Below are 97,420 nucleotides of genomic sequence, written 5' to 3' on the forward strand. Positions count from 1 at the left end.
GGGTGTCTCCAACTACACACCCGCGCAGATGGCCGAGTTCGCCACCGTACTGCCGGTGGAAACCGTCCAGCCGCCCTACCACCTCTTCCGCCGCGCCATCGAAACCGACCTGCTGCCCTACGCCGCCGAGCACCACATCGGCGTCCTGGCCTACGGACCCCTGGCACACGGGCTGCTCGGCGGGTCCATCACCCCTGACACCACGTTCGATCCCGACGACTGGCGCGGCCACAGCCCGGCCTTCACCGGTCCGGGGCTCGCCCGCAATCTCGACGTCGTGTCGGCGCTGCGCGCCTTCGCCGCCAACCGCGGCGGATCCGTCGCCGAACTGGCGGTGGCCTGGGTGCTGGCCCACCCCGCCGTCCAGGTCGCCATCGTCGGCGCCCGCACCCCGGCCCACCTGGTGCAGAGCCTGGGCGCGCTCGACTTTCACCTCAGCCGGTCCGACCTGGCCGAGATCGACCACATCATGACCGCCGCCGTCCCGGTCGGGGGTCCCACCCCGGAGGGTATGTCATGACCACCACCCAGTCGGCCTCACTGCAGCACACGTCGGCGGCCCCCTTCGGCGACCGCACCGCGAAGACCCCCCTGATCGCCTTCCTGGGCACCGGTCGGATGGGCGGCCCCATGGCCGCCAACCTGGCCCGCGACGGCTTCCGGCTTCGGGTGTGGAACCGCACCAGCAGCCGCGCGACGGCCCTGGCCGAGCACGGAGCGTTCATCGCACACACCCCTGCGGAAGCGGTGCAGGGCGCCGGGATCCTCATCACCATGCTGGCCGACGGGCCCGCCACCGAGCGCGCCGCGACCGGCCCGGACGGGTTCCTGGACCGATCCCCCGGGCTGATCTGGGTGCAGATGGGCACCATCGGGGCCAAATGGTCGGCCCGGCTCGCCGCGATCGCGGCCCGCAGCGGGGTGACATACGTGGACGCTCCGGTCTCCGGCAGCGAAGGACCCGCCCAGGCAGGTCAGTTGATCATCCTGGCCAGCGGTCCCGACCGGGTTCAGGACGTCCTCGCCCCGGTGTTCGGCGCGCTGGGCCGGGCCACCGTCTGGCTGGGGCCGGCCGGTGACGGAACCAAGGCGAAGCTGGTGTTGAACAGCTGGCTCGTCGACCTCGTCGAAGCCACCGCGGAGGTACTGTCCTTCGCCGGCCGGCTCGGCCTGGACCCCGCCGCGATGGTGGAACTGCTGAAGGCCACCCCGCTCGGGTCGCCGTACGCGGTGCAGAAGGCCGGCTCCATGCTGGCAGGCGACTTCACCCCCGCCTTCGCACTCAAGCACGCGGTCAAAGACGCCGAGCTGGCGGTACAGGCCGCGTCCGGCCTCGGCACCCGGCTGCCGCTCACCGAAGCGCTGCTGCCCCGCTGGCGGGACACCGCCGTCGAGCACGCCGACGACGACCTGTCCTCCGTCTACGTCACGGCGTGATCCGACCGGCCGGCCAACGACCGGACCGGCGCAACGAAAGGACGCACGGCGATGAAGACGTACGCCGGACCCACCGCCCCAGCCACGCCGGACGCGGCCACGACGCGGCCCCGCGACGACACGAGCAGAGCGGACCAGCACGACCACCACGGCACCGCGGCCGGAACGGGCGAGCACGGACCGCTGGGGCTGGCGCTCATCCTGGTCGCCGCCTTCATGGTGGTGCTGGACTTCAGCATCGTGAACGTCGCCCTGTCGTCGATCCAGCGTGAACTCGCCGTCTCCGCCGCCACGGTCCAGTGGGTGGTCACGGCCTATGCCATCGCCTTCGGCGGCCTGCTGATCCTCGGCGGCCGGGCCGGTGATCTCTACGGGCGCCGGCGCCTGTTCCTCGCCGGGATCAGCGTGTTCACGGCGGCGTCCCTGGCAGGCGGACTCGCCCGCGACCCCATCCTGCTGATCGCCGCGCGCGTGGTGCAGGGCAGCGGGGCCGCGATGGTCGCGCCTGCCGCGCTGTCCCTCATCACCACGGGCTTCGCCGAGGGCCCGCGCCGGACCAGGGCGCTGGGTCTGTACGGTGCGACGGCGTCCGTCGGCTTCGTCGCCGGCCAGGTGCTCGGCGGCGTACTGGTGCAGTTCCTCAGCTGGCGCTCGGTCTTCCTGGTCAACGTGCCCGTGGGACTGGCCGCCATGGTGCTCGCCCCCCGTGTCCTGCGCGAGTCGAGACTGACGCGGAGCGGGCGGCACCTGGACACGTCGGGTGCCCTCCTGATCACCCTGGCTGTGGGCGCCCTGGTCTTCGCCGTCTCCCAGACCGCCACCACCGGTATCGACTCCGTCAACGTGCTCGCCCCGCTGGGACTGTCCGCTCTGGCAGGCACGGCCTTCGCTGCCAACGAACACCGGGCCTCCGACCCGCTCGTGCAGCCGGCACTGCTGCGCAACCGCGCGTTGCGTGACGCCACCACCCTCATGCTGCTGCTCGGCCTGTGGAACGGCGGTGAGATGCTCGTTCTCTCCGTCTACCTCCAGCAAGTCCTGCACGTGTCCCCGCTCGAGGCCGGACTGAGCATCGCGCCGCAAGGGATTGTCGGACTCGCCACCGGCCTGCTGGGCGCACGGCTGACCCGGCGACTCGGCATTCAACGCGTGCTGGTGGTGACCGGAACCGCCGCCACCGCCGGCTTCGCCGCCCTGACCCAGCTCCCTGGGGCCGACGGTTCGCATCTGCCGCTCGTGGCGGTGACCCTCGTCGGGTTCGGCACCGCCGGCATGGCATTCGGCAGCATGGTCACCGCGAGCGCCGGGATCGCCGACCGTAACCAGGGTCTGGTCGGCGGAGTGATCAACACCAGCCGTCAGCTGGGCGCCGCGATGGGAGCGGCACTGCTTCCCACGGTCGCCGACGCGGTCGAGCGAACACGGCGCACCTCCATGGCAGTCGGCGACCGGGCAGCGATGCTCGCCGGGCTGCTGGCGGCCGCCCTCGCCACACTCGTGGCGATGAAGGCCTGGTACCGGGCACCACGGCATGGCATCACCTGACTCATGCGGGGTGCACGGGCGGGGATGCGGCCCGCTCGGGCGGAGGGCCGGTCAGACGGCGGGGAAGAGGGGCCAGCCCGCCATGAGGCCGCCGTCCAGGGTCAGGGTCTGACCGGTGATGTACGCGGCCTTCTCGGACCCGAGAAAGATCACGGCCTCGGCCACCTCTTCCGGGGTGCCCGCCCGGTGCATGGGCAGGACGGAGTTCACCGCCTCACGCGTGTGGTCGTCGCCGGTCACGCGCTCGTACATGGCCGTCTGCGTGTAACCGGGGGCGACGGCATTCACCCGGATGTGGTGCGCGGCGCCCTCGATGGCGGCCGCTTTGGTGATGCCGATGACGGCGTGCTTGCTGCCGACGTACAGGGAGACTTCGGGCAGGCCCATCTGGCCGAACGTGGAACTGACGTTGACGATGCTGCCGCCGCCGTGCTCCTGCATGACGCGGAACTCGTGCTTCAAGCTCAGCAGAGTTCCCTTGACGTTCGTGTCGAAGGTGGCCGCGTACGCGTCGTCCGTGACGGCGGTGATCGGCGCCACCTGTCCTTCGGTTCCGGCATTGTTGAAGGCGATGTCGACCCTTCCGAAGCGATCGACGGCCTGGTCGACCAGGTTGCGTACGTCGTCGTCGAAGCGCACGTCGGCCCGGACGAACAGGGCCTGCGCTCCGAGGCCCTCGAGTTCCTTGGCGAAGTCCTCACCAAGATCCTGGCGCCGGCCCGAGACGACGACGTGGGCGCCCAAGCGGGCGTAGGCCAGGGCGGTGGCACGCCCGATTCCGCTGAGCGCGCCGGTGATGACGACCACGGGAGCTGACATGGGGAAATCCTCTCTGGACAGTTCCACAGGAAGGCAGTTGTCCGTCACCTCGTGCGTGAGGTGACGCGCGTCCAAAGCGCCCAAGCCCTGCGCGGATCACGGCGAGGCCGCAGGCAGAGCCAAGACCCCCTGTGAGAGCGGGCCCGCTGCCTGCCCCGGACCCGAGGTGGCGCGTGACACGCCGCTCGTGTGCCGGTCCGGGCGCGTGCGATGGCCAGAGGCGGCGCTTGTGCCCGCTCGTGGCGAAGCGTATGGCAGCCGGGCTACGAGCCGCGCGCACCTCGCGGTTGCCTGACCCGGACAGCGCACACATGTGCCGCCGGAGCGGCCGGGACCGGCGATCGCTACCGCGCCGCACGACACACCGAGCAGGACACGACCGAACCGGCATGTTCGCCGTCAGGTCAGCGGTCTGCCGCGGGGCCGCGACTGGGCCGGCAGCGCCGGCCTCGCCGTGTGACTCCTCCACACCGGCCGTTCGGGGTGGCTGTGGCACCGGGCGGTGATCCGGAAGAGAACGCCAACCCTGGCGTGCACGCCACGTGGCCGGCGTCGGCGGAGTGGAACTCGGCCAGGTGGGCGCTGATCGCGTCGTCGGTGCCCCGGGTCACCGGGCGTCGGGGCGTCGGGGCGTCGGGGCGTCGGGGCGTCGGCCGGACGGTCGCTGCCCGGGCCAGGACCGCGCCGTCGCCGAGAACGCCCCGGGCCTGCTCGACGCATTCGGGAAGACCCTGGCAGGGCGCCTGCCGACAGGCCGGTCGCGGGAAAGACCGCAGCGTCGTCGGTCCGAGCGCCGGCGGGATCCGGCGGTCGGCCGTGTCAGGGCGACGCAATCGGCCGAATCGGCCGGCTTCGCCGCAGGGTGCACACTGCTGTCGCCCCCACGCCGGATCACACCCATGCCCGGATCTTTCAGCTCGGCCGCCGCGTGGCGCCGCTGGGCTTGAAGTGAGGGGTCTTCGGAGCGCAGGTCGTGACCGAAGACGTCGAAGCGGCCGAGGGCCTGCTGTGGTGCAGCGCGATGTGCGGAGTACGTCAACTCCACACCCGGATGAACCGTCCACCCGTGCTGCAGATGTGCGTGGGCAGCTTTCCCGGCCCGGCGCCTCGCCTACCGTGCGCCGGGCCGGTCGGGCTGCCGTTCACACGGCCTGGCTGAGCGCCTGGTATTCAGCGTCGCCGAGGGCGATCCGGGCGGCCTGGGTGTTCTCCTCCACGTGGGACACGCGGGAGGTGCCGGGAATCGGGAGCATGACGGGAGAGCGGCGCAGCAGCCAGGCCAGGGCGAGCTGGGAAGGGCTCGCGCCGTACGTCTTCGCGAGCGTGTCCAGCGGGCCGCCCGCACGCGCCAGCTCTCCGGTGGCCATCGGGAACCACGGGATGAAGGCCAGATTCTCGCGTTCAGCGTAGTCCAGTACGTCTTCGGCGCTGCGGTCGGCGAGGTTGTACAGGTTCTGCACGGAGACGATGTCCGCGATCGTACGGGCTTCCTGGATCTGCTCCACCGTCACCTCGGACAGTCCGATGTGGCGGATCTTGCCCTCCTGCTGGAGGAGGCGCAGCTCGCCGAGCTGGTCGGCCAGCGGAACCTTGGGGTCGATACGGTGCAGCTGGTAGAGGTCGATGCGCTCCACGCCCAGGTGGCGCAGGCTCAATTCGGTCTGCTGTCGCAGGTATTCGGGCCGGCCCAGAGCCCGCCAGTCGTCCGGGCCCGAGCGGGACAGCCCGCCCTTGGTGGCGATCACCAGGTCCGCCGGGTAGGGATGCAGTGCCTTGTGGATGAGCTGCTCGCTGACGAACGGGCCGTAGGAGTCAGCGGTGTCGATGAAGTTCACGCCCAGCTCGACGGCCCGCTGCAGGACACGCACGGCCTCTTCGGGATCCTTGGGTGGTCCCCACACGCCAGGGCCGGTCAGCTGCATCGCTCCGTATCCGAGCCGGTTGACAGGCAGGTCACCACCGAGTCGGAAGACTCCGGAGGCGTCGGCGGGACGTGAGTCTTGCTGTGTCATGGTGTGCACCTCTTGCTGTCGGGTGGTTGGTGTCTGACACGGCGGCGCGGTCGGGGCCGAGGCGTCGGCGGCGGTCACCCGTATGCGCTCGAGCGGTCAGCGGCGCGTGTTCATGCGGTACTGCGCGACAAGTCCGAGGGTAGCGGCGGCGATGTCGGCGACGCCGTAGCCGAGGACGGTGTCCGGCAGGCCGAGCGTGGCGATCAGCAGTCCTGCGACGATCGCCGGCACTCCGAAGCTCGGCTAGGCGACCAGGTAGACGGCCGCGAAGAGTCCGGCCCGCTGATGGGGCTGTGCGAGCGGGGCGACGGTGCGGACAGCTCCGGAGAAGGAGGCGCCGCCGGAAGATGGTCCGGCGGGGAGTGAGGCGGCCGAGCAAGAGACCGGCCATGGCGGCGGCCGCGGGCTGCACGAAGGCCGTGGCGTCGTTCAGGAGACCACTGTGCGAGCGCGGCAGGTCGCGGATGAGGGTGGGAAGGACGGCGCGGGACGGGCGGGCGGATCTTCCCGCCCCCGTGCGGCGTCCGCCCGCTTCCCGTCCGCATCCCCGGCAGGTGGACGCGTCGACCTCGACGGTCGTGGCGCTCATGCGTCGCGCCATGAGGCGCACGGGAGGGTGCGGTCGCCCCTTCGGGACCGCGCACCGGGACGGCCCCTCGGTGCGCCATGCACGAAGTCCCGGACGTCGCCTCTTGTGGGCTACTCCTGTGGCGCCGACCGGTCCTCCTCCTCGACGGGCAGGCCCACCGGGCGGCGGCCCGCCGGCTGTTGCGGCTCGGGGGGCACGGGCGCGGGTGGCATCCGGCGGTCCACCGGGACGCCTGCGGTCAGCGGCGTCGGTTCTCCGTGATGCAGCACGACCAGTGGTTCGCCCTCCACCAGGCGGTAGCGCACATGGGACGGACCGATGTCCACCTTCAGCCTGCGTCCGCGTACCAGCAGCGTGAACGCCACCCTGGACAGCGCCTCCGGCAGGCGCGGTGCGAAACCCAGCAGGTTCTGGAGCCCGGCGTCGTCGGCGTACCGGCGCAAGCCTCCGAAGCCGGCGACCAGCGCGATCCACGTCCCGGCCAGCGAGGCGATGTGCAGCCCGTCACGGGTGTTGTGCTCCAGATCGTCCAGGTCCATCAGCGCGGCCTCTCCGAGGTAGGCGTAGGCCAGTCGCAGATGCCCGGTCTCGGCGGCGAGCACCGCCTGGAAGCACGCCGACAGGGAGGAGTCGCGGACGGTCAGCGCCTCGTAGTAGGCGAAGTTGCGCGCCTTCTGCTCCGCGGAGAAGAGGTCCGGGCACTCCATCATCGCCAGCACCAGGTCGGCCTGCTTCACCACCTGCTTGCGATAGAGGTCGAAGTAGGGGTAGTGCAGCAGGAGCGGGTAGTTCTCGGGCGGGGTCGCCTCGAAGTCCCAGCGCTGGAAACTGGTGAATCCGGCCGACTGCTCGTGCACACCCAGCGCGTCGTTGTACGGCATCGCCATGCGGGCCGCGGCGTCACGCCACGCCGCGGTCTCCTCCTCGTCGACGCCCAGTTCCGCGGCGCGTTCCGGATGACGCGCGGCGATGTCCGCGGCCGAGACCAGGTTCTGCCGGGCCATCACATTGGTGTACAGGTTGTCGCGGGTGATCGCGCTGTACTCGTCGGGACCGGTGACCCCGTCGATGTGGAAGACGCCTTCCGCGTCGTGGTGTCCGAGCGAGCGCCACAGCCGCGCGGTGTCGACGAGGAGGTCGAGCCCCTCACCGCGTTCGAAGTCCTCGTCCCCGGTCACCATGACGTACCGGTCGGCCGCCACCGCGATGGCGGCGTTGATGTGGAAGGCGGCCGTCCCGGCCGGCCAGTAGGCGGAACACTCGGCACCGTCGATCGTGCGCCAGGGGAACGCCGCTCCGTCGAGCCCCAGCTGGCGCGCGCGTTCCCGCGCCGCGGGCAGCATCCGGTGACGCGCCCTCAGCGCCGACGCGACGGTCTCCGGAGCGGTGAACGTCAGCAGCGGCAGCACATAGGACTCGGTGTCCCAGAAGCAGTGCCCGTCGTATCCGGTGCCGGTCAGGCCCTTGGCCGGAATCGCCCGGTTCTCACCCCGGGCCGCCGCCTGGAGCACGTGGAAGAGGGCGAACCGCACCGCCTGCTGGATGCGCGCGCTGCCCTCCACCTCGACGTCCGCGCCCGCCCAGAAGCGATCGAGGTACGCCCGCTGCGCCGCGGCCAGGCCGTCCCAGCCGGTGCTGACCGCGGCCGCCACCGCCCCGTCCACCTGATCGTGCACGGCCGGCAGCGAACGCTGCCCCGACCAGCCGTAGGCCACGAACTTCACCAGCCGGAGCGGCTGCCCGGGCACCAGGTCGGCGGTCACCGTCAGCCGGCTGACGTCGGGTTCGCACTGCGCCGTCCAGCGGGTGGTCTCCGGCCCTTCGACGAGATGGTCGGCCGCTGCGCCGACCCGCAGCGCGCTGCGGTCGGTGCTGTGCACCAGCCGCAGCCGGGTGTCCTGCGCGAAGTTCTCCTCGGCCATCAGCGGCGACTCGATCGCCGCGGCCACACGGGGATCGCCCTGGAAACGCGGCAGCTGCGCGTTGGCGACGAGCTCGGACTGCACGGCCACCGTGGCCGGTCCGTCGACCGGCTCCACCTCGTACACCACCGCGGCCACGGCTCGCTGGGTGAAGGACACGAGCCGCCGCGAGGAGATCCGCACCGTACGACCGCCGGGTGACGTCCACCGCGCGGTGCGGCTGAGGATGCCCGAGCGGAAGTCCAGGACCCGCTCGTGCTCGACCAGCCGGCCGTAGCGCAGATCGTACGGGTGGTCGTCCACCAGCAGCCGGATGACCTTGCCGTCGGTGACGTTGATCATCGTCTCGCCGGACTCGGGATATCCGTAGCCCGCTTCGGCGTAGGGCAGCGGATGCCGTTCGAAGACGCCGTTGAGGTACGCGCCGGGCAGTCCGTGCGGCTCGCCCTCCTCGAGGTTGCCGCGCCACCCGACGTGTCCGTTGGAGAGGGCGAAGACGGATTCGCTCTGGGCGAGCACGTCCAGGTTCAGCTCGGTCTCGCGCAGGCACCACGGCTCGACCGTGAAGCTGGGATGGGTGATCACCGTTCCTCCAGAAGGTCGGCGAGGTCACGGACCACCACATCGGCGCCGTGCGCCCGCAGTTGCTCCGCCTGGCCCACCCGGTCGACGCCCACGACCACACCGAACCGTCCGGCCCGTCCGGCCTCGACGCCGGCGAGCGCGTCCTCGAACACCGCGGCGTCCCCCGGATCCACGCCGAGCCCCCGGGCCGCCTCCAGATAGGTGTCCGGGGCGGGCTTGCCCCGCAGCCCGCGCTCGTGCGCGACCACTCCGTCGATCCGCTCGTCGAACAGGTCCTCGATACCGGCCGCTCTCAGGACGTCCCGGGTGTTCGCGCTCGACGACACCACCGCACAGCGCAGGCCCGCCGCCCGCGCCGCGTGCACGTACCTGACCGAGCCGTCGTAGGGCTCCACGCCCTCCTCGCGGATCCGCCGCAGTACCAGCCCGTTCTTCCGGTTGCCCAGTCCGTTCACCGTCTCCGCCTCCGGCGGGTCCCCCGGCGATCCCTCGGGCAGGTGCACCCCGCGCGCGGCGAGGAACGTACGCACGCCGTCCTCACGGGGCCGCCCGTCCACGTACTCGTCGTAGTCGCCGACCGCGTCGAACGGCACGAACGCGGTGCCCTCGCGCGTCGCACGCTCCAGGAGATATCCGTCGAACATCTCCTTCCAGGCGGCCGCGTGCACCTTCGCGGTCTGGGTGAGCACCCCGTCTAGGTCGAACAGGCAGGCACGGACGTGCGCAGGAAGCCCCAGCATGCCGCCGAGGCTAGGAGGCAGGTGCGGACGGGCGCGGTAGATCACCGTCCGCCGCGCCGGAGGGCACCCGCTCGGTGGAGGCCCTCCGGGCGAAGCCGTTCGGTACGGGGCCACCTGATCCCGACCGCGGGGCGCGCGTCCGGCGCCGTGACGAACTTCGCGGTCCGCTCGCGGATCCGCGCCCTGCCGTCCGACCGCAGGCCCGGCCACAATGCCCGGCTTGCATTCCCCCGTGCCCGCCATAACGCTGAAACTGCGCGCCTCACGCGATGCGCTCGGGCCCTGTCCCCGTCAGCGGCACTCCACGGATCGAGGTGTCCGGCCATGGAAGTCAAGGGATCGGCAGCACTGGTAACGGGCGCGAACAGAGGCATCGGGCGGGCGTTCACCCGTGCGCGGCTCACCCGGGGCGCCGCCAAGGTGTACGCGGCGGTCCGCAACCCCGAGAACGCTGTCGCGGCAGCCGCGGCCCTGGCGTCCGACACGACCGTCGTGATCGACAACGCCGGGATCGCGCGTGCCTTCGCGCCGGTGCTCGCGGCGAACGGCGGCGGAGCCCTGGTGAACGTGCTGTCGGTGGCCTCGTGGCGGGTGAAGCCGCGGCGGCCCGGTCACGCGGCCCCGAAGGCCGCCGAGTGGTCGCTGACGAACGCCCTGCGTGCTGGTCTGCGCGGGCAGGGGACCTTGGTCGTCGGGGTGCATGTGGGCCCCGTGGACACCGACGCTACCGCCGGCTGGGACGTGCCGAAGCTGCCGGCGGCACAGGTGGCCGCGCGGCCCCTGGACGCGATCGGCAGCGGCGAGGCCGAGGCCCTGGTCGACGAGGTCTCCCGCCGGGTGCGCGCGGTGTTGTCCGGCCCGGTGGAGCTCCTGGAACCGGCGCCGTGACGGGTGCCGACGGACCGCATGGGAGAGGTGGACATGGACACTGACTTCGATGTCGTCGTCCTCGGAGCGGGCCCCGGCGGCTATGTGGCGGCGATCCGCTGCGCGCAGCTGGGGCTTCGTACGGCCATCGTGGAGGGCCGTTTCTGGGGCGGAGTCTGCCTGAACATCGGCTGCATCCCGGCGAAGGCGCTGCTGCGCAACGCCGAGGTGGCGCAGCTGATCCTGCACGACGCGGAGAAGTTCGGCGTGAAGATCGGCGGGGACGTGGGCCTGGACTACCGCAGCGCCTACGAGCGGAGCCGGGTGGTGGCCGACGGCCGTGTGAAGGGCGTCGGCTACCTCATGCGCAAGAACAAGATCGCCCAGTTCGAGGGGCAGGGTACCTTCGTCGACCCGCACACGCTGCAGGTGCGTCTGCGGGACGGCGAGGCGACGCTCTCCTTCCGCTCCTGCGTCATCGCCACCGGGGCGACCGTGAAGCTGCTGCCCGGCACGACGCCGGGCAAGCGTGTCGTGACGTTCGAAGAGCAGATCCTCGCCGACAGCCTCCCGTCGAGCCTGATCATCGCCGGGGCCGGCGCCATCGGCGTGGAGTTCGCCTATCTGCTGCGCTCCTACGGCGTCGAGGTGACACTGGTCGAGTTCCTCGGCAGGATCGCGCCACTGGAGGACGAGGAGGTGTCGGCCGAGCTCACCAAGCGGTTCAAGCGGCAGGGGATCAACGTGCTGACCTCGGCCCGCGTCGAGTCCATCGAGGAGGACACCGGCGGTGTCCGCGTCAGGATCCGGCACGGGGAGGGACAGCAGGTCCTGGAGGCCGAGAGGGTGCTGCAGGCCACGGGTTTCCAGCCGCGTACCGCCGGCTACGGGCTGGCCTCGACCGGCGTACGGCTGACCGACCGCGGCGCCATCGACGTGGACGGCCGTTGCCGCACCAGTCAGCCGCACATCTATGCCATCGGTGACGTCACGGCGAAGCTGATGCTGGCCCACGCGGCCGAGGCTATGGGCGTCGTCGCCGCCGAGACCATCGCCGGCGCGGAGACGATGGAACTGGACTACCGCATGATCCCGCGCGCGACGTTCTGCCAGCCCCAGATCGCCAGCTTCGGCTGGACCGAAACCGAGGCCCGCGCGCAGGGCTTCGACGTCCGGGTGGCGAAGTTCCCGTTCACGGCCAACGCCAAGGCACACGGGTTCGGCGACACCGCCGGCTTCGTGAAGCTGGTGAGCGACGCCCGCTACGGCGAACTGCTCGGCGCCCACATGATCGGCCCGGACGTGACCGAACTGCTCCCGGAGCTGACCCTCGCCCAGAAGTGGGACCTCACGGTGACGGAGCTGATCCGCAACGTCCACGCCCATCCGACCCTGAGCGAGGCGGTCCAGGACGCCCTCCACGGTCTCGCGGGCCACATGATCAACCTCTGAGCCGGCCCCGGCCGTCCGCCTGATGCCGACGGAACCGCTAGGCCTCTCGGGACACGGTGTCCGCCTGAGCGGTGTCGGCGATGACGGGGGCGTCGGCGATGACGGGGGTGCCGAGTACCTCGTCGCCGTACAGGTCCTGCAGCCAGTTGGTCTGGTAGATGGTGTCGAGGTAGCGCTCGCCGAGGTCCGGCGCGATGGCCACCGCGGTGACCGCGCGCCCGTCATGTCGTGCCAGCCAGTCCGTCGCCGCGCTGACCACCGTTCCGGTGGAGCCGCCGAACAGGAAGCCGCGTCTGGCCAGGCGCTGACACATCCGGATGGTGTCCGTCTCCTCCACCCGGATCACCTCGTCCACATAGGACTCGTCGAGCAGTGGTGGGCGCATGCTCATTCCGAGGCCCGGGATCATCCGGCGGCCCGGCTCGCCGCCGAACGCCACCGAGCCCACGCTGTCCACGGCGACGATCCGCACCGGCCGGTGCCACTGCCGGAAGTAGCGTGCGCAGCCCATCAGGGTGCCGGTGGTGCCCGCCCCGACGAACAGGACGTCCAGCTCCGGGAACTGGCGGGCGATCTCCGGGCCCGTCGTGCGGTAGTGCGCCCACCAGTTGCCCTCGTTGGTGTACTGACTCAGCCAGACGTACCGGTCGTCGGAGGCGCACAGCGCACGGACGTACTCGATCCGCGTCCCCAGGAAACCGCCGTTGGAGTCCTGGTCGGCGACGATGTGCACCTCGTTGCCGAGCGCCTCCATCAGGAGCCTGGTCGGCAGGTTGCAACGGGAGTCCGTCACGCACAGAAACCGGTATCCCTTGCTGGCGGCGATCATGCTGAGCGCGACGCCAAGGTTTCCGGAGGACGACTCGACGAGGACGGAATCCGGTTTCAGGATTCCGTCACGTTCGGCGCTCTCCACCATCTCCCTCGCGGCCTTCAGCTTGATGGAGCCTGCGAAGTTGAAGGCCTCGCACTTCAGGTAGAGCGGGAAACCGCAGATCGACTCGAGATGGACGAAGAGATCACTCTGGTTGAACTCGTAGGGAGCTGAGATGACGGGCACGACGGACCTCCTGGTGCCGGGCCGAGGACGACGGCCTCAGCCGTAGCGGCGAAGTTCGTGGAAGAAGTCATCGATGAGACGGAGGTTTCCCACCCGGGACACCTCTTCGTAGACGTACTTGCCGACGGCGAGGTCGAGGACGCCGAGCCCGAACGGCGAGAAGACCACCGGCCGGTCGGCCGGCGGGGTGACGCGCCCGGCCATGACGTCGCTGAGCGTTCCGTTCAGGAAGTCGCGGTTGCCGGTGAGCTGTTCGGCCAGATGGGGCGACGTGTCGGCCTTCAGGCAGTGTTCGACGTCGTCGACGAAGTTGGCCGAGCCGAGCAGGATCTCGGGGGCGAGGTCGCGCAGGGACACGTGCAGGACCAGCGGGTTGTGGCCGAACCAGGCAGGGTCGGTGACGTGTGGCCGGCCGGCGATGGTGGCGAAGACCACGAGGTCGCTGGCGCGGACAAGGTCCTCGGCGCTGTCGTGGACGGTGATCGGTGCGGTGGTGCCGGCCTGCCGGAGGTAGCCGCAGAAGCCGGTGGCGCTGTCGGCGGACACGTCGTGCACGCCGACCTCCTCGAAGGCCCAGCCCGTGCCGTCGAGGAAGGTGTGGATGTAACGGGCGATCAGTCCCGTGCCGAAGAAGCCGACCCGGGTGGGGCGGGGACGGCCGCGGCTGAGCCAGTCGGCCGCCAGCGCCGCGGACGCCGCGGTCCTGGTGGCGCTGATGATCGAGCTCTCCAGGCAGGCGAACGGGTAACCCGTGTCGTGGTCGTTGAGGATGAGCACCGCGGAGGCGCGTGGCAGCCCGGCCTCGACGTTCTGCGGAAAGCTGGAGATCCACTTCAGACCGTCCACGGGGACCGACCCGCCGAGGGAGGCCGGCAGGGCGATGATCCGCGCCGTGGGGCGGTCGGGGAAGCGCAGGAAGTACGACGGCGGGTTGACGGTGTCTCCGGTGTCGTGCAGCCGGTAGGCCGCCTCGACCAGTGCCACGAGCTGCTTCTCGCGCCCGCTCAGTGCTCGCTGTACCTGTTCACCGGTGATCACCGCGAACGTCGGCAGGGAAGCCGGCTCGGGCGTGGCCGGCCGGTCGGCGGACGACAGTACCTCGGTCATCGCTCGCTCGCCTCCGGTGCCGGGCTGTGGTCGCCGGGCTGCAGCGGCTCGGCCATGCCGACCAGGACCTGCCGGTCTCCGGTGAAGGCCTCTCTGCTGTGCGCGGTGCGGATGTTGTCCACGAGCAGCAGGTCGCCGGCCTGCCAGGGTTCGCGGCGGGTGTGCGCCTCGTAGGTGGAGTTGATCGACTGGACGACGTCCTCGCCGATCGGACTGCCGTCGCCATAGCGGGTGTTGAACGGCAGCCCGTCCGCGCCGTACACGTCCACCAGGTACTCGCGTACCTCCGGGGCCAGCGTCCACTCGTTGAGGAAGGCGATCTGGTTGAACCAGCAGCGCCGGCCCGTGAGCGGGTGGCGGACGACGGCGCCGCGCCGCTGCCGGGTGCGCAGTGTCCCGTCGGGCTGCCAGGCGAAGTCGATGGCGTTGGCCCGGCAGTAGCGCTCGATCTCGGCGCGGTCGCCGGTGCCGAACGACTCCGCCAGGCTCGCCCCGATCTCGTCGTTGTAGGTGCGGGTCAGGATCCAGCCCTCCCGCTCGAACCGTTCGGTGAGCCCGGTGGGCAGCGCCCGCAGCACCTCTTCGGCGTCGGCCACCGCCGTCGCCCCGCCCTCCTCGGGCGCGGTCAGGCAGGCGAACAGCATCAGGCCGGGCACCTGGAGCGGGTAACTGAGCTCGTGGTGCATGCACATCGGCTGGTTGCCGGGCCAGGTCGTGGACGCGTACAGGCCGGGCAGGTGGGCCTGACGGGGGGCGAAGGCCTCCCGCTCCGTCATCAGGCCGCCGGACAGACGCGCGAAGACGGCACCGACCTGATCGATGTCCCGCAGCCCGAGGCCGCGGACGACCAGCGCCCCGTGCTCGGCGACCTGCGCGCGCAACGCCTCGCGAGACGCGGCCGCCCAGCTCGGCGCGTCGTCGAGGGGATCGACGTGCAGCAGCGCCGGCTTGTCCGGTCGCAGTTCCACATCGAGCGCTGACGCCAGGGATGAGGACGGCATCTGGGATTCCTTTCGGTCGACCGCCTGGGGGCGACGGGTCTCGAGTCAGGAGGAGGCAAGGGGTAGGACGGTGTTCAGGACGGCCTGGGCCGCCTCGGCCGGACGGGTACGCAGGAAGTAGTGGCCGCCCTCGGCGAGTTCGTGCAGATCGACCTGTTCGGCCAGGAGCTGCCAGTCCCGGTGGTGGTCGGGGTAGCCGGCGGTGTGCGGGTCGTCGGCGGCGACGACCACCGTGACCGGCGCGGACAGCCGCTTCGGCGGCGGGTTTTCGAGGGCCTCGCGGAAGTAGCGGTGGGCGCTGAGACTGTCGTGCCGGTAGGCGGCGCCGATGTGTTCGGCGTGTCCCTCGTTCAGCTCCGCCAGTTCCGCGTAGCCGCCGTCCGCGGTCAGCCGCGCCACGATCTCGGCGTCGCTCCGGCTGTTCAGTTCGCCGATGGCCGTGTGCCGGTCGGCGGCCGTGCCGAGCAGGTGCGCGGCGAGGAACAACCGGGTCACGTGCACGCCTCGCTGCCCGAGCCGCCTGGCCGTCTCGACGGCCGGCGCGGCGCCCGAGGAGTGGCCCCACAGCATGACCCGCTCGAGGCCGCGCGCCGTGATCTCGGCGGCGACCTGCTCGGCCACCTGCTCGATCGACGCGAACGGCTCGGGATGTGCGGCCAGGTTGTGGCCGGGCAGGTCCACGGCGAGGACCGCCACTTCGCCGGCCGCCAGCGCACTCGCCATCGGCTGGTAGTTGACCGCGTTGCCGCCCGCGTAGGGGAAGCACACCAACGTGCGCTCCGGCACACCGCTCACTCCCGACAGGGGCAGCAGCAGCTCCGGGCGCTGCCGGGCCGTGCCGTCGATGAGAGCGGCCAGATCGGCGAGGACCGGGTGCCGGGTGATGTCCTTCAGGGACACCACGCGGTCGAGCGCGAGGGTGAGTCTGACCGCGGTCAGGGAGGTGCCGCCGGAGTCGAAGAAGTGGTCGGTGCGGCCGATCCGCTGCTCGGGCACTCCCAGCAGTTCGGCCCAGGCCGCGGCCAGCCTCCGTTCGGTCGGGCTGAGCGGTGCGGCGTCGTCCCCCGTCTCCCTCTCCGGTGCCGACTCCTCGGCCAGGGCGGTCAGGGCCTTTCGGTCGATCTTGCCGTTGGCGGTCAGCGGAAGACTGTCCTGCCAGTGGAAGGCGGCCGGGACCATGTAGGCGGGCAGCACCGCGCCGAGGGCCTCGCGCAGTGCCTCCGGCTGCTGCCGGGTACCGGAGTAGAAGGCGATCAGCTGCTTGCCGCCGCGGGAGCGCTCGGCGACGACCACCGCGCCGTCCCGTACTCCGTCCACCCGCAGCAGGGCGTTCTCGATCTCGCCGATCTCGATCCGGAAGCCGCGGATCTTGACCTGGCTGTCCCGGCGGCCGAGGAACTCCAGCTTGCCGCCGGGGTGCCAGCGTCCCCAGTCCCCGCCCAGGTAGAGCCGTTCACCGGGCCGGTACGGGTTCGTCCGGTACGCCTCCCGAGTCCGCTCGGGATCGTTGACGTACCCCCGGCCCACGCAGACACCGGAGAACGCGATCAGCCCCGGGGCGCCCAGCGGCACCAACGACAGGTGCTCGTCCACGACGTGGACCCGCACGTTGTTGACGGGCCGCCCGAGCAGCACCCGGTCGGGCACCCCGTCCAGGACCTCGTGGTTGGTGTCGTCCGAAGTCTCCGTCAGTCCATAGGCGTTGAGCAGCCTGATGCCCGGCTGGACCGCGAACCAGCGCTGGACCAGCTCCCGTTTCAGCGCCTCGCCGGTCACCGACACGCACCGCAGGTCCGGCAGCGTGCGCGGGTGCCGCTCCAGGTACGAGACCACGACCTCCAGGTACGAGGGCACGACCTGCGCCACCTGGACCCGGCCGCGCTCCAGGGTGTCGACGAACCGCTCCACGTCCGTGATCACGTCCTGCTCGACCAGCAGGGTCCGCCCGCCGACCAGCAGCGGGGCCATGAGCTGCCACAGGGAGATGTCGAAGCACTGCGGGGCCGTCTGCGCCACGACGCAACCCTCGCCGATCGCCAGGTCGTCGATCTTGGCGTGGAGGTGGTTGAGCATGCCGGCGTGCTCGCACATCGCTCCCTTCGGCTCGCCGGTGGAACCGGACGTGAAGTAGATGTAGGCGAGTTGGCCGGAGTCGACCTGAACGCCGAGGTCGTGGTCGGCGTGCGGTTCGGCGTACGCCGTGTCGACCGGCAGCTTCGCCACTCCCGGCAGGCCGGCCAGCGCCTGGTCGAGGGTGTGGGTGCTGCCGGCCTCGGCCAGGACCAGCCGGCACCCCGCTCGCGACAGCGTCACCTCGATACGGCCGGCCGGGAAGTGCGGCTCGATCGGCAGATACACGCCGCCCGCCTTGAACACCGCGAGCACCGCTGCCAGCCAGTCGAGGTCGCGCTCGGCGACCACGGCGACCACGTCCTCCCGGCCGAGCCCCCTCGCCAGCAGCGCTCGCGCCAGCCTGTTCGCGCGCCGGTCGAGCTCGTCGTACGTCCACTCCTGCTCGCCCTGTACGGCCGCCACGGCCCGCGGGTGCGCCCGCACCCGCTGCTCGAACAGTTCGTGTGCCCGCACGTCCGGCAGCGGCCGGCGCGGCCCTGCCAGGCCTTCCAGCTGCTCGCGTTCCTCCTCGGCGGACAGCAGGCTCCGTCGTGTGTGGTCGGCGTCCGGGTCCGCCGTCATCAGCCGCAGTGCCGACAGGTGGTAGCCGCCGACACGCGCCGCGGCCGTGGCGTCCAGGACGTCCGTGTGGTGGCGCAGGCGCAGCGTCAGCCGTCCGCCCCGGTCGGACCAGCGCACGTGCAGCACGCCGTCGTCGGCGTGGGTCTCGTCGGCTCCGATGGGACCGAACACGACCTCGTACGGCGGCTGTGTCAGTCCCAGTTCCCTCTGCAGCTTCTCCACCGGGAACTCCCGGTGGGCCAGCACCTCCGCCTCGGCGTGCTGGGCGGCCGACAGCAGCTCCTGCCAGGATCCCGCGGGTACGGCGGCCCGGCACGGCAGCGGCTCGCCGCGCACACCTGTGGTGTACCCCGTGACCACCTCCGGCTCGCCGGACAGCAGGGCCAGCACCTTGAGGTGCGCGGCCAGCATCAGCGCGCTCACCGGCACTCCCCGGTGCCGGACCAGTTCGCGAACCGCCTCCGTCACGTCGTCCGGCACCGGCATCTCGTGCTCGGCCGCTCCCGGGACCGGCTCCCGGAACCACCGTGGCACCGTGGTGACACCGCCGGCGGTCAGTACCCGGCTCCAGAACTCCTGGTCCGCTTCCACGCGCGTTCCCATCGAATGGCCTTCCTCAGCTCACGGTCGCCGCAGCGGTGTCGGCTGTTGACGTTGCCCGGCCGACGCCGATGGACCGGCTGCCGCTGTCCGGCATGTCCACCGCGGGATTGCCGCCCCACCGTGCGTTCCGGGGCACTTCCTCCCCCTTCATGAGGAAGGAGTCGGGTGCCAGCGCCGAGCCGTCGCCCATGGTCACGCCGTAGTGCACATGGGCGCCGACGCCCAGCGTGCAGCCGGCGCCGAGCGTGGTGCCGTCGGACTTGAAGGTGCCGTCCTCCTGCGAGTGGCACTGGATCTTGCTGCCGGCGTTGAGGGTGCACTCGTCGCCGATGGTGGTGAGCGTCCGCTCGGTCAGATAGCAGCCGTCGTCGAACACCCTGCTGCCGATGCGGACGCCCAGCAGCCGCCAGACCAGGCTCTTGAACGGGGTTCCGTTGTAGATGTTGAGGAAGTGGTCCGGAACCTTCCACAGCCGCTCGTGCCACCAGAAGTACGGGTCGTAGATCGAGCACAGCCGGGGGTGCAGCGCACGGAACGACGTGATGCAGCGCTCCACCAGGATGAAGTACGCGGTGGAGAAGGCGAGCGTGAGCGCCAGATACCCGGCGATCACCACGTGCCCGATCACGCCGTACAGGTCCACGGAGGCGAGAGCGAACAGGGTGAGTGCGAAGGTGTGCAGCCACCGCACGAGCAGCATGATCACCATGGAGCGCAGGTTGTAGCGGTTCTTCGCGGCGAGCCGGCGGCGCAGGTGGTCGCCCGTCCTCAGGTGGTCGAACCGTGCGTCGCGGTCCACCGTGCGAGGGATCTCGAAGCACGGTGAGCCGAGGAGCCCCACGCCTTCCCGGACCTCGCCGTCCAGGGGAATCATCACCTTCGTCGCGAGCAGGCAGTTGGCTCCCGTCCTGCCGCCCGCCGGGTAGGCGATGTTGTTGCCCAGGAAGTTGTGCGGCCCGATCGACACCCGGGACAACCGGAAGGACGTACTGGAGAAGTCGGCGTTGAGGATCGAGAGCCCGTCGGCGACCATCGTTCCGCTGCCGACGGAGACCAGCAGGGGTGTCTCGTGCTGCACCTCGGTGCCGAAGTTCGACCCCGTCTGCTCGACCCGTGACAGGTCGTATCCGAGTCCGCGCAGGTAGTGGACGATGTAGGAGCTGTCGCCGAAGAGCCAGGCGAAGAACCTGATGTTCGTCATGCGGGCCACGGCCCGTTGCAGCGCGTAGTGGAACCCGTAGAGCGGATAGACCTTGTCCGGTTTGACGACCAGGCCCACCAGGCGCGGGAGCGTGCACACGGCCACCAGCCCCAGGGCGGTGCACCCGAAGAACAGCACCAACGACAGCACCAGCGCGTCGCCGAACAGTTCCGACCGGGACAGTGCGGCCGTCTGCGGGTCGAGTCGCTTGCCGATCGCCGGTACCTCGGTGAACACCATGTACATTCCGCCGACGACCAGCGGGACGTACACGGAGAACAGCTGCACCAGGGTGCCGATCCCGAACCAGGCCCGGCGCGCGGTGCCGCATGCGGCCGGGGCGACCCTGACGTAGTCGATCCGCGTGGGCTCGGCCGGTGATCCGTGCCAGCGCTCGCCGTCCGGGACCGCCTGCCCGGCGTACAGGGCGGACGAGTGGCCGAGCTGGGCACCGTGTCCCATCGACGTGTCGATGTCCAGGACGGTCTTCTCGCCGACGAAGACGTCCCTGCCGAGGGTGATCCGGCCGGTCCGGACGTGTCCCGCGTCGGCCCGGTAGCCGAGGAAGAACGAGTCCTTGCGGATCACCGTGCCCGATCCGATCGTCAGCAGGTCGGTGCAGACCGGGACCGAGTGGGAGAGGATCGTGACCCCCTTGCCGATCCGGGCGCCGAGGGCCCGCAGATACAGCACGTACAGCGGAGTCCCGGTGAGGAGGACCATCGGATTCGCGTGGAGCAGCGCCTTGACGAGCCAGAAGCGAAAGTACGTCAGGCCCCAGACGGGGAACTCGGCCGGTCGCCAGCGGCCGACGAGAAGCCATTTCGCGGCGACCGGGAACGCGCACAGCGCGACGAACCCGGCACCTCCGAACAGCAGCGACCGCAGATAGACGTCGGCCAGGCCCGTACCCGTGGCGATCCACTCGTAGCCCGCGGCGGTGACGAATCCGGAGACGAGCGAGTAGCCCAGGAAGAACAGCAGCTGGAAGGTCCCGCAGAGCAGATGGTTCTTCCGTTTCCCGCGCGGCGCCGGCGCCGGAGACGGCATGGGCGCCGGCGCCGACGGGGCGTCCGCCGGGACGACCAGAGCGGGAGCGGGCTCCCCGAGAGCCGCCGCGAGGGTGCGGATCGTGGGGTACTGGTAGATGTCCCGCATGGACGGGGAGGGCAGATCCGCCGTCTTCCGTAAGCGGGCGCAGAACTGGGCCATGACCAGGGAGTTGGCGCCGAGGTCGGCGAAGAAGTGGCCGTCGACCTGGACACGCTCGGCACCCAGGAGGTCGGCAAGTGTCTGCGCGAGCCTCCGCTCGGTCTCCGCCCTTCTCGGGCCTGTGTCGCTCAGGGCGACGGCAGGTTCGTCCGGCTCCGACACGACCTCGGACGACTGCTCCACCATGCGATCTCCTGAAGAACGTGGATGTTCCTGATCACGAACCGGCGGATTCAGTTTGTCCGGGCAGATGGGGATTTGCCACATACCTCATGGATTTAACCCGAAGTGGAGGATGGCCGGTTGGGCCCTCTTTCCTGGTTCCACACGAGGACGGGGAGCCCGTGAGTCACCCGCGCGGGGGTCCCCCAGATGCCCGGAGAGCGGGTGAGCCCCGCGACCGGGTCCGGCCGCGAGGCCGATCGAGCGGGGCGGCAGCTTGCCCGTGCGAGAAGCCCGGCGCAGTCTGGGGGTATGGGCGCTCAGGACGGCCCCACGCTCATCACCTCCGTCCAGCGGGCCTTCCGGTTGCTGGAGGCGGTGAGCGCGCACGAGAACGGCGCGCCGGCGAAACAGCTGGCACGGGAGACCGGGCTGCCCCTGGCCACCGCCTACCACCTGCTGCGCACTCTGGTGCACGACGGATACGTGCGGAAACTGCCCGACGGCGGCTTCGTCCTCGGCGACAAACTGGTTTCCCTGCACTCGACGGGCCGAACGCAGACACTGCTCAGCCGCGTCCGCCCGGCGCTCGCGGCCCTGCGGGACGAGCTGTCCGGCGCCACCTATCTGACGTTCTACGAGGACGGCGAGATCCGGGTCGCGGAGATCGTCGACGGTCCCCGTGCGCCCCGGGTGGATCTGTGGGTGGGGTTCGAGGACGCCAGCCATGCCACCGCCCTGGGCAAGTCCGTGCTGCGCGAGCTGGACGAGGACGCCCGCCGGGACTATCTGTCCAGGCACCAGCTCGCCGATCTCACGCCGCGGACGATCACCAGTGTGCCGGAGCTGCTGCGCAGGATCGCGTCGTCCCCCCTGGCGCCGGCCGTCACGGATCTGGAGGAGTACGCCCTCGGGACGGTGTGCGTCGCCGTGCCCGTGTACAGCGGGGACACCCTCGGCTCGCTCGGCGTCTCGCTGCCGGTGGAGCGGCAGGCCCGGCTGCAGGAGGTCCGCGCGCGCCTGCTCCCGATCGCGGACCGGGTGACCAGAAGCCTCTCGCTCACTATCTGAAAATCCGCTCCTTGTCGGGACCCGCGCCAGCCCGTTTTCTTAGTGAAACGGACATTCCGGGTGTGCACCCCGTAGAGGCGAGGACAGCGGACGAAACATGAGCCAGGGCCGACACCATGGTGGCGACCACGCGCCGACACGTCAGTTCGGCAACCGGGTGACCGGTGTCCGCGCACCGGTCACCCGGTGGGCGGACGGGCACTTCGGCCCCGGGTTGTGGGTGCTGCCCGTTCTGGTCCTCGCCGTCGTCGTGTGCGTCGACCTCGTCGGAGGGGTCTGGCTGCCGCTGCTGGCGACCGGACCCGCGCTGGCCGCCGCCACCAACGGGCCGCGCGGCGTGCTGGGCATCGGCCTCCTCGCCGCGACACTGGGCGGGCTACTGGGCCACCAGCACGGGATCCCGGCCGGTGAGGTGGCGGCCGTGGTGTCCGCCCTGCTGGCCGTCACCGCGGCCAGCGGCCTGGCCGGCGCGCTGCGCGGCCGTCGTGAACGGGTGCTCGCGGCCGTCCGCTCGGTCGCCGAGGCCGCCCAGCACGCGCTGCTCCAGCCCGTCCCGGAGACCGTCGGACCGTTCCAGGTGGCCGTCCGCTACAGCGCCGCCGCGGCCGAGGCCCGGATCGGCGGGGACCTGTATGCCCTGGTGCCCACCCCGCACGGGGTCAGGCTGATCGTCGGAGACGTGCGCGGCAAGGGCCTGCCCGCCGTGGGGACGGCCGCACTCGTGCTGGGGGTGTTCCGCGAGGCCGCCTATGACGAGCCCGACCTGCTCGCCGTCGTCGGCAGGATCGAGCGGAGCCTGGCCCGCAACCTCGGCCCGGACGACTTCGTCACCGCGGTGGTCGCCGGATGTCCCCGCCCGGGGCACCTGGAGGTCGTGAACTGCGGACACGCGCCTCCGATGCTGATATCCGCCGGCGGAGACGTCACCTCGGTGGAGCCCACTCAGCCGGCCCCGCCTCTCGGGCTGCGCGCCCTCGCCGGACAGGGTCCCCGTCTCCAGCATCTGCCCTTCGCCGTCGGAGACCAGCTGCTGCTCTACACCGACGGGGTCACCGAGGCGCGCGATCAGGCCCGTGCGTTCTATCCGCTGGCCGCGGGCGTGGCCCGGCATGTCTCCGACGATCCGGCACACACGCTCACCGCGGTCCACGACGAGCTGCTCACGCATGTGGGGGGCCGGCTGCACGACGACGCCGCCCTGCTCCTGCTCCGCAGGCGGTCCGCCGACGAGCAGGTCCCCGCGCCGCCCCGGTCGGAAGCCGCGCCCTAACCCGCCACGAGATCGGCCCACCGGGTGACGCCGCCCGGGTGGACACGTATGCCATGGCGAGTCGCCAGGGCGTGGACGATGGTCTCGCCCCGGCCGTGCTCGTCCGGATCGATCCCGTCGCGGGACCGACACGCCGGGATCACGGGTCCCGCGTCGGTGACCTCGATGCGGATGGCGTCACCCTCCCAGGACAGCCCCAGTACGGCCGGGGGGCGGGCGTGGATGATCGCGTTGGTGACCAGCTCGGACACCACGAGGAGCGCGTCGTCGGCGATGGACGCGGACACGTCCCAGTCGGCGAGGACCGCCGCCGCGCTTCGGCGTACGGCCGAGACGGCGCCGGGGACGGGCGGAATCGGACACACGTGTTCGTATGCCGCCCGAAGCAGCGTGTTGAGCTGTGCCGCCATGGTCTCTCCTGGTGATCTGTGCGGCCGGTCAAGCACCGTGGCCCGGCGCATTCCCGGCTTCGCAGCAAGCTACGGAGACAATTCGGGCGGGTCAATGAACGGGGGTCGGCATTACCGAACGTGGACCTTTCGACGGCTCCGCCGGGTCCGCCTGTCCGTACGGCGAAGCACCCATGGCGGTACTAGGCTCGCTTCATGACCGGCCCAGTCCAGTCGATCGAACGGGCGGCGGCGATTCTGCGCCTGCTCGCCGGTGGGCCCCGCCGCCTCGGGCTCGGCGAGGTCGCGGCCTCACTCGGACTGGCCAAGGGCACCGCCCACGGCATTCTGCGCACGCTCCAGCACGTGGACTTCGTGGAGCAGGACGCGGCGACCGGGAAATACCAGCTCGGAGCGGCCCTCCTGCACCTGGGCACCAGCTACCTGGACGTCAACGAGCTGCGCTCGCGCTCCCTCAACTGGGCCGACGCCCTCGCCGCACGCAGCGGAGAGGCGGTGCGCCTGGGAACGCCGCTGGAGGGGAGCGTGCTCATCGTCCACCACGTGTTCCGGCCGGACGACACCTTCCAGACCCTGGACGTGGGCTCGCTGCTGCCGTTGCACGCCTCCTCGCTGGGCAAGGTGCTGCTCGCCTACGGGACCGCGACGCTCGAGCCCGCCAAGGAGCCGGCGCTGGAGGCGTACACCCGGCACACCCTCACCGACGGCCGACGGCTCGCGCGGGCGCTGGCCGAGGTGCGGGATCTCGGCTGGGCCGCCGAGATCCAGGAAATGAGCATGGGAGAGGCCGGGCTCGCCGCGCCGATCCGAGGACACGGCGGCCTCGTCGTCGGCGCCATCGGGCTGTCCGGGCCGGTCGAGCGGATATGCGACAGCCAGGGCCGCCCCCGCCCGGGTCTGGTCACCCTGATCCGTGAGGCCGCGCGGGCGATCTCCAGAGACCTGGGAGCCGCCCGCTGGTAGGCCGGACGGCCGCCCCCTCGACCCCCCGGAAGGCAGACCCGATGGCTGAACGGTATGTAATGTCCATCGATCAGGGCACCAACTCGACCCGGTGCATTCTGTTCGATCACCGGGGGCGCCTGGTCTCGGTGGCGCAGAAGGAGCACCAGCAGCACTTCCCCCAGCCCGGCTGGGTCGAGCACGACGCCGTCGAGATCTGGCAGAACCTCCGGCGCGTCGTGCCGGAGGCCCTGTCCGTCGCCGGTGTGGACACGGGACAGGTCACCGCCGTCGGTCTGGCGAACCAGCGTGAGACGACCGTGCTCTGGGACCGGCGGACCGGCGCCCCCCTCGGCCGGGCGATCGTCTGGCAGGACACCCGGACGGCGCCGCTCGTGGAGGAACTCAGACGGCGCCCCGGCGACGAGTTCTTCCTGCAACGGTGCAGTCTGCCGCCCTCGACCTATTTCTCGGCGCTGAAGATCCGCTGGCTGTTCGACCATGTCAAGGGGCTCCAGCAACGCGCCCACGACGGCGAGGTGCTGTTCGGAACCATGGAGAGCTGGCTGATCTGGAACCTCACCGGAGGCCCCGACGGCGGCCTGCACATCACCGACGTCACCAACGCCAGCCGCACGATGCTCATGAACATCCGAACGCTCAACTGGGACGACGAGCTGCTGGCCTTCTTCGGAGTGCCCCACGCGATACTGCCCGAGATCCGGCCCTCCGCCGAGGCATACGGCGACGCGCGCTCGCTGATGCCGGGCGTCGCCATCACGGCCGCGCTCGGCGACCAGCAGGCCGCGCTCTTCGGCCAGACGTGCTTCTCCCCCGGCGAGGCGAAGTGCACCTACGGAACGGGCAGCTTCCTGCTGCTCAACACCGGCAACGACCTCGTGCGGTCCCGGCACGGACTCCTCACCACCGTCGCCTACAAGATCGGGGACCAGCCGCCGGCCTACGCCCTGGAAGGGTCGATCGCCGTCACCGGGGCACTGGTCCAGTGGTTCCGGGACCGCCTGGGCCTGATCAACAGCGCCCCGGAGATCGAGACCCTCGCCCGGACGGTCGAGAACAACGGCGGCTGCTACATCGTCCCCGCGTTCTCGGGCCTGTTCGCACCTCGCTGGCGCAGCGACGCGCGCGGGGTCATCGTCGGCCTCACCTCGTACATCACCAAGGGACACCTGGCGCGTGCGGTTCTGGAGGCCACCGGATGGCAGACCCGAGAGGTCGTCGACGCCATGAACGCCGACTCCTCGGTCTCGCTCCAGCAGCTCAAGGTGGACGGGGGCATGACCGCGGACAACCTGCTCATGCAGTTCGTGGCCGACGTGCTCGACGTGCCCGTGGTACGGCCCATGGTCGCCGAGACGGTCTCCCTCGGCGCCGCCTACGCTGCCGGGCTCGCCGCCGGCTACTGGCCGGACCTGGAGGTGCTGCGCCGCAACTGGCACCGGGCCGCGCAGTGGCTGCCCGACATGGATCCCGAGCTGCGGGAGGCGGAGTACGGCAACTGGCAGCGGGCCGTCGAACGATCCCTGGGCTGGGCCGGGTGCCCCCGCTCCACCGCCCCGGGCCCGCCGTGACGACTGCCCCCGGCCGACCGCTGACAAGGTGTCACTTCCGAGGCGTCAGGAGAGGATTCGGCGCCCGATAGTAGCCATGTACATAGTAGCCATGTACAGTATTCGCCATGAGCAAGGTTCCCGAAGGAGCCACCCCCGGATTCCTGGTGTGGCGGCTGTCCATGAAGTGGCGGGTCGCGGTGGACCGCGCGGTGGCCCCCCTGGGGCTGACCCACGCGCAGTACTCCCTGGTGGCGTCACTGCACGGCATGCACCGCTCCGGCCTGCGTCCGAGCCAGCGGCGCCTCGCCGACCACACCGGATTGGAGGCGCTCTACGTGTCCAAGCTGGCCCGCGGCCTGGAGTCGGCCGGCCTGCTCGAACGCACCCGCGACCCCGACGACCCGCGCGCCGTGCAACTCCAACTCACCGAGCAGGGGCGCGAGGTCACCCGGCAGGCGATCGACGTCGTACAGGGGCTGCTGCGGCAGCTGCTGGCGCCGCTCGGCGGCCCCGGGAGCCCGCGCGCCCGGGAGCTCAGCCAGGAGCTGAGGATCCTGCTCGACGCACCGCTTGACCCGTTCGGCACCACCGATCACGAGACGGAGCAGTCATGACCACCACCGCACCCCTGGTCGACCCTCGCACCATCGCCCTCGCCCACTACGCCTCGCGCGCCGTCCTGGAGCGCGTCCTGGCCCCCTACGGCACCACCTTCCTCCAGAACGTCACCCTGCGGCTCGTCGCCGTCGCGGACGGCCCGCTCGACCGGGCCGCGCTGGTCGACAGCGTCACCGACGCGGTGAAGGTCGACACGGCGGACGCGCACCGGACGGTCGAGGAACTCGTCTCCGCCGGGCTGCTCGTCACGGCCGAGGCGTCCCGCGTGGGCATCACCGAAGCGGGCCGGGAGTTGTACGCCAGGACCTCCGCCGAGACGGCACCCGTCTCGGCCCGGGTCTACGCCGGCATCTCCGAGGAGGACCGCGCCGTGACCGGCCGCGTGCTGGCCCTGATCACCGAACGCGCCAACGCGGAACTGGCCGCCCTGGAGGCCCGACAGGGTTAGTGGAATATTGAACAAACCCGTTCCGTTGTGGCCGTCGAAGGAGGTCACGAGTGGAGACGCAAGTGGAGACCACGTACTACGGCCACGGCACGCCGGCCGAGCGCTGGGAGCGCGCGCAGCAGTTCTTCGAGGCGAAGGACTACGCGGGCGCGGCGCGGGTGCTGACCGGGCTGGTCCAGGAAGCGCCGGAGCAGACCGGAGCCCGGCTGCTGCTGGCCCGCGCCTACTACCACTCGGCCCAACTGCGCCGCGCGGAGGCCGAGTTGCGGACCATCGTCGAGAGCGACCCGGTGGAGCACTACGCCCGGCTGATGCTGGGCCGTACGCTCCAGCGGCAGGCCCGGCACGAGGAGGCGGAGCGGCACCTGCGGATAGCCTCGGCGCTCGCCGGTGACTTCCCGCAGGAGTGAGCCACATGCCGAGGGCCCGGTTCCCGTCAGGGTTCCGGGCCCTCGGCATGCCTCAGGGACCCGGCCGCTCGTGGTCCTCGGCACGGATGGTCACGCGGACACCCGGGCGCCCTCGGTGTCCTGCGGTCAGCTCTCCACCGTGCCGCCGCCGAGCCGGGCGGTCTCACGCAGGGCACCAGGGCGGCGGAGGCCAATCCCGTACGGCGGCGGGCCCGGTGCACGAAGAAGCAGGTGATCCGCCAGTCGGGCAGGATCGGCGCGGCCGCCTCGTAGGCCCGGCGGTGCCTGATCCGGGCAGCTCGGCCGGCGGGCCGAACTGGCACCGGCCGGCGCAGTCGGGGCCGTCGTGCACCAGGGCGGCCTGCGCCCGGCCCGCGCGGACCCGCTCCCTCCTTCTCCGCCCGGGTGTCTCGGTGTGGCCGACGTGTGCTGGCCCAGGACCCGTACCAGGAACGCCCTGTCTCCCGCCGGGGTCACAGCGAGGCCGTCGCGCGCAGGAGCAGGAACAGGGTGACGGCGGAGTTCGCCGACGACATCGCCGACACCAGCGCTCCCGCGGCGGCGCCCCAGGCGGCGAGGCCGACCGAGGTGAACGCCGACGGCCAGGTGCGCGCCACGGGTGCCGGGGCCGGCAGCGCGGCCACCCGGCGCGGTACGGGTCCAGTCGCCGCGAGCGCGGAGAGGGTGGGCGCGGGGGTGTCGGCGGAGAGCAGCGCCGCCCTGCCGATGGCACGGGCGACCGTACGCAGGTCGCCGACCGCCCGGGCCGCCTCCTCGTCCGCCCAGCGCTCGGCCGTGTAGCCGACGGCGCTGCGCAGTGGCCGCAGGAACGGGTTGGCGCGGGCGGCGAGGTGCGCGGCGAGGAGATGGCGGTGGTGGCCGGCGGACAGGTGGGCGCGTTCGTGCGCGAACAGGGCGCGCCGCTCGGCGGGAGCGAGGCCCGCCAGCAGCGCGGTGCTGACGACGATCCGGCCCGGGCCGCCGGGCAGGGCGTAGGCGTACGGCGTGCTGTCGGGCAGGACCGCGACCGACCTGCCCGGCAGCGGGGCCAGGGCCCGGCGGACGCGGCGGGTGACCCGGCGGTGCCGCAGCAGGGTGCGCGCGCAGGCGGCGGCGACCAGGGCGAGCGCGGCGATGGCGGCCCGGCCGGCGACCTCGTCGTGCGGGACGGCGGCCCGGACCTGCGGGTCGGACCAGCCGTCCGGGAGGAGGTTGCCGGGCAGTTGGGCGGTGCCGACCACCATGAGCAGGACCAGGCAGAGCGTGCTGCACAGCGCCATGACCACCGCGACCGCGGTCAGCAGACGGGTCGCGGTGCGTGGGTGCAGTCGCGTCTCGGCGAGCCGGGCGACCGGCCAGGCGGACAGCGGGAGCACCAGCGGCAGGAAGACGAAGACCCCCATGGGCGGTCAGTGTCCCGTACGGCCGCCGGTCGTGTCCGTTGAGTCCGGCGGACCGGTGTCCGCCGCGTCGAGCAGGGCGCGCAGCACCCGCTCGTCGTCCGGCGGCAGGGCGGTGACGAAGCTGGCCAGGACCGCCTCGCGGTCCCGTTCGCCGTCGAGCAGGCGGCGCATGCGCAGGGCGGCGAGCCGGGCGACGTCGGCGGTCGGCGTCCACAGGAAGGACCGGCCCCGGCGTTCCCGGGCGACGACGTCCTTGGCGAGCAGCCGGGTCAGGATGGTGACGACGGTGGTGGGGGCGAGGTCGCCACCCAGGCGCTGCCGCACCCAGGCCGCGGTGACCGGTCCGTCCGCCTCGCGCAGCGCGCCGAGGACCTGTTCCTCCAGCTCGCCCTGGCCGCGCCGCCGGGCCCGGCCGCCTTCCCGCGCCATGTCCCGCTCTCCCTCCGGCCTCGGCGTGTCGGACCACGCTACTTCACCTCGTCAGGACCACGGTGCGCGATCTCGCCGGGGACGACGCCGACGCCGAGGAACGCGGCCGGCGGGGCGCCGAGCGGCGGCACGGAGTACCCGAGCACGGCGACGGCGGCGAGCGCCGGGACCCTCGGCCCGGGTGAGCCGGCGGGTCGTGGCACCGGCGGGCGACGGACGCACGGCAGCGACGGTGTCCTCGGGATGGGCCGTGCGGGCGGCGACGACCTGCGCGGACAGCTCGGTCCGGCCGACGGGAACGGTCGGTTCACGGGCGTGGACGAGTTTCTCGGCCCGGAACGAACCCGCGTACAGCGGCCCGGGAGAGCGGCGAGCAGCAGGAAGGGCGACGAGGACACCGGGCGTAGAAGTGCGGCCGCGGGACCAGCGGGCGCGGCGGCCGCGCGCGGCGGGGCGGGGCGGGGCGCCTCGGACAGGACGGCCGGGGGGGTGGTGAGCTGTGCCACAGGGAGTGCCGGGGTGACATGGCATGCTGACGCGATGGCACCTCCCCGTGATCACGCGCCGCTCGCCGAGCGGGTCGAGGAACTCCTCGCCGCCGGCGGCCCCTTGCCCATCGTCGCCGCCGGACAGCCGGTCCTGCGGCGCGGCACCGAGCCGTACGACGGTCAGCTCGGCCCCGCCCTGCTCGCCCGCTTCGTCGAGGCCCTGCGCGTCACCATGCACGCCGCGCCCGGCGTGGGCCTCGCCGCCCCGCAGGTCGGCGTGGCGCTGCGGATCGCGGTCATCGAGGATCCGGCGCCGGTGCCCGAGGAGGTGGCGGTGGCCCGGGGCCGTGTCCCCCAGCCGTTCCGCGTCCTGGTCAACCCGGCGTACGAGCCCGTCGGCACCGCCCGTGCCGCGTTCTTCGAGGGCTGTCTGAGCGTGCCGGGGTGGCAGGCGGTGGTCGCCCGGCACGCCGAGGTGCGGCTGCGGGCCGAGGACGAGCACGGCCACACGGTGGACGAGGTGTTCGGCGGATGGCCCGCGCGGATCGTCCAGCACGAGACGGACCACCTGGACGGCACGCTCTACCTGGACCGGGCCGAGCTGCGTTCCCTGTCGACGAACGAGGCGGTGGCCGCACTGTGGAACCGGCCCACCCCCGAGGCGGCGGCCGAGGCACTCGGCTTCACACTGCCCGAGTCCCGAACTCCCTGAAAAGATCCGGGCCTTGCCGCTCCTGGCCGCATGCCCCGCGGCCGAGGCCGTCCCACTCCTGGCGGGACCGCCTCGGCGTCGGATGACGGGGTGTCACGCGTCGCGGTACGCCTCCAGCAGCCGCAGCCACACCTCGCTCAGCGTCGGGTACGAGGGGACCGCGTGCCACAGGCGGCTGACCGGGACACGGCCGGCGACGGCGACGGTGGCCGAGTGGATGAGCTCGCCGACGCCGGGGCCGACGAAGGTGACGCCGCGCAGGATCTCGTCCTCGAGGTCGACCACCATGCGGGCGCGGCCCTTGTAGCCGTCGCCGTACAGGCCCGCTCCCGCCACGGAGGAGAACTCGACGTCGACGGCGCGGACGCGGTGGCCGGCCCGTTCCGCCTCGGCGAGGGAGAGGCCGACCGCGGCGGCCTCGGGATCGGTGAAGACGACCTGGGGTACGGCGTGGTGGTCGGCGGTGGCCACGTGGGCGCCCCAGGACTCGTCCAGGACGGGGTCGCCGGACGCGCGCGCCGCGATCGCGGCGCCGGCCATGCGGGCCTGGTACTTGCCCTGGTGGGTGAGGAGGGCGCGGTGGTTGACGTCGCCGACGGCGTACAGCCAGTCGGTGCCCGTGACGCGCAGGGTGTCGTCGACGTCCAGCCAGGAACCGGGTTCGAGGCCGACGGTGTCGAGGCCGATGTCGTCGGTGTGCGGGACGCGGCCGGTGGCGAAGAGGATCTCGTCGGCCTCGATCCGCTCCCCGGCGGAGGTGACGGCGACGACGGTGCCGTTCTCGCGGATGACGGACTCCACGGAGGTGCCGGTGCGGACGTCGACGCCCGCCTCGGTGAGCGCGTCGGCGACCAGTTCCCCGGCGAACGGCTCCATCCGGTTCAGCAGGCCCTTGCCGCGGACCAGGAGGCTGACCCGGGAGCCGAGGGCCTGCCAGGCGGTGGCCATCTCGGTGGCCACCACTCCCCCGCCGACGACGATCAGCCGGGCCGGCGCGGACCTGGCGCTGGTGGCCTCGCGGCTGGTCCACGGCTTCACCTCGGCGAGGCCCGGCAGGTCCGGCAGCTGGGCGCGGGTTCCGGTGGCGACGGCGACGGCGTGCCGGGCGGTGAGGGTCGTGACCGTGCCGTCGGGGGCGGTCACGGTGACCGTGCGGGGGCCGGCGAACCGCCCGTGGCCCCGGTAGAGGTCGGCGCCGATGCCGTCGAGCCATCCGACCTGGCCGTCGTCCTTCCAGTGGGAGGTGTACTCGTCCCGGCGGGCGAGCACGGCGGGGGTGCCGAGCGGGCCGTGGACCGCCTCGGCGAGGCCGGGCAGGCGGCGGGCGTCCGCCTGGGCGATGACCGGCCGGAGCAGGGCCTTGCTGGGCATGCACGCCCAGTACGAGCACTCTCCGCCGACCAGTTCGCTCTCCACGATCGCGGTGGTGAGGCCGCCCGCGCGCGTGCGGTCGGCGACGTTCTCCCCCACGGGTCCGGCCCCGAGCACCACGACGTCGTACGCGATGGATTCCGTTTCCGTCATGGGGTCAGTCTGGTGGGTGGTGTGCGCGACGGCCACATGGGTACGTGCGCGGGACACAGACGTGCACGTGTGGAATAGGCGGCCCGGCGGTCGTGTTTCCGCCGTCGGCACACCCCACACCAGGAAGAGGGACCCACGCCATGAGCACCACCGTGGAGCTGACCAAGGACAATTTCGACGAGACGGTCACCGAGAACGACTTCGTTCTCATCGATTTCTGGGCTGCCTGGTGCGGGCCGTGCCGCCAGTTCGCCCCGGTGTACGAGAAGGCCGCCGTGGACAACCCGGACCTCGTTTTCGGCAAGGTGGACACCGAGGCCCAGCCGGAGCTGGCCGCGGCCTTCGGCATCCAGTCGATCCCGACGCTGATGATCGTCCGTGACAAGGTCGCCGTCTTCGCCCAGCCGGGTGCCCTGCCCGAGGCCGCACTGACCGACCTCATCGGTCAGGCCCGGAAGCTCGACATGGACGAGGTCCGCAAGAGCATCGCGGCCCAGGAGGGCCAGGCCCAGTAGTCCTAGAACGGGTACGGCGCCACGTCGCCGCGTACGGTCGTCCAGCGCAGCTCGGTGAACGCGTCCAGATTGGCCTCACCACCGAATCGGGCGCCGGTGCCGGACCCGGCCACGCCGCCGAACGGGGCCACCGCCTCGTCGTTCACCGTCTGGTCGTTGACGTGGACGATGCCGGTCGGGATCCGCTCGGCGAGGTCGAGGGCCCGGGCGGTGTTCCGGGTGACGATGCCCAGGGAGAGCCCGTACGGGCTGTCCGCGGCGAGCGCGGCCGCCTCGTCGGCGGTGGTGAAGGAGCGGACGGGCGCGACCGGGCCGAAGACCTCCTCGGCGTAGGCCGGGGTGTGGTCGCCGGCGTCGGCGAGCACGGTCGGCCGGTAGAAGAGCTGTTCGTGGGTGCCGCCCGCGGCGACTTTGGCGCCGCGGGCGGCACTCGTGCGGACCAAGCCGTCGATCTTGGCGAGCTGTCCCGCGTCGATGACCGGGCCGAGGTGGACCTGCTCGCGGTGCGGGTCGCCGACGGCGAGCGAGTCGGCCTTCGCGGCGAGCCGTTCGACGTATGCGTCGTAGAGCGAGGCGTGGACGAGATGGCGGCCGGTCGTCATGCAGATCTGGCCTTGGTGGAAGAAGGAGCCCCAGGCCGCCGTGGAGATCACGGCGTCGAGGTCGGCGTCCTCCAGCACGATCAGGGCCGAGTTCCCGCCGAGTTCGAGGTGGGCCCGCTTCAGGTGGCGGCCGGCCGCCTCGCCCACGGCGCGGCCCGCCGCGGTGGAACCGGTGAAGGAGATGACGGGGACCACCGGGTCCTCGACCAGCGCCCGGCCCGCGTCCGCGCCGCCGGGCAGCACGTGCAGCAGGTTCTCGGGCAGTCCGGCCGCCGCGAAGACGGCGGCGAGCGCGAGCCCGCCGCAGACGGCGGTTCGCGGATCCGGCTTCAGGACCACCGCGTTGCCGAGCGCCAGGGCCGGCGCGACGGAGCGGATGGACAGGATCAGCGGAGCGTTGAACGGGGAGATCACCCCCACCACGCCGACCGGGACCCGTCGGGTGTACGACAGCCGGGGCGCCTCGCTGGGCAGCACCTGGCCGGTGGGGCGGGAGGCGAGGGCGGCGGCCTCGTAGCACTCCTGGGCGGCCACGTGGAGTTCGAAGTCCGCCTTCCCCGGGACGGATCCGGACTCCCGCACCAGCCAGTCGCGCAGTTCGTCGGCGTGCTCGGTGAACAGGTCCCCCGCCCTGCGCAGCACGTGGGCCCGTTGGAAGTGCGGTGCGCGGGCCCAGGCGGGCTGGGCGGCGCGGGCGGTGCGCGCGGCGGCACCGACGTCCTCGGGGGCGGCGAGGGTGACGCTGCCCAGGGCGTCGCCGGTGGCGGGTTCGGTGACGGTGTGGACAGGGCCGGTCAGGCCGCGGTCCTGCCAGGTCTTCGGGTCGAGCAGCGGCATACGGCTCTCCGATCGATCGCCGGGCGGTACGGCTGGGGTGAGCGGGGTCGCCGACACGCCCGGGGTACACGCTCGGGCGCACCCCGCGTCGGGCACAGGTCCAGTCTCCCGCACCAATTCGTTGAGCGCGAAACTACATCGCGAGCGCGGTGGCCGGAAAGCCGGGGTGCCGGCGCGGACCGGGCCGGCGGCGAGTGGGACGTGGGCGGCCGGACTGCGGGACGTTCACCTCGGCTCGCTCCCGCCGGGAACCGGGCCTGAGGACCCGCAAGGGCGGATCAGCGGGAGGCACTTGCGCCCGGACCGGTTCAGCTGGACTCGCGCTGGATCACCGAGGCGCCCAGGACCCTGTGCACCTCCGGTTCGCGGCCGGGATCGCGGACCGCCCGGTCGACCAGTTCGGCGAGGTCGCGGCCCGAGGGCAGTTCGATGTGCACCGTGCTGAGGCGGGGCCGCAGCAGCCGGCCGAGCATCAGGTCGTCGGCGCCGATCACGGCCACGTCCTCGGGGATGCGCACCCCCTCGTCCTGCAGGCTCCGCATCAGCAGCATCGCGTACTCGTCGTTGTAGGCGAACACCGCGTCGAGCCCCAACTCGGGCCACTGGGCCGCGAGTCGGGCCGCGGACTCCTCCGTGTACGCGAGCGCCAGCTCCGTGACGGCGGCGTCCGTGCCGTGCAGCGCCTGACGCACACCGGCGAGGCGGGGTCGCGAGTAGACCTCGAGGCCGGGCTCGTCGGGCACCACGACACCGATCCGGCGCCGGCCCCGGGCGTACAGATGTGCGCCCGCGCACAGGCCGACGGCGTCGTGGTCCATCAGCAGGGCGTGCGCGCCGTCCACGCGGTCGGGGCCGAGGGTGAGCACGGCCCGCGCACCGGAACGCCTGAGGAGACCGACGCCCTGCGGACCGAGCCCCGTGCCCGGTACCAGGACGGCCACCGGCCGCAACTCCGCCCAGGCGCGGGCGGCTTCGTCACCCTGAAGGCCGACGGTGCCGTACTGCACGACGGTGTAGTCGAGCCGGCCCAGCGCCCACTGCAGCTCGTTGAGGAACCCGCTGTACAGCGGACCCGCGGGGATCGCCGGAGCCGGCATGAGGACCATGCGGCTGTGCCCGGCGCGCAGGCTGCGGGCGGCGGCGTGGGGGACGTACCCCAGTTCCCGCGCGGCCTCGTGCACGCGTCGGCGCGTCGGCTCGCTGATCCGTACGGCGCTGGTGTTGTTGAGGACGTAGGACACCGTCGCGCGCGAGACGCCCGCCAGGCGGGCCACATCGGCACTGGTGGGGGTGTTCGGTATCTGCACCATGACAGACCGCATATTGGCAGAGGGGCGGAGGCCGGGCAGAGGCGGGGCGACGTGGTTCATCGTTCGACGAAAAGCGGGCACAGCCCGCAGGCGCCGAACATGTTCGTCACGTACTTGTTCCTAACGAACATGTTCGTTAGCGTGAGGGCATGACCGCTTCTCCCCGCTCCCGTCGTGAGCGTCCCGCCAAGCCCGCCCTGACCCGGGAGGGCATCGTCAGCGCCGCGGTCGCGCTCCTGCGCGCGGAAGGGCTGCGCAAGGTGACCATGCGCCGACTGGCCCAGGAACTCGACACCGGTCCGGCCTCGCTGTACGTGTACGTCCGCAACACCGACGAGCTGCACGCGGCCGTCCTGGACGAGCTGCTCGGCACGGTCGCCCCGCCCCCCGCCGCGGGCGACTGGCGGGAGCGGCTGGAGAAGGTGCTCACCTCCTACACCGGAATGCTCCTGGAGCATCCGAGTCTCGCCCGCTCGGCGCTGACCGCGCGGCCGAGCGGCCCGAACTATCTGCGCCTCGTCGAGACCCTGCTGGACCTGCTCGGGTCGGGCGGCGTGCCGCGCACACAGGCGGCATGGGGCGTCGACCTGCTGCTGCAGCACGCCACCGCGACCGCCGCCGAACACGCGGGGGACGACTCACCGGGCGACTGGCAGGCACTCGTCCGCGCCCTGCGCGAGGCGCCGTCCGACACCCATCCGCACATCGCCGCCGGCGCCGAGGCGCTGCTCCGCGGCGCCCCCGAGGCCCGCCTGTCGTGGGCCTTCCAGACCCTGATCAACGGCATCGAGCGCACCGCCGTACCCGACTGACCCCGCCAGGAGGCCCCCCATGACCACCCACCGTCCCCACCACGAGATCACCGTCGTCGGCGCGGGCCTCGGCGGGCTCACGCTCGCCCGCGTGCTGCACGTGCACGGCGTGGAAGCCGTCGTCTTCGACCTGGACCCCTCGCCGGCCGCCCGGACGCAGGGCGGCATGCTCGACATCCACGACGAGTCCGGCCAGGAGGCGCTGCGGGTCGCCGGTCTGCACGAGGAGTTCCTCAAACGCGTCCACACCGGCGGCCAGGCGATGCGGGTGCTGGACCGGCACGGCGCCGTCCGGCTCGCCCAGGACGACGACGGCTCCGGCGGCCGGCCCGAGACGGACCGCGGGCACCTGCGCGAGCTGCTGCTCGGCTCGCTGCCCGAGGGCACGGTCCGCTGGGGCGCCAAGGTCACCGCGGCCCGTCCGCTGGGCGGCGGCGTGCACGAGGTCACCCTGGCCGACGGCACCGCGTTCACCACGGGCCTGCTGGTCGGCGCGGACGGGGCCTGGTCCCGGATCCGTTCGCTGCTCTCCCCCGCCCGGCCCTCGTACACGGGCGTGTCGTTCGTGGAGGCCGACCTGGAGGAGGCGGATCTGCGCCACCCGGCGAGCGCGGCGGTCGTCGGCGGCGGCATGCTCTTCGCACTCGGCGCGGGCCGGGGTTTCCTCGGGCACCGCGAGACCGACGGCAGTCTGCACGTGTACGCGGCCGTCGAAGCGCCGGAGGACTGGCTGGACGGCATCGACTTCGGCGACACCGAGGCGGCGAAGGCGGCCGTGCTGAAGGAGTTCGACGGCTGGGACGAGGGCCTGCGGGCCCTCGTCGCCGACGCGGACGGGGCGCTGGTACCCCGGCGGATCCACGCATTGCCCGTCGGTCACCGCTGGGACCGGGTGCCCGGCGTCACGCTGCTCGGGGACGCGGCCCACCTGATGTCGCCGTTCGCGGGCGAGGGGGCCAATCTGGCGCTGATCGACGGCGCCGAACTGGGCCTCGCGCTGGTCGCGCGCCCCGGGGAGACCGAGGCCGCGCTGGCCGCCTACGAGGAGCGGATGTTCCGGCGCGCGGAGGTGGCAGCGGCGGAGTCGGCGCGGGGCGGTGAGCTGCTGTTCCGCGCCGACGCCCCGCAGGGACTGCTCGACATGTTCGCGGGCCACGGGACCCAGGCCGGCTGACCGGCGTTCAGCGGGGCGGCTGGGTGCCGGTGATCCGGGCGACCAGGTCGATCCAGCCGGCCTCCAGCCGTTCCATGGGCATCCCGCACTGCCGGGTCTGGTGGTGGATCACGGCCGGGTCGAGCGAGGCGAGCAGGGCCTGGGACAGCAGGTCGCAGTCGGCGTCGGGCACGATCTGCCGCAGCAGCATCACGATGTGCGTGCGCAGTGCGGCCACCGCCGGATGGGCGAGTCTGCGGGTGGGTTCCGTCTGGGCGGCGAGCCGGAGATCGAGCTGCTCGGCGTAGCGGTACAGCGCCGCCACGCCGAACGCCCGCAGGCGCTCCAGGGGCGGCGCGCCCGGGCCCAGCGGCGGGGGGCCGCCCAGGAAGTCGGCCTGCAGCGTGCGGTCGGAGTGGTCGAGCAGGGCCATCAGCAGCCCCGTACGGTCACCGAAGCGGCGGAAGACCGTACCCTTGCCGACCTTGGCCGCCGCCGCCACCGCCTCCATGGTGACCCCGGCCACCCCGTGCTCCGCGATCAGCCGGGCGGCCGCCTCCAGCAGACGGGCCCGGTTGCGTGCCGCGTCGGCACGCAGGCACGGCTCCTCGGGAGCCGCCCCGACCTCCAGCACCTGCGGCACGTCGAAGGGCTCTTGAGGCGGCGGGAAGGGCGGGAGGGCGCTGGACATGAAGACAGCGTAAAGCATCGGGAACAAAACTGGACCGCGGTCCGGTTAAGGTGATAGACCATTAAGCGGACCTTGGTCCGGATCGTAACGGCGAAGTTTCAGCCCTTTGGAGTTTCCATGTCTGTTCGCATTCTCGCGCTCGTCGGCAGCCTCCGTGCCGGTTCGCACAACCGTCAGCTCGCCGAAGCGGCCGTCAAGCTCGCTCCCGAGGGCGCGGAGGTCGTGCTGTTCGAGGGCCTGGCCGAGATCCCCTTCTACAACGAGGACATCGACGTCGAGGGCAGCGTCCCGGCCGCCGCCGCGAAGCTGCGCGAGGCTGCCCAGGCCGCCGAAGCCTTCCTGCTCTTCTCCCCCGAGTACAACGGCACCATCCCGGCCGTCCTGAAGAACGCCATCGACTGGCTGTCCCGCCCGTACGGCGCCGGCGCCTTCGGCGGCAAGCCCGTCGCCGTGGTCGGCACCGCCTTCGGCCAGTACGGCGGCGTGTGGGCGCAGGACGAGGCCCGCAAGGCCGTGGGCATCGCCGGCGGCAAGGTGATCGAGGACATCAAGCTGTCCATCCCCGGCTCGGTGACCCGCTTCGCCGAGACCCACCCGGCCGACGACACCGAGGTCGCCGCCCAGCTGACCGAGGTCGTCGCCCGTCTGCACGGCAACGTGGCGGAGGTCGCGGCCGCCTGACCGCCCGAGCAGTACGCGCCACGTGAGGGGCCGGATCCGTCCGGCCCCTTTCCCGCTGTCCGCGCACCGGCCGGATCCTCTCTGGCGGCGCGCCGCCCGCGTCATCCCGCCACCAGCCGTTCGCCCAGCGCGCTGCGCCGGTACAGGACGCGGCGGCCGTCCCGGGCGCGGATCACCAGGCCCGTCGCGTCGAGCACCCGAAGGTGCTGGGACACGGCGCTCGGGGTCACGCCCAGCCTGCGGGCGAGTTCCACCGTCGGCAGTGGTTCCGCGAGCAGCCGCAGCAGGGTGGTCCGCGGTGCGCCGATCAGGGCGGTGAGGGCGGAGGCGTCGGAAGCTGGTTCGGGTTCCCAGAGGGTGGCCGTGCCGCGGCCCGGATAGGCGAGCATGGGCGGTTCCTCGGCGCTGATCGGGGGCGCCGGCTTGTGCGCGAACACCGAAGGGACGAGCCGCAGCCCCCGCCCGGCGCCGTCGACCGCGTGCCGGCCGATCATCCTGTCGATGGTCAGGACGCCGTCCCGCCAGCCGAGGTTCGGATGCAGCCCGGAGAAGAGCGACCGTGCGCCGCCGGTCGCCAGCTGCCCCGCACGGTGTGTGATGTCGGCCTCCAGAACGAGCCGGATCCTGGGCCAGTGCGGCAGCAGGGCCGTCCGCCAGTAGCGGTGCAGCAACCGGCAGAGGGCGTCGAGGAGTTCGAGGACGGGCTCGTCACCGGGCGCGTCGGCCGCCCGCAGCGGGCCGGGGAGCGGGTGCGGGGCGTGCGCGGCACGCAGATCACGTCGTACGGCCTCCGGGGGCGTGGCCCGTACGAGGGTCAGCTGCTCGTCCAGCGACGGGGCGTAGGCGGTGGGCCGGGGCGTCAGGAAGTCGGGCAGGGCGAGCGTCGGGCCGACCAGGGCGGACAGCAGGGGGAGGTCGGCGGGGGCGAGGCCGGTGAGCACGGTGCGGCGCCAGCCGCGGTGCAGGGGGTGCAGACCAGGGGCGCGCAACACGCGCAGGCTCTTCATCAGTTCGCCCAGCGGGGAGATCGCGAACCGGGTGTCGGCGAGGTCGTCGACCCCGAGCCGGAAGCTGATCATTTAGCCCCCGTCTACATCCTTCGCCAACCGCCCGCGCATGGCGTGGACTTCGGCACATGGCACATCACCACACCGGGCAGCGTACCCCGCGGCTCGTTCCGCTGCTGGCGCTGGCCTGCGGGGTCGCGGTCGGCAACGTCTACTTCCCGCAGGCCGTCGCCCCGCTCGCGGCGGCGGGGCTCGGCGTCTCCCCCGGAACGGCCGCCGCGGCGGTGACCGCGACCCAGTTCGGCTATGCGGCGGGCGTCTTCCTGCTCGTCCCGCTCGGCGACCGGCTGCCGTCCCGCCCGCTGCTGGTCACCCTGCTCACCGTGACCGGCGCCGGCCTGTGCGGCGCCGCCGCCGCACCCACGCTGCCCCCGCTGCTCGCGGCGAGCGTGCTGGTCGGCGCGGCCACGGTGATCGCTCCCCTGGCCGGACCGCTGGCGGCCGGACTGGTCCCGCCGGAGCGGCGGGGCGCGGTCGGCGGCACGCTGCTGAGCGGGGCCCTCGCGGGCATGCTGCTCTCCCGCACGGTCGGCGGCGCCCTCGGGGACCGGCTGGGCTGGCGGGCCCCGTACGTGCTGGCGGCCCTGCTCAGCCTCGTGCTCGCGCTGGTACTGGCCCGCACCCTGCCGACCACGGCACCGCCGTCCCGCCGACGCTACCCGCGCCTGCTGTCCGAGCCCGTCCGCCTCCTGTTCACCGAACCGGCCCTGCGCCGCTCCTCCTTCTACCAGGCGACCGTGTTCGCCGGTTTCTCCGCCGTGTGGACCGGGATGGCACTGCTGCTGACGGGCCCGGCGTACGGTCTCGGCGCGGACGCCGTCGGGCTGCTCGCGCTCGTCAACGCGGTGACCATGTTCGTCACGCCGGTCGCGGGCCGGCTGGTGGACCGGCGGGGCGCCGACGCGGTGAACCTGGTCTGCTTCCTCCTGGTCGTCGCGGCCGCGGCGGTCCTCTCCCTGGGCGGCCTCGGCGGCACCGCGGGCCTGCTGTCCCTGGTGGCGGGCACGCTCATGCTGGACGTCGGCATGCAGTCCGGCATGGTCGCCAACCAGGTGCGCGTCTACGCCCTCGCCGCGGACGTCCGCAGCCGCCTCAACACCGCGTACATGACCTGCGCCTACCTGGGTGGCGGTCTCGGCTCCTGGCTCGGCGCCCGGGCCTACGGGTGGTGCGGCTGGTCCGGGGTGTGCGGTCTGACCGCGCTGCTGACGGGGCTGGGCCTGATACGGCACCTGGCCGCACGGGCCGGCCGTCGGCGGGTGCCCCGGACGTCGCCCTCGTGAACCGCCATCTCCCGGCGAGCGGATCAGGAGGGGAGCGACGTGGGCGTGCTGTTGCCGACCTGCTGGAAGATCATCGAGGTACGGAATCCGGTGATCTCCGCACGCTTGCTGAGGCGGTCGACGAGGAAGGCGTGGACTGGAGCGCCGCCCTGTCCGTGCACGACGAACTGACGGGTGAGACGTACCACTGGGGCAGGACCAATGATCGGGCTGGGCCGGGTCGGAGAGCACCTCGCCCGGCTGCTGGCGGCCGAGGGCGCCGAGCTCACGGCCACCGACATCGACCCCGGCAGGCGCTCGGCGCTGCCTGGCGCGGCCCGGAGGAGATCCTCACCGAGGACGTCGACGTCGTCGTCCCGGCGGCGCTCGGCTCGCTGCTCACCGGGGAGCTCGTGCCGCGCCTGCGCTGCGGGGCGGTGGCCGGGCCGGCGAACGACCAGCTCGCCACCCCGGACGTGGCGAGCTGATGTACCGTCACGGCATCGTCCGGGTGCCCGACTTCGTGGCCGGTGCGGGCGGCGTCATCAACGCCATAAGCACCGAACTCCACCGCGTCGGACCCGAGGAGGCCCGTGCGCGGGTCCTCGCCATCGAACAGACCGTCACCGACCTGATCGACACCGCGGAACGCGAAGGCGTGACTCCCGCACGGGCAGCCGACGAGACGGCCCGGCGCCGCCTGCACGCGGCTTCACTCCCACCCCGGCTCCGGGCCGAGGGATGGCATCCGGGCGAAACACGTGTACGGTCACCCGCTTCTGACGTTACCGTTCGGTAGACATCGTTCCCGGAGTCTCCCGGAGGTCCTCGCCCATGACGCCCGACCGTTCCGCCGGACTCGTGGAGACCCGGCGCGCGCTCGCCGACGGCGAAGTGACCTCCCGTGCGCTGGTGGAGCGGGCCCTGGCCCGGATCGAGGCCACCCAGGGCACGCTGAACGCCTTCCGGATCGTGCGGGCCGAGGCCGCGCTCGCCGAAGCGGACGCCGCAGACCGGGAGTTGGCCGCCGGCGCGCGGCGCCCGCTGCTCGGCGTGCCGGTGGCGGTGAAGGACGACATGGACGTCGCCGGAGAGCCGACCGCGTTCGGCTGTGCGGGCGCGTTCCCGCCGGCCGCCGAGGACGGGGAGGCGGTTCGGCGGCTGCGCGCGGCCGGTGCCGTGATCGTCGGCAAGACGAACACCTGCGAGCTGGGGCAGTGGCCGTTCACCGAGGGACCGGCGTTCGGGGACACCCGCAACCCGTGGCACACCGGGCACACGCCCGGCGGTTCGTCCGGGGGCTCGGCCGCCGCCGTCGCCGCCGGGATCGTCCCCGCCGCGCTCGGCTCCGACGGCGCCGGCTCGGTGCGCATCCCGGCCGCGTGGACCCGGCTGATCGGCATCAAGCCACAGCGCGGGCGTATCTCGACCTGGCCGCGCGGCGAGTCCTTCCAGGGCATCACGGTCAACGGCACCCTCGCCCGGACGGTCGCCGACGCCGCCCTGCTGCTGGACGCGGCGAGCGGCAACCACGGCCAGGACCCGCACCGGCCGCCCGCGCTGACGGTGGCGGACGCGGTCGGCCGGGACCCGGGCCGGCTGCGGATCGCCCTGTCCCTGAAGCCGCCGTTCACCGCCGTGCCGGCCCGCCTGCACCCGGAGGTCCGCGCCCGGGTCGTGGAACTCGCCGGACAGCTCGCCTCGTTGGGACATGACATCGAGGAGGCCGACCCGCCGTACGGGCAGATCGGGCTGACGTTCGTGCCACGCGCCACCGCCGGGATCGCCGAGTGGGTCAGCGAGGCCCCCGACCCCGCGCTGCTGGATCCGCGCACCCGCGACGCGGCCCGGCTCGGGCGGCTGCTCGGCGGGGCCCCGCTCAAAGCGGCCCGGCGCGCGGAGGCGGTGCTGCACCGGCGGATCGGCCGGTTCTTCGAGCGTTACGACGTGATCCTCGCGCCCACGACGGCCGCTCCCCCACCCCGGATCGGCGCCCTGTACGGGCTGCGCGGACTGGCCACGGACCGCGCGATGATCGCCGCCTGCCCGTACGCCTGGCCGTGGAACGTGCTGGGCTGGCCCGGGGTGAACGTGCCCGCCGGGTTCGTCGGCGACGGTCTGCCGGTGGGTGCGCAGCTGCTCGGGCCCGCGGGCAGCGAGCCCCTGCTGGTGTCCGTGGCCGCCCAGTTGGAGGCGGAGCTGCGCTGGCACGAGCGGTGGCCGCCCGAGCCGGCGTCGGCGCCGCGCGCCGCCTGACGGCCGGTTCGCCGTACCCTGGAGCCATGGACGACGCGTCGATGGTCGGGCTCGTGGGGCGGGTGACGGGAACGGTCGGACCCGGGCTGGTCGGCGAGGTGATCGTGCGGGTGCGCGGGGGCGCGGAGCACTTCCTCGCCCATCCGGCCGACGGCACGAGCCGGATCGAGCGCGGGACGGTCGTCATGGTGGTCGAGCATCTGCCCCCGCGAACCGTGTACGTCGAGGCCGCTTACGGCAGTTGAGCGCGCTGCGCCCCGGCTGAGGGCGGAGTGCGTCAAAATGGCAACAAGGATTCGCCGCTCTCTTCTCCGCGGGTCCGGGCAGGCGCACACTCCCCTTCGTTCGGTGCCGGACGGGCACCAGGCCAAGGGGGCGAATGCCGATGGTCGTCGGCGTCGTTGCGGGGGCGGTCGTGGTTACCGTTCTCGTGTTGATCGGTCTGTTCAAGCTGATGTGGCGGGTCGCCGAGCCCAACGAGGCGCTCATCATCTCCGGGTCCACGCACCGGACCGAGGGCCTGGAGGAGGGCATGGGATTCCGCATCGTCACGGGACGCGGAACCCTCGTCCTGCCGGGTGTGCAGGCGGTGCGCAAGCTCTCCCTCGACCTGAACGAGACCGAGCTGCACGTGGACTGCGTGACACACCAGGGCATTCCGCTGAAGGTGCGGGGCGTGGTCATCTTCAAGGTGGGCGACGACTTCGTGTCGATCGCCAACGCGGCCCGCCGTTTCCTGGACCAGCAGAAGCTGATGGCGGAGCGGGTGCACAACGTGTTCGCCGGTCATCTGCGGTCCATCGTGGGCGGGTTGACGGTCGAGGACATGATCCGCGACCGGGAGAAGCTGACCGGGCAGACCCGGGCTGCCTGCGGTACGGAGATGGAGAAGCTCGGCCTGATCGTGGACTCGCTGCAGATCCACGAGATCGAGGACCCGACCGGATACATCCAGAACCTGGCCATGCCGCACGCGGCGGCCGTGCAGCGGGACGCGCGCATCGCGCAGGCCGAGGCGAACCGGCTGGCCACGGAGGCCGAGCAGCAGTCGTTCGCACGGATGGCGGAGGCCACCCGGGACAGCGAGATCCTGCAGGCCGGCTACCAGGCCGAACGGGACAAGGCGGCGGCGAAGGCGCAGCAGGCCGGTCCGCTCGCCGCGGCAGGGGCCCGGCAGGAGGTCGTCGTCCAGGAGACGCGGGTCGCCGAACTGGAGGCGCACCGGCGCGAACAGCAGCTCCAGGCCGATGTCCGCAAGCCGGCGGACGCCGCGGCCTACGAGAAGCGGACGCTCGCCGAGGCCGACCGCGACGCGCGGATCTCGGCGGCCGAGGCCAAGGCGAAGGAGACGGAGCTGGCCGCCGCCGCCGAGGCGACCCGGGTGAAGACCGCCGCGGCCGCCGAGGCCGAGGCGACCGAGACGCGGGGTGCGGCGACTGCCGCCGCCACCCGGGCCACCGGTGAGGCCGAGGCCGCCGCCGCACAGGCGAAGGGCCTCGCGGAGGCCGAGGCGGCCCGGGCGCAGGGCCTCGCGGAGGCCGAGGCCATCAAGGCGCGCGCCGCCGCGCTCGCCGAGAACCAGGAGGCGGTCGTCGCCCAGCAACTCGCCGAGAAGTGGCCGGAGATCGTCCAGGCGGGTGCGGCCGCGTTCGGCAACGTGGACAACATGGTGCTGCTCAACGGGGCGGACGGCATGGGCGAGTTGTTCGCCAAGGCGCTCACCATGGGCGGCACGGGCCTCGGCCTCGCCCGGAAACTGCTCGCGACGATGGGCGACAACGCCCCGGCGGCGCACGGCGCCTCGCCCTCCGTGAACGGAGCGGTGCCTCCCGGGCCGCCGACGCTGCCGGTGGTTGTGGACGAGGACTGAGGAGGGCCGGAGGCGGGGCGCGTCCCGGGCACCTCGGGCCTTCGCCCCGCCCGGTCGCGGCTCACCGGAAGTACCGGCCCCGCGTGTGCAGCAGACGGTGCATCATGGCCGCGTCCGACACGGGGTTCGCAGCGGCCGCATGGGCGAGCTCCTCGTCCGCGAGGAGCTCGACGAGCCGGGCCTGCGGAAGGTTCGGGTGCCGGGCCGACGCGGACCGCACCTCCGGGTCGGGGTCCCCGATGAGGTGCTCCACGGTGGCGGACGCCGCCTACGGGTCCCGGACGGCCAAGGCGCGCACCCGCGGGTCGGCATGGTCGGCGAACCCGGCCAGCCCGGCGCGCGGAAAGTTCGGCCGGGTGGTCAGGCGGACGCGCTCGGGGCCGGTGTGGGCACCTGTTGACCCGGACACGGAAGAGCCGAGGGGAACACCAGATGACGTCGCCGTCCCCGATGGACAGCGGGCCGGCGGGCCGCGTGCTGTGCGACACCCGGACGCCGGCCGGGAGTCCGCCGGTCCCGAGCGGGGTGCTGTGGAAGCTGGCCGAGAGCGGTCGGCAACTCGACGCCAACGTGGTGCGGCTCGCTCCGGGCGACCGGATCTCGCCCCACACGGAGACACAGCTGGATGTGATGCTCCTGGTCACGGCCGGGGACGGCCTGCTCGGCGCGGGGCCGGCCAACGAACCGCAGCCGCTCACCGAGGGCGCCCTGGTCTGGCTGCCGCACGGCGCCACGCGCAGCGTCACCGCCGGTGACGCGGGGCTGACCTATGTGACCGTGCATCAGCGCCGCCCCGGCATGCGGATCGGCACCCGCCCCGGGGCCTGACCGACCGATTCCCGACCGGTTCGATGACCGGCACACCGCCGGCCGGACCTCCCCGGGCCTCGCCCACCCGCACGTCACCGCGGGCGCCTCACCGGCCTCGCCCGCCCGCACGACACCGGCGGAGCCCCAAGCCGGACCTCGACCACCGGGCCGAGCACGCCCGAGGGCGTCGGTCCCGGCCGCCCACGCGTCCCCCGGGCACGGCAGCCGGGACCTCATCCCCACAACGCCCGGACGGCGGCCGCCCATTGCGCCCCCGGTGGCGCCCACTAGGGTGCCCCCGTGACCACGTTTACCGATGAGAACGTCCCCGGCCGCCACGGCCCCCACGCGACCACCGAGGCCGACCCGCGCCAGGTCGGCCGGGTGCGCACCGAGTACTCCCCGGCCCACGACGGCGACCCGGACCCCGGCGAGATCGTGTGGACCTGGGTGCCGTTCGAGGAGAACGACGGCCGGGGAAAGGACCGCCCGGTGCTGGTCGTCGCCCGCGAGGCGGCCGGCACCCTTCTCGCCGTACAGCTGTCCAGCAAGCGGCACGACGGCGACCGCGAGTGGGTCGCGATCGGCAGTGGGCCGTGGGACCGGTCGGGCCGGGACTCCTGGGTGGACGTGGACCGCGTCCTGCGGCTGCACGAGGACGGCATGCGCCGTGAGGCGTGCGCGCTGGACCGGATGCGGTTCAACCTGGTCCGGCAGCGGCTGCACGAGCGCTACAACTGGGCCTGACCGGCGTACGGCGCACCGGCCGCGGGGTTCCGCGATTCCGGGAACGCTCGTGTGAACGCTTTCCGCACCACCGTTCCCGGCGTCCGGTCCAGCACCCCGAAGGCCACGTGCTCGAACGCCCCGGCGAACCGGCCGCCCGGGCCGAGCAGCAGCCGGAACGCGCCCGCGACCTGCGCCGGGTCGTTCTGGAACACTCCACAGCCCCAGGCGCCGAGCACCAGCCGGCGATAGCCGTGGACGGCCGCCGTCTCCAGCACCCGCTCGGCCCGTACCGCGAGGGCGCCCGGCAGCGCGGCGGCCCGCTCCGGCTCCGTACGCCGTACGACGCCCGCGTTGGGGGCCGCCGCGGTCAGGAAGCCCGCGCGGTACGGCTCGGCCAGCAGCCCTCCCCGGTCGTCGCGGAAGACCGGGACCGCCGGTGAGTGGATCACGCGGTCCGTGTAGAACGGGTCGCGGTGGGCGCGGTGGTGGTCGTAGAAGGCGCGGGCCGTCAGCAGGCAGGCGTACAGCGCGGAGGCGCGGCACAGGGCCTCCTCCTGGGCCTGGGCGCCGTTGAGATACCCGCCGCCGGGATTGCGTGCCGAGGCGAAGTTCAGGACGGCGACCGGCATGTCGGCCAGTCGGCGGGCGGCCTCCAGACTGCTCTCGCCGGTGACCTCGAAAACGGTGTCCGTCGTGCGTGCCGGGCCGGACGCGGTGATCCCGGAGGGACCGGCCTCGCCCGGCTGCCGTACGGAAACCGGTTCCGGTCCGAACATCCGCGTACCGGCCCGCGCGACCTGGATCTCGGCGGCGAGGGACACCTCTTGGCCGTCGGCCGCGCGATACCGGCCCGCGGCCACGATCCGCTCCGTCTCCGCGGCGATCCCGCGCAGGCGCGCGCTCACGGCGCCACCCCCGTGGGCGCCGTGAGCGCGGCCCGCGCGGTCTCTCCCGTCGTGCTCATGCACGCATCCTGGGTGATGCTGGTGATGCGGCGCAACGAAGTTTCCCGCCCCCGGAACGGTCCGGAGAACGGATACGGAAACGGAGATGACGGAACCAGAACGTCCGGAGGGGCACCCTTGTGCGAATCGGCTCAAGGGTCTTGGGTGGAACGAGTGCCTGCCCGGCGGCCCCACGTCCGCACCGGGCCGGCGACATGGTGGAATCTCAGGAGGATCCCGACATGTCCGACTCACGGAGTGACGGTGGAGACTGTACGAACCACCGCACCGCCGTCACCGAAGCCGAGGTGGAGGCCCTGGTCAGGGGCATCTGCTTCAAGACCGGACCGCCCCGCTCGCTCGGTGTCGAGCTGGAGTGGCTCATCCACGAGCTGCGGAGTCCGCAGCTCCCCGTGACACCCGAACGGCTCAAAGCGGTCTACGCGGTTCTGCGGGCCCTGCCCCTGCGTTCGCCGCTCACCGTCGAACCCGGCGGCCAGCTGGAGCTGAGCTCGCCGCCCGCCGCCTCCCTGATGGAGTGCGTCGAGACCGTCTCCGCCGACCTGGACACCGTCCGAGCCGTCCTCGCCGGGGAGGGTCTCGCGCTGGTCGGCATCGGCCACGACCCCTGGCACATACCCCGCAGGTTCCTGCACGAGCCGCGCTACGACGCGATGGAGACCTGTCTGGACCGCACCGGCCCGGCGGGCCGCCACATGATGTGCGCCTCCGCCTCGGTACAGGTCTGCGTGGACGCCGGCCACGAGGAGCCCGGCCCCCTGGGGCACGCGCGCCGCTGGTGGCTGGCCCATCAGCTGGGGCCCGTCCTGGTCGCCGCGTTCGCCAATTCCCCGCTGATCGGCCGCGAGCCCACGGGCTGGCGGTCCACCCGGCAGCTGCTGTGGCTGGAGATCGGCGCCGGCCGCGCGGGCGCTCCCCCGCTCCACGGCGAGCCACGGGCCGCCTGGGCCCGGCACGTCCTGGACTCGCCGGTGATGTGCGTGCGCCGGGACAGCGGGCCGTGGGACGTGCCCGAGGGGCTCACCTTCCGGGAGTGGACGCGTTCCCGGTCGCCCCGGCCACCCACCAGGGCGGACCTGGAGTATCACCTGACCACCCTGTTCCCGCCGGTCCGGCCGCGCGGGCACCTGGAGCTGCGGATGATCGACGCGCAGCCCGGGGACGACGGCTGGATCGTGCCGCTCGCGGTGACGGCCGCGCTGTTCGACGATCCGGAGGCCGCAGAGACGGCGTACCGGACCGTGAAACCCCTCGCGGAGCGGACCCTGAACCTGCCCGCCCCGCACAACCCGCTGTGGACCGACGCGGCCCGGCACGGGCTCGCCGACCCGGAGCTGCGCGAGGCCGCCGCCGTGTGTTTCGCGGCGGCGCTGGAGGCCCTGCCCCGGCTCGGCGCCACCGCCGAGGTCACCGAGGCGGTGGCCGCGTACCGGGACCGCCATGTCGCGCGCGGCCGCTGCCCCGCCGACGACCTGCTGGACCACCTGCACGACGGCAAACTGATCCCGTCCCGGCCCGGCCGCACCGCCCACGGCAGGAAGGACATCCGCACATGACCGCCCCCGAGACCGACACCGCGACGACCGAGGTGGACACCGAGGCGCTGCGCGAGCGTGTGCTGGCCTCGCTGACCACCGCTCGCGACCGCACCACTCTGCTGACCAGCTGCGTGGAGGGGCCGGACCTCACCGCCCAGCACTCGCCGCTGATGTCCCCGCTGGTGTGGGACCTGGCGCACATCGGCAACCAGGAGGAGCTGTGGCTGCTGCGGGCGGTCGGCGGCCGGGACGCCATGCGGCCCGAGATCGACAGCCTGTACGACGCCTTCGAGCACCCACGGGCCGAGCGGCCCTCGCTGCCGCTGCTGCCGCCCGCCGAGGCCCGCCGGTACGCGGCCGAGGTGCGCGGCCGGGTCATGGACCTGCTGGCGGGCGCGGACTTCCACGGCACCCGGCTGACCGAGGCCGGATTCGCCTTCGGGATGATCGCCCAGCACGAACAGCAGCACGACGAGACGATGCTGATCACCCATCAGCTCAGAAAGGGCCCGCAGGCGCTGACCGCCCCGGATCCGGAACCGGTTTCGCCGTTCACCGGTCCGGCGGAGGTCCTGGTGCCCGGCGGCCCGTTCACGATGGGCACCTCGGCCGAGCCGTGGGCACTGGACAACGAACGCCCGGCCCACGTCCGGGAGGTGGCGCCCTTCTGGATCGACACGACCCCGGTGACGAACGGGGCGTACCAGGCGTTCATCGAGGACGGCGGTTACGACACCGAGCGCTGGTGGACCCCGGAGGGCTGGAGGCACATCAAGCAGCACTCGATCACCGCGCCGCTGTTCTGGCGCCGGGACGGCGACCGCTGGCTGCGGCGGCACTTCGGGGTCACCGAGGCGGTCCCGCGGGACGAGCCGGTGCTGCACGTGTCCTGGTACGAGGCCGACGCGTACGCCCGCTGGGCAGGGCGCCGGCTGCCCACCGAGACGGAGTGGGAGAAGGCCGCCCGACACGATCCGGTCACCGGCCGCTCCCTGCGCTACCCGTGGGGCGACGCGGATCCGGCACCGGAGCACGCCAACCTGGGCCAGCGGCACCTCAGGCCCGCGCCCGCCGGCAGCTACCCGGCCGGCGCGTCGCCGCTGGGCGTACGGCAGTTGATCGGTGACGTGTGGGAGTGGACGGCGAGCGACTTCCTGCCGTACCCGGGGTTCCAGGCCTTCCCGTACAAGGAGTACTCGGAGGTGTTCTTCGGCTCCGACCACAAGGTGCTGCGCGGCGGTTCGTTCGCCGTGGACCCGGTGGCCTGCCGGGGTACGTTCCGCAACTGGGACTACCCGATCCGGCGGCAGATCTTCTCCGGGTTCCGCACCGCCCGCTCGGAGGCCGTCTGATGTGCCGCCACCTGGCCTATGTGGGGCCCGAGCAGCCGCTCGCACGGCTTCTCGTGGAGCCCGGGCACAGCCTGCTGCGCCAGTCGTGGGCACCCCGGCGGCAGCGCTATGGGACCGTCAACGCCGACGGTTTCGGGGTCGGTTGGTACGCCGGGGACGACCCCGTACCGGCTCGCTACCGGCGGGCGGGGCCGATCTGGGCGGACCTGTCCTTCGCCGACCTGGCCCGGGTGGTGCGCTCCGGCGCCGTCCTGGCCGCCGTACGGGACGCGACGCTCGCGGGAGCCGACGCCGAGGCCGCCGCGGCGCCCTTCGCCTCGGGGCGGTGGCTGTTCAGCCACAACGGCGCCGTCGCGGGCTGGCCCGCGTCGGCGGCCCCGCTGGTGTCCCTGCTGCCCCCGGTCGAGCTGCTGTCGCTGCAGGCCCGTACCGACTCGGCGTTCGTCTGGGCGCTGGTCCTGCACCGGCTGCGTTGCGGCGACGAGCCGGACCAAGCCCTCGGTGAAACGGTTCGCCGCCTGGCAGAGGCGGCCCCGGCCTCACGGCTCAACCTGCTGCTGACGGACGGCACGTCCATAGCCGCCACCGCCTGGGGCGACACCCTCTGGTACCGCACGGAGCCCGGCCGGAGCACGGTCGTCGCCTCCGAGCCGTACGACGACGACCCGCTCTGGCAGGAGGTCCCCGACCGCACCGTGCTCACCGCGAGCCGCGCCGGCGTGCTGCTCGCACCCCTGGAGGATCCGGCGTCCTCCCCCACTCTCGACTCCGCTCGAGCGGGGGGACCCCCATCATCGAAGGAGCCCTGTACGTGAGCCCCCTGCACGTCACCCGCACACTCCCCGAGGACGCGACGGAGGCCGCGCTGCGCGCCGACGTCCTCAACGGCCTCACCGTCCATCCCAAGTGGCTGCCGCCCAAGTGGTTCTACGACGCCCGCGGCAGCGAGCTGTTCGAGCAGATCACCGAGCTGCCCGAGTACTACCCCACCCGGGCCGAGCGGGAGATCCTCGCCACCCGGTCCGGCGAGATCGCCGCCGCGAGCGGTGCCCGCACGCTGATCGAACTGGGCTCGGGCTCCTCGGAGAAGACCCGCTTCCTCCTGGACGCGCTCGCCCCCTCGGCGTACGTCCCGGTCGACGTCAGCGAGAGCGCCCTCACCCAGGCCGGGAAGGCACTCGTCGAGGAACTCCCGGACCTCGACGTCCATGCGCTGATCGCCGACTTCACCGCCCCGCTCGCCCTGCCCGCCACGCCCGGTCCCCGGCTGGTGGCCTTCCTCGGCGGCACGATCGGCAATCTGCTGCCCGCCGAACGCGCCGAGTTCCTGGCCTCCGTGCGCTCCCTGCTCGGGCCGGGTGACGGGCTGCTGCTCGGCACGGACCTGGTCAAGGACGAGCGGGTGCTGGTCCGGGCGTACGACGACGCGGCCGGGGTGACGGCCGCCTTCAACAAGAACGTGCTGGCCGTCGTCGACCGCGAACTGGGCGCCGACTTCGATCCGGACACCTTCGACCACGTGGCGCTGTGGGACGCCACGCACGAGTGGATCGAGATGCGGCTGCGCTCGCGTGTCGCGCAGACCGTGAAGGTGCCCGCGCTGGACCTCGCGGTGGACTTCGCCGCGGGCGAGGAGCTGCGCACCGAGGTGTCCGCGAAGTTCCGCAAGGACGGTGTCACCGCCGAACTGGCCGCCGTCGGGATGGAGCTGACCCATTGGTGGACGGACGCGGAGGGCCGTTTCGCGCTGTCGCTGAGCGTGGTGCGCTGAGTCACAGGTCCGAGGTGAGCTCTGCGCTCCCCTTCCGGTCGGCACCCTCTTGACGTCCGCTCCGTTCCACGTCCGACCGACCATGGCGGCCGGTCGGACGATGCGGTCGAAGTCGTCGGCGCCGATGTAACCGGAGGCGAGTGCCGCCGCTCGTGCAGGGTGGTGTCCTCCCGGTTGGGCCGGATGCCTTCTGTGCGGTACCCGCGCACCTTGGTGCGGGCGCCTGCCGGGATGCAGGCCGTGACCGTCGCCTCGCACGGGGTCGGGTTCACCTCGGCGCCGATGGAGAAGTGGATCAGGGCCCGTCGGGTCTGGGTGCCCCAGTAGTGGTCCGCGGGGACGTCGACGGCACTCACACGTCCGGGGTGAGCTGCTCGGTGATCTTCCGGGAAGCCCGGCGGGCCTCCGCCTGCGGGTCCGCCCCGTTCAGCACCCGGGTCATGTACTCCTTGATCGGGTTGTCGGCCTCGACGTCGGCCCACTGAGGGGTGTTGGGGGTCGCCCGGCCGTGGGCCGCGCCCGCGGCCATGGCGGCGACCCCCTCCTCACCCGCCACCGCGCCCGCCAGCGTGGTCTTGTTGGGGACGTAGTTCATGGTGTGGGCCAGTTCGGTGTCCCACTTGGCGCCGACGAGCGCCCCGACCACGGCCGTCGCGGCGAAGTGGTCCTTGGTGTGGTCGGGGACGACGAGGTCGGAGCCGCCGGTGAACACGGTGCCGGGCCGCCCGGCGGACTTCCCGGGCACCGGGAAGAAGCCCAGCTTGTCCTTCAGGTCCGGGTTCTGCCGCACGATCGACTGGGCGAGTCCCGGTACGGCGATGATCTGCGCCACCGAGCCGCCGGCGAACACCCCGGCCTGCGGCGGGTGTTCCTCGTCCGCGTCCACGGGACCGCGGCCCAGCGCCTGCAGCCGCCGGTAGAAGTCCATGCCGCGCAGCGCGGCCGGGCTGTCCAGGGTGCCCTGCCACTGGTAGTCCTTCTGCCGGGCGAGGTCGCCGCCCTCGTCCCAGATGAACCCCGAGAGCGTGTACCAGTCCTGGCCGGCGAGGTAAATCCCCTGGTTGCCACCGGAGTTGAGCTTCCCGGTGTCGGCGAGCCACTCCTCGCGGGTCTTCGGCGGGCGGGTGATGCCGGCCGCCCGGAACAGGTCCTTGCGGTAGATCACCACCCGGTTCGCGGCGTACCAGGGGATGCCGTACTGCGCGTTGCCCTCCTTGCCCGGCTCGGCGAGGCCGGGCAGCCACTTGTCCTTGCCCCAGTCGCGCATCGACTCCAACGTGAGGTCGGCGAGTTTGCCGCCGTCCGCGTACAGCGGCACCTGGGTGTTGCCGACCTCGATGACGTCGGGTCCGTGCCCGGAGTCGTCCTTGAGCGCCTTGTCGACCTTGTCGACGATGCCGTTCCAGGACTGGATGCGGATGTCGAGGCGCAGGTCCTTGTGGGTGCGCTCGAAGTCGGCCGTGAAGCGCCGGAGGAAATCCTCGGAGGCGCTGTCCTTCATCAGCCACACGGTGACGGTCTTGCGTTCGTGCTGGCCCGGGAGCATCCCGCAGGCGCTGACGAGGGAGCAGGTGACACACACGACGGCGAGCAGACGACGTCTCACGAGGGGTCCTGTTCTGTCTGGCGGAAGCGTGCGGACAGGGGGCGGGGCCCGACGTGGGGGGACGCGGGGTGACGCTCGTACGGGTGTGCTGGATTTTGGTATGGACCAATGCGGGGGGTCAAGGGGGACAGGCATTACCGGCGGTAGGCACGGGACGCCGTGCGGGCGGGGCAGGGATGGGGCACGGTGGAGTACGGCGTGACACGAGAGGAGCACCCTCATGTCGAATCACACCTACCGGGTCACCGAGATCGTCGGCACGTCGCACGAAGGCATCGACCAGGCCATCCGCAACGGCATCGCCCGTGCCGACCAGACACTGCGCAACCTGGACTGGTTCGAAGTGACCCAGGTCCGCGGCCAGATCGAGAACGGGCGGATCGAGCACTACCAGGTGGGGCTGAAGGTGGGCTTCCGCCTCGAGGACCAGACCTGACGCGGTCCGGCCGGTCCCCGGCGACTCAGGTGCGGCCCTCCCGTTCCTGAGCCTCTTCGAGCACCGCGGACTTCGCGGCCCAGCGGGCCCGTACGACGGTGAACCCGGCGCGCTCCGCGTCGTCGCAGACCAGTTCGTCGTCGTCCACGAGGACACGGACCTCGCGGTCCTGCGCGAGCCGGCGCAGGATCTCCAGCTTGGCGAACCGCGCGGGCCTGCGGTCGGCGTTGCCCCGCATGTGCACCCGCCCCTCCGGCAGTCCGTGGGCCGCCAGCCAGTCCAGCGTGTCGCGCCGGCACCGCTCGGGGCGCCCGGTGAGGTAGGCCACCTCGCACTCACGGGCGCTCTCCACGGCCAGCGCGATACCTCTGGCGAGGGGCGGGTCCGCGGGTGCGGCGGCGAAGAACGCGGCCCAGTTCTTCGGCCGCACCTCCAGGAAGTGCTGCCGGTGAGCGGTGTCCGCCAAGGTGTTGTCGAGGTCGAACACGGCGAGCGGACGGCTGTTGCTGTCTGTCACGTGGACCCAGCCTAGCCGGACCGACGGGGCCGGCCCGGGAATCCCCGGGCCGTCAGGACGTTGAACACTGCGTGAGCAGCACCGTCATAGCCCGGACCCGGTTCTCCGTCCTCGACCGTTCCCGCACCCGCGCGGGGCATCCGCCCGCCGAGGCGCTGCGCGACACCGTGGCGCTGGCGCGTGAGGCGGAGGCGCTCGGCTACCATCGTTTCTGGGTGTCCGAGCACCACGGAGTGCCCGGCGTCGCCGGTTCCGCGCCGACCGTGCTGGCCGCCGCGGTGGCCTCGGCCACCCGTACGATCCGGGTCGGCACCGGCGGGGTGATGCTCCCCAACCACCAACCCCTGGTCGTCGCCGAGCAGTTCGGTGTCCTGGAGTCCCTGTTCCCCGGCCGGATCGACATGGGGCTGGGCCGTTCCGTCGGCTTCACCGACGGGGTGCGCAAGGCCCTCGGCCGGGACAAGGAGGTCGCCGGGGACTTCGCGGCACAGCTCGGTGAGTTGCTGGGCTGGTTCGAGGGCAGCTCGCCGGCCGGGGTGCGGGCGCGCCCGGCGGAAGGGCTGCGGGTGCCGCCGTTCGTGCTGGCCATGGGCGAGGGTGCCCGGATCGCGGCGCGCGCCGGGCTGCCGATGGTGATCGGCGATCTGCGTGGCCGCGAGAAGATGCTGCGTGGCATCGACCAGTACCGCTCCCTGTTCCGGCCCTCCCCCTGGGCGTCCGACCCGTACGTCGTGATCTCCGGCACGGTCGCGGTCGCCGGCACCGAGGCGGAGGCGCGGCGGCTGCTGGTCCCGGAGGCCTGGTCGATGGCGTACGCGCGCACCCACGGCACCTTCCCGCCGCTCGCCCCGGCCGAGGAGATCGAGGCCGGCCCGATGACCACCAAGGAACGCGGCTTCTACGACGCGGGGCTCGCCGGTCACATCGCCGGTACCCGGGACCAGGTCGCCCACGAACTGGGGACGGTGCTGGAGGAGACGGGCGCGGACGAGGTGCTGGTCACCACCAGTGGTTACGACCGCACCGCGCTGGTGGACTCCTACCGCGGGCTCGCCGCGCTCTTCGCACCGGGCGGCTGACCTGGCTCGAGATGCGAGCCCCGCCGGTGCCGGTGACCCTGGAAGGGAAGGCCTCAAGCGACGAGGAGGGCTGCCATGTCCTTCATGGACAAGATCAAAGGCATGCTCAAGGGCCATGAGGGCATGGCCGACAAGGGCATCGACAAGGGCGGCGACTACATCGACCGGCGCACCGGGAACACGTACCAGTCGCAGGTCGACGCCGCGCAGGACAGGGCGAGGGACGAGTTCGGCACGCGGCCGAACCGGGACAACCCTCCGCAGTCGTAGCACACGGGGGCGGATAGAGTCTCCCCTCTATGCACAGCCCACATGACCCCTGCGTCCGCGTCCGCGGCGCCCGTGAGCACAACCTCAAGGGCGTCGACGTGGACATCCCGCGCGACGTACTGGCCGTGTTCACCGGCGTGTCCGGCTCGGGGAAGTCGTCCCTGGCGTTCGGCACGATCTACGCCGAGGCACAGCGGCGCTACTTCGAGTCGGTCGCCCCCTACGCCCGCAGGCTGATCCACCAGGTCGGGGCGCCCAGGGTCGGCGAGATCACCGGGCTGCCGCCGGCGGTCTCGCTGCAGCAGCGCCGCGCGGCCCCCACCTCCCGTTCCTCGGTGGGCACGGTCACCAATCTCTCCAACTCGCTGCGCATGCTGTTCTCCCGCGCCGGTCACTACCCGCCGGGGGCCGAGCGCCTCGATTCGGACGCGTTCTCGCCGAACACCGCGGCGGGAGCCTGCCCGGAGTGCCACGGGCTCGGCCAAGTGCACCGCACCACGGAGGCGTTGCTGGTGCCGGACCCCTCGCTGTCCATCCGCGAGGGCGCCATCGCCGCCTGGCCCGGCGCCTGGCAGGGCAAGAACCTCCGCGACATCCTCGACGCGCTCGGCCACGACGTGGACCGGCCCTGGCGCGAGCTGCCCGCCGAGCAGCGGGAGTGGATCCTGTTCACGGACGAGCAGCCGGTCGTCACCGTCCACCCCGTGCGGGACGCGGACCGTATCCAACGGCCCTACCAGGGCACGTACATGAGCGCCCGGCGGTATGTGCTGAAGACCTTCTCGGACACCAGGTCCGCGTCGCTGCGGGCGAAGGCGGAACGTTTCCTGGCTGCCGCGCCCTGCCCGGTGTGCGGGGGCAGCCGGCTGCGGCCCGAGGCGCTCGCGGTGACCATCGGCGGGCGGACCATCGCCGAGCTGGCCGCGCTGCCGCTGACCGACCTCGCCGGGCTGCTCGACGGCCACGACGAGTCCGCACGGGTCCTCATCGAGGACCTGAAGTCCCGGATCGCGCCGGTGGTCGAGCTGGGCCTCGGCTATCTGAGCCTGGACAGGTCCACGCCCACCCTCTCGGCGGGCGAGCTGCAACGGCTGCGCCTGGCCACGCAGTTGCGGTCCGGGCTGTTCGGCGTGGTCTACGTCCTGGACGAGCCGTCCGCCGGGCTGCACCCGGCGGACACCGAGGCGCTGCTGACCGTGCTGGACCGGCTGAAGACCGCGGGCAACTCTGTGTTCGTGGTGGAGCATCACCTGGAGGTGGTGCGCGGCGCCGACTGGCTGGTGGACGTGGGCCCCGGCGCGGGCGAGCACGGCGGACGCGTGCTGTACAGCGGGCCGCCGGCCGAGCTGGCGTCGGTCGAGGACTCGGCGACGGCCGCGTACCTCTTCGACGAGTCCCCGGGACCGGCGCGTGAGGTCCGCTCCCCGCGCGGCTGGTTGGAGGTGGGGCCGGTGACCCGGCACAACCTGCGCGCGGTGACGGCCGGGTTCCCGCTGGGCGCGTTCACCGCCGTCACCGGGGTGTCCGGTTCGGGAAAGTCCACACTCATCGGCGAGTTGACGCAGGAGCTGGAGGGCGTGGACCGGCTGGTCCGGGTCGACCAGCGGCCGATCGGGCGCACCCCGCGCTCCAACCTGGCCACCTACACCGGCCTGTTCGACGTCGTGCGCAAGGTGTTCGCCGAGACGGAGGAGGCGAAGGCGAGCGGGTACGGCGTCGGCCGGTTCTCCTTCAATGTCCCCGGCGGGCGCTGCGAGACGTGCCAGGGCGAGGGGTTCGTCAGCGTCGAGCTGCTGTTCCTGCCGAGCACGTACGCGCCGTGCCCGGACTGCGACGGCGCCCGCTACAACCCGGAGACACTGCGGGTGACCTACCGGGGCCGGAACATCGCCGAGGTGCTCGATCTGACGGTGGAGGCCGCCGCGGAGTTCTTCGCCGACGTCCCGTCGGCCGCCCGGAGCCTTCGCGCCCTGCTCGACGTAGGCCTCGGCTATCTGCGGCTCGGGCAGCCCGCGACCGAGTTGTCCGGCGGTGAGGCACAGCGGATCAAGCTGGCGAGCGAGCTGCAGCGCGGCCGGCGCGGCCACACCCTCTATCTGCTGGACGAGCCGACCACCGGACTGCACCCCGCCGACGTGGAGGTGCTCATGGACCGGCTGCACGGGCTTGTCGACGCGGGGCACACGGTCGTGGTGGTCGAGCACGACATGACCGTGGTCGCGGACGCGGACTGGGTCATCGACCTGGGCCCCGGCGGGGGTGACCGGGGCGGGCGGATCGTGGCGTCGGGGCCGCCGGAGCGGGTGGCGCGGGCGGCGGGCAGTGCCACGGCGCCCTACCTGGCCCGGGTCATGCCCTGAGAAGGGCGCTCACGTACTGAGCAAGCGGTTGAAGAACGAACGGTAGCGGCGCAGCGCCCCACGGAGTTCCTCGGTGTCCACCCGCTCGCCCTGGCTCCATTGGGCCTCCAGGTCCTTCTTGTGCTGGGCGAAGGTGGACGCCAGGGTCTGCATGACGTCCGCCACCAGCGTGTCGGCGTCGTGCACGGCCTCGCGGGGATCGTCCACGAACTTGTTCTGGGTCTGCTGCCACCGGTCGCGGAAGGTGCGTTCCTCGTCGTCCGTCAGCAGCTGCGGAGCCTCGTCTTCCGAGGTGTCCGGGGCGCCCTCGGCGGTCGCGGCGCCCGTGTCGGCGGCGTCGGTGGCCGCGCCGGCCCCGCCCCCGGCGGACTCGCCGCCCGCGCTATGCGTCGCGGTGCTCTCGCCGGGATAGACGGGGGCTCCCGAGGAGGCCGGCTCGGCTTCCGCTCCGGTGCCGGACGGCTCGGCGAGGTCTTCGGTGGACAGACCGCCGCTCGTGCGGTCCACTTCCTCGTTGCTGTGCATGGCGTTCCTCCATGCCGGATGGTGATGGGGGTCAGGGGCGGGCATGCCGGATGGTGGCGGCCGTCAGGACCCGGCGGGCTGCGCCCGGCCGCCGCCGTCGGAGAGCAACTCGTCGAACAGGGCACGGTAGTGCACCATGGCACCCCTCAGCTGCTCGGTCGTCGCCCGCTTGCGGGTGGAGAGGGTCTCCACCTCGTGCGCGGCCCGGTAGTGCTGCAGCGTGGTGCCGTGCTCCACCGAGAGGTCCTTCATCTGTTGCTCGAACCCCTCGGTCGGATAGCCGCGCTCGTGCATCAGGGAGGTCACCAGCCGGTCCGCGTCGTGCACCGCATCCGCCGGCCGGTCGACGAACTCCTCCTGGACGCTGCTCCACTCCCGCGTGTAGCGGTCCCGCGAGACGGGGGGCAGTGGTTTGATCTCCAGCGAGTCGTGTCGCCTCTCGCGCTCCCTCAGCTCACGCTCGGCGGCGAGCCGGCTGTCGGATCCCTCGACCGTCCGTTCGTACTCCGGACCGAAGCGCTCACGGAGGTGACGGCGTCGCATCAACAGTGAGACCGCCACAGCGGCCAGGGCGATCACCACCACGATGGGAATGATGATCGCCAGAAGCGTTCCCGTGGACATGGCCACACGCTCCTCAGGGAGTAGTGATGTGCACAGTCCGTCTTCCCATTCGCGGCATATGTAAGCTTTTTTCGGTGAATCCGTGTCAGCTGGAGACCAGTGCCACGTGAGTCCAGGCGGGCTCCGGGGTGACCGACTGGGCGGCCCGGGCGAGGGCGCGGCGGTCGGGGTGGGCGCCCGGCGGGATCACCGGCCGGACCTCCACCTCCGCGACCAGGCCCCGGGTACGGGCCACCCGCCACAGGGAGGCGAGCAGGGTGTCCTCGCCGACGAACGCGGCCGCCGTGCTCGGGCCGCCGCCGGCCTGCCGGTAACGCAGGCTGACCGGCTGCACGGGCACGTCCGCGTCCAGCGCGGCCTGGAAGACGGCCCGGCGGAAGCGGCCCTGCGCCCGCCCGCACCAGGTGCTGCCCTCGGGGAACGCGGCCACGGCCGCGCCCTCGCGCAGGGTCTCGGCGATCCGGGCGACCGTCGCGGGCAGGGCGCGGATGCGGTCCCGTTCGATGAACAGGACCCCGCCGCGCGCGGCCAGTGCGCCGGCCACCGGCCAGTGGCGGATCTCGGTCTTGGCGAGCATCCGGGCGGGGCGTACGGCGGCCAGCAGCGGTATGTCCAGCCACGACACGTGGTTGGCGACCAGCAGCAGCCCGCCGACCGGAGCGGGGGCGCCGGTGACGCGGACCCGGACCCCGATGGCCCGCACGAGCGCCCGGCACCATCGCCTGACCCACTCGGTGGGGATCCTCCCGCCGAGCGGGGACAGCGCGATCCCGGCCAGCATCAGGACCACCACCGCGGTCAGCCGCAGCACGGCCCGGGGTACGGCCGCAGCGGCCCGGACCGGCTCCACACAGGCGCCCGGGGTGCAGGGCGCGCTGGGCAACCAGACACTCATCAGGCCGGCACGAGGGAGAGGAAGTGCCGCAGGTAGCGCGCGTTCACCCGGCGCATCGACAGCAGCACGTACAGGTCGGCGACCCCGAAGTCCGGGTCGTGCGCGGGCTCGCCGCACACCCAGGCGCCGAGGCGGAGGTAGCCGCGCAGCAGGGCGGGCAGGTCGCTGTGTCCGGCCGGGGCACCGGCGTCAGGGGTCCACGGCAGCAGCGGCCGTACCCGGAACTCCTCGGGTGCCAGGTGCTTGGCGCGCACCCGCTCCCAGGTGGCCGTGGCGAGGGCCCCGCCGTCGGCGAGCGGCACCGAGCAGCAGCCCGCCAGCCACTCGTGCCCGCGGTCGACCATGTAGCGGGCTATCCCGGCCCAGATCAGGCCGATGACCGCGCCGTCACGGTGGTCGGGGTGCACACAGGAGCGGCCGACCTCGACCAGTCCGGGCCGGATCGGGTCGAGCGCGGCCAGCTCGAACTCGCCCTCGGAGTAGAGCCGGCCGGCCACCGCGGCCCGCTCCGGCGGCAGCAGCCGGTAGGTGCCGACGACCTGTCCGGTGGCGGTGTCGCGCACCAGCAGGTGGTCGCAGTAGGCGTCGAAGGCGTCGACGTCCAGTCCGGGATGCGGCGTGGCCAGCAGGGCCCCCATCTCACCGGCGAAGACATCGTGCCGCAACTGCTGGGCGGCCCGCACGTCGTCCTCGTCACGGGCGAGGGTGACGGTGTAGCGGGTGGGTGCCGCGGGCTGTGGGGGGCGGTCGAGGGTGGAAACGCCGGTCATGGCTCTCTCCTGGTCACGGGCCGGTTCGGCGACGGCGGCGGGCGGTGCGTACGGCCCGCCTCCCCTGTTCTTCCGACGCCGGTTGGCCGGTGCGTGACCTGTGCCAGGAGAGAGGATGTGGGAATGCTGAACGCCGGGGTCCGGCCGATCACGGGAAACCAGACGGGGCCGGTGAGCACCACTCCCGGCCCCGCCCGCCCGCCGTCCGTGGCGAACGTTCTCCCTCTCGGTGGGGGGGCTACCGCTTCCCCACCTTCCGGTTGGCCCTCAGCCACTCCTTGTTCATGCTGGTGATCGACACCAGGGGAATCCCCTTCGGGCAGGCGGTCGCACACTCCCCCGTCAGCGTGCACCCGCCGAAGCCCTCCGCGTCCATCTGGGCCACCATGTCCAGCACCCGCGTCTCCCGCTCGGGCGCGCCCTGGGGCAGGACATTGAGGTGGTTGACCTTGGCGGAGGTGAACAGCATCGCGGCCCCGTTGGGACACGCGGCCACGCATGCCCCGCATCCGATGCACTCCGCGTGCTCGAAGGCGAAGTCGGCGTCGGCCTTCGGCACCGGGGTGGCGTGCGCCTCGGGGGCGGATCCGGTCGGCGCGGTGACGTAGCCGCCGGCCTGGATGATCCGGTCGAACGCGGAGCGGTCCACGACCAGGTCCTTGATCACCGGGAACGCGGCGGCCCGCCACGGCTCGATGTCGATCGTGTCGCCGTCCGCGAAGGACCGCATGTGCAGCTGGCAGGTGGTGGTGCGCTCGGGACCGTGCGCCTCGCCGTTGATGACGAGGGAACACGCGCCGCAGATGCCCTCGCGGCAGTCGTGGTCGAAGGCGACCGGTTCCTCGCCGGCGAGGATGAGCCGCTCGTTGAGGACGTCCAGCATCTCCAGGAAGGACATGTCGGCCGAGATGCCGTCCACCTCGTACGTGGACATGGTGCCTTCGGCGTCGGCGTTCTTCTGCCGCCAGACGCGCAGGGTGAGCTTCATGCGTAGCTCCGCTGGGTGGGGTGGACGTACTCGAAGACCAGGTCTTCCTTGTGCAGGACGGGAGCAGAGCCCGTACTCGTGAACTCCCAGGCCGCCGCGTAGGCGAACTCGTCGTCCCTGCGGGCGGCCTCGCCGTCCGGGGTCTGGGACTCCTCGCGGAAGTGGCCGCCGCAGGACTCGGCGCGGTGCAGCGCGTCGAGGCACATCAGCTCGGCCAGCTCCAGGTAGTCGACGATCCGGTTGGCCTTCTCCAGCGACTGGTTGAACTCCTCGCCGGTACCGGGCACCTTGATGCGCCGCCAGAACTCCTCCCGGATCTGCGGGATGCGCTCCAGGGCCTTGCGCAGCCCGGCGTCGGTGCGTGCCATGCCGCAGAACTCCCACATCAGTTCACCGAGTTCGCGGTGGAAGGAGTCGGGGGTGCGGTCGCCGTCGACGGACAGCAGCAGGTGCAGCCGGTCCTCGGTCTCGGCCAGCACCTCCTGCACCACGGGGTGTTCGGCGGTGACCGCTTCCTGGTGCGGGTTGCGGGCCAGGTAGTCGTTGATGGTGGCCGGCAGCACGAAGTAGCCGTCGGCCAGGCCCTGCATCAGCGCGGAGGCGCCGAGCCGGTTGGCGCCGTGGTCGGAGAAGTTGGCCTCGCCGATCGCGAACAGGCCGGGAACGGAGGTCTGCAGGTCGTAGTCGACCCACAGGCCGCCCATCGTGTAGTGCACGGCCGGGTAGATCCGCATCGGCACCTCGTACGGATCCTCGTCGGTGATCCGCTGGTACATGTCGAAGAGGTTGCCGTACTTCGCCTCGACCGCCTTCCGGCCCATCCGCTGGATGGCGTCGGCGAAGTCGAGGTAGACGCCCTGGCCGCCGGGGCCCACTCCCCTGCCCTCGTCGCAGACGTTCTTCGCGGCGCGGGAGGCGATGTCGCGCGGGACCAGGTTGCCGAAGGACGGGTAGATGCGCTCCAGGTAGTAGTCGCGCTCGTCCTCGGGGATCTGGTTCGGCGGACGGGTGTCGCCCTGGGCCTTGGGCACCCAGATCCGGCCGTCGTTGCGCAGCGACTCGCTCATCAGGGTGAGCTTGGACTGGTGGTCGCCGGTGCGCGGGATGCAGGTCGGGTGGATCTGCGTGAAGCAGGGGTTGGCGAAGTAGGCGCCGCGCCGGTGCGCCCGCCACACGGCGGTCGCGTTGGAGTTCATGGCGTTCGTCGACAGGTAGAAGACGTTTCCGTAACCGCCGCTGGCCAGCACGACGGCGTCGGCGAAGTACGTGTCGATCTTGCCGGTGATCAGGTCCCGGGCCACGATGCCGCGGGCCCGTCCGTCGACGACGATCAGGTCCAGCATCTCGGTGCGCGGATGCATCTCCACGTTCCCGGCGGCGATCTGCCGGGACAGCGCCTGGTAGGCGCCGAGCAGGAGCTGCTGGCCCGTCTGGCCGCGGGCGTAGAAGGTGCGGGAGACCTGGACGCCACCGAAGGAGCGGGTGTCGAGCAGACCGCCGTACTCACGGGCGAACGGCACGCCCTGCGCCACGCACTGGTCGATGATCTCGACCGAGATCTGCGCGAGCCGGTGCACGTTGGACTCGCGCGCCCGGAAGTCGCCGCCCTTGACGGTGTCGTAGAACAGCCGGTGGATCGAGTCGCCGTCGTTGCGGTAGTTCTTCGCCGCGTTGATGCCTCCTTGCGCGGCGATGGAGTGGGCACGGCGCGGGGAGTCCTGGTAGCAGAACTGGACGACGTGGTAACCCTGTTCGGCCAGGGTCGCGCCCGCGGAGCCGCCCGCGAGGCCGGTGCCGACGACGATGACCGTGTGCTTGCGCCGGTTGGCCGGGTTGACCAGCCTGGCCTCGAAGCGGCGCTTGTCCCAGCGCTCGCTGATCGGGCCGGACGGGGCCTTGCCGTCGACGACCGGCTCGCCCGTCGTGTAGTTCACGTATTCGGTCATGTCAGCTCACCACTCCGGTCATGACGCCCACGGGTACGGCGATGAAGCCGGCCGTGAGCACAAGCGCGAGGACGTTGGCGACGGTCTTCAGGGCGCGGTCGCGGGCACGGCTGCCGACGCCGAGGGTCTGCGCGGCGCTCCAGAAGCCGTGCCGGATGTGCAGGCCGAGCGCGAGCATCGCGACGATGTAGATGACGTCGCCGTACCAGGTGGAGAAGGTGTCGACCACGTTCTGGTACGGGTGGCCCTCCTGGAAGCCGCCGGAGTGCACGGTGCCGGTGGTCAGGTCCAGGATGTGCCAGACGATGAACAGGCCGAGGATGACGCCGCCCCAGCGCATGGTGCGGGTGGCGTAGCTCGCCCGGGGCCGTGAGTGCACGTACTTGCTGGGCCGCGCCCTGATGTCACGGCGGCTGAGCTGGTACGCGGACGTGGCGTGGGCGACCACGGCGACGACGAGGACGATCCGGATGAGCCAGAGCGTCCACTCGTAGTGCATGAAGGGTTCGCCGATGGTGCGCAGCCAGTGGGCGTAGTGGTTGAACTCGCCCGCTCCGAAGTAGATCTTCAGATTGCCGATCATGTGCGCGATCAGATACAGCAGCATGATCAGACCGCTGACGGCCATCACCGTCTTCTTGCCGACGGAGGAGTCCCACATCGTGCGCGCCATGGACGGCCGTCGGTCCGTCCGCGTTGCCAGAGCCATGGCACAGCACGCTAGGGGCCAAGGAGCCGATCAGTCCAAGACATGGTCCAGCTTGATTCCATAGGCTCAAGCTATCCTTGCAGGGTGCAGTTCCAGCAGCTCCAGTACTTCGTCGCGGTCGCCGAGACCCGGCACTTCACCCGCGCCGCCGAGCTGGTGCATGTCGCCCAGCCGTCGCTGTCGCAGCAGATCAAGGCGCTGGAGCGGGAGCTGGGCGCGGATCTGTTCCTGCGCGCCCGGGGCAACATCACGCTGACCGACGCGGGCGAGGCGCTGCTGCCGCTGGCCCGGCGGATCCTGGCCGACGCGGACACGGCCCGGTACGAGGTGCAGGAGCTGGTGCAGCTGCGGCGGGGCCGGGTGCGGCTGGGGGCGACGCCGAGTCTGTGCACGGGCCTGCTGCCGGACGTGCTGCGCGCCTTCCACGACCGCTATCCCGGCATCCAGTTGCTGATCGAGGAGGGCGGCTCGCACGACCTGGTGCGGGAACTGGCCCGGGGCGCGCTCGACCTCGCCCTGGTCGTGCTGCCACTGCCGACGCCGTCGCCCGCGCTCACCACCGTGGAGCTGCTGCGGGAGGACCTGGTCGTGGTGTCCTCCCCGGAGGCGCCGGCGCCGGGGCGGGGCGGGCGGGTGGTGCACATCGCCGATCTGGAGGGCGAGCGTCTGGTGATGTTCCGGCACGGCTACGACCTGCGGGAGCTGACCGTGGCGGCGTGCCGCGCCGAGGGCTTCGAGCCGGACTTCGCGGTGGAGGGCGGCGAGATGGACGCGGTCCTCGGTTTCGTCCGGGCGGGGCTCGGCGTCGCCGTCGTGCCGCGCATGGTCGCGACCCGGTCCGGGCGGGGTCTGCGGGTGACCCCGCTGGCCAGGCCGGGCCTGTACCGCACGATCGCCCTGGCCCACCGCAGCGACGTGGCTCCGCCACGGGCCGCACGGGAGCTGCAGCGGATGCTGCTGGAGCGGTGACACCCCGCGCAGTCTTGTTTCAGGCTACATCTATCTGCATAATAGGCTTATGCATAAGCGGGTTATGGAAAATGGCGGGGCCGAGGCCTCGCCGGAGGACTTGATCATCGCGGTCGAGCAGTTGGTCCGGTACGTGCGCCGCAGTGCCACGGCAGGCGGACTGAGCACCGCCGCCTCCTCCGCCCTCTCCCGGCTGAACCGCGAGGGCCCGCAGCGGCTGACCGATCTGGCCCGGGCCGAGGGCGTCTCCCAGCCCAACATGACGCAGCTCGTCACCCGGCTGGAGCGGGCGGCCCTGGTCCGGCGCACCGCCGACAGCCGCGACGGCCGGGGCGTCCTGGTCGAGGTGACCGACACCGGCATGGACGTCTTCCGGCGACGCCGCGCCGAACGGGCGGAGGCGCTGGCCGAACTCGTCGACGAGCTCACCGAGCCGGAACGGCGCGCGGTACGGCTGGCCCTGCCGGCCCTGGCCCGCGCGATAGAGGACCGCGCGGCCCGCCGCTGACCCCCGCCGTCCTGTCCCTCCCGCCACCATCCGTACCTCCCTCAACCCCCCGGGAGAACACCGCACATGAGTGCTTCGCATGGAAGAGCCGCGAGTCCCTTCAAGCAGCCGAAGGCCGTCTGGGCCGTCGCGTTCGCCTGCGTGATCTCGTTCATGGGCATCGGCCTGGTCGATCCGATCCTGCCCGCCCTCGCCCAGAGCCTGCACGCCACACCCAGCCAGGTCTCCCTGCTGTTCAGCAGCTATCTGATCGTGACCGCCGTGGCCATGCTGGTCGTCGGCTGGGTCTCCAGCCGCCTCGGCGCCAAGCGCACCCTGATGGCCGGTCTCGCCCTCATCGTCGTCTTCGCCGCCCTGGCCGGCACCTCCGACTCCATCAACGGCATCGTCGGCTTCCGCGCGGGCTGGGGGCTCGGCAACGCGCTGTTCATCGCCACCTCCCTCGCCGTGATCGTCGCCTCCGCCAGCGGTGGTTTCGGCGGCGCGATCATCCTGTACGAGACGGCTCTCGGCCTCGGAATCGCCTTTGGGCCGCTGCTCGGCGGCGAGTTGGGGGCCATCAGCTGGCGCGGCCCCTTCTTCGGCGTGGCGGTGCTGATGGCGATAGCCCTGGTGGCGACCCTGGCCTTCGTGCCGTCGCTGCCCAAGCCCGCCCGGCCCACCTCGCCCCTCGCCCCGCTCAAGGCCCTGCGCCATCGCGGACTGCTCACCATGGGCATCGTGGCCCTTCTGTACAACTGGGGCTTCTTCACCATGCTCGGCTACGCCCCCTACCCGATGGAGCTCAGCGCCCGTCAGCTCGGACTGGTCTTCACCGGCTGGGGCCTGCTGGTGGCGGTCTTCAGCGTCCTCTTCGCGCCGCGCCTGCAGGCCCGCTTCGGCTCAGCGCCCGTGCTCTACGCCAACCTGCTCGGACTCGGCATCGTGATGGCCGTCATCGCCGCCGGAGTGAAGACACCGGTCGTGGTCATCGTCGCGGTCATCGTCAGCGGCGCCTTCATCGGCATCAACAACACGCTCACCACCCAGGCCGTGATGCTCGTCTCGCCCGTGGAACGCCCCGTCGCCTCCTCCGCGTACGGTTTCCTGCGGTTCATCGGGGGCGGCCTCGCGCCGTACGTCGCCGGCAAGTTGGCCGACGCGACGGATCTGAGCGTGCCGTTCTACCTCGGCGCCGCCACGTTCGTCCTCGCGATCCCGATCCTCGCCACCGGCCACCACCTGGTACGGCAGGCCGAGTCACACGCGGACCACTCCATGGGCTCCGTCCCGCAAGGGGAGACGCCGGCACAGGCGGTCAGCGGCTGAACCGGTGGTCGGCGCGAAGGTCGGGCCGGTTGCCGGCGCCGGCAGGCCACGTGCCGGGTGAGGGGTGCGGGGAACCGCGCCACCAGCCCCGCGCTCCCGCACCCGGCAGACGGCAGTCCCCTCTTCCGTGGCCCGAGCCCAGCTCAGCGCCCCTCACCCCGTCGCGTCCACCAGCGCCAGGTCGTGCAGCCGTTCCGGTGGGCCCGGCCGGGCGTAGTACCAGCCCTGGGCCGTGTCGCAGCCCAGTATCCGCAACTGCTCGGCCTGGGCCCCGGTTTCCACGCCCTCGACGGTGACCGCGAGGTCGAGGCTGTGGGCCAGGGTGACGATCCCCTCGACGATCTTCAGGTCGACGGGGTCGGCGGGGAACCGCTGCATGCCCTGGGTGAAGGAGCGGTCCAGCTTGAGGATGCTCACCGGCAGGCGGCGCAGGTTGGCGAGGTTGGAGTAACCGGTTCCGAAATCGTCCAGGGCGATGTCGACGCCCATCTCGGCCAGCCGGTGCAGGGGTTTGAGCAGATCGTCGTCGGCACCGATGAGCGCGGACTCGGTGACCTCCAGGCACAGGGCGTCCGGGGCGACCCCGGCCCGCTCCAGGATGTCCACGGTGTCCTGCACCAGACCCGGATGACTGAGCTGGCACGGCGACAGGTTGACGTTGATGCGCAGGGGACCAGTGGCCGTCTCCTCGCCGTGACGTTCTCGCCAGGCGCGGGCCTGCCGGATGGACTCCTCCAGGACCCAGCGGCCGAGCGGGACGATCAGTCCGGTGTGCTCCGCGAGCGGGATGAACCGGTCGGGGCCGAGCACACCGTGCTGCGGATGCAGCCAGCGGACGAGCGCCTCGGCGCCGCGCACACTGCCGTCGCCGAGATGGACGAGCGGCTGGTACTCGATGAAGAACTCGCCGCGTTCCAGAGCCGTCGGCAGGGCCGTCGTCAGACCGTGCCGGGTGATGGCGCGGGCATCGGCCTCGGGGTCGGCCAGCTCGGAGCGGTTGCCGCCCGCGGACTTGGCCCGGTACATGGTGATGTCGGCGCTCCGCAGGACCTCCGCCGCCGTGCGCTCGCCCGCCGGGCCCTCGACGATGCCGAGGCTGCCGCGCACCATCAGGTCCCGGCCGTCGATGCTGATCGGGGTGATCAGGGCGTTCATGATGCGTTCGGCGAGTTCGTCGACCTCGCGCTCGGTGCCCGGCCCGGTGGTCAGTGCCACGAACTCGTCGCCGCCGAGCCGGGCGACCATCTCACCGGGCGCGGTCGCGCAGGACTGCAGCCGGTCGGCGACCTCCACCAGCAGCCGGTCGCCGGCCGCGTGCCCGAGGCTGTCGTTGATGGTCTTGAAGCCGTCCAGGTCGAGGTAGCACAGGCCGAAGCGCTGGCCCTCGCCCGCGTTCAGGGCCTTGTCCAGCCGCTCGAAGAACAGGCTGCGGTTGGGCAGGCCGGTGAGCGCGTCGTGTGTCGCCTCGTAGCGCAGCCGGAGGTTGAGCAGCCGGCGCTCGGTGGTGTCCTCCATGAGGGCGAGCTGGTACTGCGGCGCGCCGTCGGCGTCGCGCAGCAGGGAGACCGTGAGGTTGGTCCACAGGACCGTGCCGTCCGGGCGGTTGAAGGCCTTTTCGAGGTGGTAGTGCTCGCGCTCGCCGCGGACGAGTTCGTCGTAGAGCTTCCAGGTCTGCGGCGCGTCCTCGGGGTGCACCCAGTCCTGCACGCGACGGCCGCGCAGAGTGTGCTCGGAGAGCCCGAACATGCGCAGCAGCGCCTCGTTGACCTGCAGGACGTTGCCTTCGAGGTCGGCGATGCCGATTCCTATGGCCGCGCCCTCGAAGAGCGCACGGAAGCGCGCCTCGCTGGCGTGCAGCGCCTGCGCGACCACGCCCTGCGCCTGCAACGCGGCCTGGGCGATGGACTCCTGCTCGGCGAGCGTGCGCTCGCGCAAGGCCTCGGCGTACCCGGCGGCCATCGCGTGCTGCAACCGCGAGGAGCGGATGCGCGGTTCGTCCTGTGGACCGTCCTCGGCGCAGTACAGCACCAGATAGGCGTCGACGCAGTCCAGGGTCCGGGAGAGCGCCTCCGGGTCGGTGCAGTGCTCGCCGACCAGGGCGGCGCCGATCGCCTTCGCACCGTCCGCGTCGAAGGCGCGGGCGCGCAGCAGCTCGCTCAACCGGCGTGCGAGCGGAAGGAGTTCTTCCTCGAACTCCGGGCGGGTCAGCGACGTTGAGGTCACCGGGTAGACCGCCCGGCTCCAGATCGTCGTGAACCGGCGCAGTCTGTCCTCCGGCCCGTCCGGCTCCGCGGTCACGCCGTACGCCCCACGCCGGCGAATCCGGAGAAGGCGAACGGGTCCTCGTCCTCCGGCGCCGATTCCGGCCGCCAGTGCGGCATGGGCACCAGTCCCGGTTCCACCATGTCGTACCCCTCGAAGAACCGCGCGACCTCGTCGCGCGAGCGCATGATCAGCGGGTTGCGAATGTCCTTGTATACGTCGACCGCGCCCTCGGCCCGCTCGGCGGGCAGCGGGATTCCCTCGTACGAGGCATGGGTGAGGATCAGCAGGCTGCCGGGCGCGAGCGCCTCGCGCAGCTCGGCCACCGCACCGTAGGGGTCGTCCGCGTCTTCCACGAAGTGCAGTATGGCAACGAGGAGCAGCGCGGTCGGACGGTTCAGGTCGATCAGTCGCTCGACCTGGGGGCTGGAGAGGATCTCCCGCGGCTTGCGCAGGTCCGCGGCGACCACGTCCGCATCGTCGTTGCCCGCCAGGACCGCCTCGCTGTGCGCGACGGCGACCGGGTCGTGGTCGACGTAGACCACGCGGGCGCCCGGTACGGCCGCCTGGGCCACCTCGTGGACGTTGCCGAAGGTCGGGATGCCGGAGCCGATGTCGAGGAACTGGGTGATGCCCTCCCCCGCCGCGAACCGCACGGCACGGCGCATGAACGCCCGGTTGGCCTGCATGATCTTCGGCAGTCCCGGCATGAACTCCATCGCCCTGCGGGCCGCTTCCCGGTCGACCTCGAAGTTGTGCGAGCCGCCCAGGTAGTAGTCGTAGATCCGCGAGACGCTCGGCACCGAGATGTCGATGCTCCGTGGGGCCCAGGCGGGGCGCTCCATGTATCTCTCCAAGGGTAGGCGACAGGGGCAGGCGATCCGGTGTTCGAGCTGAGGCTACTGATCGCCCGCCAAAGGAGCGACCCAAAACGGAAATTGACCGTCCGTTCCCCGCCACTGCCTGCGGCAAGTGCCCGTATGACCCCGCTGTGTGACGGCTGTGCCGCCTTGGCCCACTCCTTCCCGGACGTGCGAGCCCACCACGCACAACGGTCCGCCCCCTCCGTGCGGTGCGGAGGGGGCGGACCTTCGGTGGCGCTCCGGGCCGGGCGGGGCGATCGACCCTGGGGAGGTGATCTAGTTGCCCGGCGCGCCGACCGGCTTGCCGTCGGGCGAGACGGCGTACCAAGTGCCGCCCACGCCCTCACCGTTGGTGTCGCCGGGGGCCTTGTCCCCGGAGAAGGTGTAGATCGGCCAGCAGTTGACGGTCATCTGCTTCACACCGTCGGGACGGGTGAAGCCCATCAGGCCCTTCTTCTTGACGCCCTCGGTGTCCTGCGGCTTGACGATGCCGACGGCCGGCCACTTCACCAGGCAGGCCCCGGTGCAGTTCGAGACGGACTTCGGCCAGGCCTTGTCCTTGAGGAAGCGGTAGACCGTCATGCCGTTCTTGTCGACGATGATGTCGCCCAGTTTGGGGTCCTTGCGCACGGACAGACCGGGCAGGCCGGCCAGGGAGGCCTTCTTGCCGTTCGGGGCCAGCGCGAACCACTTGCCGCCCACGCCCTGGCCGTTGACGTCCCCGCCGTTGACGTCCTTGACGTAGCGGTAGGCGGGCCAGCCGCCGACGGTGAGCTGCTTGGTGCCGTCGGCACGGGTGACCTCGCCGAGCAGCGCCTTGTCGATGCCGGCGCCGGCGGTCGCGTCGTCGGCGGGCACCGGCGGCCAGGTGGTGGCGCAGTCACCGTTGCAGTTCGACTTGGGCGGGTTGGCGGTGTCCTCGTCGAACCGGTAGAGGGTGAGGCCGGAGCCGTCGGTCAGCACTTTGCCGAGGTCGGGGTTGGCGGCCACGGTCAGCTTGCCCGCGGGGGCCGCCGGGGTCGGGGAGCTGGAACTCTGGTTGCCGTCGGCGCCGTAACCGTTTCCGGCGCCCGTTCCGGTGCCGGCCCCGGTGGTCGGGCTGCCCGCGGGCGCGGTGGCCCCGACGTTCTGGGCCGCCGATGCCGGAGTGGTGCCGTTGTCCTGACCGCACGCCGTCGTCAGCGCCAGCACCGAAGCGGCTGTGGCCACCAGTGAGGCGGTCCGCCAGGAGGTCTTCATGTCCAACTCCCCATATTCGCCTGGATGTTGCGGCGCTCTGCCGCGCCGCCGCACGGCCATGGGTACGCACCGAGGGGGCCGGAGCGTTCAACGGGGAGGGGAAGTTCTTCGGGAATTTCTTTCCGGACCCTGTGACGCCTGCGCTCGTGTGGGGCGGCGTGAGGCGCGTACAACCGTACGTTTCACGCCACCCGCACTCTCCTTCGCGTCAAACCATTGATCGTGACATGTCCCTCCTTCGGAGCAATACCGACGCACTACGGCGTACGACCGGTTTCCGCACCCCATGATCTTCGCGTGCATGGACCCGAAGTGACCCGATGCGCGCCCGCCGCACGGGTGTTGGCGTTGATGACGCTGACCTGGACCCTGGTGGGCTGCCCGGCCGGCAGCGCCTCGGCCGACGCCTGTGCGTACGCCTCGACGGGCCCGGGGGGCACGGTGGCGGTGGCCTACGCGGGCGACGCCCACTGGCCGACCCCGCCGCCCTGTCCGTCGCCCACCCCGCCCCCGTGCCCGCCCACGCCGCCGACACCACCCCAGGCCCCGCCTCCCGAACCGCCGCCGAGGCCGAAGCCGACGCCGAAGCCGCGCCCGACGCCGAAACCCGCCCCGAGACCGAACCCGCCGGCGCCGCCCGCCCCCTCTCCCCCGCCGGCCCGGCCCGCGCCGACGCCCACCCCCGCCCCGGCCCCGCCCCCCGAACCCAGGCCGAAGCCGAAGCCCACGCCGCGGCCCTCGGTGACCCGGGTGAGCTATCCGGCCTACCACCCGCATCCCACCGCACACGCCGCGCCCGACCACACCGCGCCGGTCACCTACGTCCTGCTCATCACCGTTCCGGCGATCGTCGCCGTCGCGGCCCTGCGCCCGCGCTGACGCGCCGGCCAGCTCACCCTCTGGAGGTATCCGTTGCCGGATTGGCTTGTTCTCGTCCTCGCGATGCTCGGGGCCTGTGCCGTGGTGGTGGTCGTCACCGTCCTGCGGCACAAGCGGGCTCCCGAGGACGAGGACCCCAACGAGACCCCGGACGTCATCGAGTACATGACGATGTGGATCGGCGTCGTGTACGCCATCGTCCTGGGGCTGGCCATCGCGGGGGTGTGGGAGGCCCGCAACTCCGCCCAGGACCATGTGCAGTCCGAGGCGCAGGCCCTGCACGAGATCTCCGAGCGGGTGCGGGTCTATCCGACGGACGTCCGTGACCGCATCCGGGGCGACGTCAACGCCTATGTCTCCTACGTCGTCGACCACGAGTGGAAGACGATGTCCCACGACGAGCACGTCACCGACCGCGGCGGACAGCTGCTGGAGAAGGTCCGCCAGGACGTCACCGACTACCGGCCGAAGAACGACTTCGAGGCGCAGGCCTACCAGCCGCTCCTGGACCAGATGACCGCCGCCGACCAGGCGCGCAACGCCCGCGCCGACTCCACCGGGCCCACCATGCCGCCGGTGGTGTGGTGGGGGCTGCTCACCGGGGCGCTGATCACCATCGGCATGGTGTTCGCGCTGCAGATCCGCCGCACCCGACGGGAACTGATCCTGGCCGGGCTGTTCTCCGCGACCATCGCGTTCATGCTGTTCCTCATCTGGGACTTCGACGCCCCCTTCAGCCGGGGCATCGCGGTGACCGCGGAACCGTTTGTGAACCTGTTCCCGGGCGTCCACGGATAGTCCCGGCCGCGGAGGCGTCGTCCCTCGGCTCGCACCGGACGGCGTCCGACCGCCTGTCGCCGACGGGCCTTCGCCCCGGCCCCGCGAGGGTCCGGGGCGAAGGCCCGCGCCGAGGTGCGCCGTGGGGGATCGACTGTGCGTCAGGTCCGCTTCTCGTTGCGGCGGCGCAACCAGAACGCGCCGCCACCGACGACCGCCAGGGTCACGAGTCCGGCACCGATGGCCATGTCGGCCGGCGTGGCTCCGGTGGATCTGCTGCCGCCGACACCGCCCCGGACGCCGCCGAGCACGGTGAACGCGGCCGGGCGGATCAGCGTGTCGCCGTCGCAGTGGATCTTGATGTCGTACTTGCCGGGGCGGGCATCGCGGTCGATGTCGATGCTGCCGTGCGAGGTGTCGTCACGGGACGAGTCGAGCTGGGTGGCGGGGAAGGCGCGGGAGGACATCGTGCCGCCGCTGCAGCCGCCCACGGTGACGGCGAGCCGGCCTCCGGCCGGGAGCACCGCGGGGCTGGCGACGATGTTCCGCGGGCCGCCGTCGCCACGCCCGTCCAACTCGTCACCGCCGCCGTCGGCGTCGTCACCGCGACCCGCGTAGTCGTCCCCGCGATCGCCGAAGTCGTCGCCCCGGCTGCCGGAGCCGTCGCCCCGTCCGGAGTCGTCGCCCCGCCCGCCACTGCCGTTGTCCTCGCCGCGGCCGCCGAAGTCCTCGCTCCGTCCGCCGCTCCCTTCGTCCTCCCCGCGGCCCTGCTCGCGGCCGCGGTTCGCGTCGTCGTCGGTGTGCGCGCGGAAATGGAAGTTGCCGGTGGGCGGGCCGCCGTTGCCCCTGCCGTCCGCGGCGGCTGCGGGAGCGGCCAGCCCGAGCACAGCTACCGCTGTGCACGCGGCCGCCAAGGCGCGTTGGTTTCGCATGTGATCCTCCGCGGGAGGCGCCCCGGGTCCCGTCCCCGGTGAATCGGCGAGAAAACGCCTCCCGGGAAGACCCTCGGGCGCGCGGAACACGCCCGCACGTCGAGAATCGTCCGTCCTGGTGAGGCAACACACCCAACAAAAAGCAGATAATCGGAAGTTGTCGCAGGTCACAGACCGTCAGAAAATTCCTGTGGACGGCAACTCGGATGGCGCACCGAACGGGCCTCGGGCCACCCGTTCGCCGCTCACCCCCGTCGACCGACGTGCGCTTGGGACTTAGCGTTTTCCCATGCGCGACGGACATGGCGACGGCGGCGTCGAGAGGGGATGACACATGTCTGCGTCCGAGCTGTCCGAGCTCGCCGAAGAGGAGGAGCGGCGGAGGAGGCGTGCCCCGTGGGGCGTGATAGCGCTTGTTCTGCTGACCGGTCTGGCGCTCATCCGCAATGGTTCAGGCGAGTTCGACGTCGGTCCGCCGCAGCCCGCTTCGGTCGCGGCCCCGGACATCCATACCGGCAGGGCCGCCTTGCCCGCGGCTCCGGCGGCGCTCGCCTTCTCCGCCGTCGACCGGGTCCGCATCCCCGTGATCCGGGTGAACGCGCCGGTCATGCCGGTCGGCCTGGATACGGACGGCTGGATCGGCGCACCGCCGCCGGAGGACGCCAACCTGGCGGGCTGGTTCACTGGCGCGGTCTCCCCCGGCGAGAAGGGCACCGCTGTCGTCGTCGGGCACGTCGACAACCAGCGCGGCCCGGCCGTGTTCTACGGACTCGGGTCCCTGAAGAAGGGGGACCGTATCGAGGTGCTGCGCAAGGACGGAAGGACCGCGGTGTTCGAGACCTATGGGGTCGAGGTCTTCTCGAAGAGCAGTTTTCCCGGCGACCGGGTGTACAGCTCGAAGGGAGCACCGGAACTGCGGGTCATCACCTGCGGCGGCGGTTTTTCCAAGCAGAACGGTTACGACGGAAACGTCGTCGTCTTCGCCCGCCTGGTCGCCGTGCGCTGAACACGGCGGCCGGGCGGACGAAGGCCCCGGGAATTCCCCGGGATACGGCTACGCCCGTCGGGCCGGCACGGTCATGTGATAGCCGGAGTCGATGAGATGGGGCAGCCATTCACGGATCGCGTGGACGGTCTGCGACCGGTCGCCCCCGGCGTCGTGGGACAGCACCACGACTCCGGGGGCGGCACCGCTCTCCACCCGCTTGATGATGGTGCTGGTGCCGGGCTCCATCCAGTCGGTGGTGTCGACGGTCCAGGCCATCGGCTCCATGCCCATCTCGGCGCCCAGCTGGAACGCGGCCCGGTTCCAGGCGCCGTACGGTGCCCGGAACCATTGCGGGCGTTCGCCGCAGGCATTCTGGATGGCGTCGCTGGTGCTCTCCATCTCGTGCCGGATCTGCCGGCGGTCGAGGGTCGTCAGCAGCGGATGCGTCCAGGTGTGGTTGCCGACGACATGGCCTTCGTCGGCCATCCGGGCCACCAGCTTCTTGTTGTCGACGACACACTCGCCGCACAGGAAGAACATCGCCCGCACGTCGTACTTGGCGAGGGTGTCCAGGATGTGCGGGGTGTAGTCCGGGTTGGGTCCGTCGTCGAAGGTCAGCATCATGTGCCGACCGCGCCCGGAGATGCGGAGGATGGGCTCCGTGCGGACCTTCAGCTTGTGCGGGGCGGCGCGCGGCGGTCCCTCCCCGGTGAGCGGTTGGAGCCGGAAGGCGGAGGACTTGAGCACCTGACGGGCCTGCGGGCCGGGGGCGGGAGCGGCGGCGGTTGCGGCGGTCTCCTCGGAGCAGCCCGCCAGGAGGGCTCCAGCGGTACCCGCGGCCCCCAGCGCGGCGGCCCCGGCGAAGAGCATCCGGCGGCGCGTGAACAACTGATCCTTCTGCATGACTCATCAGTCGCCCCACGGGGGCCCGGCGCACCACAACGACACCGGTGCGGCGGCAGGAATACACCCGGATGGCCCAGTGCGCGGTGCCGGTGGTCGGCCGCGCGGGGTTCTGATGGACGATCAGTCCACGACAACTGCCTTGAGGGACACGGGGGTCGGACCGAGTTGGCCGCACCCGGGGAACGCACACGAACGGCACGCGGCGCAGCGCGCTCGCGGAGGTGCCGCCCGCCGTCACGCGGTCACTGGTCGTCTTCGACACGACGGGCTCCGTGGCGGCGCCGCCACTGACCGCTCGCGACTGGGCTGTCCATCTCCGGGCCGTCCTGGCTGCCGTCCGCGTACGGCGTGCTGTTCCGCCACCCGGTGTTCGCCGGGGCGCTCGGCGCGGCGTTCGGGCAGCGGCGGGTGCTGACGGGGGGACAGCGCTGTCGACCGTCGTGGCGGCGGCGCCCGCGCTGTCCTCGACCGCCTGGGTGCTGCTGCGTTCTCGGGCGGTGCAGGGCGCACTTCGCGGCCGTCGCCTGTGCCACGGCGACGGCGCTGCTGCCCTGCACCCTGCTGCCGAAGGCCTCGGGGGCGGAGAAGACGATCTTCTGGGTGCAGGCCGCCGCCGGGGTGCTGCTCCTGCTGCTGGTTCCGATGGGCTTTCCGGCCCGGTTCACCGACTGGCTGGAAGACCGGAGCGGGTCCGCGACCACGGTGATCGTCATCGCTGTGGCCGGTGCGCTGGTGCCGTCCGTGCCGGGCTGCTTCGGCCGCGGCGAGGGCGTACCTGTGTTGCTCACGGCTGTCCGCCGTCGCCGGGGTGGTGCTGGGCTGTCCGGTCCTGCCTCGCCTCGCGGCCGGGATCGTCACGGTCGCCCGGCAGCGGATGGACGCCGTCACCCTCTCCGGTGTGAAGGCCCTGCCCCGGCCCGGGGACCGGGCGGCCGCCGGGGAGCCGGTCCTCAGCGGCGGCGCACCAGCGGGAACGGCAGGGTCTCCCGGATCGTCAGGCCGGTGAGGAACATCACGAGCCGGTCGACGCCGATGCCGAGGCCTCCGGTCGGCGGCATCGCGTACTCCAGGGCCTGGAGGAAGTCCTCGTCCAGTTCCATGGCCTCCGGGTCGCCGCCGGCGGCCAGCAGCGACTGCTCGGTGAGCCGCCGGCGCTGCTCCACCGGATCGGTCAACTCGGAGTAGGCGGTGCCGAGCTCCGTACCGAAGGCGACGAGGTCCCAGCGCTCGGCGAGCCGCGGGTCGGTGCGGTGCTGCCGGGCCAGCGGGGAGACGTCGGTCGGGAAGTCCTTGTAGAAGGTGGGCAGTCGGGTGCGTTCCTCGACCAGCCGCTCGTACATCTCCAGGACGACGTCACCGGGCCCGTCGTCGGCGGTGTACGGCACCCCGGCCCGGTCGCACAGCCGGTGCAGCCGGAGCAGTTCGCTGCCGGGGCCGATCTCCTCCCCCAGCACCTCGGAGAGCGCGCCGTAGACCGTCTTGACGGGCCACTGCCCGGAGATGTCGTACTCCTGCCCGTCCTTGCGGGCCACCGGGGCGCCGAAGGCGGCGGTCGCCGCGCCCTGGATCAGCTCGCGGGTGAGGTCGAGCATGACGTCGTAGTCGGCGTGGGCCTGGTAGGCCTCCAGCATCGTGAACTCGGGGTTGTGCTTGTAGGAGACGCCCTCGTTGCGGAAGGTGCGGCCCAGCTCGAAGACCTTCTCCAGACCGCCGACGCACAGCCGTTTCAGGTACAGCTCGGGGGCGATGCGCAGGTACAGGTCGAGGTCGTAGGCGTTGATGTGGGTGGTGAAGGGGCGGGCGTTGGCGCCGCCGTGGATCTGCTGGAGCATCGGCGTCTCGACCTCCACGTAGCCACGGTCCAGCAGGCCCTGGCGCAGGGCCTGTACGGCGGCGGAGCGGGCCCGGATCACGGCGCGTGCCGTGGGGCTGGTCGCCAGGTCCAGGTAACGGCGGCGGACCTTGGCCTCGGGGTCGGTGAGGCCGCGGCGTTTGTCGGGCAGGGGGCGCAGGCATTTGCCGGTGAGCCGCCAGGAGGTCACGAAGACGGTGGGTTCGCCCTGGTCGCTGAGGCCGCTGTGGCCGGTGACGGTGATGTGGTCGCCGATGTCGGTGGCGGCCGTGAAACGGTCGAGGGCGCTGCCCGCGGCGCTGCGGGTGAGGGCGATCTGGTGGTCGCCGGACCAGTCGCGCAGCATGGCGAAGACGATGCCACCGAAGTCGCGGACCAGCATGAGCCGTCCGGCCACCGTGACGTCCTCGTCGGGGGGCACGTCGGCGAGGGCGTGGGTGGGGGCGGGGACGCCGACCGGGTAGGGGTCGGTGCCGGTGGCGCGCAGCCGGTCGAGCTTGTGGTGCCGGACGCGGACCTGGTCGGGCAGGCCCGCGTCCGGGGCGGCGGCCCCGGCCTGGTCCCCTCCGTCGAGGCCGAGCGCCGTCAGGGGCGGCAGCCCGTGCGTGGTGGCGGGCCGCTGCCCCGTCCTCGGGTGCCCCTTTCCCCAGAGTTTGCGCAACGACGGTACGGGGACGAAGCCTTCGGCGATGCCGGAGGCCAGGCCGATGCGGGCGAGGGAGGCGGTCTCGGCGTAGCAGATGAACCTCGGGTACCACTCCGGGTGGTACTTGGCGTTGGAGCGGTACAGGGCCTCCAGCTGCCACCACCGGGAGAAGAACAGCAGCAGGCGGCGCCAGAGGCGCAGGACGGGACCGGCGCCGATGCGGGCGCCCTCCTCGAAGACGGACCGGAAGACGGCGAAGTTCAGCGAGATCCTGCGGATGCCCAGCTTGGGTGCGGCGGCGCACAGTTCCGCGACCATGAACTCCACGACCCCGTTGGGTGCGGCGCGGTCACGGCGCATCAGGTCGAGCGAGACGCCGTCGCTGCCCCAGGGCACGAAGGAGAGCAGGGCGAGGAGGCGGCCGTCCTCGCCGAGGGCCTCCACGAGGAGGCAGTCGCCGTCGGCGGGGTCGCCGAGGCGGTCCAGGGCCATGGAGAAGCCGCGCTCGGTCTCGGTGTCACGCCAGGCGTCCGCCTTGTCGACGACCTCCTCCATCTCCCGCTCGGTGAGGGTGGCGTGGCGCCGGATGCGGCAGGTGGCGCCGGTGCGGCGGACACGGTGCACGGCCTGCCGGGTCACACGCATCTCGCGGCCGTTCAGGTCGAAGGAGGCCACGTGCACGATCGCCTCGTCGCCGAGCTGGAGGGCGCCGAGGCCGGCGCGGGCGAAGGCGCGGGCGCCGTCCTCGGAGGCGCCCATCGCGGCGGCCGCCCACGCGTAGCGGCGGGCCACGTCCAGCCAGGCGGCGATGGCGTGCGGCCAGGCCTCGGGGTCGCCGACGGGGTCACCGCTGGCCAGGCAGACTCCGGCCTCGACGCGGTACGTGACGGCGGCCTTGCCGCTGGGTGAGAAGACGACGGCCTTGTCGCGGCGGGTGGCGAAGTAGCCGAGCGAGTCCCGTGCGCCGTAGGCGGCGAGGAGGGCGCGGATCCGGGCCTCCTCGTCGTCGTGCAGGGCGGCTTCCAGGCGCTGGGAACGGAACAGCGCGGCGGCGGCGTTGAGCAGGGCGAGGGCACCGAGCAGACCGAGCACGAAGGTGACCTTGCGGGGCGGGCGCCCGGAGAAGGAGCTGTTCGAGACCAGCCCGCCGCACACCCGGTCGGCCGCCCAGGCCAGGTGCTCGCTCGCCGGCAGCGTGCCCGGGAAGAGCAGGAGCAGGCCCCAGCCCAGCAGGATCGCCACGACGAGCCCGCCCAGCAGCACGGCGAGCGCCCGCCACACGGCACCCCGCCGGGAGGCGGCGTAGAACTGCCCGCGGGCGACGACGAGGATGAGCAGCAGCAGGGCGCACAGCACGAGGGAGGGCAGCGACTCGGCGTACAGGCCGAGGCCGACACCGAGCGCGTCGGTGAGGACCAGCAGGCCGAGGTAGACGACGACCAGCCACCAGGCGACCTTCTTGCGGGCGGCGGTGGCGCCGGCCAGCAGGAACAGGAACACGGCGTAGGCCAGGTTGGCGCTGATCGGCACCAGCAGCAGGTCGAGGGCGTGGGCGACCGGGCGCAGCACGCGCCGCAGCGGTTCGATGAGCGCGAGCAGGGCGCAGAGCAGGCCGAGTGCGGCGAAGAGCGTGGCGAAGGCCTCGGGGACCCAGCCGAGGCGCCCGCCGGCGGGCGGGCGTATCGAGGCCGTGGGGTCCCTCCGTGCGGCGGACTCCGCGCTGGCGGTCATGAATCCGACTGTAGGAAGCGGGCGCCCGGCTCGCCCGTCGAGACCGCGGCGACGCGCGTGCCGCCCGGACGGGCGCCCAGCCCTGCCGCGATGGCAGGACCGAGCCCACTTCGGCGTCCCGGGCACGACTGGCACCCCGTCCCACCGCCGGTACGGGGACCGGACCTCCACACGTCCGCCGAGCCGGCACCCGGCCACACAGCCCAGGGCGGGACCGGCCCCACCCGCGCGCCGCACACACCCGGCGCCGCCACGCGACCAGCCAGGACGCCCAGCTCCAGACGGTGGCGCCGGCGACGGGGGGCTCAGGAAGCCGAGTGCGACCCGGGCGTGGACCACCGCACCCGCACCCGCACACCCCCGCCCACCAGCACCACCCGCCGCCCAAACGCACCACCAGCCACACCGCCCGGGCGCACCACCGCACCCGCCACCCGCACACCCCCACCCAGCCACACTGACCGGCACCCAGCCTCACGACCCTCAGATCAGCCGCACCACCAGACACCCCGCCCGGCACACCACCGCACCACCAGCCGCATCACCCGGCGCGAGACGGCTCCGCATCTGCGCGGGAAGCGGGGATTCCGATAGCCTCACGGCCGTGACGGATCAGCACGAGCAGCACTCGCCCTCGCCCTCGCACCAGTTCGAGCGCGGCACGGACGGCCCGAAGGTCATCGTGGTCGGCGTGGACGGCTCCGACTCCTCGCTGCGCGCTGCGGCGTACGCGGGCGGGCTCGCCCGGCGGCAGCACGCGCTGCTGGCCGTGGTGTACGTGCAGCCGGTGCTGGCGGCCGGCGCGGCGCTCGGGGCCCCGGTGGCGGAGACGACCGACGAGATCGCCGAGGACCTCGTCACGTACATCCGGGAGGCGGCCGAACGGGTCAAGGGGATATTCGAGGTGCGCTGGGAGTTCCACACCTTCCGCGGCGACCCTTACAGCGGCCTGGTGAAGGCGGCCGACGAACTCAAGGCGGACGCGGTGGTCGTGGGCGCCTCGGAGCGGGCCGGCCACCGGCTCATCGGCTCGGTGGCGATCCGGCTGGTGAAGGCGGGGCGCTGGCCGGTGACGGTGGTGCCGTAGCCTCCCGGGGCTCCCGAAGGAGCAGCGGCGGGGTCGCGAGCAGCAGGACACCGGCGAGGGCGATGGCGGTGCGCGGCCCGGTGAGGCTCGCCAGCAGACCCCACAGGGCGGTCAGGGTGGCGGTGGTGGCCTTGCCGGTGATCGACCAGGCGGACAGGGTGCGGGCGACCCGGTCGTCCGGGGTGCACTCCAGGCGGCGGGTGGCGTACACCGGGTTGTAGACGCCCGAGCTGGTGATCACCCCGAACTCCACGGCCATCACCAGCAGCAGTCCGGGCAGCCCGGGCCCGACGAAGGCCAGCCCCAGGGGCCAGACGGCACGCAGGGTCCCCGCGGTGCGCAGCACCCGCCGCCCGCCGTACCGGGCGACCAGCGGGCGGGCCAGCCGGGAGCCGAGCAGACCGCCGAGGCAGGGCACGGCGAAGGCGAGGCCGTACTGCCAGGGGGCGAAGCCCAGCGGGCCGAGCATGAGGACGGCCAGCGGCGGCATGGCGACCATGATCAGGGCGTTGCCCGCGAGACTGTTGAAGAACAGCGGCCGCAGGGCCGGGCTGCCGAGGATGTGCCGCCAGCCGTCGAGCAGATCGGTGGCCCGCAGGCGCTCCACGTGCGTGCGTTCGGGGCGGGGCTCTCCGCCGCCGACGGCCCGGATGCCGAGCGCCGAGAGCAGAAAGCTGACCGCGTTCGCCACGAACGCGGTGACCGGGCCGAACACGCCGATCGCGGCACCGCCGAGAGGCGGTCCGAGGACCAGCGCGGTCCAGTTGGTGGACTCGAACCTGGCGTTCGCGGTCAGCAGCCGGTCGGCCGGTACGAGGCTCTTCAGAAAGGCCCCGGAGGCCGCGTTGAAGGTGATGTCGGCCGCCGCGACGATCACGGACACGAGCAGCAGCTGGCCGAGGCCGAGCCCGCCGAGCGCGTAGACGGCGGGGACGGTCAGCAGCGCGGCGAACCTGACCAGGTCCATCGCCAGCATCACCGGCCGCTTGCGCCGGAACTCCACCCACGGACCGAGCGGCATCGCCGCCACCGCCCCCACCGCGGGTCCGGTCGCGGCGAGCAGCGCCACCTCGGCCGGCCCGGCGTGCAGCGCGATGACCGCGATCACCGAGAACGCGTCGAAGGCGAGGTAGGTGCCGAACGCACTCACCGAGAACGCCGCCCACAGCCACCCGAACTGCCGACCCAGCTTCACGCACAACCTCCCGTTGACCCGGGACATGAAAACCAGCAGGTCGGGCCGGGAGCAAACAACCAGAAGGGAAGGAGGCACAACCAACAGTTGTATGAGTAGGGTGTGCGGCGTGGATCTCAAGGCCGTGCGCACCTTCGTCACCGTGGTGGACACCGGGCAGTTCCAGGAGGCCTCGGCCGTCCTCGGGGTCACCCAGCAGGCGGTCTCCAAGCGCATCGCGGCTCTGGAGAAGGAACTCGGAGTGCGGCTTTTCACCCGGAACGCTCGCGGGGCGCAGCCGACCATCGACGGGCAGGCGTTCCTGCCGCACGCCCGGGAGCTGCTGCTGGCCGAGGAACGGGCGCTGGCGTCGGTGCGTCCGGGACGACGGGCCCTGCGCGTCGACGTGATCGGGGCCAAACTGGCCCCCGCCGCCCTGCTGCGCGACTTCCACGAGGCACAGCCCGACACGGCCCTCGACGTCGTGACGCTCTTCGACGCGGGCTCGGCCGTGGCCGCCGTGCGCGCGGGCACGATCGACGCGACCTTCCGCGCGGTCACCACCCGGCTGCCCGAGGGTCTGCTGGCCGCCCGGGTGCTGGACGAGCCGGTGCAGCTGCTCACCGGCCCGCGGCACCCGCTCGCCGACGCCCGGTCGGTGACGCCGGCGCAGCTCGCCGGACACCGGATCTGGATGCCGGGCATGGTGGACGGCACCGAGTGGGCCGCCTACTACACGGCGCTCGCGGACGAGTTCGGGCTGACCATCGACTCGGTCGGCCCGAACTTCGGTACGGAGTCCCTGCTCGACGCGGTCGCGGACTCCGACGCGCTGGCGACGTTCGTCGCCGAGCGGATCCGGCTGGTCTGGCCGTCCGGGCACGATCTGCGGCGCATCCCGCTCACCGATCCGACGCCGGTGTACCCCCATTCCCTGATCTGGAGCAGGGCCAACCCCCATCCCGGGCTCGCCGCGCTGCGCGCCCATCTCGCCGACCGGCGGCCGGCCCGGCCCGCGTACCGCACCTGGACCCCTGCCTGGGCCGTGCGTGGCGTCTTCCCCGCGAGGCGCCCCTGAGTCATCATGATCCGGCGTCAGCCGTTGCCGTCGGCGAAGAGGTGAGGCGCATGGCCAGGCTCCGCGCGGGTGAGGGGATTCTCCGACGCAAACCGATCGAGCACATCGAGGAGACCGAGGTCGGCGCGGGCCCCCGGCTGGACCGCTCACTGGGGTTGTGGCAGCTCACCGCGATCGGGGTGGGCGGCATCATCGGCGCCGGCATCTTCACGCTGGCCGGCACGGTGGCCAACGGCACGGCCGGACCCGCCGTGCTGGTGTCCTTCCTGATCGCCGGCGTGGCGAGCGCCTGCGCGGCACTGTCGTACGCCGAGTTCGCCGGGCTGATCCCGAAAGCGGGTTCGGCGTACACCTACGGTTATGCGGTGCTCGGCGAGTTCGCGGGCTGGTTCATCGGCTGGGACCTGCTGCTGGAGTACACCGCGATCGTGGCGGTGGTGGCGATCGGCATCTCGGGCTACTTCAGCTTCCTGGTGGAGGCGATGGGCGCGAGGCTGCCGCACTGGATGCTGGGCGCGCCCGGCACCGGGGACGGACACCGGGTCGATCTGTTCGCGGCGATCCTGTGCCTGCTGATCGCGTGGCTGCTGAACCTGGGCATGCGCAGCGCTGCCCGCTTCGAGACTCTGGTGGTGGCGCTGAAGGTGCTGGTGGTGCTGCTGGTGATCGGGGTGGGCGTGTTCCACATCGACTCGGCGAACTACCACCCGTTCTTCCCGTTCGGCGTCAGCGGCACCTTCACGGGCGCTGCGACCGTGTTCTTCGCGGTGTTCGGCTACGACGCCATGTCGACGGCGGCCGAGGAGTCGAAGGACGCGCAGCGGCACATGCCGAGGGCGATCATCTACTCGCTGGTGATCTCGATGGCGCTGTACGTGGCGGCCTGTCTGGTGCTCACGGGCATGCAGAACTACAAGCACATCGACAAGGAGAGCGGCTTCGCGACGGCGTTCAAGTCGGTGGGCCTGAGTTCGCTCGCGGACGTGATCGCGGTGGGCGCGATCATCGGCATCCTCACGGTGATGTTCACGTTCATGCTGGGCGTGACCCGGGTGTGGTTCTCCATGTCCCGGGACGGTCTGCTGCCCGCGTGGTTCGCCAGGACTCACCCGACGCGACACGTGCCGACCCGGGTGACCTGGATCGTCGGGGTGGCCTCGGCCGCCATCGCCGGGTTCGTCCCGATCGGCTCGGCGGCCGAGCTGACCAACATCGGCATCCTGCTGGCGTTCGTGGTGGTGTGCACGGCGGTGATCGTGCTGCGCTACCGGCATCCGGAGTTGCCGCGCACCTTCCGCACCCCGGGGATGCCCGTCGTGCCGGCGCTGGGTGTGGTCTTCTCGATCTGGCTGATCACGTTCCTGATGTGGGAGACGTGGGTGCGCTTCGCGGTGTGGTTCGTGATCGGCTGCGTGATCTACTTCGGCTACTCCTACAGGCGCTCGGCGCTGGCCGGGGTGCGGCCCACCGCATGAGCGGCGGCTGATCACTCCCCCATCACCAGGCCGTCCTGGGCGGCCCCGCGGCTGAGCACCACGTCCCGGATGCGGTCGCGTACCCCCTCCAGTCGGGCGCCGTCGTCGACGGCCCGGTTGAGGTTCACCACCCGGCCGGCGTCGAGGTCGTACAGCTGCGGGATGAACTCGGCCCTGGTGACCCGCCAGCGGGCGCCCGGTCGCGCGGGCGGGGCGAAGGTGAAGCGGCCGATCGTGGACTCGTTGCCGCGGCCGTCCTGGACGCCCCGGTCGTTGTACATCTCGCCGGCGATCTGGTCGCCCAGACCGTAGATCACCCAGGTGCCGTTGACCTTCTCGTACGCCTGCGGGACATGGGCGTGGGTGCCGAGGATCAGGTCGATGTCCGGACGGCCGTCGGTGGTGGCGGCGGTGAGCCGTCTGGCCAGGGCGAGTTGCCGGCTGTCCGGCGCGTCCTGCCATTCGGTGCCCCAGTGCACGGAGACCACGACCACGTCGGCGCCGGCCCGCCGGGCGGCGCGGGCGTCGGCGATCATCCGCTGCTCGTCGATGACGTGGACCGCCCAGGGCTCGCCGGAGGGCAGCGGGATGCCGTTGGTGCCGAAGGTGTACGCCAGGTGCGCGACCTTGGCGGTGGCGGCCTTCAGCATCGTGACCGAGCGGGCCTCCGCCTCGGTGCGGGCGGTCCCGGCGTGCCTCAGGCCGGCCTGGTCCATGGCGTCCAGGGTGCGGCGGATGCCGCCGGCGCCGTCGTCCAGGGAGTGGTTGGAGGCGGTGGAGCAGCCGTCGTAGCCGGTCGCGACGAGGGCCTGGGCGATCTGCGGCGGTGACTTGAAGGCGGGGTAGCCGGAGTAGGCGCCGGCGGCGCCGTAGACGGACTCCATCTGACACAGTGCCAGGTCGGCGCGGGAGACGACCGGTGCGACGCCGGAGAGCATGGGCCGGAAGTCGTAGCCGCTGTCGCCGGAGTCGTAGGCCGCCCGGGCGACGACCGACGGGTGCGGCAGGACGTCACCGGAGGCGACCAGGGTGAAGCCTGGGGTGGCGGAGCCGGACGGGGCCGGGTGCCCGGACTGCTGTCGCCCGTGGTTCTGGCAGGCGGCCGCGGCCGCGAGGGCAGCCGTCAGGGCCAGGGCCACCTGTTGTCTGCGTCCGATCATCAGCTCACCCCAGGAATGTCGAGTCCACCGACACAGCCGTGACAGGCCTACGGGTACGGGTCTGATCTACCGCATGAACGGCCCGAGCGCCGTCATTGGCCCATCCGGTGCCGCGCCGGACCGTTCGTCCGACCGTTCGCCGACGCGATCGACCGTCCGCCGCAGATTCCTGCGCGCGCCCTGTCCCCCGGCCGCGCCCTGCGCTGCCATACGGCCATGACGGCCGTAACCTCACTCAGCCGCGGGACCGCGGCACCGGCCCCTGGGACGACGACCGCCGAGCACGAACTGGCCGCGCTCCAGCGCGAGCACGGCCGCCCCCTCTTCGCCCTGCTGCTCAGGCTCTGCGAAGGCGACCGGCAGCGTGCCGAGGACCTCGTTCAGGAGACCCTGGTGCGCGCCTGGCAGCATCCAGAGGCGCTGCACGCCGAGGACTTCGACTCCGTACGGCCGTGGCTGCTGACGGTCGCCCGCCGGCTCGCGATCGACGCGCGGCGGGCGCGGCAGGCACGGCCCCCGGAGACCGGCGCCGAGATCCCCGAGGACGCGCGGGTGACCGCCGATCACGCCGAGCGGGCGGCCGCGATGCTCGATGTCCGCGAGGCTGTGAAGACACTCACTCCGGAGCACCGTGACGTTCTGGTACTCGTGTACTTCCTCGGGGCCAGTGTGGCGGAAGCGGCGAAAACCCTGGGTGTACCACCCGGTACCGTGAAATCCCGCGCGTATTACGCGCTGCGCGCGCTGCGCCGGGTCCTTCCGGGTTATGCGGCCGACGTGCTCTGAAACCGGAGGCCGGGTCAAACCTCGGTAAAGCGCCTTGCTGTGACCCCCGTTGGGGCAATGGGCTGTCCTCATCCGTGTTCCGGGCGGGATGCCGGGGCTGCGAACCGACGGGGTTCGGGCGACGCGCACGTACCGGAGGAAGGGCAGGAAGGGATGCTGCACAGAGGGCACGAGAGCACGGACGGCACCGACGGCGGTGAACTGGCCGTCCCCATGGCCTGGTTGTACGCCGAGTACATCGCCGACGAGCTGCTGCGCACCGGCGATCTGATGCCGCCGACGTCCTTCGAGTTCCGGGCCGGCCGGGACGCGCTGGCGCTCACCGTCTTCCTGTCCGACACCGACGGGGAGCTGTCCGGCGTCCGGGTGATCTCCCAGCTGGAGCACTGGCTGTCCCTGACCGCGTACGACCAGCCGTGGCGGGACTGGGTGCGCGAGCGCATGGCGGAACTGACCGAGCGGGCCGACGACGCGGGCACTCCCTCGCCCGACCTGGCCCTCGCGGTGGACGCCTGGCGCTGGCTGGAGGAGACCGAGCTGCTCGCGCCCGACCTGGACGCGGTGCCGGGCGGCGGCGCCCTGGCCGGCGAGGACGACGGGCCGAAGGTGTGGACACCCGCCTGGCGGCTCGGGCTGCCCCTCGGGCACCTCGCGATCCATCTCTTCTGACCGGTTCCGAAGTTTTCCCGAATCAGACCAATCCGCGGGCCGCGCGGCTCCGAATCCCTCGTCCGGGATTCTGCGGGGGTGGCTTGAGTGATTCGGCTGTCGGCTGCGTACGGGTGGGAGCACGGAGTAACCCCACCCGCACCCATCGGCACGAGGATTCGGCATGAGGTCCCTGGAAAGGCATCGCGACGTCGGCGCGTACGCGCTCGGCGTGCTGGACGAGGCGGAGGCCTTCCGCTTCGAGGACCACCTCATGGAGTGCCCTCAGTGCGCGGCACAGGTGACCGCGTTCGGGCCGGTCACACGGCAGCTGTTGCTGTACCGCCGGTCCACGCCGCGCTTTGTGCACCCCATGGCCCAGCCCGGTCCCCGGCTGCTGGACCGGCTGCTCGGCGAGGTCGCGCACCGGCACCGGGCGCGCCGTCGGCGCTTCCTGTACGGCCTGGCCGCCTCCGTGGTGCTGGCCGTGGCCGGTCCGGGGATCGTCGCCTACGCCGGCCATGAGGAGCCGGCCGCGCACGTCACCGCGGCGACCGATGCGAAGACCGGGGTGTGGGCCGAGGTCAAGGCCGACGACGGGGACACGGGCAGCCGGCTGCTGCTGCGGGTGAAGGACGGCACCGGCCCCCACACCTGCCGGTTCGTCGTCGTCGGCCGCGACGGCTCCGAACAGGTCGTCGGCACCTGGACCGAAACCGGCCACGACACCGGAACCTTCACCACGCTCGGCTCCTCCACGATGCACCCCGACGAGATCGCCCGCTACGACGTGCGCACCACCGACGGACAGCATCTGGTGTCCGTCGACGCGCCGCGGTGACGCCGGCCGGGACTCATTTCAGCAGCCGGGACAGTCTGCGGTCCGCCAGGGGTTTGCCGCCCGTCTGGCAGGTGGGGCAGTACTGGAGGGAGGAGTCGCTGAAGGAGACCTCGCGGATCGTGTCGCCGCACACCGGACAGGGCTCGCCGGTGCGGCCGTGGACGCGCAGGCCGCCCTTCTTCTCTGCCTTCAGCCGTCCGGCAGCCACGCCACGGGAGCGGTCGACCGCCTCGGTGAGCGTGGTGCGCAGCGCCTCGTAGAGCCGGTGGATCTCCTCCGGGGTGAGCGAGGCGGTGAGCTTGAACGGGGACATCTTCGCGGCGTGCAGGATCTCGTCGCTGTAGGCGTTGCCGACGCCGGCGATCAGGGACTGGTCGCGCAGGGCGCCCTTCAGCTGCCGTCTCTCGTCCCGCAGCAGGGCGGCGAGGCGGGCCTCGTCGAAGTCGGCGGCGAGTGGATCCGGGCCGAGGCGGGCGACGCCCTCCACCTGCTGGGGATCGCGGACGACGTACACCGCGAGGCGTTTTTGGGTGCCGGCCTCGGTGAGGTCGAAGCCCTCGCCGGTCTCCAGCGCCACGCGCAGGGCGAGCGGGCCCTTGCCCGGCTTGGGCGGGCCGTCCGGAAGCCGGTCCTTCCACTGCAGCCAGCCCGCTCGGGCCAGGTGGGTCACCAGGTGCAGCCCGCTGTCCGCCGCCAGGTCCAGGAACTTGCCGTACCGGCGCACGGAGGTTACCTCGGCGCCCTCGAAGGCGGTGACCGGCGGGTCGTAGGTCTTCAGGACGCTGACGGCGACCGGCAGCACCCGCGCCACCCGGCGGCCGACCAGGTGCTCGGTGAGGAAGTCCTTCAGCGCTTCTACCTCGGGCAGTTCCGGCATACGTCCAGAGTGCCATCCGGTACTGACATCGCCGCACGAGCCGGTCAGCCGTCCAGGCGGAACTCGCACCACACCGCCTTGCCGCAGCCCCTCGCCTCCACGCCCCACGCCTCGCTGAGCATCTCCACGAGCAGCAGACCCCGTCCGGACACGCCGTCCTCCCCCGCCTCGCGGCGGCGCGGCAGCGCGCTGGAGGAGTCCTCGACCTCGATCCGCAGCAGCCGGTGGCCACCGTGGTCGAGGGCGCGCAGGGTCACGATCGCGGAGCCGTCGGTGTGCATGAGCGCGTTGGTGATCAGCTCGTCGGCGACCAGCGCGATCTCGTCGGCGCGGTCGCGGTAGCCCCAGGAGCGGACCGCGGCGCGAATCAGGTGCCGGGCCCGGGCGAGGGCCTCCGGGTCGCCGGATGCCACGTGCTGCTGGAGGCGGCCGCCGGCGGGCGGGGCCTCGGCGACGCACCGGCGCAGCAGGAGCAGCGCCACGTCGTCGCCGCCACCCCGCTCCTCGGCCAGCTGGATCAGCTGGTCGGCGAGCGCCATCACGTCCTCGGGGCCGTCCGCGACGAGCGCGGAGAGGCGCCCCATGCCGTCGTCGAGGTCGGCGCCGGGCTTCTCGACGAGCCCGTCGGTGCACAGCAGCAGGGTGTGGCCGGGGTCGAGCTCCAGGGTGGAGACGGGGTACTCGAGGCGGCCGAACTCCGCGGAGAGCCCGAGCGGCAGCCCACCGTCCACCTGGACCCGGCGGCAGGTGCCGTCGCTGTGCCGGATCAGCGGGTCGATGTGCCCGGCGCGGACCGCCTGCACGACTCCGGTGGACAGGTCGGCCTCGGCGTACAGGCAGGTGGCGAAGCGGTCGGTGTCGAGTTCGTGCAGGAAGACCGAGGCACGGGCCATCACGGTGGCCGGGGTGTGTCCCTCGGCGGCGTAGGCGCGCAGCACGATCCGCAGCTGGCCCATGACCGCCGCCGCGTGCGTGTCATGGCCCTGGACGTCGCCGATGACCGCCCCGACCCGGCCGCCGGGCAGCGGGATCAGGTCGTACCAGTCGCCGCCGATGTCCCGGTCGAGGGAACCGCCGCCGGTGGCGGCGCGGTAGCGGACGGCTATGTCCGCACCGCGGACGCTGGGGATGGTGCGGGGCAGCATGGCCTGCTGCAGGCTCTGGGCGAGGTCCTTCTCCCGCTCGTAGAGCATGGCCCGCTGCAGGCTCTGGGCGACGGTGCTGCCGAGCGCGACCAGGACGGCGCGCTCCTCGCTGGAGAAGCCGCGCCGGTCGCTGTAGAGCAGCCCCATCGCGCCGATCGGGCGGCCCTGGGCGATCAGCGGGAGATAGGCGGCCGAGGTGACGTGCAGATCGGTGAGGTACGGCCAGAGGATGGGGTAGCCCTCGGCGAACTCCTCCGGGGACTCGATGAACCGCGGCAGCAGTGTGCGGACGGCCTCGCTCATGGGGTACGGCTCGTCGATCCGGGTGACCTGGGTGCCGGGCACGGAGGCGTCGGCGGGTCCCTCGGCGACCAGCCGGATGCGCCCGGCCTCCAACAGCCCCATCACCAGGCTCGCCGCGCCGAGATGGCGGATGCCGTGGGTGTCCTTGAGGGCTCCGATGACGTCCTGGACGCTGCGGGCGTGGGCGAGGGTGGCGGAGACCGCCTGGACGACGTTCGTCTGCTGCCGGAACGCCTCGTCCTGGGCGGCCCGCAGGCTGCGTACCTCGCTCTCGGCGAGTTCCTCGGTGGCGTCGCGGACGATGCCGACGACCCGGCGCGGGCGGCCGGTGCCGTCCCGCCGGATGTAGCCCTGGGTGTGGGTCCAGCGCCGGGTGCCGTCACGGCGGCGGATGCGGAAGTAGGCGCCGTAGTTCTCGCTGCCGTCCTTGATGGCCCGGGCCACCGCCGCGTCCAGCCGGGCCGCCTCGGGCTGCGGCACCCGGACGGTCAGGGATCCGACGCGTCCGTCGAACTCCTCGGGGAGCAGGTCGAAGACCTCGTAGGCCTGGGCGTCCATGTGGACCAGGCCCGTGTCCAGGTCCCAGTCGAAGGTGCCCATACGGTTGAGCGCCAGGATCGGGTCCGGGTGGGCGGGCCAGTCCTCCGGGAGTGACACGGCACTCGCTCCCCGAACTGCCATGCGCCCACCTTGCCAGGATTTACCCGATTATTCGACCTGCGACCGGTGCGCTTTCCGTCCGGCGGCCGGTGCGTGAGGGGCTCAGCCGTCGGGGGGGTCCGCGGCGGCCTCGAGGCTGCCGCCGCCGGGGGTGTCGGGCGGGCCGAGTAAGTCGGGCGCGTCCGGGACGCCGTCGGGCAGGTCCGGGAGGAGCCCGAGGGACGGCGGCGGCTGCCGGCCGGGCGTACCGGGAGCCGAGGCGCTCCGCCCGGCGGCCGGGTCCGACGCCGCCGGGGTGGCGGCCGTGAGCGGGCTGCCGGTCGTACCGGGGGAGGACGCGGGCTCGCTCGGCTGCGGGCTGGGCAGGGTGAGGTACGGCGGCGAGGTGCCCGGGGAGGCGGCGTCCTCCGGGGCAGGGATGTCGTCGGGCGTGGCGGTGGCCCCGGCGGGCGCCGCCACGATCTGGTCGTGGCGTACGTCGTGACCGATCCGGCGTTCGATCCAGGTGCGTGTCTCGGCGTTGACGATCGTGATGCTGGTGACGGTCCGGGGTGCCGGGGTCACCACGATCACCTGGCCCGGCCGATAGCCGGCCCAGGCGCTGCCACCGGTGCCGAAGCCGCCACGGGACGGCGCCGGCACCGCCAGCGGGTTGCCGCAGGCGCACCGCATCCGGGGCGCGCCCCGGTTGTCGACCAGCACCGCGGTGCCGGCCTGGAGCACGGCCTGGTAACCGGCTGCCCGGCCGCCGTGGAAGCCGTGGGTGGTGACCCGGGTGTCGGCGCGCAGCACGACCGGTGTCAGGCCGTGCAGATAGCCGGGCAGGCCGCTCACCGGGACGCCGACCACACGGCCGAAGGCCTCGCCGCGGGCCCGGTCGGCCGTCAGATACCTGATCTGCCGCTCGACGTCACAGCCGGCGACGCCCGCGGTGCCGCCGTACAGGCCGGGGGTCGCGCCGGACAAAACGCGCATCGCACGGAGGGGTACGGCGACCAGCGCGGCGGACAGCGCCGGCCGGGAGGACTCGGCGACGGGCGGCCCGGTCGCGGAGGTGTCGGCTGTGCCGCTGCCAGAGGGCGCGCCGGGGCCGGCGCTCACGCCGCCGGGCGTCGTCGCCGCGGCGGTCCCGCTGACCGTGGAACCGGTGAAGGGGTCGGGCCCCTGGGCCGCGGCGGGCAGCAGGTAGACCTCCTCCCTCATCTGCGCTTCCCTGTCGCCGGGGCGGGCGCAGCCGGCGACGAGGAGCGCCAGCGAGAGGGCACAGGCCCAGGCTATGGATCCGGTGGGTATCCGCACCGTACACTCCGCATCACTATAGGTGACTTCTCCCCATTGTGTGCATCGCGCCCGTTTGGCTGGCAACTCGGGAGCAGGTCATCATGAAGAGGCCACCGGCGCCTCGGCCGCGACGAAGGGCGCGCACAGCCGTGAACTGGTTCACCGCTCCCGACTACTGGCTCACCCGGCTGGTCTTCCAGCGGGCTCTGGCCGCCGTGTACCTGGTCGCCTTCCTCACGGCGGCCCTGCAGTTCCGGGCGCTCCTGGGCGAGCGCGGCATGCTGCCGATCCCCCGCTTCGTGGCGCGGATCCCCTTCAAGCGGGCCCCGAGCCTGTTCCATCTGCACTACTCCGACCGCTTCTTCGCGGGCTGCGCCTGGGCCGGGTGCGCGGTGTCCGCGGCGCTGCTGGCCGGCGCGGACTCCCTGCTGCCGCTGTGGGCCGGGATCCTGTTGTGGCTGGTGCCGTGGGCGCTGTATCTGTCCATCGTCAACGTGGGCCAGACGTGGTACGCGTTCGGCTGGGAGTCGCTGCTGCTGGAGACGGGCTTCCTGGCCGCGTTCCTCGGCAACGACGACGTGGCGCCGCCGATCGTCGTGCTGTTCCTGCTGCGCTGGATCCTGTTCCGGGTCGAGTTCGGCGCCGGGCTGATCAAGATGCGGGGCGACGCGTGCTGGCGGAAGCTGACCTGTCTCGACTACCACCACGAGACGCAGCCGATGCCGGGCCCGCTGAGCTGGTTCTTCCACCATCTGCCGAAGCCGCTGCACCGGGTGGAGGTGGCCGCCAACCACGTCACCCAACTGGTCGTCCCCGTACTGCTGTTCACGCCGCAGCCGATCGCCTCGGGTGCCGCCGCCCTGATGATCGTCACCCAGCTGTGGCTGGTGCTGTCCGGTAACTTCTCCTGGCTGAACTGGATCACCATCGTGCTGGCCCTGTCCGCGCTGCGGATCCCCGCGGCCGCGCCGTCCGTGCCGGCCGCGCCGCTGTGGTACGAGGTCCTGGTGCTCGCGGTCGCCGCACTGCTGCTCTTCCTGAGCTACCGTCCGGTGCTGAACATGATCTCCCGCCGCCAGGTCATGAACCGCTCCTTCGACCCCCTGCACCTGGTGAACACCTACGGCGCGTTCGGCAGCGTCAGCCGGATCCGCTACGAGGTGGTGGTCGAGGGCACGCTGGACGAAGTACCGCGTGAGGACTCGGACTGGCGGGAGTACGAGTTCCGGGGCAAGCCCGGGGACGCCCGGCACTGGCCGCGCCAGTTCGCCCCCTACCATCTGCGCCTGGACTGGCTGATGTGGTTCGCGGCGCTGTCCCCGGGCTATGCCGGCGACTGGTTCGGCGGCCTGGTGGAACGTCTGCTGCAGAACGACCGCGACACCCTGCGCCTGCTGCGCCGCTCGCCCTTCCCTCCGGACACCCCGCCCCGCTATGTCCGGGCCCGCCTGTTCCGCTACCGCTACACCACCTGGCGGGAGCTCAGAGAGTCGGGGGCGTGCTGGGAGCGGACGTACGTACGCGAGTACCTGCCACCGACGCGGCTGGCGGCGGTGGCCGGGCGGTCCTGAGCGGCCGGGCCCTCCGCCGCGCGGCTGCGGCCCGCACGGGCAGTTGATCAGTCCTGGTCGCGGACGGACAGGTCCCGGACGTGGTGGTGGGCGTCGACGGTCACGGCAGCTCCCAGACGACGGGCAGCCCCGCGTCCGCGCCGGCCCGGGAGTAGTCGTGGGCGACGTCGAGCAGCTCGGCCATGCGGGCCTGCCAGGCCACGTTGACCGGCAGCCTCTCCAGTTCGGCGAGCAGGCGGCCGTAGTCCTCGCACTCCAGCAGGTGGAACAGGTCCGTTCCGCTGCGCCAGATGGTCCAGGAGGTGGCACCGGCGGCGTGGATGGCGTCGGTGAGTTCCTTCGGGACCTCGCGGTGGGCCGCCTCGTACGCGGTGATCCGGTCGACGCGGACCCTGGTGTGCAGGGCGACTCTCATGACGGGCCCTCCTCGCGGGACAGCAGGCCGGACTCGCGCAGCTCCTGCCAGAACTCCGGCGGGACCGGGGAGGCGAACTGGTCGGCGCAGTCGTGGACCTCGGCCGCGGAGCGGGGCCCGGGCAGGACGCAGGCCACGGCCGGGTGGGCGGAGCCGAAGGCGAGGGCGGCGGCGCGCAGGGTGGTGCAGTGCCGCTCGGCGACCGCCTTCATGCCCAGGGCGCGGCCCAGCAACTGGTGCGGCGCGCGGGTGTAGTTGTACGTCGACTCGGGGGTCGGGTCGGCGAGCAGGCCCGAGTTGAAGACGCCGCCGAGGACGACCGAGACCCCGCGCTCGGCGGCCGCGGGGAGCAGTTCGGACCCGGCGCTCTGGTCGAGCAGGGTGTAGCGGCCCGCGCACAGGACGACGTCCACGTCGGTGTCGCGGACGAACCGGGTGAGCATCCCCGTCTGGTTCATGCCCGCGCCGATCGCGCCGACGACGCCTTCGGCGCGCAGCTTCTCCAGGGCCGGGTAGCCCTCGCGGAAGGCCTGTTCGGCGTGGTCCTCGGGGTCGTGCAGATAGACGACGTCGACGCGGTCCAGGCCGAGCCGGTCCAGGCCGGCCTCCAGGGTGCGGCGGACGCCGTCGGCGCTGAAGTCCCACACACGGCGGTGGGTCGCGGGCACGGCGAACCCGTTCGCCAGGTCGTCGCCCGTGCCCTCGGCGGGGTCGAGTCGCCTGCCGACCTTCGTGGAGACCGTGTAGTCGGCGCGGTCGTACTGCCGCAGGACCGCGCCGAGCCGGCGTTCGGACAGGCCGAGACCGTAGTGCGGGGCCGTGTCGAAGTACCGGATGCCCCGCTGCCAGGCGGCGTGCACCGCCTCGTACGCCTGCTCGTCGTCGAGCGGGGTGTAGAGGTTGCCGAGCGCCGCGGCGCCGAAGCCGAGCGGGGTGACCTCGACGCCGCTGCGGCCGAGCCTCCTCACTGGCCCACCGGCCGCAGCCTCAGGCCCTGCATGCCGCCGTCGACGGCGAGCGCGGTGCCGGTGACGGCGCCGGACAGCGGGCTGGCCAAGTAGGCAATCGCACCGGCTACTTCGGCGGCGGAGACCAGTCGGCCGGCGGGCTGGCGGGCCTGCAGGGCGGCGCGTTCGGCGGCCGGATCGGGGGCCGCGTCCAGCAGCCGGCCGACCCACGGGGTGTCGACCGTACCGGGGTTGACGCAATTGACGCGGATGCCCTCGCGGACGTGGTCGGCGGCCATGGCGAGGGTCAGGGAGTACACGGCCCCCTTGGTGGCGCTGTACAGGGCACGCTGGGGCAGTCCGGCGGTGGCCGCGATGGAGCAGGTGTTGACGATCGCCGCGCGGTCCGAGCGGCGCAGGTGCGGGAGGGCGGCGCGGGCGGCGCGGACCATGCCGAGGACGTTGACGTCGAAGACGCGGCGCCACTCGGCGTCGTCGTTGTCCTCGACCGTGCCCTGGGCGCCGATCCCGGCGTTGTTGACCAGGACGTCCAGGCCGCCGAGGTCCTCGGCCGCCCGCTCGACGGCCGTGCGCACCGAGGCGTCGTCGGTGACGTCGGCGCGGTAGGCGAGGAGCGGCTTGTCGACGTCCGCCGGGTCCCGGTCGAGGACGGCGACCCGGGCTCCGCGGGCGGCGAGGAGGTCGGCGGTGACCCGGCCGATGCCGGACGCACCGCCGGTGACCAGGGCCCTCAGTCCCTCGAAGTCGCTCATGCGGCCCTACCTTCTTTCGCACGGCCCGGTCGTTCGCGACGATGGGGTCGCGCGAGCGGGGCAGGGATGGGTTTCATGCTGGCTGC

The 97,420-nt window shown here is 72.3% G+C and carries 90 protein-coding genes and 1 pseudogene; 45 read left to right on the forward strand and 46 right to left on the reverse strand.

Annotated elements, in window-relative coordinates; genetic code table 11:
• The 3 genes from AB0L59_RS37450 to AB0L59_RS37460 all read left to right on the forward strand — a co-directional run.
• Window positions 1-520: aldo/keto reductase (locus AB0L59_RS37450; protein WP_365591345.1), on the forward strand; the 520-nt coding region annotated here is incomplete at its 5' end.
• Complete coding sequence (locus AB0L59_RS37455) at window positions 517-1,437, forward strand: NAD(P)-dependent oxidoreductase (RefSeq protein ID WP_365591347.1); 921 nt, start codon at window positions 517-519, stop codon at window positions 1,435-1,437. The genes AB0L59_RS37450 and AB0L59_RS37455, both read left to right, overlap by 4 nt.
• A gap of 51 nt (window positions 1,438-1,488) precedes the next feature.
• Window positions 1,489-2,982 carry an MFS transporter gene (locus AB0L59_RS37460; protein WP_365591349.1) on the forward strand — a complete coding sequence of 498 codons (1,494 nt, stop codon included), beginning with the start codon at window positions 1,489-1,491 and terminating at the stop codon, window positions 2,980-2,982.
• A gap of 51 nt (window positions 2,983-3,033) precedes the next feature.
• Here AB0L59_RS37460 and AB0L59_RS37465 read toward each other — a convergent pair whose 3' ends face one another.
• From AB0L59_RS37465 to AB0L59_RS37485, 5 genes are all read right to left on the reverse strand, one after another.
• Window positions 3,034-3,801 carry a glucose 1-dehydrogenase gene (locus tag AB0L59_RS37465; RefSeq protein WP_365591350.1) on the reverse strand — a complete coding sequence of 256 codons (768 nt, stop codon included), beginning with the start codon at window positions 3,799-3,801 and terminating at the stop codon, window positions 3,034-3,036.
• Between the two features lie 1,142 nt (window positions 3,802-4,943).
• Entirely contained in the window at window positions 4,944-5,813 is an 870-nt protein-coding gene (locus AB0L59_RS37470) for an aldo/keto reductase (RefSeq protein WP_365591351.1), read from the reverse strand.
• A 96-nt stretch (window positions 5,814-5,909) separates the two neighbouring features.
• Window positions 5,910-6,044 (reverse strand): hypothetical protein, encoded by a 135-nt coding sequence (locus AB0L59_RS37475; RefSeq protein WP_365591353.1) that lies wholly within the window; start codon window positions 6,042-6,044, stop codon window positions 5,910-5,912.
• 468 nt (window positions 6,045-6,512) lie between these two features.
• Window positions 6,513-8,909 carry a glycosyl hydrolase family 65 protein gene (locus AB0L59_RS37480; protein ID WP_365591355.1) on the reverse strand — a complete coding sequence of 799 codons (2,397 nt, stop codon included), beginning with the start codon at window positions 8,907-8,909 and terminating at the stop codon, window positions 6,513-6,515.
• Window positions 8,906-9,649 (reverse strand): beta-phosphoglucomutase family hydrolase, encoded by a 744-nt coding sequence (locus tag AB0L59_RS37485; RefSeq protein ID WP_365591357.1) that lies wholly within the window; start codon window positions 9,647-9,649, stop codon window positions 8,906-8,908. The genes AB0L59_RS37480 and AB0L59_RS37485 overlap by 4 nt, the downstream gene beginning before the upstream one ends.
• A gap of 324 nt (window positions 9,650-9,973) precedes the next feature.
• Here AB0L59_RS37485 and AB0L59_RS37490 point away from each other — a divergent pair, with 324 nt between their 5' ends.
• Both AB0L59_RS37490 and lpdA read left to right on the forward strand, forming a co-directional pair.
• A complete protein-coding gene (locus tag AB0L59_RS37490; RefSeq protein ID WP_365591359.1) occupies window positions 9,974-10,537 on the forward strand; it encodes an SDR family NAD(P)-dependent oxidoreductase in 564 nt (187 codons plus the stop codon).
• Between the two features lie 33 nt (window positions 10,538-10,570).
• Window positions 10,571-11,968: a dihydrolipoyl dehydrogenase gene (gene lpdA / locus AB0L59_RS37495; RefSeq protein ID WP_365591361.1), complete on the forward strand. Its 1,398-nt coding sequence runs from the start codon at window positions 10,571-10,573 to the stop codon at window positions 11,966-11,968.
• A 37-nt stretch (window positions 11,969-12,005) separates the two neighbouring features.
• Here the strand turns inward: lpdA and sbnA are convergent, their stop codons facing one another.
• From sbnA to AB0L59_RS37520, 5 genes are read right to left on the reverse strand one after another with little or no spacing between them, the layout of a single operon-like run.
• Window positions 12,006-13,028, reverse strand: coding sequence for a 2,3-diaminopropionate biosynthesis protein SbnA (gene sbnA, locus AB0L59_RS37500; RefSeq protein WP_365591363.1), 1,023 nt, complete (start codon window positions 13,026-13,028; stop codon window positions 12,006-12,008).
• Window positions 13,029-13,064: 36 nt separating this feature from the next.
• Window positions 13,065-14,135 (reverse strand): 2,3-diaminopropionate biosynthesis protein SbnB, encoded by a 1,071-nt coding sequence (sbnB, locus tag AB0L59_RS37505; RefSeq protein ID WP_365591364.1) that lies wholly within the window; start codon window positions 14,133-14,135, stop codon window positions 13,065-13,067.
• The gene (locus AB0L59_RS37510) at window positions 14,132-15,136 is read right to left on the reverse strand and encodes a TauD/TfdA family dioxygenase (RefSeq protein ID WP_365591366.1); all 1,005 of its coding nucleotides are present in this window, start codon (window positions 15,134-15,136) and stop codon (window positions 14,132-14,134) included. The genes sbnB and AB0L59_RS37510 overlap by 4 nt, the downstream gene beginning before the upstream one ends.
• A gap of 45 nt (window positions 15,137-15,181) precedes the next feature.
• A complete protein-coding gene (locus AB0L59_RS37515) occupies window positions 15,182-18,433 on the reverse strand; it encodes an amino acid adenylation domain-containing protein (RefSeq protein ID WP_365591368.1) in 3,252 nt (1,083 codons plus the stop codon).
• A 13-nt stretch (window positions 18,434-18,446) separates the two neighbouring features.
• A complete protein-coding gene (locus AB0L59_RS37520; protein ID WP_365591370.1) occupies window positions 18,447-21,032 on the reverse strand; it encodes a Pls/PosA family non-ribosomal peptide synthetase in 2,586 nt (861 codons plus the stop codon).
• Between the two features lie 288 nt (window positions 21,033-21,320).
• Here AB0L59_RS37520 and AB0L59_RS37525 point away from each other — a divergent pair, with 288 nt between their 5' ends.
• On the forward strand, window positions 21,321-22,079 hold the full coding sequence (locus tag AB0L59_RS37525) for an IclR family transcriptional regulator (protein WP_365591372.1): 759 nt from the start codon (window positions 21,321-21,323) through the stop codon (window positions 22,077-22,079).
• Window positions 22,080-22,176: 97 nt separating this feature from the next.
• The gene (locus AB0L59_RS37530) at window positions 22,177-23,349 is read left to right on the forward strand and encodes a PP2C family protein-serine/threonine phosphatase (RefSeq protein WP_365591373.1); all 1,173 of its coding nucleotides are present in this window, start codon (window positions 22,177-22,179) and stop codon (window positions 23,347-23,349) included.
• On the opposite strand, the gene AB0L59_RS37535 is transcribed toward AB0L59_RS37530, so the two are convergent.
• A complete protein-coding gene (locus AB0L59_RS37535; protein WP_365591374.1) occupies window positions 23,346-23,759 on the reverse strand; it encodes an ATP-binding protein in 414 nt (137 codons plus the stop codon). The two genes, AB0L59_RS37530 and AB0L59_RS37535, sit on opposite strands and share 4 nt — an antisense overlap.
• A gap of 195 nt (window positions 23,760-23,954) precedes the next feature.
• Here AB0L59_RS37535 and AB0L59_RS37540 point away from each other — a divergent pair, with 195 nt between their 5' ends.
• The 5 genes from AB0L59_RS37540 (at window position 23,955) to AB0L59_RS37560 (ending at window position 27,751) form a co-directional block, all read left to right on the forward strand.
• On the forward strand, window positions 23,955-24,722 hold the full coding sequence (locus AB0L59_RS37540; RefSeq protein WP_365591375.1) for an IclR family transcriptional regulator: 768 nt from the start codon (window positions 23,955-23,957) through the stop codon (window positions 24,720-24,722).
• A 41-nt stretch (window positions 24,723-24,763) separates the two neighbouring features.
• Window positions 24,764-26,293 (forward strand): glycerol kinase GlpK, encoded by a 1,530-nt coding sequence (gene glpK, locus AB0L59_RS37545; RefSeq protein WP_365591376.1) that lies wholly within the window; start codon window positions 24,764-24,766, stop codon window positions 26,291-26,293.
• A gap of 107 nt (window positions 26,294-26,400) precedes the next feature.
• Entirely contained in the window at window positions 26,401-26,889 is a 489-nt protein-coding gene (locus AB0L59_RS37550) for a MarR family transcriptional regulator (RefSeq protein ID WP_365591378.1), read from the forward strand.
• Window positions 26,886-27,341 (forward strand): MarR family winged helix-turn-helix transcriptional regulator, encoded by a 456-nt coding sequence (locus AB0L59_RS37555; RefSeq protein ID WP_365591380.1) that lies wholly within the window; start codon window positions 26,886-26,888, stop codon window positions 27,339-27,341. Before AB0L59_RS37550 ends, AB0L59_RS37555 begins: the two co-directional genes overlap by 4 nt.
• 62 nt (window positions 27,342-27,403) lie before the next feature.
• The gene (locus tag AB0L59_RS37560; protein ID WP_365591489.1) at window positions 27,404-27,751 is read left to right on the forward strand and encodes a tetratricopeptide repeat protein; all 348 of its coding nucleotides are present in this window, start codon (window positions 27,404-27,406) and stop codon (window positions 27,749-27,751) included.
• A gap of 473 nt (window positions 27,752-28,224) precedes the next feature.
• Here AB0L59_RS37560 and AB0L59_RS37565 read toward each other — a convergent pair whose 3' ends face one another.
• Genes AB0L59_RS37565 through AB0L59_RS37575 form a run of 3 tightly spaced genes read right to left on the reverse strand, consistent with a single transcriptional unit; the run spans window position 28,225 to window position 29,786 of the window.
• Window positions 28,225-29,154 carry a M56 family metallopeptidase gene (locus AB0L59_RS37565; RefSeq protein WP_365591382.1) on the reverse strand — a complete coding sequence of 310 codons (930 nt, stop codon included), beginning with the start codon at window positions 29,152-29,154 and terminating at the stop codon, window positions 28,225-28,227.
• Window positions 29,155-29,160: 6 nt separating this feature from the next.
• Window positions 29,161-29,583: a BlaI/MecI/CopY family transcriptional regulator gene (locus tag AB0L59_RS37570; RefSeq protein ID WP_365591384.1), complete on the reverse strand. Its 423-nt coding sequence runs from the start codon at window positions 29,581-29,583 to the stop codon at window positions 29,161-29,163.
• Between the two features lie 38 nt (window positions 29,584-29,621).
• Window positions 29,622-29,786 carry a hypothetical protein gene (locus AB0L59_RS37575; protein ID WP_365591385.1) on the reverse strand — a complete coding sequence of 55 codons (165 nt, stop codon included), beginning with the start codon at window positions 29,784-29,786 and terminating at the stop codon, window positions 29,622-29,624.
• A gap of 337 nt (window positions 29,787-30,123) precedes the next feature.
• On the opposite strand from AB0L59_RS37575, the gene AB0L59_RS37580 reads away from it, so the two are divergent.
• Complete coding sequence (locus AB0L59_RS37580; RefSeq protein WP_365591387.1) at window positions 30,124-30,783, forward strand: peptide deformylase; 660 nt, start codon at window positions 30,124-30,126, stop codon at window positions 30,781-30,783.
• Between the two features lie 93 nt (window positions 30,784-30,876).
• Here AB0L59_RS37580 and AB0L59_RS37585 read toward each other — a convergent pair whose 3' ends face one another.
• A complete protein-coding gene (locus AB0L59_RS37585; RefSeq protein ID WP_365591389.1) occupies window positions 30,877-32,307 on the reverse strand; it encodes an NAD(P)/FAD-dependent oxidoreductase in 1,431 nt (476 codons plus the stop codon).
• Between the two features lie 140 nt (window positions 32,308-32,447).
• Here AB0L59_RS37585 and trxA point away from each other — a divergent pair, with 140 nt between their 5' ends.
• Window positions 32,448-32,822: a thioredoxin gene (gene trxA / locus AB0L59_RS37590; RefSeq protein WP_365591390.1), complete on the forward strand. Its 375-nt coding sequence runs from the start codon at window positions 32,448-32,450 to the stop codon at window positions 32,820-32,822.
• A 2-nt stretch (window positions 32,823-32,824) separates the two neighbouring features.
• On the opposite strand, the gene AB0L59_RS37595 is transcribed toward trxA, so the two are convergent.
• Complete coding sequence (locus AB0L59_RS37595; protein WP_365591392.1) at window positions 32,825-34,261, reverse strand: aldehyde dehydrogenase family protein; 1,437 nt, start codon at window positions 34,259-34,261, stop codon at window positions 32,825-32,827.
• Window positions 34,262-34,569: 308 nt separating this feature from the next.
• Entirely contained in the window at window positions 34,570-35,583 is a 1,014-nt protein-coding gene (locus AB0L59_RS37600; RefSeq protein WP_365591394.1) for a LacI family DNA-binding transcriptional regulator, read from the reverse strand.
• Between the two features lie 137 nt (window positions 35,584-35,720).
• Here AB0L59_RS37600 and AB0L59_RS37605 point away from each other — a divergent pair, with 137 nt between their 5' ends.
• Together AB0L59_RS37605 and AB0L59_RS37610 are read left to right on the forward strand one after the other, a co-directional pair.
• The gene (locus AB0L59_RS37605) at window positions 35,721-36,383 is read left to right on the forward strand and encodes a TetR/AcrR family transcriptional regulator (RefSeq protein ID WP_365591395.1); all 663 of its coding nucleotides are present in this window, start codon (window positions 35,721-35,723) and stop codon (window positions 36,381-36,383) included.
• Window positions 36,384-36,402: 19 nt separating this feature from the next.
• Window positions 36,403-37,557 carry an NAD(P)/FAD-dependent oxidoreductase gene (locus AB0L59_RS37610; protein WP_365591397.1) on the forward strand — a complete coding sequence of 385 codons (1,155 nt, stop codon included), beginning with the start codon at window positions 36,403-36,405 and terminating at the stop codon, window positions 37,555-37,557.
• 7 nt (window positions 37,558-37,564) lie between these two features.
• Here the strand turns inward: AB0L59_RS37610 and AB0L59_RS37615 are convergent, their stop codons facing one another.
• Entirely contained in the window at window positions 37,565-38,245 is a 681-nt protein-coding gene (locus AB0L59_RS37615) for a TetR family transcriptional regulator (protein WP_365591399.1), read from the reverse strand.
• Window positions 38,246-38,344: 99 nt separating this feature from the next.
• Between AB0L59_RS37615 and AB0L59_RS37620 the strand changes: the two genes are divergently transcribed.
• The gene (locus tag AB0L59_RS37620) at window positions 38,345-38,908 is read left to right on the forward strand and encodes an NAD(P)H-dependent oxidoreductase (protein WP_365591401.1); all 564 of its coding nucleotides are present in this window, start codon (window positions 38,345-38,347) and stop codon (window positions 38,906-38,908) included.
• 101 nt (window positions 38,909-39,009) lie between these two features.
• Here the strand turns inward: AB0L59_RS37620 and AB0L59_RS37625 are convergent, their stop codons facing one another.
• Window positions 39,010-39,987, reverse strand: a complete 978-nt coding sequence (locus AB0L59_RS37625) for a helix-turn-helix domain-containing protein (RefSeq protein WP_365591402.1) — start codon at window positions 39,985-39,987, stop codon at window positions 39,010-39,012.
• 56 nt (window positions 39,988-40,043) lie between these two features.
• Between AB0L59_RS37625 and AB0L59_RS37630 the strand changes: the two genes are divergently transcribed.
• The 5 genes from AB0L59_RS37630 (at window position 40,044) to AB0L59_RS37650 (ending at window position 45,363) form a co-directional block, all read left to right on the forward strand.
• A complete protein-coding gene (locus AB0L59_RS37630; protein WP_365591404.1) occupies window positions 40,044-41,258 on the forward strand; it encodes an MFS transporter in 1,215 nt (404 codons plus the stop codon).
• Window positions 41,259-41,389: 131 nt separating this feature from the next.
• Window positions 41,390-41,725 carry a hypothetical protein gene (locus AB0L59_RS37635; RefSeq protein WP_365591406.1) on the forward strand — a complete coding sequence of 112 codons (336 nt, stop codon included), beginning with the start codon at window positions 41,390-41,392 and terminating at the stop codon, window positions 41,723-41,725.
• Between the two features lie 346 nt (window positions 41,726-42,071).
• Entirely contained in the window at window positions 42,072-43,493 is a 1,422-nt protein-coding gene (locus AB0L59_RS37640) for an amidase (protein WP_365591407.1), read from the forward strand.
• Window positions 43,494-43,519: 26 nt separating this feature from the next.
• Window positions 43,520-43,738 carry a hypothetical protein gene (locus tag AB0L59_RS37645; RefSeq protein ID WP_365591409.1) on the forward strand — a complete coding sequence of 73 codons (219 nt, stop codon included), beginning with the start codon at window positions 43,520-43,522 and terminating at the stop codon, window positions 43,736-43,738.
• A 134-nt stretch (window positions 43,739-43,872) separates the two neighbouring features.
• Window positions 43,873-45,363 (forward strand): SPFH domain-containing protein, encoded by a 1,491-nt coding sequence (locus AB0L59_RS37650; RefSeq protein ID WP_365591411.1) that lies wholly within the window; start codon window positions 43,873-43,875, stop codon window positions 45,361-45,363.
• Window positions 45,364-45,424: 61 nt separating this feature from the next.
• Here AB0L59_RS37650 and AB0L59_RS37655 read toward each other — a convergent pair whose 3' ends face one another.
• Entirely contained in the window at window positions 45,425-45,616 is a 192-nt protein-coding gene (locus AB0L59_RS37655) for a hypothetical protein (RefSeq protein WP_365591413.1), read from the reverse strand.
• Between the two features lie 179 nt (window positions 45,617-45,795).
• On the opposite strand from AB0L59_RS37655, the gene AB0L59_RS37660 reads away from it, so the two are divergent.
• Window positions 45,796-46,191 (forward strand): hypothetical protein, encoded by a 396-nt coding sequence (locus AB0L59_RS37660; RefSeq protein ID WP_365591415.1) that lies wholly within the window; start codon window positions 45,796-45,798, stop codon window positions 46,189-46,191.
• 282 nt (window positions 46,192-46,473) lie between these two features.
• The gene (locus AB0L59_RS37665; RefSeq protein WP_365591416.1) at window positions 46,474-46,920 is read left to right on the forward strand and encodes a type II toxin-antitoxin system PemK/MazF family toxin; all 447 of its coding nucleotides are present in this window, start codon (window positions 46,474-46,476) and stop codon (window positions 46,918-46,920) included.
• Here AB0L59_RS37665 and AB0L59_RS37670 read toward each other — a convergent pair.
• Window positions 46,905-47,807 carry a TIGR02452 family protein gene (locus AB0L59_RS37670; RefSeq protein ID WP_365591418.1) on the reverse strand — a complete coding sequence of 301 codons (903 nt, stop codon included), beginning with the start codon at window positions 47,805-47,807 and terminating at the stop codon, window positions 46,905-46,907. The genes AB0L59_RS37665 and AB0L59_RS37670 overlap by 16 nt on opposite strands.
• A gap of 281 nt (window positions 47,808-48,088) precedes the next feature.
• Between AB0L59_RS37670 and egtA the strand changes: the two genes are divergently transcribed.
• Genes egtA through egtD form a run of 4 tightly spaced genes read left to right on the forward strand, consistent with a single transcriptional unit; the run spans window position 48,089 to window position 52,528 of the window.
• A complete protein-coding gene (egtA, locus tag AB0L59_RS37675; RefSeq protein WP_365591419.1) occupies window positions 48,089-49,423 on the forward strand; it encodes an ergothioneine biosynthesis glutamate--cysteine ligase EgtA in 1,335 nt (444 codons plus the stop codon).
• Window positions 49,420-50,757 carry an ergothioneine biosynthesis protein EgtB gene (gene egtB / locus AB0L59_RS37680; RefSeq protein ID WP_365591421.1) on the forward strand — a complete coding sequence of 446 codons (1,338 nt, stop codon included), beginning with the start codon at window positions 49,420-49,422 and terminating at the stop codon, window positions 50,755-50,757. The genes egtA and egtB overlap by 4 nt, the downstream gene beginning before the upstream one ends.
• On the forward strand, window positions 50,757-51,572 hold the full coding sequence (gene egtC / locus AB0L59_RS37685; protein ID WP_365591422.1) for an ergothioneine biosynthesis protein EgtC: 816 nt from the start codon (window positions 50,757-50,759) through the stop codon (window positions 51,570-51,572). Before egtB ends, egtC begins: the two co-directional genes overlap by 1 nt.
• Window positions 51,569-52,528 carry an L-histidine N(alpha)-methyltransferase gene (gene egtD, locus AB0L59_RS37690; protein WP_365591424.1) on the forward strand — a complete coding sequence of 320 codons (960 nt, stop codon included), beginning with the start codon at window positions 51,569-51,571 and terminating at the stop codon, window positions 52,526-52,528. The genes egtC and egtD overlap by 4 nt, the downstream gene beginning before the upstream one ends.
• Window positions 52,529-52,880: 352 nt before the next feature.
• On the opposite strand, the gene AB0L59_RS37695 is transcribed toward egtD, so the two are convergent.
• A complete protein-coding gene (locus tag AB0L59_RS37695) occupies window positions 52,881-54,134 on the reverse strand; it encodes an extracellular solute-binding protein (RefSeq protein WP_365591426.1) in 1,254 nt (417 codons plus the stop codon).
• A 220-nt stretch (window positions 54,135-54,354) separates the two neighbouring features.
• Here AB0L59_RS37695 and AB0L59_RS37700 point away from each other — a divergent pair, with 220 nt between their 5' ends.
• Window positions 54,355-54,570 carry a dodecin gene (locus tag AB0L59_RS37700; RefSeq protein ID WP_365591428.1) on the forward strand — a complete coding sequence of 72 codons (216 nt, stop codon included), beginning with the start codon at window positions 54,355-54,357 and terminating at the stop codon, window positions 54,568-54,570.
• A gap of 25 nt (window positions 54,571-54,595) precedes the next feature.
• Here the strand turns inward: AB0L59_RS37700 and AB0L59_RS37705 are convergent, their stop codons facing one another.
• Window positions 54,596-55,087: a hypothetical protein gene (locus tag AB0L59_RS37705; protein ID WP_365591430.1), complete on the reverse strand. Its 492-nt coding sequence runs from the start codon at window positions 55,085-55,087 to the stop codon at window positions 54,596-54,598.
• 71 nt (window positions 55,088-55,158) lie between these two features.
• Here AB0L59_RS37705 and AB0L59_RS37710 point away from each other — a divergent pair, with 71 nt between their 5' ends.
• The 3 genes from AB0L59_RS37710 to AB0L59_RS37720 all read left to right on the forward strand — a co-directional run bounded on the left by AB0L59_RS37710 (window position 55,159) and on the right by AB0L59_RS37720 (window position 58,796).
• Window positions 55,159-56,166 (forward strand): LLM class flavin-dependent oxidoreductase, encoded by a 1,008-nt coding sequence (locus tag AB0L59_RS37710; protein WP_365591431.1) that lies wholly within the window; start codon window positions 55,159-55,161, stop codon window positions 56,164-56,166.
• Between the two features lie 75 nt (window positions 56,167-56,241).
• Window positions 56,242-56,436 carry an antitoxin gene (locus tag AB0L59_RS37715; protein WP_365591433.1) on the forward strand — a complete coding sequence of 65 codons (195 nt, stop codon included), beginning with the start codon at window positions 56,242-56,244 and terminating at the stop codon, window positions 56,434-56,436.
• A gap of 29 nt (window positions 56,437-56,465) precedes the next feature.
• On the forward strand, window positions 56,466-58,796 hold the full coding sequence (locus AB0L59_RS37720) for an excinuclease ABC subunit UvrA (RefSeq protein WP_365591435.1): 2,331 nt from the start codon (window positions 56,466-56,468) through the stop codon (window positions 58,794-58,796).
• Between the two features lie 9 nt (window positions 58,797-58,805).
• Here AB0L59_RS37720 and AB0L59_RS37725 read toward each other — a convergent pair whose 3' ends face one another.
• The 7 genes from AB0L59_RS37725 to AB0L59_RS37755 form a co-directional block, all read right to left on the reverse strand.
• Window positions 58,806-59,321: a hypothetical protein gene (locus AB0L59_RS37725; RefSeq protein WP_365591436.1), complete on the reverse strand. Its 516-nt coding sequence runs from the start codon at window positions 59,319-59,321 to the stop codon at window positions 58,806-58,808.
• 63 nt (window positions 59,322-59,384) lie between these two features.
• The gene (locus AB0L59_RS37730) at window positions 59,385-59,945 is read right to left on the reverse strand and encodes a hypothetical protein (RefSeq protein WP_365591437.1); all 561 of its coding nucleotides are present in this window, start codon (window positions 59,943-59,945) and stop codon (window positions 59,385-59,387) included.
• An 85-nt stretch (window positions 59,946-60,030) separates the two neighbouring features.
• Entirely contained in the window at window positions 60,031-60,840 is an 810-nt protein-coding gene (locus AB0L59_RS37735; protein ID WP_365591438.1) for a lysophospholipid acyltransferase family protein, read from the reverse strand.
• On the reverse strand, window positions 60,840-61,610 hold the full coding sequence (locus tag AB0L59_RS37740; RefSeq protein ID WP_365591440.1) for a GNAT family N-acyltransferase: 771 nt from the start codon (window positions 61,608-61,610) through the stop codon (window positions 60,840-60,842). The genes AB0L59_RS37735 and AB0L59_RS37740 overlap by 1 nt, the downstream gene beginning before the upstream one ends.
• A gap of 238 nt (window positions 61,611-61,848) precedes the next feature.
• The gene (locus AB0L59_RS37745; RefSeq protein WP_365591442.1) at window positions 61,849-62,598 is read right to left on the reverse strand and encodes a succinate dehydrogenase/fumarate reductase iron-sulfur subunit; all 750 of its coding nucleotides are present in this window, start codon (window positions 62,596-62,598) and stop codon (window positions 61,849-61,851) included.
• Window positions 62,595-64,544 (reverse strand): fumarate reductase/succinate dehydrogenase flavoprotein subunit, encoded by a 1,950-nt coding sequence (locus AB0L59_RS37750; RefSeq protein ID WP_365591443.1) that lies wholly within the window; start codon window positions 64,542-64,544, stop codon window positions 62,595-62,597. The genes AB0L59_RS37745 and AB0L59_RS37750 overlap by 4 nt, the downstream gene beginning before the upstream one ends.
• Before the next feature lies 1 nt (window position 64,545).
• On the reverse strand, window positions 64,546-65,217 hold the full coding sequence (locus tag AB0L59_RS37755) for a succinate dehydrogenase (protein WP_365591491.1): 672 nt from the start codon (window positions 65,215-65,217) through the stop codon (window positions 64,546-64,548).
• Window positions 65,218-65,337: 120 nt separating this feature from the next.
• Between AB0L59_RS37755 and AB0L59_RS37760 the strand changes: the two genes are divergently transcribed.
• From AB0L59_RS37760 to AB0L59_RS37770, 3 genes and pseudogenes are all read left to right on the forward strand, one after another.
• Window positions 65,338-66,222 (forward strand): LysR substrate-binding domain-containing protein, encoded by an 885-nt coding sequence (locus AB0L59_RS37760; RefSeq protein WP_365591445.1) that lies wholly within the window; start codon window positions 65,338-65,340, stop codon window positions 66,220-66,222.
• A gap of 49 nt (window positions 66,223-66,271) precedes the next feature.
• On the forward strand, window positions 66,272-66,730 hold the full coding sequence (locus AB0L59_RS37765; protein ID WP_365591447.1) for a MarR family transcriptional regulator: 459 nt from the start codon (window positions 66,272-66,274) through the stop codon (window positions 66,728-66,730).
• A 66-nt stretch (window positions 66,731-66,796) separates the two neighbouring features.
• Window positions 66,797-67,969: pseudogene (locus tag AB0L59_RS37770) on the forward strand (MFS transporter); the annotation flags it as partial.
• Between the two features lie 222 nt (window positions 67,970-68,191).
• Here the strand turns inward: AB0L59_RS37770 and AB0L59_RS37775 are convergent.
• The 4 genes from AB0L59_RS37775 to AB0L59_RS37790 all read right to left on the reverse strand — a co-directional run bounded on the left by AB0L59_RS37775 (window position 68,192) and on the right by AB0L59_RS37790 (window position 73,130).
• Entirely contained in the window at window positions 68,192-70,336 is a 2,145-nt protein-coding gene (locus tag AB0L59_RS37775) for an EAL domain-containing protein (protein WP_365591448.1), read from the reverse strand.
• Complete coding sequence (locus AB0L59_RS37780; RefSeq protein WP_365591449.1) at window positions 70,333-71,145, reverse strand: SAM-dependent methyltransferase; 813 nt, start codon at window positions 71,143-71,145, stop codon at window positions 70,333-70,335. Before AB0L59_RS37780 ends, AB0L59_RS37775 begins: the two co-directional genes overlap by 4 nt.
• Window positions 71,146-71,439: 294 nt before the next feature.
• Complete coding sequence (locus AB0L59_RS37785; protein ID WP_365591451.1) at window positions 71,440-72,402, reverse strand: SCO0930 family lipoprotein; 963 nt, start codon at window positions 72,400-72,402, stop codon at window positions 71,440-71,442.
• Window positions 72,403-72,854: 452 nt separating this feature from the next.
• Entirely contained in the window at window positions 72,855-73,130 is a 276-nt protein-coding gene (locus tag AB0L59_RS37790) for a hypothetical protein (protein WP_365591453.1), read from the reverse strand.
• A gap of 22 nt (window positions 73,131-73,152) precedes the next feature.
• Here AB0L59_RS37790 and AB0L59_RS37795 point away from each other — a divergent pair, with 22 nt between their 5' ends.
• Window positions 73,153-73,281: a hypothetical protein gene (locus AB0L59_RS37795; RefSeq protein ID WP_365591454.1), complete on the forward strand. Its 129-nt coding sequence runs from the start codon at window positions 73,153-73,155 to the stop codon at window positions 73,279-73,281.
• A gap of 33 nt (window positions 73,282-73,314) precedes the next feature.
• Window positions 73,315-74,079 (forward strand): hypothetical protein, encoded by a 765-nt coding sequence (locus AB0L59_RS37800; RefSeq protein ID WP_365591456.1) that lies wholly within the window; start codon window positions 73,315-73,317, stop codon window positions 74,077-74,079.
• 140 nt (window positions 74,080-74,219) lie between these two features.
• Here the strand turns inward: AB0L59_RS37800 and AB0L59_RS37805 are convergent, their stop codons facing one another.
• Entirely contained in the window at window positions 74,220-74,990 is a 771-nt protein-coding gene (locus tag AB0L59_RS37805) for a hypothetical protein (protein WP_365591458.1), read from the reverse strand.
• 334 nt (window positions 74,991-75,324) lie between these two features.
• Between AB0L59_RS37805 and AB0L59_RS37810 the strand changes: the two genes are divergently transcribed.
• Complete coding sequence (locus tag AB0L59_RS37810; RefSeq protein WP_365591460.1) at window positions 75,325-75,996, forward strand: class F sortase; 672 nt, start codon at window positions 75,325-75,327, stop codon at window positions 75,994-75,996.
• A 48-nt stretch (window positions 75,997-76,044) separates the two neighbouring features.
• On the opposite strand, the gene AB0L59_RS37815 is transcribed toward AB0L59_RS37810, so the two are convergent.
• The 3 genes from AB0L59_RS37815 to lysX all read right to left on the reverse strand — a co-directional run bounded on the left by AB0L59_RS37815 (window position 76,045) and on the right by lysX (window position 81,113).
• On the reverse strand, window positions 76,045-76,881 hold the full coding sequence (locus AB0L59_RS37815; RefSeq protein WP_365591462.1) for a polysaccharide deacetylase family protein: 837 nt from the start codon (window positions 76,879-76,881) through the stop codon (window positions 76,045-76,047).
• 245 nt (window positions 76,882-77,126) lie between these two features.
• On the reverse strand, window positions 77,127-77,672 hold the full coding sequence (locus tag AB0L59_RS37820; RefSeq protein WP_365591464.1) for a hypothetical protein: 546 nt from the start codon (window positions 77,670-77,672) through the stop codon (window positions 77,127-77,129).
• A 162-nt stretch (window positions 77,673-77,834) separates the two neighbouring features.
• Window positions 77,835-81,113, reverse strand: a complete 3,279-nt coding sequence (gene lysX, locus AB0L59_RS37825) for a bifunctional lysylphosphatidylglycerol synthetase/lysine--tRNA ligase LysX (protein ID WP_365591465.1) — start codon at window positions 81,111-81,113, stop codon at window positions 77,835-77,837.
• 604 nt (window positions 81,114-81,717) lie between these two features.
• Between lysX and AB0L59_RS37830 the strand changes: the two genes are divergently transcribed.
• Entirely contained in the window at window positions 81,718-82,200 is a 483-nt protein-coding gene (locus tag AB0L59_RS37830) for a universal stress protein (RefSeq protein ID WP_365591467.1), read from the forward strand.
• Here AB0L59_RS37830 and AB0L59_RS37835 read toward each other — a convergent pair.
• Window positions 82,136-83,422: an MFS transporter gene (locus tag AB0L59_RS37835; RefSeq protein WP_365591468.1), complete on the reverse strand. Its 1,287-nt coding sequence runs from the start codon at window positions 83,420-83,422 to the stop codon at window positions 82,136-82,138. The two genes, AB0L59_RS37830 and AB0L59_RS37835, sit on opposite strands and share 65 nt — an antisense overlap.
• A gap of 82 nt (window positions 83,423-83,504) precedes the next feature.
• Between AB0L59_RS37835 and AB0L59_RS37840 the strand changes: the two genes are divergently transcribed.
• Both AB0L59_RS37840 and AB0L59_RS37845 read left to right on the forward strand, forming a co-directional pair.
• A complete protein-coding gene (locus tag AB0L59_RS37840) occupies window positions 83,505-84,452 on the forward strand; it encodes a LysR family transcriptional regulator (protein WP_365591470.1) in 948 nt (315 codons plus the stop codon).
• A 50-nt stretch (window positions 84,453-84,502) separates the two neighbouring features.
• Window positions 84,503-85,927: an amino acid permease gene (locus AB0L59_RS37845; RefSeq protein WP_365591471.1), complete on the forward strand. Its 1,425-nt coding sequence runs from the start codon at window positions 84,503-84,505 to the stop codon at window positions 85,925-85,927.
• Window positions 85,928-85,938: 11 nt separating this feature from the next.
• Here AB0L59_RS37845 and AB0L59_RS37850 read toward each other — a convergent pair whose 3' ends face one another.
• Window positions 85,939-87,087 carry a CapA family protein gene (locus tag AB0L59_RS37850; protein WP_365591473.1) on the reverse strand — a complete coding sequence of 383 codons (1,149 nt, stop codon included), beginning with the start codon at window positions 87,085-87,087 and terminating at the stop codon, window positions 85,939-85,941.
• Between the two features lie 216 nt (window positions 87,088-87,303).
• On the opposite strand from AB0L59_RS37850, the gene AB0L59_RS37855 reads away from it, so the two are divergent.
• The 3 genes from AB0L59_RS37855 to AB0L59_RS37865 all read left to right on the forward strand — a co-directional run bounded on the left by AB0L59_RS37855 (window position 87,304) and on the right by AB0L59_RS37865 (window position 89,362).
• Window positions 87,304-87,873 (forward strand): sigma-70 family RNA polymerase sigma factor, encoded by a 570-nt coding sequence (locus AB0L59_RS37855; RefSeq protein WP_365591475.1) that lies wholly within the window; start codon window positions 87,304-87,306, stop codon window positions 87,871-87,873.
• 153 nt (window positions 87,874-88,026) lie between these two features.
• Window positions 88,027-88,542, forward strand: coding sequence for a hypothetical protein (locus AB0L59_RS37860; protein WP_365591477.1), 516 nt, complete (start codon window positions 88,027-88,029; stop codon window positions 88,540-88,542).
• 163 nt (window positions 88,543-88,705) lie between these two features.
• Window positions 88,706-89,362 (forward strand): zf-HC2 domain-containing protein, encoded by a 657-nt coding sequence (locus tag AB0L59_RS37865; RefSeq protein ID WP_365591478.1) that lies wholly within the window; start codon window positions 88,706-88,708, stop codon window positions 89,360-89,362.
• A 13-nt stretch (window positions 89,363-89,375) separates the two neighbouring features.
• On the opposite strand, the gene AB0L59_RS37870 is transcribed toward AB0L59_RS37865, so the two are convergent.
• The 3 genes from AB0L59_RS37870 to AB0L59_RS37880 form a co-directional block, all read right to left on the reverse strand.
• Window positions 89,376-90,239, reverse strand: a complete 864-nt coding sequence (locus tag AB0L59_RS37870; RefSeq protein WP_365591479.1) for a DNA-formamidopyrimidine glycosylase family protein — start codon at window positions 90,237-90,239, stop codon at window positions 89,376-89,378.
• 44 nt (window positions 90,240-90,283) lie between these two features.
• Window positions 90,284-92,368: a SpoIIE family protein phosphatase gene (locus AB0L59_RS37875; RefSeq protein ID WP_365591481.1), complete on the reverse strand. Its 2,085-nt coding sequence runs from the start codon at window positions 92,366-92,368 to the stop codon at window positions 90,284-90,286.
• 81 nt (window positions 92,369-92,449) lie between these two features.
• Window positions 92,450-93,646 carry a DUF6777 domain-containing protein gene (locus AB0L59_RS37880; protein WP_365591482.1) on the reverse strand — a complete coding sequence of 399 codons (1,197 nt, stop codon included), beginning with the start codon at window positions 93,644-93,646 and terminating at the stop codon, window positions 92,450-92,452.
• 131 nt (window positions 93,647-93,777) lie between these two features.
• Between AB0L59_RS37880 and AB0L59_RS37885 the strand changes: the two genes are divergently transcribed.
• Window positions 93,778-95,199: a lipase maturation factor family protein gene (locus tag AB0L59_RS37885; protein ID WP_365591483.1), complete on the forward strand. Its 1,422-nt coding sequence runs from the start codon at window positions 93,778-93,780 to the stop codon at window positions 95,197-95,199.
• Between the two features lie 100 nt (window positions 95,200-95,299).
• On the opposite strand, the gene AB0L59_RS37890 is transcribed toward AB0L59_RS37885, so the two are convergent.
• The 3 genes from AB0L59_RS37890 to AB0L59_RS37900 are packed head-to-tail and all read right to left on the reverse strand — an operon-like array spanning window position 95,300 to window position 97,334.
• Window positions 95,300-95,614, reverse strand: a complete 315-nt coding sequence (locus tag AB0L59_RS37890) for an L-rhamnose mutarotase (RefSeq protein ID WP_365591485.1) — start codon at window positions 95,612-95,614, stop codon at window positions 95,300-95,302.
• Complete coding sequence (locus AB0L59_RS37895; RefSeq protein ID WP_365591486.1) at window positions 95,611-96,582, reverse strand: aldo/keto reductase; 972 nt, start codon at window positions 96,580-96,582, stop codon at window positions 95,611-95,613. The genes AB0L59_RS37890 and AB0L59_RS37895 overlap by 4 nt, the downstream gene beginning before the upstream one ends.
• On the reverse strand, window positions 96,579-97,334 hold the full coding sequence (locus AB0L59_RS37900) for an SDR family oxidoreductase (RefSeq protein WP_365591487.1): 756 nt from the start codon (window positions 97,332-97,334) through the stop codon (window positions 96,579-96,581). Before AB0L59_RS37900 ends, AB0L59_RS37895 begins: the two co-directional genes overlap by 4 nt.
• Between the last annotated feature and the right edge of the window lie 86 nt (window positions 97,335-97,420).

It is taken from the genome of Streptomyces sp. NPDC052109, from assembly GCF_040680195.1.
In the GTDB taxonomy this organism is placed as follows: Bacteria; Actinomycetota; Actinomycetes; order Streptomycetales; family Streptomycetaceae; genus Streptomyces.

Bases quoted from the DNA above. Each gene is read 5' to 3' on its own strand.
- AB0L59_RS37875 (WP_365591481.1), bottom strand. From the start codon at position 92,368: ATGGCAGTTCGGGGAGCGAGTGCCGTGTCACTCCCGGAGGACTGGCCC.
- AB0L59_RS37765 (WP_365591447.1), top strand. From the start codon at position 66,272: ATGCATAAGCGGGTTATGGAAAATGGCGGGGCCGAGGCCTCGCCGGAG.
- AB0L59_RS37460 (WP_365591349.1), top strand. From the start codon at position 1,489: ATGAAGACGTACGCCGGACCCACCGCCCCAGCCACGCCGGACGCGGCC.
- AB0L59_RS37630 (WP_365591404.1), top strand. From the start codon at position 40,044: ATGGCACATCACCACACCGGGCAGCGTACCCCGCGGCTCGTTCCGCTG.
- AB0L59_RS37740 (WP_365591440.1), bottom strand. From the start codon at position 61,610: ATGACCGGCGTTTCCACCCTCGACCGCCCCCCACAGCCCGCGGCACCC.
- AB0L59_RS37865 (WP_365591478.1), top strand. From the start codon at position 88,706: ATGAGGTCCCTGGAAAGGCATCGCGACGTCGGCGCGTACGCGCTCGGC.
- AB0L59_RS37645 (WP_365591409.1), top strand. From the start codon at position 43,520: ATGGACGACGCGTCGATGGTCGGGCTCGTGGGGCGGGTGACGGGAACG.
- AB0L59_RS37530 (WP_365591373.1), top strand. From the start codon at position 22,177: ATGAGCCAGGGCCGACACCATGGTGGCGACCACGCGCCGACACGTCAG.
- AB0L59_RS37605 (WP_365591395.1), top strand. From the start codon at position 35,721: ATGACCGCTTCTCCCCGCTCCCGTCGTGAGCGTCCCGCCAAGCCCGCC.
- egtC (WP_365591422.1), top strand. From the start codon at position 50,757: ATGTGCCGCCACCTGGCCTATGTGGGGCCCGAGCAGCCGCTCGCACGG.
- AB0L59_RS37810 (WP_365591460.1), top strand. From the start codon at position 75,325: ATGTCTGCGTCCGAGCTGTCCGAGCTCGCCGAAGAGGAGGAGCGGCGG.
- lysX (WP_365591465.1), bottom strand. From the start codon at position 81,113: ATGACCGCCAGCGCGGAGTCCGCCGCACGGAGGGACCCCACGGCCTCG.
- AB0L59_RS37850 (WP_365591473.1), bottom strand. From the start codon at position 87,087: ATGATCGGACGCAGACAACAGGTGGCCCTGGCCCTGACGGCTGCCCTC.
- AB0L59_RS37870 (WP_365591479.1), bottom strand. From the start codon at position 90,239: ATGCCGGAACTGCCCGAGGTAGAAGCGCTGAAGGACTTCCTCACCGAG.
- AB0L59_RS37515 (WP_365591368.1), bottom strand. From the start codon at position 18,433: ATGGGAACGCGCGTGGAAGCGGACCAGGAGTTCTGGAGCCGGGTACTG.
- AB0L59_RS37490 (WP_365591359.1), top strand. From the start codon at position 9,974: ATGGAAGTCAAGGGATCGGCAGCACTGGTAACGGGCGCGAACAGAGGC.
- AB0L59_RS37625 (WP_365591402.1), bottom strand. From the start codon at position 39,987: ATGATCAGCTTCCGGCTCGGGGTCGACGACCTCGCCGACACCCGGTTC.
- AB0L59_RS37510 (WP_365591366.1), bottom strand. From the start codon at position 15,136: ATGCCGTCCTCATCCCTGGCGTCAGCGCTCGATGTGGAACTGCGACCG.
- AB0L59_RS37845 (WP_365591471.1), top strand. From the start codon at position 84,503: ATGGCCAGGCTCCGCGCGGGTGAGGGGATTCTCCGACGCAAACCGATC.
- AB0L59_RS37640 (WP_365591407.1), top strand. From the start codon at position 42,072: ATGACGCCCGACCGTTCCGCCGGACTCGTGGAGACCCGGCGCGCGCTC.
- AB0L59_RS37540 (WP_365591375.1), top strand. From the start codon at position 23,955: ATGACCGGCCCAGTCCAGTCGATCGAACGGGCGGCGGCGATTCTGCGC.
- AB0L59_RS37805 (WP_365591458.1), bottom strand. From the start codon at position 74,990: ATGCGAAACCAACGCGCCTTGGCGGCCGCGTGCACAGCGGTAGCTGTG.
- AB0L59_RS37720 (WP_365591435.1), top strand. From the start codon at position 56,466: ATGCACAGCCCACATGACCCCTGCGTCCGCGTCCGCGGCGCCCGTGAG.
- AB0L59_RS37735 (WP_365591438.1), bottom strand. From the start codon at position 60,840: ATGAGTGTCTGGTTGCCCAGCGCGCCCTGCACCCCGGGCGCCTGTGTG.
- AB0L59_RS37455 (WP_365591347.1), top strand. From the start codon at position 517: ATGACCACCACCCAGTCGGCCTCACTGCAGCACACGTCGGCGGCCCCC.
- AB0L59_RS37620 (WP_365591401.1), top strand. From the start codon at position 38,345: ATGTCTGTTCGCATTCTCGCGCTCGTCGGCAGCCTCCGTGCCGGTTCG.
- AB0L59_RS37565 (WP_365591382.1), bottom strand. From the start codon at position 29,154: ATGGGGGTCTTCGTCTTCCTGCCGCTGGTGCTCCCGCTGTCCGCCTGG.
- AB0L59_RS37570 (WP_365591384.1), bottom strand. From the start codon at position 29,583: ATGGCGCGGGAAGGCGGCCGGGCCCGGCGGCGCGGCCAGGGCGAGCTG.
- AB0L59_RS37525 (WP_365591372.1), top strand. From the start codon at position 21,321: ATGGGCGCTCAGGACGGCCCCACGCTCATCACCTCCGTCCAGCGGGCC.
- AB0L59_RS37730 (WP_365591437.1), bottom strand. From the start codon at position 59,945: ATGTCCACGGGAACGCTTCTGGCGATCATCATTCCCATCGTGGTGGTG.
- AB0L59_RS37780 (WP_365591449.1), bottom strand. From the start codon at position 71,145: ATGGAGCGCCCCGCCTGGGCCCCACGGAGCATCGACATCTCGGTGCCG.
- AB0L59_RS37585 (WP_365591389.1), bottom strand. From the start codon at position 32,307: ATGACGGAAACGGAATCCATCGCGTACGACGTCGTGGTGCTCGGGGCC.
- AB0L59_RS37835 (WP_365591468.1), bottom strand. From the start codon at position 83,422: ATGTCCCGGGTCAACGGGAGGTTGTGCGTGAAGCTGGGTCGGCAGTTC.
- AB0L59_RS37725 (WP_365591436.1), bottom strand. From the start codon at position 59,321: ATGCACAGCAACGAGGAAGTGGACCGCACGAGCGGCGGTCTGTCCACC.
- AB0L59_RS37860 (WP_365591477.1), top strand. From the start codon at position 88,027: ATGCTGCACAGAGGGCACGAGAGCACGGACGGCACCGACGGCGGTGAA.
- AB0L59_RS37755 (WP_365591491.1), bottom strand. From the start codon at position 65,217: ATGGCGCGCACGATGTGGGACTCCTCCGTCGGCAAGAAGACGGTGATG.
- AB0L59_RS37650 (WP_365591411.1), top strand. From the start codon at position 43,873: ATGCCGATGGTCGTCGGCGTCGTTGCGGGGGCGGTCGTGGTTACCGTT.
- AB0L59_RS37815 (WP_365591462.1), bottom strand. From the start codon at position 76,881: ATGCAGAAGGATCAGTTGTTCACGCGCCGCCGGATGCTCTTCGCCGGG.
- sbnB (WP_365591364.1), bottom strand. From the start codon at position 14,135: ATGACCGAGGTACTGTCGTCCGCCGACCGGCCGGCCACGCCCGAGCCG.
- AB0L59_RS37700 (WP_365591428.1), top strand. From the start codon at position 54,355: ATGTCGAATCACACCTACCGGGTCACCGAGATCGTCGGCACGTCGCAC.
- AB0L59_RS37745 (WP_365591442.1), bottom strand. From the start codon at position 62,598: ATGAAGCTCACCCTGCGCGTCTGGCGGCAGAAGAACGCCGACGCCGAA.
- AB0L59_RS37660 (WP_365591415.1), top strand. From the start codon at position 45,796: ATGACGTCGCCGTCCCCGATGGACAGCGGGCCGGCGGGCCGCGTGCTG.
- AB0L59_RS37470 (WP_365591351.1), bottom strand. From the start codon at position 5,813: ATGACACAGCAAGACTCACGTCCCGCCGACGCCTCCGGAGTCTTCCGA.
- egtA (WP_365591419.1), top strand. From the start codon at position 48,089: ATGTCCGACTCACGGAGTGACGGTGGAGACTGTACGAACCACCGCACC.
- egtB (WP_365591421.1), top strand. From the start codon at position 49,420: ATGACCGCCCCCGAGACCGACACCGCGACGACCGAGGTGGACACCGAG.
- AB0L59_RS37610 (WP_365591397.1), top strand. From the start codon at position 36,403: ATGACCACCCACCGTCCCCACCACGAGATCACCGTCGTCGGCGCGGGC.
- AB0L59_RS37555 (WP_365591380.1), top strand. From the start codon at position 26,886: ATGACCACCACCGCACCCCTGGTCGACCCTCGCACCATCGCCCTCGCC.
- AB0L59_RS37600 (WP_365591394.1), bottom strand. From the start codon at position 35,583: ATGCGGTCTGTCATGGTGCAGATACCGAACACCCCCACCAGTGCCGAT.
- AB0L59_RS37520 (WP_365591370.1), bottom strand. From the start codon at position 21,032: ATGGTGGAGCAGTCGTCCGAGGTCGTGTCGGAGCCGGACGAACCTGCC.
- AB0L59_RS37750 (WP_365591443.1), bottom strand. From the start codon at position 64,544: ATGACCGAATACGTGAACTACACGACGGGCGAGCCGGTCGTCGACGGC.
- AB0L59_RS37900 (WP_365591487.1), bottom strand. From the start codon at position 97,334: ATGAGCGACTTCGAGGGACTGAGGGCCCTGGTCACCGGCGGTGCGTCC.
- AB0L59_RS37485 (WP_365591357.1), bottom strand. From the start codon at position 9,649: ATGCTGGGGCTTCCTGCGCACGTCCGTGCCTGCCTGTTCGACCTAGAC.
- glpK (WP_365591376.1), top strand. From the start codon at position 24,764: ATGGCTGAACGGTATGTAATGTCCATCGATCAGGGCACCAACTCGACC.
- AB0L59_RS37890 (WP_365591485.1), bottom strand. From the start codon at position 95,614: ATGAGAGTCGCCCTGCACACCAGGGTCCGCGTCGACCGGATCACCGCG.
- AB0L59_RS37615 (WP_365591399.1), bottom strand. From the start codon at position 38,245: ATGCTTTACGCTGTCTTCATGTCCAGCGCCCTCCCGCCCTTCCCGCCG.
- AB0L59_RS37785 (WP_365591451.1), bottom strand. From the start codon at position 72,402: ATGAAGACCTCCTGGCGGACCGCCTCACTGGTGGCCACAGCCGCTTCG.
- trxA (WP_365591390.1), top strand. From the start codon at position 32,448: ATGAGCACCACCGTGGAGCTGACCAAGGACAATTTCGACGAGACGGTC.
- AB0L59_RS37465 (WP_365591350.1), bottom strand. From the start codon at position 3,801: ATGTCAGCTCCCGTGGTCGTCATCACCGGCGCGCTCAGCGGAATCGGG.
- AB0L59_RS37855 (WP_365591475.1), top strand. From the start codon at position 87,304: ATGACGGCCGTAACCTCACTCAGCCGCGGGACCGCGGCACCGGCCCCT.
- AB0L59_RS37715 (WP_365591433.1), top strand. From the start codon at position 56,242: ATGTCCTTCATGGACAAGATCAAAGGCATGCTCAAGGGCCATGAGGGC.
- AB0L59_RS37595 (WP_365591392.1), bottom strand. From the start codon at position 34,261: ATGCCGCTGCTCGACCCGAAGACCTGGCAGGACCGCGGCCTGACCGGC.
- lpdA (WP_365591361.1), top strand. From the start codon at position 10,571: ATGGACACTGACTTCGATGTCGTCGTCCTCGGAGCGGGCCCCGGCGGC.
- AB0L59_RS37580 (WP_365591387.1), top strand. From the start codon at position 30,124: ATGGCACCTCCCCGTGATCACGCGCCGCTCGCCGAGCGGGTCGAGGAA.
- AB0L59_RS37535 (WP_365591374.1), bottom strand. From the start codon at position 23,759: ATGGCGGCACAGCTCAACACGCTGCTTCGGGCGGCATACGAACACGTG.
- AB0L59_RS37550 (WP_365591378.1), top strand. From the start codon at position 26,401: ATGAGCAAGGTTCCCGAAGGAGCCACCCCCGGATTCCTGGTGTGGCGG.